Annotated in this window: 94 protein-coding genes, 2 tRNA genes and 1 pseudogene (1 of these 97 running past the window's edge); 58 read left to right on the top strand and 39 right to left on the bottom strand. The window is 60.4% G+C overall.

From position 1 onward, the window contains the following. The 5 genes from AB0P14_RS01985 to AB0P14_RS01965 form a co-directional block, all read left to right on the top strand. Window positions 1-1147: the 3' portion of an FAD-dependent oxidoreductase gene (locus AB0P14_RS01985; RefSeq protein WP_363837012.1), read on the top strand. Its footprint begins 332 nt before the window's first position; 1147 of the gene's 1479 nt are visible here — the last part of the coding sequence; the start codon falls outside the window, past its left edge; the stop codon is at window positions 1145-1147. Window positions 1148-1289: 142 nt separating this feature from the next. Beyond that, on the top strand, window positions 1290-1790 hold the full coding sequence (locus AB0P14_RS01980) for an N-acetyltransferase (protein WP_363837009.1): 501 nt from the start codon (window positions 1290-1292) through the stop codon (window positions 1788-1790). Window positions 1791-1860: 70 nt separating this feature from the next. Continuing rightward, window positions 1861-1933 (top strand) — tRNA-Leu (locus AB0P14_RS01975). Window positions 1934-2230: 297 nt separating this feature from the next. Next, entirely contained in the window at window positions 2231-3076 is an 846-nt protein-coding gene (locus AB0P14_RS01970; RefSeq protein WP_363837007.1) for a Bax inhibitor-1/YccA family protein, read from the top strand. Between the two features lie 105 nt (window positions 3077-3181). Beyond that, the gene (locus AB0P14_RS01965) at window positions 3182-4369 is read left to right on the top strand and encodes a TerC family protein (protein ID WP_363837006.1); all 1188 of its coding nucleotides are present in this window, start codon (window positions 3182-3184) and stop codon (window positions 4367-4369) included. Between the two features lie 81 nt (window positions 4370-4450). Here the strand turns inward: AB0P14_RS01965 and galK are convergent, their stop codons facing one another. Genes galK through AB0P14_RS01950 form a run of 3 tightly spaced genes read right to left on the bottom strand, consistent with a single transcriptional unit; the run spans window position 4451 to window position 7571 of the window. Then, window positions 4451-5611, bottom strand: coding sequence for a galactokinase (gene galK, locus AB0P14_RS01960; RefSeq protein ID WP_363837003.1), 1161 nt, complete (start codon window positions 5609-5611; stop codon window positions 4451-4453). Then, on the bottom strand, window positions 5608-6732 hold the full coding sequence (gene galT / locus AB0P14_RS01955) for a galactose-1-phosphate uridylyltransferase (protein ID WP_363837000.1): 1125 nt from the start codon (window positions 6730-6732) through the stop codon (window positions 5608-5610). Before galT ends, galK begins: the two co-directional genes overlap by 4 nt. Continuing rightward, window positions 6729-7571 carry a DeoR/GlpR family DNA-binding transcription regulator gene (locus AB0P14_RS01950; protein ID WP_363836997.1) on the bottom strand — a complete coding sequence of 281 codons (843 nt, stop codon included), beginning with the start codon at window positions 7569-7571 and terminating at the stop codon, window positions 6729-6731. Before AB0P14_RS01950 ends, galT begins: the two co-directional genes overlap by 4 nt. 150 nt (window positions 7572-7721) lie before the next feature. Between AB0P14_RS01950 and AB0P14_RS01945 the strand changes: the two genes are divergently transcribed. From AB0P14_RS01945 to ilvA, 3 genes are all read left to right on the top strand, one after another. Further along, a complete protein-coding gene (locus tag AB0P14_RS01945) occupies window positions 7722-8675 on the top strand; it encodes an aldose 1-epimerase family protein (protein WP_363836995.1) in 954 nt (317 codons plus the stop codon). 103 nt (window positions 8676-8778) lie between these two features. Further along, window positions 8779-10008 carry an AI-2E family transporter gene (locus AB0P14_RS01940; RefSeq protein WP_363836992.1) on the top strand — a complete coding sequence of 410 codons (1230 nt, stop codon included), beginning with the start codon at window positions 8779-8781 and terminating at the stop codon, window positions 10006-10008. Window positions 10009-10089: 81 nt separating this feature from the next. Further along, complete coding sequence (gene ilvA / locus AB0P14_RS01935) at window positions 10090-11328, top strand: threonine ammonia-lyase (protein WP_363836989.1); 1239 nt, start codon at window positions 10090-10092, stop codon at window positions 11326-11328. Between the two features lie 153 nt (window positions 11329-11481). Here ilvA and greA read toward each other — a convergent pair whose 3' ends face one another. Together greA and AB0P14_RS01925 are read right to left on the bottom strand one after the other, a co-directional pair. Further along, window positions 11482-11973: a transcription elongation factor GreA gene (greA, locus tag AB0P14_RS01930; protein ID WP_363836986.1), complete on the bottom strand. Its 492-nt coding sequence runs from the start codon at window positions 11971-11973 to the stop codon at window positions 11482-11484. 269 nt (window positions 11974-12242) lie between these two features. Continuing rightward, window positions 12243-12677, bottom strand: coding sequence for a DUF4307 domain-containing protein (locus AB0P14_RS01925; protein ID WP_363836983.1), 435 nt, complete (start codon window positions 12675-12677; stop codon window positions 12243-12245). A gap of 168 nt (window positions 12678-12845) precedes the next feature. On the opposite strand from AB0P14_RS01925, the gene mca reads away from it, so the two are divergent. The 6 genes and pseudogenes from mca (at window position 12846) to AB0P14_RS01895 (ending at window position 19964) form a co-directional block, all read left to right on the top strand. Next, window positions 12846-13754, top strand: coding sequence for a mycothiol conjugate amidase Mca (gene mca, locus AB0P14_RS01920; protein ID WP_363836981.1), 909 nt, complete (start codon window positions 12846-12848; stop codon window positions 13752-13754). A 53-nt stretch (window positions 13755-13807) separates the two neighbouring features. Then, window positions 13808-14014: pseudogene (locus AB0P14_RS01915) on the top strand (hypothetical protein); the annotation flags it as partial. 293 nt (window positions 14015-14307) lie between these two features. Continuing rightward, window positions 14308-16671, top strand: a complete 2364-nt coding sequence (locus AB0P14_RS01910; RefSeq protein WP_363836978.1) for a thioredoxin domain-containing protein — start codon at window positions 14308-14310, stop codon at window positions 16669-16671. 199 nt (window positions 16672-16870) lie between these two features. Further along, on the top strand, window positions 16871-17932 hold the full coding sequence (locus tag AB0P14_RS01905) for a secretion protein HlyD (RefSeq protein ID WP_363836975.1): 1062 nt from the start codon (window positions 16871-16873) through the stop codon (window positions 17930-17932). Window positions 17933-17934: 2 nt separating this feature from the next. Then, window positions 17935-18762: an ABC transporter ATP-binding protein gene (locus tag AB0P14_RS01900; RefSeq protein ID WP_363836972.1), complete on the top strand. Its 828-nt coding sequence runs from the start codon at window positions 17935-17937 to the stop codon at window positions 18760-18762. Then, on the top strand, window positions 18759-19964 hold the full coding sequence (locus tag AB0P14_RS01895; RefSeq protein WP_363836970.1) for an ABC transporter permease: 1206 nt from the start codon (window positions 18759-18761) through the stop codon (window positions 19962-19964). The genes AB0P14_RS01900 and AB0P14_RS01895 overlap by 4 nt, the downstream gene beginning before the upstream one ends. 41 nt (window positions 19965-20005) lie before the next feature. Here the strand turns inward: AB0P14_RS01895 and AB0P14_RS01890 are convergent, their stop codons facing one another. Next, the gene (locus tag AB0P14_RS01890) at window positions 20006-20653 is read right to left on the bottom strand and encodes a hemolysin III family protein (protein ID WP_363836967.1); all 648 of its coding nucleotides are present in this window, start codon (window positions 20651-20653) and stop codon (window positions 20006-20008) included. A 176-nt stretch (window positions 20654-20829) separates the two neighbouring features. Between AB0P14_RS01890 and AB0P14_RS01885 the strand changes: the two genes are divergently transcribed. The 3 genes from AB0P14_RS01885 (at window position 20830) to AB0P14_RS01875 (ending at window position 23827) form a co-directional block, all read left to right on the top strand. Next, window positions 20830-21591 carry an isoprenyl transferase gene (locus tag AB0P14_RS01885; protein WP_363838135.1) on the top strand — a complete coding sequence of 254 codons (762 nt, stop codon included), beginning with the start codon at window positions 20830-20832 and terminating at the stop codon, window positions 21589-21591. 13 nt (window positions 21592-21604) lie between these two features. Further along, window positions 21605-22279, top strand: coding sequence for a YoaK family protein (locus AB0P14_RS01880; protein WP_363836964.1), 675 nt, complete (start codon window positions 21605-21607; stop codon window positions 22277-22279). Window positions 22280-22495: 216 nt separating this feature from the next. Beyond that, entirely contained in the window at window positions 22496-23827 is a 1332-nt protein-coding gene (locus AB0P14_RS01875; RefSeq protein WP_363838132.1) for a PhoH family protein, read from the top strand. Between the two features lie 110 nt (window positions 23828-23937). On the opposite strand, the gene AB0P14_RS01870 is transcribed toward AB0P14_RS01875, so the two are convergent. Next, the gene (locus AB0P14_RS01870; protein WP_363836962.1) at window positions 23938-24741 is read right to left on the bottom strand and encodes a hypothetical protein; all 804 of its coding nucleotides are present in this window, start codon (window positions 24739-24741) and stop codon (window positions 23938-23940) included. Between the two features lie 59 nt (window positions 24742-24800). Between AB0P14_RS01870 and AB0P14_RS01865 the strand changes: the two genes are divergently transcribed. Beyond that, a complete protein-coding gene (locus AB0P14_RS01865; RefSeq protein WP_363836959.1) occupies window positions 24801-25310 on the top strand; it encodes an A24 family peptidase in 510 nt (169 codons plus the stop codon). A gap of 251 nt (window positions 25311-25561) precedes the next feature. After that, on the top strand, window positions 25562-26032 hold the full coding sequence (locus AB0P14_RS01860) for an NUDIX domain-containing protein (protein WP_363836957.1): 471 nt from the start codon (window positions 25562-25564) through the stop codon (window positions 26030-26032). 178 nt (window positions 26033-26210) lie between these two features. Here AB0P14_RS01860 and AB0P14_RS01855 read toward each other — a convergent pair whose 3' ends face one another. From AB0P14_RS01855 to AB0P14_RS01830, 6 genes are all read right to left on the bottom strand, one after another. Further along, entirely contained in the window at window positions 26211-26453 is a 243-nt protein-coding gene (locus tag AB0P14_RS01855; RefSeq protein WP_363836954.1) for a hypothetical protein, read from the bottom strand. Window positions 26454-26700: 247 nt separating this feature from the next. Beyond that, entirely contained in the window at window positions 26701-28404 is a 1704-nt protein-coding gene (locus AB0P14_RS01850; protein WP_363836951.1) for an MDR family MFS transporter, read from the bottom strand. Beyond that, window positions 28401-29075, bottom strand: a complete 675-nt coding sequence (locus AB0P14_RS01845) for a TetR family transcriptional regulator (protein WP_363836948.1) — start codon at window positions 29073-29075, stop codon at window positions 28401-28403. The genes AB0P14_RS01850 and AB0P14_RS01845 overlap by 4 nt, the downstream gene beginning before the upstream one ends. 306 nt (window positions 29076-29381) lie before the next feature. Next, window positions 29382-30812 carry a class II fumarate hydratase gene (locus AB0P14_RS01840; RefSeq protein WP_363836945.1) on the bottom strand — a complete coding sequence of 477 codons (1431 nt, stop codon included), beginning with the start codon at window positions 30810-30812 and terminating at the stop codon, window positions 29382-29384. A 150-nt stretch (window positions 30813-30962) separates the two neighbouring features. Beyond that, window positions 30963-31622, bottom strand: coding sequence for a carbonic anhydrase (locus AB0P14_RS01835; protein WP_363836942.1), 660 nt, complete (start codon window positions 31620-31622; stop codon window positions 30963-30965). Continuing rightward, complete coding sequence (locus AB0P14_RS01830) at window positions 31619-32284, bottom strand: DUF4245 domain-containing protein (RefSeq protein ID WP_363836939.1); 666 nt, start codon at window positions 32282-32284, stop codon at window positions 31619-31621. The genes AB0P14_RS01835 and AB0P14_RS01830 overlap by 4 nt, the downstream gene beginning before the upstream one ends. A 239-nt stretch (window positions 32285-32523) precedes the next feature. Between AB0P14_RS01830 and glpX the strand changes: the two genes are divergently transcribed. Both glpX and AB0P14_RS01820 read left to right on the top strand, forming a co-directional pair. Next, a complete protein-coding gene (gene glpX, locus AB0P14_RS01825) occupies window positions 32524-33540 on the top strand; it encodes a class II fructose-bisphosphatase (protein ID WP_363838130.1) in 1017 nt (338 codons plus the stop codon). A gap of 242 nt (window positions 33541-33782) precedes the next feature. Then, on the top strand, window positions 33783-34787 hold the full coding sequence (locus AB0P14_RS01820) for a peptidoglycan bridge formation glycyltransferase FemA/FemB family protein (protein ID WP_363836936.1): 1005 nt from the start codon (window positions 33783-33785) through the stop codon (window positions 34785-34787). Window positions 34788-35025: 238 nt separating this feature from the next. Here AB0P14_RS01820 and manA read toward each other — a convergent pair whose 3' ends face one another. The 4 genes from manA to AB0P14_RS01800 form a co-directional block, all read right to left on the bottom strand. Continuing rightward, window positions 35026-36342 carry a mannose-6-phosphate isomerase, class I gene (gene manA, locus AB0P14_RS01815; RefSeq protein ID WP_363836933.1) on the bottom strand — a complete coding sequence of 439 codons (1317 nt, stop codon included), beginning with the start codon at window positions 36340-36342 and terminating at the stop codon, window positions 35026-35028. Window positions 36343-36457: 115 nt separating this feature from the next. Beyond that, window positions 36458-38089: an LCP family protein gene (locus AB0P14_RS01810; protein WP_363836931.1), complete on the bottom strand. Its 1632-nt coding sequence runs from the start codon at window positions 38087-38089 to the stop codon at window positions 36458-36460. A gap of 10 nt (window positions 38090-38099) precedes the next feature. Further along, on the bottom strand, window positions 38100-38732 hold the full coding sequence (purE, locus tag AB0P14_RS01805; RefSeq protein WP_363836928.1) for a 5-(carboxyamino)imidazole ribonucleotide mutase: 633 nt from the start codon (window positions 38730-38732) through the stop codon (window positions 38100-38102). Window positions 38733-38741: 9 nt separating this feature from the next. After that, window positions 38742-39911 (bottom strand): 5-(carboxyamino)imidazole ribonucleotide synthase, encoded by a 1170-nt coding sequence (locus AB0P14_RS01800; protein ID WP_363836926.1) that lies wholly within the window; start codon window positions 39909-39911, stop codon window positions 38742-38744. 229 nt (window positions 39912-40140) lie between these two features. On the opposite strand from AB0P14_RS01800, the gene AB0P14_RS01795 reads away from it, so the two are divergent. Continuing rightward, a complete protein-coding gene (locus AB0P14_RS01795) occupies window positions 40141-40644 on the top strand; it encodes a GtrA family protein (protein ID WP_363836924.1) in 504 nt (167 codons plus the stop codon). 52 nt (window positions 40645-40696) lie between these two features. Here the strand turns inward: AB0P14_RS01795 and AB0P14_RS01790 are convergent, their stop codons facing one another. Beyond that, window positions 40697-41524 carry a TIGR03089 family protein gene (locus AB0P14_RS01790; RefSeq protein ID WP_363836921.1) on the bottom strand — a complete coding sequence of 276 codons (828 nt, stop codon included), beginning with the start codon at window positions 41522-41524 and terminating at the stop codon, window positions 40697-40699. A gap of 378 nt (window positions 41525-41902) precedes the next feature. On the opposite strand from AB0P14_RS01790, the gene AB0P14_RS01785 reads away from it, so the two are divergent. From AB0P14_RS01785 to AB0P14_RS01775, 3 genes are read left to right on the top strand one after another with little or no spacing between them, the layout of a single operon-like run. Then, entirely contained in the window at window positions 41903-42424 is a 522-nt protein-coding gene (locus AB0P14_RS01785) for a WhiB family transcriptional regulator (protein WP_363836918.1), read from the top strand. After that, window positions 42424-45921 carry a glycosyltransferase family 2 protein gene (locus AB0P14_RS01780; RefSeq protein ID WP_363838128.1) on the top strand — a complete coding sequence of 1166 codons (3498 nt, stop codon included), beginning with the start codon at window positions 42424-42426 and terminating at the stop codon, window positions 45919-45921. Before AB0P14_RS01785 ends, AB0P14_RS01780 begins: the two co-directional genes overlap by 1 nt. Then, the gene (locus tag AB0P14_RS01775; RefSeq protein ID WP_363836915.1) at window positions 45914-47800 is read left to right on the top strand and encodes a DUF5719 family protein; all 1887 of its coding nucleotides are present in this window, start codon (window positions 45914-45916) and stop codon (window positions 47798-47800) included. The genes AB0P14_RS01780 and AB0P14_RS01775 overlap by 8 nt, the downstream gene beginning before the upstream one ends. Before the next feature lie 68 nt (window positions 47801-47868). Here the strand turns inward: AB0P14_RS01775 and AB0P14_RS01770 are convergent, their stop codons facing one another. Beyond that, a complete protein-coding gene (locus AB0P14_RS01770) occupies window positions 47869-48459 on the bottom strand; it encodes a metallopeptidase family protein (RefSeq protein ID WP_363836912.1) in 591 nt (196 codons plus the stop codon). A 67-nt stretch (window positions 48460-48526) separates the two neighbouring features. Between AB0P14_RS01770 and AB0P14_RS01765 the strand changes: the two genes are divergently transcribed. The 4 genes from AB0P14_RS01765 (at window position 48527) to AB0P14_RS01750 (ending at window position 51426) form a co-directional block, all read left to right on the top strand. Beyond that, window positions 48527-48934: a DUF3499 domain-containing protein gene (locus AB0P14_RS01765; RefSeq protein WP_363836909.1), complete on the top strand. Its 408-nt coding sequence runs from the start codon at window positions 48527-48529 to the stop codon at window positions 48932-48934. A 30-nt stretch (window positions 48935-48964) separates the two neighbouring features. Then, window positions 48965-49144 carry a hypothetical protein gene (locus AB0P14_RS01760; protein WP_363836908.1) on the top strand — a complete coding sequence of 60 codons (180 nt, stop codon included), beginning with the start codon at window positions 48965-48967 and terminating at the stop codon, window positions 49142-49144. Between the two features lie 66 nt (window positions 49145-49210). Next, window positions 49211-50014: an MBL fold metallo-hydrolase gene (locus AB0P14_RS01755; RefSeq protein WP_363836905.1), complete on the top strand. Its 804-nt coding sequence runs from the start codon at window positions 49211-49213 to the stop codon at window positions 50012-50014. A 173-nt stretch (window positions 50015-50187) separates the two neighbouring features. Further along, the gene (locus tag AB0P14_RS01750) at window positions 50188-51426 is read left to right on the top strand and encodes an Ig-like domain-containing protein (RefSeq protein ID WP_363836903.1); all 1239 of its coding nucleotides are present in this window, start codon (window positions 50188-50190) and stop codon (window positions 51424-51426) included. Window positions 51427-51471: 45 nt separating this feature from the next. On the opposite strand, the gene AB0P14_RS01745 is transcribed toward AB0P14_RS01750, so the two are convergent. Beyond that, on the bottom strand, window positions 51472-52272 hold the full coding sequence (locus AB0P14_RS01745; RefSeq protein WP_363836900.1) for an RDD family protein: 801 nt from the start codon (window positions 52270-52272) through the stop codon (window positions 51472-51474). A 50-nt stretch (window positions 52273-52322) separates the two neighbouring features. Here AB0P14_RS01745 and AB0P14_RS01740 point away from each other — a divergent pair, with 50 nt between their 5' ends. The 3 genes from AB0P14_RS01740 (at window position 52323) to AB0P14_RS01730 (ending at window position 55715) form a co-directional block, all read left to right on the top strand. After that, entirely contained in the window at window positions 52323-53315 is a 993-nt protein-coding gene (locus AB0P14_RS01740; RefSeq protein ID WP_363836897.1) for a stage II sporulation protein M, read from the top strand. Window positions 53316-53420: 105 nt separating this feature from the next. Next, on the top strand, window positions 53421-54326 hold the full coding sequence (locus AB0P14_RS01735) for an SGNH/GDSL hydrolase family protein (RefSeq protein WP_363836894.1): 906 nt from the start codon (window positions 53421-53423) through the stop codon (window positions 54324-54326). A 117-nt stretch (window positions 54327-54443) separates the two neighbouring features. Further along, window positions 54444-55715, top strand: a complete 1272-nt coding sequence (locus tag AB0P14_RS01730; RefSeq protein WP_363836891.1) for a TIGR01906 family membrane protein — start codon at window positions 54444-54446, stop codon at window positions 55713-55715. Between the two features lie 145 nt (window positions 55716-55860). Here AB0P14_RS01730 and AB0P14_RS01725 read toward each other — a convergent pair whose 3' ends face one another. Continuing rightward, entirely contained in the window at window positions 55861-57600 is a 1740-nt protein-coding gene (locus AB0P14_RS01725; RefSeq protein WP_363838126.1) for a phospholipid carrier-dependent glycosyltransferase, read from the bottom strand. Between the two features lie 69 nt (window positions 57601-57669). Here AB0P14_RS01725 and rsmI point away from each other — a divergent pair, with 69 nt between their 5' ends. Both rsmI and AB0P14_RS01715 read left to right on the top strand, forming a co-directional pair. After that, a complete protein-coding gene (gene rsmI, locus AB0P14_RS01720) occupies window positions 57670-58620 on the top strand; it encodes a 16S rRNA (cytidine(1402)-2'-O)-methyltransferase (RefSeq protein WP_363836888.1) in 951 nt (316 codons plus the stop codon). Window positions 58621-58805: 185 nt separating this feature from the next. Further along, entirely contained in the window at window positions 58806-59780 is a 975-nt protein-coding gene (locus tag AB0P14_RS01715) for a hypothetical protein (protein ID WP_363836885.1), read from the top strand. Between the two features lie 105 nt (window positions 59781-59885). On the opposite strand, the gene AB0P14_RS01710 is transcribed toward AB0P14_RS01715, so the two are convergent. Continuing rightward, window positions 59886-60020 carry a hypothetical protein gene (locus AB0P14_RS01710; RefSeq protein WP_363836882.1) on the bottom strand — a complete coding sequence of 45 codons (135 nt, stop codon included), beginning with the start codon at window positions 60018-60020 and terminating at the stop codon, window positions 59886-59888. A 15-nt stretch (window positions 60021-60035) separates the two neighbouring features. Between AB0P14_RS01710 and AB0P14_RS01705 the strand changes: the two genes are divergently transcribed. After that, entirely contained in the window at window positions 60036-61562 is a 1527-nt protein-coding gene (locus tag AB0P14_RS01705; RefSeq protein ID WP_363836879.1) for an NAD-dependent succinate-semialdehyde dehydrogenase, read from the top strand. Window positions 61563-61578: 16 nt separating this feature from the next. On the opposite strand, the gene AB0P14_RS01700 is transcribed toward AB0P14_RS01705, so the two are convergent. From AB0P14_RS01700 to AB0P14_RS01690, 3 genes are read right to left on the bottom strand one after another with little or no spacing between them, the layout of a single operon-like run. After that, the gene (locus AB0P14_RS01700) at window positions 61579-63993 is read right to left on the bottom strand and encodes a DUF3488 and transglutaminase-like domain-containing protein (RefSeq protein WP_363836877.1); all 2415 of its coding nucleotides are present in this window, start codon (window positions 63991-63993) and stop codon (window positions 61579-61581) included. Beyond that, window positions 63990-65486 (bottom strand): DUF58 domain-containing protein, encoded by a 1497-nt coding sequence (locus tag AB0P14_RS01695; protein ID WP_363836874.1) that lies wholly within the window; start codon window positions 65484-65486, stop codon window positions 63990-63992. The genes AB0P14_RS01700 and AB0P14_RS01695 overlap by 4 nt, the downstream gene beginning before the upstream one ends. Before the next feature lie 8 nt (window positions 65487-65494). Next, complete coding sequence (locus tag AB0P14_RS01690; RefSeq protein WP_363836871.1) at window positions 65495-66664, bottom strand: MoxR family ATPase; 1170 nt, start codon at window positions 66662-66664, stop codon at window positions 65495-65497. A gap of 157 nt (window positions 66665-66821) precedes the next feature. Between AB0P14_RS01690 and AB0P14_RS01685 the strand changes: the two genes are divergently transcribed. The 15 genes from AB0P14_RS01685 (at window position 66822) to AB0P14_RS01615 (ending at window position 88275) form a co-directional block, all read left to right on the top strand. After that, the gene (locus tag AB0P14_RS01685; protein WP_363836869.1) at window positions 66822-67730 is read left to right on the top strand and encodes a TatD family hydrolase; all 909 of its coding nucleotides are present in this window, start codon (window positions 66822-66824) and stop codon (window positions 67728-67730) included. A 258-nt stretch (window positions 67731-67988) separates the two neighbouring features. Next, window positions 67989-69155 (top strand): transglycosylase family protein, encoded by a 1167-nt coding sequence (locus AB0P14_RS01680; RefSeq protein WP_363836867.1) that lies wholly within the window; start codon window positions 67989-67991, stop codon window positions 69153-69155. Between the two features lie 122 nt (window positions 69156-69277). Then, entirely contained in the window at window positions 69278-70150 is an 873-nt protein-coding gene (gene rsmA, locus AB0P14_RS01675; RefSeq protein WP_363836864.1) for a 16S rRNA (adenine(1518)-N(6)/adenine(1519)-N(6))-dimethyltransferase RsmA, read from the top strand. A 12-nt stretch (window positions 70151-70162) separates the two neighbouring features. Further along, on the top strand, window positions 70163-71128 hold the full coding sequence (locus AB0P14_RS01670; protein WP_363838125.1) for a 4-(cytidine 5'-diphospho)-2-C-methyl-D-erythritol kinase: 966 nt from the start codon (window positions 70163-70165) through the stop codon (window positions 71126-71128). A 42-nt stretch (window positions 71129-71170) separates the two neighbouring features. After that, window positions 71171-72964, top strand: a complete 1794-nt coding sequence (locus tag AB0P14_RS01665) for an ABC-F family ATP-binding cassette domain-containing protein (protein WP_363836861.1) — start codon at window positions 71171-71173, stop codon at window positions 72962-72964. A gap of 270 nt (window positions 72965-73234) precedes the next feature. Continuing rightward, the gene (locus tag AB0P14_RS01660) at window positions 73235-74065 is read left to right on the top strand and encodes a hypothetical protein (RefSeq protein ID WP_363836859.1); all 831 of its coding nucleotides are present in this window, start codon (window positions 73235-73237) and stop codon (window positions 74063-74065) included. 143 nt (window positions 74066-74208) lie between these two features. Continuing rightward, window positions 74209-74283 (top strand) — tRNA-Gln (locus tag AB0P14_RS01655). 115 nt (window positions 74284-74398) lie between these two features. After that, entirely contained in the window at window positions 74399-75850 is a 1452-nt protein-coding gene (gene glmU, locus AB0P14_RS01650; RefSeq protein ID WP_363836857.1) for a bifunctional UDP-N-acetylglucosamine diphosphorylase/glucosamine-1-phosphate N-acetyltransferase GlmU, read from the top strand. 38 nt (window positions 75851-75888) lie between these two features. Further along, complete coding sequence (locus AB0P14_RS01645) at window positions 75889-76869, top strand: ribose-phosphate diphosphokinase (RefSeq protein ID WP_363836855.1); 981 nt, start codon at window positions 75889-75891, stop codon at window positions 76867-76869. A gap of 393 nt (window positions 76870-77262) precedes the next feature. After that, window positions 77263-78099, top strand: coding sequence for a hypothetical protein (locus tag AB0P14_RS01640; RefSeq protein ID WP_363836853.1), 837 nt, complete (start codon window positions 77263-77265; stop codon window positions 78097-78099). Between the two features lie 325 nt (window positions 78100-78424). Continuing rightward, entirely contained in the window at window positions 78425-78997 is a 573-nt protein-coding gene (locus tag AB0P14_RS01635) for a 50S ribosomal protein L25/general stress protein Ctc (RefSeq protein ID WP_363836852.1), read from the top strand. Window positions 78998-79009: 12 nt separating this feature from the next. Further along, window positions 79010-79582: an aminoacyl-tRNA hydrolase gene (gene pth, locus AB0P14_RS01630; protein ID WP_363836850.1), complete on the top strand. Its 573-nt coding sequence runs from the start codon at window positions 79010-79012 to the stop codon at window positions 79580-79582. A gap of 155 nt (window positions 79583-79737) precedes the next feature. Further along, window positions 79738-82401, top strand: a complete 2664-nt coding sequence (locus AB0P14_RS01625) for a LuxR C-terminal-related transcriptional regulator (RefSeq protein WP_363836849.1) — start codon at window positions 79738-79740, stop codon at window positions 82399-82401. Between the two features lie 35 nt (window positions 82402-82436). Then, entirely contained in the window at window positions 82437-85211 is a 2775-nt protein-coding gene (locus AB0P14_RS01620) for a LuxR C-terminal-related transcriptional regulator (protein WP_363836848.1), read from the top strand. A 358-nt stretch (window positions 85212-85569) separates the two neighbouring features. Then, on the top strand, window positions 85570-88275 hold the full coding sequence (locus AB0P14_RS01615) for a LuxR C-terminal-related transcriptional regulator (protein ID WP_363836847.1): 2706 nt from the start codon (window positions 85570-85572) through the stop codon (window positions 88273-88275). Between the two features lies 1 nt (window position 88276). On the opposite strand, the gene cysC is transcribed toward AB0P14_RS01615, so the two are convergent. Further along, window positions 88277-89584, bottom strand: a complete 1308-nt coding sequence (gene cysC / locus AB0P14_RS01610) for an adenylyl-sulfate kinase (protein WP_363836846.1) — start codon at window positions 89582-89584, stop codon at window positions 88277-88279. A gap of 13 nt (window positions 89585-89597) precedes the next feature. Beyond that, window positions 89598-90548: a sulfite exporter TauE/SafE family protein gene (locus tag AB0P14_RS01605; RefSeq protein WP_363836845.1), complete on the bottom strand. Its 951-nt coding sequence runs from the start codon at window positions 90546-90548 to the stop codon at window positions 89598-89600. Between the two features lie 199 nt (window positions 90549-90747). Here AB0P14_RS01605 and AB0P14_RS01600 point away from each other — a divergent pair, with 199 nt between their 5' ends. After that, a complete protein-coding gene (locus tag AB0P14_RS01600) occupies window positions 90748-91203 on the top strand; it encodes an Rrf2 family transcriptional regulator (RefSeq protein WP_363836843.1) in 456 nt (151 codons plus the stop codon). A gap of 40 nt (window positions 91204-91243) precedes the next feature. On the opposite strand, the gene AB0P14_RS01595 is transcribed toward AB0P14_RS01600, so the two are convergent. Both AB0P14_RS01595 and pssD read right to left on the bottom strand, forming a co-directional pair. Further along, a complete protein-coding gene (locus AB0P14_RS01595; RefSeq protein ID WP_363836842.1) occupies window positions 91244-91816 on the bottom strand; it encodes a glycosyltransferase in 573 nt (190 codons plus the stop codon). Beyond that, window positions 91813-92262, bottom strand: coding sequence for a PssD/Cps14F family polysaccharide biosynthesis glycosyltransferase (gene pssD, locus AB0P14_RS01590; protein ID WP_363836841.1), 450 nt, complete (start codon window positions 92260-92262; stop codon window positions 91813-91815). The genes AB0P14_RS01595 and pssD overlap by 4 nt, the downstream gene beginning before the upstream one ends. A 976-nt stretch (window positions 92263-93238) precedes the next feature. Here pssD and AB0P14_RS01585 point away from each other — a divergent pair. The 4 genes from AB0P14_RS01585 to AB0P14_RS01570 all read left to right on the top strand — a co-directional run bounded on the left by AB0P14_RS01585 (window position 93239) and on the right by AB0P14_RS01570 (window position 97908). Further along, window positions 93239-94831: a sugar transferase gene (locus AB0P14_RS01585; RefSeq protein ID WP_363836840.1), complete on the top strand. Its 1593-nt coding sequence runs from the start codon at window positions 93239-93241 to the stop codon at window positions 94829-94831. 77 nt (window positions 94832-94908) lie between these two features. Further along, complete coding sequence (locus AB0P14_RS01580; RefSeq protein WP_363836838.1) at window positions 94909-95739, top strand: 3'(2'),5'-bisphosphate nucleotidase CysQ; 831 nt, start codon at window positions 94909-94911, stop codon at window positions 95737-95739. Beyond that, window positions 95736-96656 carry a sulfate adenylyltransferase subunit CysD gene (cysD, locus tag AB0P14_RS01575; protein ID WP_363836837.1) on the top strand — a complete coding sequence of 307 codons (921 nt, stop codon included), beginning with the start codon at window positions 95736-95738 and terminating at the stop codon, window positions 96654-96656. Before AB0P14_RS01580 ends, cysD begins: the two co-directional genes overlap by 4 nt. 1 nt (window position 96657) lies before the next feature. Further along, window positions 96658-97908, top strand: coding sequence for a GTP-binding protein (locus AB0P14_RS01570; RefSeq protein WP_363836835.1), 1251 nt, complete (start codon window positions 96658-96660; stop codon window positions 97906-97908). Window positions 97909-98017: 109 nt separating this feature from the next. Here AB0P14_RS01570 and AB0P14_RS01565 read toward each other — a convergent pair whose 3' ends face one another. Continuing rightward, window positions 98018-98449, bottom strand: a complete 432-nt coding sequence (locus AB0P14_RS01565; protein ID WP_363836834.1) for a hypothetical protein — start codon at window positions 98447-98449, stop codon at window positions 98018-98020. A gap of 13 nt (window positions 98450-98462) precedes the next feature. Between AB0P14_RS01565 and AB0P14_RS01560 the strand changes: the two genes are divergently transcribed. Then, window positions 98463-98756, top strand: coding sequence for a hypothetical protein (locus tag AB0P14_RS01560; RefSeq protein WP_363836832.1), 294 nt, complete (start codon window positions 98463-98465; stop codon window positions 98754-98756). A gap of 139 nt (window positions 98757-98895) precedes the next feature. Here the strand turns inward: AB0P14_RS01560 and AB0P14_RS01555 are convergent, their stop codons facing one another. The 4 genes from AB0P14_RS01555 to AB0P14_RS01540 form a co-directional block, all read right to left on the bottom strand. Further along, on the bottom strand, window positions 98896-99885 hold the full coding sequence (locus tag AB0P14_RS01555) for a hypothetical protein (RefSeq protein ID WP_363836830.1): 990 nt from the start codon (window positions 99883-99885) through the stop codon (window positions 98896-98898). 169 nt (window positions 99886-100054) lie between these two features. Beyond that, window positions 100055-101782 (bottom strand): DNRLRE domain-containing protein, encoded by a 1728-nt coding sequence (locus AB0P14_RS01550; RefSeq protein WP_363836829.1) that lies wholly within the window; start codon window positions 101780-101782, stop codon window positions 100055-100057. Window positions 101783-102036: 254 nt separating this feature from the next. Beyond that, complete coding sequence (locus AB0P14_RS01545; RefSeq protein ID WP_363836827.1) at window positions 102037-103596, bottom strand: oligosaccharide flippase family protein; 1560 nt, start codon at window positions 103594-103596, stop codon at window positions 102037-102039. Window positions 103597-103601: 5 nt separating this feature from the next. Beyond that, window positions 103602-105236, bottom strand: a complete 1635-nt coding sequence (locus tag AB0P14_RS01540; RefSeq protein ID WP_363836825.1) for a hypothetical protein — start codon at window positions 105234-105236, stop codon at window positions 103602-103604. A 258-nt stretch (window positions 105237-105494) separates the two neighbouring features. Between AB0P14_RS01540 and AB0P14_RS01535 the strand changes: the two genes are divergently transcribed. Further along, window positions 105495-106475, top strand: a complete 981-nt coding sequence (locus AB0P14_RS01535; RefSeq protein ID WP_363836823.1) for a sulfotransferase — start codon at window positions 105495-105497, stop codon at window positions 106473-106475. 73 nt (window positions 106476-106548) lie between these two features. Here the strand turns inward: AB0P14_RS01535 and AB0P14_RS01530 are convergent, their stop codons facing one another. From AB0P14_RS01530 to AB0P14_RS01510, 5 genes are read right to left on the bottom strand one after another with little or no spacing between them, the layout of a single operon-like run. Then, window positions 106549-107484 carry a glycosyltransferase family A protein gene (locus AB0P14_RS01530; protein ID WP_363836821.1) on the bottom strand — a complete coding sequence of 312 codons (936 nt, stop codon included), beginning with the start codon at window positions 107482-107484 and terminating at the stop codon, window positions 106549-106551. 51 nt (window positions 107485-107535) lie between these two features. Continuing rightward, window positions 107536-108381 carry a Wzz/FepE/Etk N-terminal domain-containing protein gene (locus AB0P14_RS01525; RefSeq protein ID WP_363836819.1) on the bottom strand — a complete coding sequence of 282 codons (846 nt, stop codon included), beginning with the start codon at window positions 108379-108381 and terminating at the stop codon, window positions 107536-107538. Continuing rightward, window positions 108378-109232 (bottom strand): sulfotransferase, encoded by an 855-nt coding sequence (locus AB0P14_RS01520; RefSeq protein ID WP_363836817.1) that lies wholly within the window; start codon window positions 109230-109232, stop codon window positions 108378-108380. The genes AB0P14_RS01525 and AB0P14_RS01520 overlap by 4 nt, the downstream gene beginning before the upstream one ends. Further along, window positions 109219-110478 carry a hypothetical protein gene (locus AB0P14_RS01515; RefSeq protein WP_363836816.1) on the bottom strand — a complete coding sequence of 420 codons (1260 nt, stop codon included), beginning with the start codon at window positions 110476-110478 and terminating at the stop codon, window positions 109219-109221. Before AB0P14_RS01515 ends, AB0P14_RS01520 begins: the two co-directional genes overlap by 14 nt. Beyond that, window positions 110475-111779: a hypothetical protein gene (locus AB0P14_RS01510; protein ID WP_363836814.1), complete on the bottom strand. Its 1305-nt coding sequence runs from the start codon at window positions 111777-111779 to the stop codon at window positions 110475-110477. Before AB0P14_RS01510 ends, AB0P14_RS01515 begins: the two co-directional genes overlap by 4 nt. 726 nt (window positions 111780-112505) lie before the next feature. Between AB0P14_RS01510 and AB0P14_RS01505 the strand changes: the two genes are divergently transcribed. After that, a partial coding sequence (locus AB0P14_RS01505; RefSeq protein ID WP_363836812.1) for a PKD domain-containing protein occupies window positions 112506-115343 on the top strand: 2838 nt, incomplete at its 3' end.

Below are 115343 nucleotides of genomic sequence, written 5' to 3'. Positions count from 1 at the left end.
CCACGACGTGGTCATGGCCGCCGGTGCCATCACGCGCACCTTCCCCATCAAGGGCCTGGCCGAATCAGGCATCGGCCTGAAGACCATCGAAGAAGCCGTTGCGCTGCGCAACCAGGTGCTCTCACTCATCGAACAGGCCTCCACCGAGACCGACCCCGCCGTGCGCAAGCGCGCCCTCACCTTCGTGGTCGTTGGTGGCGGCTTTGCCGGCATCGAAACCATCGCCGAGCTCGAAGACATGGCCCGCGCCGCCGTCAAGCTCAACGACCGTGTTGACCAGTCCGAACTGCGCTTCGTGCTGGTTGAAGCCATGGGCCGCATCATGCCCGAGGTCACCGAAAAGCAGGCCGTCTGGGTTGTGGAGCATCTCCGCAGCCGCGGCGTGGAAGTTCTGCTGAACACCTCGCTGGACAACGCCGAAGGCAACGGAATCAAGCTCATCAACCTGCCGGACAAGACCGTTGCGCAGGAATTTGATGCAGACACGCTGATCTGGACCGCCGGCGTCATGGCCAACCCCATGATCCGCGCCACCGGCTTCCCGCTGGAACCCCGCGGCCGCGTCTCCACCAACACGAACCTGCAGATCACCGGCGAATTCGGCGTCATTGAAAATGCCTGGGCTGCTGGCGACATTGCCGCCGTTCCGGATGTCACCGGCGGACTGCCGGACGGCACCTGCGTCCCCAACGCCCAGCACGCCCTGCGCCAGGCCAAGCGTCTTGCCAAGAACCTGTGGGCCAGCCGCTTCAACAAGCCGATGAAGGGCTACAAGCACAAGAACCTCGGTGCTGTTGCAGGCTTCGGCGAGTGGCAGGGTGTTGCCAAGATCATGGGCATCCAGCTCAAGGGCCCCCTGGCCTGGCTGGCACACCGCGGCTACCACGGCCTGGCCATGCCCACCGTGGAGCGCAAGTTCCGCGTGATCATGGACTGGTTCGTCACCATGCTGGCCGGCCGCGACCTCGCCCAGCTGGAGAACCTGCAGGCACCCCGCGCCACGTTCGTGGCCGCTGCGACTCCGAAGCCCAAGCCTGCTGCTGCTGCTCCGGCTCCGGCCGCTCCGGCCGCTCCGGCTGCTGAGGCTCCGGCTCCCGCTGCTGAAGCTCCGGCTGCTGAAGTCAAGGAAGACGCTGCTGCCAAGTAGTCATTCCTGCTAACTAACCAACGACGCCGGCTCTCCCCACCTTCTGGGGATGGCCGGCGTCGGACTTTAAAGTGTTCGCGGAAGCCTCTTGCCAGGATGCGCAGTCAAAAGGTGTGTCGGTACGGGACGCTAAGCTGGGGCCATGATCATTCGACGCGAACGGGCTGATGACCGGCCCGAGATCCTTGCTGTGGTGGAAGCGGCCTTTCCTGAGCCGGTCGAGGCTAAATTGTTGCGTGGTCTATTTGCCTCCAGGGAGTATCTGCCCGCCTTATCGTTGGTGGCCGAGTCGGTCCGTGGCGAGATCCTGGGCTACGTCATTACCACCCGGGCTTGGATCGGTGAGCAGGAGTCCTTGGGCCTGGGCCCCATCGCCGTGCAACCGGAGTATCAGCGCCAAGGCGTTGGCTCCGCGTTGATGAACGCCAGCATCGAGGCGGCGAATGCGATGGGGGAGTCCACGCTGGTACTTCTGGGCAGCGCCGACTACTACCCGCGGTTTGGATTTGTGCCCGCGGATTCCTTGGGAATCGTCTCCCCGGATCCGTCGTGGGGTTCGCATTTCATGGCGCTGGCCTTGGCGAACCACCAACCGGGCAGCCACGGAGATTTCCGTTACGCCGATCCATTCAACGCGCGCTGATTGGCGGTTTCATTGGCAGGGCCCGTATCCAGTATTGTAGACAGGAGCCAGTAACGGTCCTGATGGATCAGCCCCAGTAGCCCAATGGCAGAGGCACCAGACTTAAAATCTGTTCAGTGTCGGTTCGAGTCCGACCTGGGGTACGTGTAAAGCCGTTCCTGTGAAATTGACCCGTGAGTTAAGGTCGCTTTGGTGAATCAAAGCGACCTTAACTCACGGGTCGATTTTCATTTCGGACCGGGCAGCCCCCTGACGCGGACCGGGCAGGGTCAAGCAACGGCCGGGGAGCCCCGATATCTGGGATCAATGTGAACAGTTGATGAACGTTTGCTGGCAGCAAACTGACAATCGGGCCTGTCAGGAACAGAATAGCTGTTTGAAACGCTTGACTTGATAGAGTAATAGGAATAATTACCCCCTATTTTGGAGGCACAGGCACGATGGCACTTGGTGGAAACCCGGTATTTGCCAATAACAAGAACTTCAAGGAGACGCCGGCCGGCTACCGCGGCAACGTCAACGCTGGCGCGGACACCATGTCCGCCCAGGCACAGTTCTCGGCACAGCAGCTTCAGGACTTGTACAACAAGCCGTCCGCGAATGCGTCCCAGACCGGACGCATGACCTACGACGACGTCATCATGAAGACCGTCATCACACTGACTCTGGTGCTGGTTGGCGCCGCAGTTGGCTGGATGATTCCGGTGCTGATGTGGCCGGGCATGATCGTCGGCCTGGTGCTGGGCCTGGTGAACTCCTTCAAGAAGGAGCCCTCGCCGGCGCTGATTCTTGCTTACGCGGGCTTTGAAGGCTTGTTCTTGGGCGGGCTCTCCGGCCTGCTCGAGCAGATGTACCCCGGCATCGCCATCCAGGCCCTCTTGGGCACGCTGAGCGTGTTTGCCGTGACCTTGGTCCTGTTCCGCAATGGCAAGGTCCGTGCCACTCCCAAGATGACCCGCTTTTTCATCATTGCACTGGCTGGTTATGCACTGTTCTCGCTGCTGAACTTCGGCCTGATGATGTTCGGCGTGCTCGACAACCCGTGGGGCATGCGCGGCATGGACATCCCGGGCACGAACATTCCGTTTGGCGTGGTGTTGGGTCTGTTGGCCATCGGCTTGGCTGCCTTCTCACTGATCGTGGACTTCACCTCGATCGAACAAGGCGTTAAACGTGGCCTGCCCACCAAATACTCCTGGACGGCCGCTTTCGGCCTGACGGTGACGCTGGTATGGCTCTACGTGGAAATCTTGCGCCTGCTGGCGATCCTCCGGGGCAACGATTAACCCCATCACACTTTTTACCTTTTGCAACGCCCGGTCCCTGCGGCCGGGTGTTGCTGCAATGGAAACCCGCACCTTCCATTGTTCGATAACTAGCGAAAGCAGCTCATGAACGTTTCCCCTCTGATCTGGGGCATTACCATTGTGGTCATTTTGGCCCTCTTGGCCTTTGACTACTTCTTCCATATCCGCAAGGCGCACATTCCCACCTTGAAGGAAGCCGCGGTCTGGTCCTCAATTTATGTTGGACTGGCGATCGTCTTCGGCATCGTCCTCTGGGCCTTCGGCGGTGCCACCATGGGTGGAGAATACTTCGCCGGGTACATTACCGAGAAGGCTCTGAGCGTAGATAACCTCTTCGTCTTCTTGGTCATCATGGCCAGCTTCAAGGTCCCCCGCGAGGACCAGCAGAAGGTGCTGCTCTTCGGCATCGTCTTCGCACTGATCGCCCGTACCGGCTTCATCTTTGCCGGCGCAGCCTTGATCAACACCTGGTCCTGGATGTTCTACATCTTCGGCATCATCTTGCTCATCACGGCAGGTAACTTGCTCAAGGGCGAGGATAGCAGCGACGGCGACGACGCGGACAACTTCATCATCCGCCTCGCCAAGCGCCTCTTCAACACTTCAGATAAGTACGACGGCGACAAGCTCATCACCGTGATCAACGGCAAGAAGGTACTCACCCCCATGCTGCTGGTCATGGTGGCCATTGGCGGCACCGACCTGCTGTTCGCACTGGACTCGATTCCGGCTATCTTCGGCCTGACCCAGAACGTGTACATCGTGTTCACGGCCACGGCGTTCTCCCTCATGGGCCTGCGCCAGCTGTACTTCCTGTTGGACGGACTGCTGGACCGCTTGATCTACCTGGCTTACGGCCTGGCCGCGATCCTGGCCTTCATCGGCGTGAAGCTGGTCCTGCACGCACTGCACGAGAACAACCTGCCGTTCATCAACGGTGGCGAGCACGTTCCCGTCTTCGAGATCTCCACCGGGCTTTCCCTGACGGTCATCATCGGCGTCCTGACCATCACCATTGTGGCCTCGCTGGTGAGCAAGTCCGGCAAGGCTCAGACGGTCCTTAACAACGCTCGTCGCCATGCGCAGAGCTACCTGGACTTGGACTACACGGCAGACGCTAACGAGCGTGAGCGCGTCTACGGCCTGCTCATGGACGAGGAAAAGACCATCTCGGCTATGGAAACCAAGCTGCGCGATAAGCACCCGGAATCTGAAGAGATCCTGGAGCAGATTGCCACGGCGCATAAGGCTCACGCGGACTTCAAGAGCTAGTAACACCTGGTAATGCAAAAGGGTCTCGACGGGCTCGACCACTTCTGGTCGAGCCCGTCGAGACCCTTTGTTCGTTAATAGCTAGCTGATCTTGCGGGCACCCGGGGCAGGGGAGACAGCGAAGATATCCGGCGCCGTGAAAGACGCTTCTGCAAAGGCATGCACGACGGCGTCCCGCACCGTAGCTTCTTCGGCCACCGGAATCAGGGCAATGGCGGAACCGCCAAAGCCGCCACCGGTCATGCGGGCGCCCAGTGCGCCGTGAGCCAGTGCGGTATTTACGGCGAGGTCCAGCTCGGGGCAAGAGATCTCAAAGTCATCGCGCATGGACACGTGGCTTGCGGTGAGGAGCTCGCCAATGGCGACCGGCCCGGCGTCGTCCAATACGGCGATGGTGTCCAGCACGCGCTGGTTCTCCGTGACAATGTGGCGCACGCGGCGGAACGTCTCCTCATCCAGTAGACCGGAAGCCTCGGGCAGATCGGCGGCGGCAACGTCACGCAGTGCCGAAACACCGAGCACCTCGGCACCCAACTCGCAGGAGGCGCGGCGGGCAGAGTAGCCGCCGGTGGCATGGGCGTGGGTGACCTTGGTATCGACCACCAGTATCAGCAGCCCGGCAGCCGCCAGATCCAACGGAACCAGCTTGGATTCTTGCGTCCGGCAGTCCAGGAACACCGCGTGACCGTCGGTGGATAGCAGTGAAGCGGACTGATCCAGAATGCCTGTCGGAGCGCCCACTACCTCATTCTCGGCGCGCTGGCCCACCAGTACCAGCTCGTTCAGGCTGAGCCCGGCAGCTTCCAACTCGTTGAAGGCGGTCGCCACGGCGCACTCGATGGCAGCCGAGGAAGACAGGCCCGCGCCCGAAGGGACGGTGGAGTGGAGGAAGAGGTCAAAGCCACCAATGGCGATGCCCATCTGGCGCATGACCCAGACCACGCCCAGCGGGTACGCCGTCCAACCCTGCATGGTTTCGTGGGAGAGCGTGTCCAGATCGATCGTGACGGTGGGTGCCTCGCCGTAGCTGGAACGCAGCCGGGCCACGTTGTCAGTGCGGAGTTTGATGGCGACGGCGGCTGCGCGGTCAATCGCGAACGGCAGCACAAAGCCCTCGTTGTAGTCGGTGTGTTCGCCGATCAGGTTCACGCGTCCCGGGGCGGCCCACACGCCGTCGGGAGTTGAACCGAAGGCCTCGGTAAAGGCCGCAGCAACCTCGGCTGCATTAATGGACTGGCTCATAGCAAATCTGCTTTCGGGGTCAGGGTGCCGGGGGTGCTGCGCAAAAGCGCGGCTACTTGTTCCGGAGTGGTGTCGTTGATGAAGGCGCCCATGGCAGCTTCGGAGCCGGCCAGGAATTTCAGCTTGTCGGCGGCGCGGCGCGGAGAGGTGAGTTCCAAATGGAAGCGGCCGGCCGGACGAAGTACGGGGTCCAACGGGGCCTGGTGCCAAGCGGCAATGTACGGGGTGGGGGTGTCATACAGGTTGTCCAGGCGGCGCAGGACGTCGAGGTACATGACTGCTAGCTCGTCGCGCTCGGCGTCGTTGAGGGCGGCAAAGTCAGGGACGTGGCGGTGCGGGGTCAGATGGATTTCCAGCGGCATGTGTGCGGCGAAGGGCACATAGGCGCTGAAGTGCTCGCCCTGGGCGATCATGCGCTCACCGGATTCGGATTCCTTACTGACAATGTCGCCGAGCAGGGTGGCTTGGCCGTTGTGGGCGTCGTAGAACATGCGGGCCGCGGCGGCCATGACTTCGCTGCGTGGCGGGACATAGGAGTAGGCGTAGATCTGCCCGTGCGGGTGGTGCAGGGTGACGCCAATGTCCTGCCCGCGGTTCTCAAACGGGAAGACCTGCTTGACGCCGGGCAGTGCGCTCAGCGCCTCGGTCCGGTGGGCCCAGGCGTCGATGACGGTGCGGGCGCGCTCTTGCGAGAGACCCGCAAAGGAACCGGTGTGCTCGGGGGTGAACGCCACTACTTCGCACCGGCCGAAGGCTCGGCCCATGGTACCCCAGGTGGGGTTCTGTGGAATGGTCCCCACTGCCGGGCCCAGCGACGGGAAGCGGTTTTCAAAAACAGCCACGTCGTAGTCCGAATCTGGAATCTCGGAGAGGTTTGCACCGGTGGTGGGGCACAGTGGGCACTGATCGGCCGGGGGCAGGTAGGTGCGTGTCTGCCGGTGTGCGGCAACAGCAACCCAGTCTCCTGTGAGGGCGTCGCAACGTAACTCTCCGGTGTTCTCTTCGCTCCGGGCATCCAACGGACGCGTGTCTAGAGCTGTATGGGACTTGGCGTGGGCGCCGTCGTCAAAGTAAATGAGTTCGCGGCCGTCGGCGAGACGTGTACTGGTGGCGATGGTCATGAGGACTTTCTGGTAGCGGTAGCGGTTGCGGTCGTGAGGGAAGCTGCTGAGTTCGGTGCTGCCGTGATGAAGTTCGGCACTCGGCTGGCGAACAAATCGGCGGTGGCGGGCCGGATGCCGTCATCGGTGATGATGGTGTCGACGGCGGAGATGGGCGCGATCGCGGCCAGGGAGCGGACCTGGAACTTGGAGGCGTCGGCTAGCAGCACCACCCGCGTGGTGGCATCAATGAAGGCGGCATTGGTATCGGCCTCGAGCCAATTGGGGCTGGTTAGACCGCGGTCCACATCCAGACCGTGCACGCCCATGAAGCAAATATCCGTGTTCAGATTGCGCAGGGCCAGGCAGGCCACGGGACCCACAAGGGCTTCCGACGGCGTGCGTTCGCCACCTGTCACAATGACCTTCAGATCGGAGCTGCCTTGCTGGTGATAGAGCAGTTCGGCAGCCTTGAGGGAGTTGGTGACCACCGTCAGATTGCGGAGCCTGTCCAGCTCGGCGGCCAGAGCCACCGCCAGCTGGTAAGTGGTGGTGCCGCCGGTCAGGGCCAAGGTCATACCTGGCTGAACCAGCTTCAACGCTTCGCTAGCGATGGCCAACTTGGCAACAAGTTCCTTATCGACATTGAGTAGAAAGCCAGGTTCCAGGGAACTGAGCCGGGCCAGACGCATGGCCCCGCCGTGGATCTTGCGGGCCAGCCCGTTCTGATCCAAGGATTCAATGTCGCGGCGGATGGTCATTTCGCTGACGTTCAACAGAGCCGCGATATCGGCTACGCGCACGGCCTCATGCAATTGCAGTTCCTTGAGGATGCGCGCTTGGCGCTCTGGTGCAAGCATGGAAGGACCCCTGGTTTCGTCGCCGATAGAAGTAAGCCGATATAAAATAAACAGTTTCAAACAAAATATTACATTAAGGGTGGTGTTTGTGCAGTAGCTTTTTGGGGATCAAGGAGAATTTCCTCCCATGGAGGCAGTAGCCTAATCACCATGAGTACTTCCAACACCTCAGCAAACGCGGAAAACGCAGCAGCCACAGAACCCCACCCGGCCACAGGCACCCAGTTCACTCTGGTGCGTGCTGGTGCCACCGCCATTGTGACATCACTGGCCGCCGGACTGCGTCACTATGACAGGGGCGGGATTTCGCTCGTGGAGAGCTACCCGGAGGAGTCGATTGCGCCCGGCGCGGCCGGCATTACGCTGGCGCCCTTCGCCAACCGCATTGACGGCGGTCTCTGGGAACTGGACGGCAAACCCCAGCAGCTGGACATCACCGAGGTGCCCCGGAACAACGCCATTCACGGGCTGTTGCGCAACACCGGTTACCACGCGTTGGAAACGGGGGAGGCCCACGTCCTGCTGGAGGCCGTCATCCATCCGCAGCATGGCTACCCGTTCCTGCTCCGCCACCAAGTGCGGTACTCGCTGGAGTCCGACGGCAGTCTCCGCGTGGCCCAGACCCTCATCAACGATTCCAATCAACCGGCCCCGTTTGTCCTCGGTGCGCACCCTTACTTCACCCTCGGCGACATCCCGGCCGAGCAGCTGACTTTGACGGTGCACGCGGCAACGTATTTAACCGCAAACGAGCGCATGATCCCCACCGGCAGCCAAGCCGTGAGGGGCCGCTTCGAGCTGCGTCAGGGCCGGCCAGTGCCCGATTCCCTCATGGATACCGCCTTTACCGACCTAGAGACGGACGACGGCGTTGCCTCGCACACGCTGTCCGCCGCGGATGGGCGCAGCGTGAGTCTGTGGCACGACGGCAGTGTGAAATATGTTCACGTGTACGTCACCGATGTGTTCCCTAGACGTTCCCTGGCTGTGGCCATGGAACCGATGACGGGACCGGCTAACGCCTTCAACTCCGGCGACGGCCTGCAATGGCTGGCACCGGGTGAGCCTTTCACGATGAATTGGGGCATTGATTCGGTGCTCTGACACCCTTTTAATGCGGCCTTGGTAGCCCTGTGAGCACTACGGCGCGGCGCGCGGAAATGGACGCCGTTTAACGAATTTTTACCGGATGGGGAAGTATTGCTATATGACGCCTGAAAAGCTGAACGACGAGCGTGCTGTCCTGAATGATTCCGCGATGGTTCCCCCGGGTATCCGCATCGCTGCCGCCTGGTCCTGGCGGATGGCAATTGTGCTGATCGTAGCCGCCATGTTGATCTGGCTCCTGAGCAAGGTCACCATCTTGCTGATCCCGATCATGATCGCCACGATTCTGGCCAGCCTCCTGCGCCCCATCGTGAAGAGCCTGAAGGGGATCGGCGTCCCCCAGGGCCTCAGTGTTGCCATCGCCGAGGTAGGAATGATTGTCCTCGTAGTGGGTGCGCTCTTCCTCGTGGGTCGGCAGATGGTGGTGGGATTCACCGATCTGAGCCAACAGGCCATCAAGGGCCTGATCCAGGTCCAGGAATGGCTCAACGCCGGCCCGCTGGCCATCAGCAATGACCAGATCACCCAGTACCTCGATGAGGCGCTGGCCGCCCTGCAGAACAACTCCAACGCGATCCTCTCCGGCGCCCTCGGCGTGGGCTCCAGCCTGACCCACTTCGGCGTGGGCCTGATACTGACCCTGTTCATCCTGCTGTTCTTCCTGCTCGAAGGCCAAGATATCTGGGCCTTCATTGTCAAGTTCTTCCCCAGGCGTGCCCGTCCCGCCGTTGACGGCGCGGCCCGCCGCGGCTGGACCTCCTTAGGGAACTACGCCCGCGTCCAGATCCTGGTAGCTGCCGTCGACGCCATCGGTATTGGTGCCGGTGCCGCGATCATCCAGGTCCCGCTAGCCCTGCCCCTGGGCGTGCTGGTCTTTGTGGGCTCATTCATCCCTGTGGTGGGTGCCCTCGTGACCGGTGCCGTGGCCGTGTTGCTGGCCTTGGTGGCCAATGGCTGGGTCAACGCCTTGATCATGCTCGGCATCGTTCTGTTGGTCCAGCAGCTGGAAAGTCACCTACTGCAGCCCTTCATCATGGGCCGCGCCGTCTCACTGCACCCCGTGGCCGTGATCCTGGCCGTCGCCGCAGGCTCAGGCATCGCCGGAATTCTGGGCGCCTTGTTCGCGGTGCCGATGCTGGCCGTGGCAAACTCGTTCATCCGCTACATTGCCGGGCGAAGTTGGGAACGCGATCCTGAGATGATTGCGCTCTATGGACTCCCACAACCCATGCCCGACGCCGGTGCTGACGCCACCGAAAGTTCCGTCGCCTCCTTGGGTGCCACCCAAACTGACGCGACCACTACGCCAGGGTCCGGCGTCGAACCCTAACCGCGCTACCCCTTTTTGCGGCCGCCAGTTCCGGCGGTGCAACTGTTCCACCGAAGTTCCGTAGAGAAAGAGAAAAGAACCGTGAACGCTACCAGCGATCTCCCCGTGACCCTTGCAGATATTGAACATGCCCGGGAACTGCTGCAGGAGATTATTGCGCTCACGCCGATTGAAAGTTCACGGGCGCTGGGACGGATGACCGATTCGGAAGTGTTCTTCAAGTGTGAGAACCTGCAGCGGGCCGGATCATTCAAGGTCCGTGGCGCATACGTGCGGATGGCGAAATTGACGGCCGAGGAACGTGCGCGCGGAGTGGTGGCGGCGTCGGCCGGGAACCATGCCCAGGGTGTTGCCGTGGCCGCCAAGGCACTGGGTATCAAAGCGCGGATTTACATGCCGGTGGGTGTGGCGCTGCCGAAGCTGGCTGCCACGCGTGGGCACGGCGCAGAAGTGGTCTTGCACGGGTACAACGTCGACGAGTCGCTGGCTGAGGCGGAGCGGTACGCCAATGAAACCGGGGCCGTTTTTGTGCACCCGTTCAACAATGTGGACATCGTTGCAGGGCAGGGGACCATCGGGCTCGAGATTTTGGATCAGGTCCCCAACGTTGACACCATCATCATGGGTGTGGGCGGTGGCGGGCTGCTGGCCGGTGTGGCCGTTGCGGTCAAGGCTCGTGCCAAGGAATTGGGCCGGGAGATCCGGGTCATTGGTGTTCAGGCTGAGAACGCTGCTGCCTACCCTCCCTCGTTGGCCGCCGATGCGTTGGTGCCCTTGAAGCGGGTCTCCACCATGGCTGACGGCATTGCTGTGGGCCGGCCCGGGCAGCTGCCGTTCTCCATCATCCGCGAGCTGGTCGATGACGTGGTGACAGTCAGCGAAGACTCGCTGGCTCGGGCCCTGATCTTCTTGCTGGAGCGCTCCAAAATGGTGGTGGAGCCCGCCGGGGCCGTGGGTGTTGCCGCCCTCATGGAGGGCAAAATTGAGAATCCAGGCACCACCGTGGTGGTGCTTTCGGGCGGCAATATTGACCCCATGCTGATGCTCAAGGTCATCCAGCGAGGTCTTGCCGCTGCCGGACGATTCATGACCGTGCGCATGATGCTCAATGACCGGCCCGGTTCGTTGGCCACCATCTCGCGCATCATTGCCGAGAACGACGCCAACGTCACAGGGGTGGATCACACCCGCGTGGGCGGCTCCATTTCCATGGGCGATGTCTCCATCACCGTGAACCTGGAAACCAAGGGCCACGAACACTGCGAATTGGTACTGACGGCGCTGCGAGCCGAAGGGTTCCAGCCGATCGTGGTGCACTAAAGAACTGCCAACAAAGCTACTTGCACAAAGTGCTTGCACAAGGATAGGGCCGGGTTTCCACTGGAAACCCGGCCCTATCCTTTCTGCACATGTCCCTATTGGGGCGTCCTGACTGGGGCGCTGTTTGGGCGCCCTGTCAAGGAGGGTGAAGTCTTAGCTCTCGTACGGCTTGGCGGAGATGATCTCCACGGCAATGTCGCGGCCGTTGGGGGCTACATAGCTGAGCTTGTCGCCAATCTGCTTGCCCATGATGGCTGCGCCGAGGGCTGAGCGTTCGCTGAAGACTTCCAGATCGCCGGCGCCAACTTCGCGGCTGCCGAGCAGGAAAGTAGTTTTATCGCCAGCGATCGTGGCAACAACCACCATGCCCTGTTCTACGATGCCGTCGTCGGCCGGGGCCTCGCCCACGCGGGCGTTGCGCAGCATTTCGCTGAGCTGGCGGATGCGAGCCTCGATCTTGCCCTGCTCATCCTTGGCCGCATGGTAGCCACCGTTTTCCTTCAAGTCGCCCTCTTGGCGAGCCTGCTCGATCTTGCTGACAATCTCAGCGCGGCCGGGGCCGGACATCTGAGTGAGTTCAGCCTGCAGACGGTCGTAGGCTTCCTGCGTGAGCCATGCTGACGGCGCACTGTTAGTGGTAGACACGTAGTTCTCCTTGAATGTACAAATGCAAAGGCCCCGCCGGTGTCGATCCCGTGAACGTTCATGCCTGTGCAACATCAATGCTGCACAATCCATGCGCCGTAAAATTAGGGACCAATCAAGCGGGGCAGATGGTAATAGGTTCCAGTTTAGTCAATAAGACAAATAAACCCAAGAATCGAGGTGGCCGATGTTACGTCGACTGCTTCATTTGGCTACTTCATTTGACTGCTGAGGCCTGGTTAGGGCAGCTCAGGAGCACTAAGGACTGCTTAGGACTCAACGATCCAGCAGTGCTCCACGATTCCGGTGACGGCAAGGGAATCTGTGCGTAATTCGGTACGCACGGTTGTGGTGCGGCCGTTCTCGGAGCCTACATCCTTGCCGTTGGGGCCAATGGTGATTACTTTCCAACCCACCACCGCGTAGCTTTCATCCATCGCTTTCATAGCGCACCGGGCTGTGGCGTCCGCGTCCTTGGTCACAGCAATATCAACGGTGGTTAGGGTTGGATCCACCACGTGGTAGCTGACATCCTTTTGGGTGATGTCCTTATTTGAACCAATAACAACCCAGAGAACCCAGATCACTGACAGTGCTATCGCCACCATAATGAGGATCTTCTGTACTTTTTTGGACACCTTGCGCTTGGGTGTCCCGTAGCGATTGGTTAGGCTGGTAGCTGGCGAAGAATCAGAATTTGTCACTGCATCCACTTGAGTCTGTTCCGCGGTAGCCGCGGCCGGGCGCCCCTTGCAAAAGGGACGTTGGGTCTTTGATAAGTTTAGCCTTCATTTTAGCCGCACTAGTTTGTCCTAAAATTTGTCCTAAAAATAGTCATCCCGCGCCTCAGCGAAGAATCGAAGGTAGTTTCCGTGAGCACCACTGTGAGTCATGATCAGGAACCACTGCGACTTTTGGCGGTTCACGCACACCCCGACGATGAAGCCAGTAAGGGCTCGGCCATGATGGCCTCCTACGTGGCCTCCGGCGTCGAGGTTATGGTGGCCACGTGCACAGGCGGGGAACGCGGCGACATCCAGAACCCCGCACTGGTGGGGGACCCCCACGCCGCCCGCGACATGGGCGGTGCTCGACGCCTGGAAATGGCCAAGGCCGCCAAAATTTTGGGCATCAAGCATCAGTGGCTGGGTTTCACCGATTCTGGCCTGCCCGAAGGTGACCCGCTGCCGGATCTGCCAGCCAACTGCTTTGCACTCAAACCGTTGGAGATTGCCGCCGCCCCGCTGGTGCGTCTGGTCCGCCGCTTCCGGCCCCACGTGATCATCTCTTATGACGAGAATGGCGGCTACCCGCACCCCGATCACATCATGGCTCACAAGGTCACCGTTGAGGCGTTCCATGCTGCTGGGGACCCGGAGAAGTACCCGGGCACGGGTCCGGCGTGGGAACCGTCCAAGCTCTACTACGATCTGGCGTTTAATCCCCAGCGTTTCCGTGCCCTGCACTACGCACTGGAAGAAGCCGGCCTGGCCTCGCCGTATGCGGAGCGCCTCGCTGCCTGGCTCGAAGCCGACACCGAGGGCCACACCCCGCCGGTCAGCAAACACCCCACCACCACCCAGATTGACTGCGGCGACTACTTTGAAACCCGCGACGACGCCCTGCGCGCGCACGCCACCCAAGTGGATCCTGACGGCTTCTTCTTCGCCGTCAGCGCACCCATGCAGCGCAAAGTGTGGCCGTGGGAGGATTATTCACTCATTGAATCCCGCGTTCCCACCACTGAACCGGAGAACGACCTGTTTGCTGGCCTACGATAGATAGTGGACGTTTCCCGCTGACACCGTGCCGCCGGGGATGAAACGAAAGACGAATTGTGCTCACACTGATTTTGCTCGCTAATACTGACCCTGCCATTCCCACGCAGCCCGGCCTGCGCCCCGGCCTGACCGAAGATCAAGTCACTCCCGGCCTGCTGGGCTTTGTCATGACCTTCGGGATCGTGCTGATCATGTTCTTCCTCATCCGTGACATGGTCAAGCGCGTTCGTCGCGTTCGTTACCGAGCACAGGTCGAGGAAAGCCACTCCGGCGGCGCCACCGAATACATGGGCATCCCCATCATGTCCGAGAAGGATATGAAGGACGCCAGCTATGAAAATGGCTTCCGAGACAAGGTTGTTGAAGTAGTTGAGTCTGACCCTGTGCTTGACGGTGACGCTGTGATCGATGCTGAGAAGAACGACGCCGGCACTCCAGTTCCGGCGCACTCCACCACCTCGGGTGCTGCACCAGCCGGGCAGTCCGCTCCCGATTCAGCGTCTGGTTCCGCGTCTGGTCCAGCGTCCACGCAGGGCCAGAAGTAGCCCCAACCATGAACCGGCTGGCAGGTGAACCAAGCGCTTACCTTCGCCAACACGCCCACAACCCAGTGGCATGGCAGCCCTTTGACGATGCTGCCTTCGCCGAAGCAGTGGCACGCGATGTCCCCATTTTCCTATCCGTGGGGTATGCCGCGTGCCATTGGTGTCATGTCATGGCGGGGGAGTCCTTTGAAGACCCAGCCATTGGCGCCTATCTAAACCAGCACTTTGTCTCCATCAAGGTAGACCGTGAAGAACGCCCCGATGTGGACGATACGTTCATGGCAGCGACCCAAGCCCTGAGTGGACAGGGTGGCTGGCCCATGAGCGTCTTTTTGACCCCGGAGGGAAAAGCCTTTTACGCCGGAACGTACTTTGCTCCGGACCCAGCCCCGGGCAGGCCCTCTTTCCAGCAAGTTTTAGCTGCCGTGCGTGAGGCGTGGGAAGAACGCCGCGAGCTCGTGGAAACCACCGCCAACGACCTCACTGAAACGCTGTCCCGCCCCTTATGGCAGGTGAGCGCGGCCTCGGTGAGCCGTACGCAGGAGGGGACATCCGGCGTCGAACTTCAGGTGCCAAAGAACCCGTGGCCGGAAGCTACTGCAGCAGCGGTGACGGCCATGGCACAGGCAGAAGATGTGGCACACGGCGGGATGGGGACGGCGCCCAAGTTCCCGCCGACCCCTGCGCTGGAATTTTTGCTGCGGCATGCGGGTGCCGGTTCGCCAAGCGCGGCGTTGGCTGCTGGCATGGCAGGCCGGACGATGGGGGCCATGGTGCGATCGGCCGTTTTTGATCGGCTCGGTGGCGGTTTTGCGCGTTACAGCGTCAGCGCTGATTGGTCCGAGCCGCACTACGAGAAAATGCTGTACGACAATGCAGGCCTGCTACAGGCGTTGGTGCATTGGATCCGGTTGGCCGAGCCCACACCCGACCAACAGACAACTATGGCGCAGGAATCGATGGCTGCGCAGGATCCCACCGCTGCTCCGGAATCACACAATCCGGAATCACACACTGTGAAGGGTGCCGATGGCATTGCGCTGCTCAGCGTTGCCGAGGCCCGCGACGCCGCGCAGTCCACGGTGGCATGGCTGCTGGCGGAAATGCGGCTCCCAGGCGGGGCTTTTGCTTCCTCGCTGGATGCGGATACGGTCATCGACGGCGTCCACTATGAGGGTGCCAGCTATACCTGGACGCTTGCAGAATTGGAGGCTGCGGCTTTCGAAAATTGTGGAGCTGACGGTGCTGACGGTGCTGACGGAGCTGACGGTGCTGACGTGGCGGCGGATTTGGCCGCAACAGTGGCGACCGCGATGGGTGTTGGCCCGCAGGGCACCCACCCGCTGCATGCAGGCCGGGAACTGAGCGCTAGCGAACAGGGCGCGTGGGAACGGCTCAAGCCTGCCTTGCTCACTGTCCGCGAGGGACGAGTCATGCCTGCCCGAGACGACAAGGTGGTGGCGTCGTGGAATGCCATGCTCATGGGCGCATTGGCCGAAGCGGCCATGGTCTTGGCGGAACCGGCGTGGCTGGAAGCAGCTACCGAACTCGGCGAATATCTGTACGCGGTTCATTGGGACGGGGCGCTGACCCGGGTATCGCACGATGGCCGGGCACGCGGCATCAAGGGGCTCTTGGAGGACTATGCCGCTTGTGCCAACGGCTACCTGACACTGTACGCAGCCACGGGAGACCCACGATGGTTTGAGTTCGCCGGCGAGCTAGTGCGCGCTGCGGAGCAGGAATTCATCGTTGACGGGGTGGTGCTCAGCCACAGCTCTATCAGTGCAGGTTCTGCTGCCGAGGCGGCGGACGCTGGCACCGCCGTTGGTGCTGGGGGCGCAGCCGCTGCCGTTCAGGGCTCCCGATTCGCTGATCCTTTCGATAACGCCACGGCCGGCGGAGTGGCGTTGTTGGCGCAAGCCTTCACCTCGTGGGCGGCCTATACCGGATCCGCCCGGCACCGGGAGTTGGTAGCACAGTTACTGGCAACGTTGCCGGATCTTGCTCGGAGGGCGCCGAGATCGGCCGGGGGATTGCTGGCCGTCGCCGAAGCGTTACTGGCAGGACCGCTGGAAGTGGCGGTGGTGGGCTCCACCGGTGCAGAGCGGGAAGCGTTAGTTAGATCCGCGTGGGCAGCGTCCTCCCCTGGCATGGTCATTGCTGTCTGGGACGGAGTCGGTGCCGCGCCCGTGCCGCTGCTGGAGGGGCGTGGACTGGCAGACCGCAGCGGGGCCCGCCAATCCGGTAGTTCGCAAGGCCCAGCGGACAGACTCATGACGGCTGCTGTGCCCTTGGCCTATGTGTGCCGCTCTCTGAGCTGTGCCCGGCCGGTCTCAAATACCGAAGCGCTCCGTACGCTCCTGCGCTGACGGGCCGGTCGTCAGGGTGTTGAATTCACGCTTGGGAGGTAGTCCTCAGGAAGTCGTTGGTCTGGAACGCCCGGATACACATTTCTCATTTCTTCGCAGCCACTGTGAGATGTCTGGGGTCTTTCTGACCGGTCGGGTAGATTGAGCGGGACACTTCTCCGCTCGGGGATCTGTGGGGAGATTCCGGAAGGTAACAAGAATGCGTGTGCTGCGTCGTGTGGTTTTTCCCATCGTTTGGATTCTGATTTTCAGTGTCATTGCGGTGGCCCTCGTGAAAATTGCGTTCATTGATGGGCTCAATGACTCTAGTGAAGAGATTTTTCCCGAAGCGCGTGTTGAAGCTCCTGTTATTGAGGCTAGCCGCGCCACGGTGACCAACACCGTGGAATTGACCGGAACCGTAGAAAGCGATTCCGCTGTTCCCGTGCGGTCCACCGCTGCCGGTAAAGTGGTGCATTTCTTCGTGGACCAAGGTGCACAGCTCTCAGTGGGGGAGCGGATCTTTCAGATCCGCAGCGAGGTGATGCCCGAGCCGTCCGCCGTGGTTGTTCAGGAGTCTGATGATGATGAGGGCTCCGGAGCACCCCGGCCCGCGCCCGGCCCGATCTATTCCTACACAAACGTGCTGGCCACAGCGACCGGCACACTCGAAACGCTCACCGTTCTGATGGACCAAGATACGAGTGTTGGCGAGAGCGTTGGCACTATCAGCCCCGGCACCTTTTCCATCAGAGGTTCGCTAACAACCGCCCAGCAATTCCGCCTCATGGGGAAACCGACCACCGCCACAGGCACAGTAACCAACGGCCCGGCACCCTTTAGCTGCCAAAATGTTCAACTCAGCAACGCCGATGCCCCAGCCAACTCCGCTGCGACAAATGACCAGAACCCCGGCGTCATCTCCGGGCCCGGAACCGATGCCGGAACCGGGCAGGTCAGCTGCGCCATTCCCACAGATGTGACAGTGTTCCCCGGACTCGGGGCCACCATCAACTTGACGGCCGGAGAAGCCAAAGACGTGCTGACGCTGCCGCTGACGGCTGTGAAGGGCAGTGTCCAAAACGGCATTGTCTGGATTTCGTCCGTGGACGGCAGCGCAGCCCCCGAGGAACGCGAAGTAGTTCTTGGACTTAACGACGGCAGCCAGGTGGAAATCGCTTCCGGACTCGCCGAGGGGGAACAAGTCTTGGAGTTCGTGCCCGGCACCGACGCCCTGATGCCCGACGGTCAGATGTCCGGCTTCGGCATGATGGGTGGCTGAGGATGACCAGCATCTTAGATGACCGCGATGAGGAGCTGCCCGCAGCGGTTCAGGAAGCAGCTCTTCAGGAAGCAGCTCCGCAGGAACAAACTCTGGATGAGACAAATCCACCGCTGGTTGATCTGCGTAATGTCACCCGTACCGTGGTGTTGCCGGACGATGAAAAGCTGCATATTCTGCGTGGCGTTGATTTGCAGGTCCGCGTCGGTGACCACACCGCGATTGTGGGGCGCTCCGGCTGCGGAAAGTCCACATTGCTGAATATTCTGGGGCTGTTGGATGTCCCCAGCAGCGGGCAGATGCGCTTTGCTGGCACACCCGTGGAAAAGCTGCGCAACAACACCCGAGCTAAGCTGCGCGGCTCCAAAATTGGCTTCGTGTTCCAGCAGTTCAACCTCTTGCCGGGGCGCACAGCGTTGGAAAACGTGGTGACCCCGCTGATGTACGCCGGGCGTAAGGAGTTTTGGCGTCGCAACGAACTCGGCATGGAGATGCTGGATCGGGTGGGGCTCTCGGCCCGCGCCACCACTCAACCGCACATGCTCTCCGGAGGTGAACAGCAGCGCGTCGCGATTGCCCGGGCGCTGGTCCGGCGGCCGCGGTTGATCCTCGCCGACGAACCCACCGGGGCCCTGGACGTGGAGACCGGTCAGGCCGTCATGGATTTGCTGGACACCATCGCCACGGAATCCGGTGCAGCCTTGGTCACCATTACCCACGATCTCAATGTGGCAGCGCGCGCCCGTACCCGCTACCGTCTGGACGCCGGCGTGCTCTCAATGACCGATGGTATTCCCACCGCCGCAGCCCTCATGGGGGCCGACGCATGACCGCCTTCATTTCCGCCATGGTTGAGGCCTGGTCCGAGCTGCGCATCCACAAAACACGCGTCCTGCTGGCATTGATCGGTGTGGCCCTGTCCGTCGCCGTGCTGACCACGGTGGTGGGCGTGGGCAACTTGGCACGCGAAGGAATCCGGCTCGATTCTGAGCGCAACGGCGGTCGCGAAGCAACTGTGTCCGTCTCCATCTACACCGATGCGGGATCCGCTGCGAGCCCTGATGCTGCACGTGTCAATGAAATCCTCGACGCCGTGGTGAACCGCTACGGCTTTACCCACGCATCGCACTTGCAGCAGGCGCAGGCCCGCTTCCAGTTTCCCAGCGGGGTGCAAAATGTGGAGCTGACGGTGGTGGACCCGCCCTACGGCACCATCCACCGGGTGGACGTCTCCAAGGGTGCGTGGTTTGCCCCGGACGACGCCGAGCGGCTGGCTCCCGCCGTCGTCGTCAATGAGGCTTTCTACACGGCTGCGGGACGGCCGAATCTGGTCACCGAGCCACAAGTGGAGATCTTGGGTAAGTCGAGCGTCACGGCCGTAATCATCGGTGTTATGCCGGATCAGTATCCGGAAGCGATGCCACAAGCGTTCATGCTGACGGAGGCCGCTGCGGCGGTTGGTGTTGGCGGGGACGGGTATGGCGGTGGGCAGGAGTTGCGCGTTTGGGTGCCTACGGGGATGTCGGAGGAGTTGGTTCAGGTCCTCAATGCCGACCTCGTGCAGCAGCTCCCGGGCGCCCACGTGGGGGTGTATCGCAGCGACTATGCGGCCTACGGTGATCCTTTTGCCGTCATCCAGATTGCGGTGTCCGGGATTGCGGCGCTGATTCTGTTGCTCGGTGCCGTTGGTCTGCTGAATATTTCCATGGTGACAGTGCGTTACCGTGTGCGTGAGATCGGCATCCGGCGCAGTTTCGGGGCAACCTCGGGCCGGATATTCACCGGCGTCATGATGGAATCCGTCGTGGGCACCACGGTGGCGGGTGCCGTGGGGGTGATGCTTGCGGTGGCGATCGTGAAGAATCCGCTGGTGGAGGCGCAAGTGGCGCCCGGGCTGGATGCCTACCCGGCCTTCCCTGTGGAGGCCGCACTGCTGGGGTTGGGCTCCGCCGTGCTGGTGGGAGCGCTGGCCGGTGCCATTCCGGCGTTGGTGGCCATTCGCGTCAAGGTCATTGACGCGATCCGCTTCTAGCAGCTTATTGAGCTGTCATTTGGTGCTGGCACAGGATCGGGCTAGGCGAAAACCACTAGCACCACGGCCACGAAGTGGGTGGCGAAGGCGGCCACGGTGAGAGCATGAAACAGTTCGTGGAAGCCAAAGTGGCGGTGGCTGAAATTGGGCTTCTTGATCCCGTAAATGACGGCCCCGGCAATATACATGGCCCCGCCCAGACAGATCAACAGCGTGGGTACCGCTCCGGCCGCCCAAAAGTCCGGGAGGAAGAACAGTGCGGTGATGCCCAGCAGCACGTAGATGGGAACGTACAACCAACGGGGGGCGCTGACCCACAGCACTCGGAACAGCACTCCGGCTACGGCGCCGATCCAAATCATCCACAGCAGCAAGGTGGCGGTGGGGCGGGGCAGCATCAGGAAAGACAACGGCGTGTAGGACCCGGCGATCACCAGCATGATGTTGCTATGGTCCAAGCGCTTAAGCGTTGCCCTGGCCGTGGGGGACCAGTTCCCGCGATGATAAAGCGCGCTTGTGCCAAAAAGCAGGACGCCGGTGAAGATGTAAATGGCGCATGCAATCTTAGTGGGCGTGCCTGGGGCTAGAACCACAAGAATGATCCCCGCCACCAAGACCACAGGGGCCGTGCCGGCGTGCAGCCAGCCGCGCCACGTGGGTTTGTGAGCCATTCCGGAAAGGGTGTCCATAGGAAAATCATATCCCGGCATCGAACTAGGTTACTGGTCAGTAGGGTTTGGGTTTTCATATCTTGGCGGGATTCCACGGCTCCTACGGGTAACCTAGAGCTAGCAAGTTTCGTAAGGCCGCAGGGCCATGATTCGTAAAGGTCCGGTGCACTTTCATGGGGGTTTCCACCGCGTCTTTGCGAATGCCTAAATTCATCTACAACTTTTATGAGCGGCGTCTGGCTCGCCAACTGGATCTGTCCAGCGTCCCCGGCCATATTGGCGTCATGGTGGACGGGAACCGACGCTGGGCCAAACAGTTCAACGCCCCCACCAGCCAGGGCCACCAAGCTGGTGCCGATAAGATCCTAGAATTCTTGGGCTGGTGCCAGGATCTGGGCATTAAAGTTGTCACGCTCTACATGCTCTCCACCGACAATATGAGCCGCTCTGCCGAAGAGCTCGACGAGCTCATGGGCATCATCGCCAACACCCTGGATCTGCTGGACGCTGATGCCGACATCAGCGTCCACGCCATGGGCGCCCCGGAACTGCTGCCGGATTACCTAGCCGCACGCCTCTCCTCCCTGACAGCTCGCGTCCCGGCGAAGGAACGCATCCACGTCAACATGGCCATTGGCTACGGCGGCCGGCGCGAAATTGTCGACGCCGTCCGTGAGCTCATGCGAGACGCAGACTCTGAGGGGCGCACCATGGCGGAGGTTGCCGACACCCTCACGGTCGATGACATCTCCAAATTCCTCTATACCCGTGGCCAGCCCGATCCTGATCTGGTCATCCGGACCTCGGGGGAGCAGCGCCTCTCCGGCTTCCTCATGTGGCAGAGCGCCTACAGCGAGTTCTATTTCTGCGAAGCACTCTGGCCAGCCTTCCGAAAGATCGACTTCCTGCGAGCTCTGCGCGACTACGCTGGCCGCAGCCGCCGCTTCGGCAGCTAGCGACGCCGGTTTCATGCAAAGTCACCACCGTTCCGAGATGCTCCTGGCGGCGATTCTCTCCAGCGCTGCCGGATTTGTTGACGCAGTAGGGTTCATCCACCTGGGCGGCTACTTCGTCTCTTTTATGAGCGGCAACTCCACCCGCGGCGGGACAGCCTTGGCCGAGGGTAACTGGACGGGGTTCGCCTTGGCCTTCGGACTCGTGGCCGCGTTCTTGACAGGTGTGGTGAGTGCATCGATCCTGCGCCGCATAGTGCCGTCCCGCAAGCGCATGGCGGTGTTGCTGTACGTGACAGCGGCACTGACATCCGCCGTCGTCCTGTTCAATTTAGGGCTGGGTGGCTGGTTGGCGCCGGCCATCATGGCGCTGGCAATGGGCGCCGAGAACGTCATTTTCGAGCGCGACGGCGAGGTCAGCATTGGCCTGACGTACATGACCGGGACCCTGGTGAAGATGGGCCAACACATAGCCAACGCGCTCACCGGCGGAGAAAAACGGCTGTGGCTGCGGTACCTGACGCTGTGGCTTTCGCTCACCACAGGCTCCATCGTGGGCGGTTTTTCCTACCTTGCACTGGACCTGAATGCGCTGTGGATTGCTGTCGGTGTGCTGGTGCTGGCCGTCGTCTTCAACGGCTGGCTGCGCCTGAACCCACCACGCCCGCCCGCCACGCGAGTGGTGCTTTAGCGCGGCTTCGCAAGGACCCGGCAGGCAGGCTGGCAGCCTCCTCTGGCCGTTGGCTAAAGCGTTGCCTAACGTTCACCTCTGGTTGTGGCGTGGCTCCCTGCGTGGCTGCTGAGGCGGCGTAGCTTGGAGTCAACGGAGGGCAACTCCGCCCGACGTACCGATTGAGATCCGGACGTTTGCGAGTCCGGAGGGCTGGAGCGTAACGTGGTCGAAACCATGAACCTTGAGCAGCATGCAGAACCTGCGCACACCGCGACGGATTTGCGCACGTACGTCATTGACACCTCGGTTTTGTTGTCTGACCCCCGTGCCATCACCCGCTTCGCCGAACACCAGGTGGTGGTGCCGATCGTGGTGGTCTCCGAATTGGAAGGCAAGCGCCACGATCCTGAGCTGGGCTACTTTGCCCGCACGGCATTGCGACTCTTGGATGACCTGCGCACCGATCACGGCGGCCTAGCTTCCCCCGTTCCCATAGGGCGCGACGGTGGCACGCTCCGCGTGGAACTCAACCACGTATCCCTCGAGGTATTGCCGCCGGGTATGCGCGGGATGGACAACGATTCACGCATTCTGGCCGTGGCCAAGAACCTGTCCAACGAAGGCCACAACGTCACGGTGGTCTCCAAAGATGTACCGATGCGCGTCAAGGCCTCCGCGCTGGGGCTGTCCGCGGAGGAATACCGCAACGAGCTGGTGCAGGATTCGGGCTGGACCGGAGTTGATGAGGTCGAGGTCACCGAAGCAGAGATGGCAGCCCTGTACAACCATGAGGCGGTGCCCGTCCCCGAAGCCGCCGTGCTGCCGGTCAACACCTCCTTGGTCATCACCAGCAACCGTGGCTCGGCGTTAGGACGCGTCGGTGCAGATCAGCAAGTCCGGCTAGTGCGTGGGGACCGGGAAGTCTTTGGTCTGCACGGGCGCTCCGCAGAGCAACGGCTGGCCCTGGATCTGTTGATGGACCCGGAAGTAGGAATAGTTTCTCTGGGCGGCCGGGCCGGCACCGGTAAGAGCGCCTTGGCGCTGTGTGCCGGTCTTGAAGCCGTGTTGGAACGCAACGAACACCGCAAAGTGGTGGTATTCCGACCGCTCTACGCTGTGGGCGGGCAGGAACTGGGCTTCTTGCCCGGCTCCGAAAGCGAGAAGATGAACCCGTGGGCGCAGGCGGTCTTTGACACGCTCGGCTCGGTGGTTTCAGACACGCTGATGGAGGAGATCATGGAACGGGGCTTGCTGGAGGTGCTGCCGCTGACCCACATCCGCGGACGCTCCTTGCACGATTCCTTTGTCATTGTTGATGAAGCGCAGTCCCTGGAGAAGAACGTCTTGCTGACCGTCATGAGCCGTATTGGTCAGCGCTCCAAGATCGTGCTGACGCACGATGTCGCCCAGCGCGACAACCTGCGGGTAGGCCGGCATGACGGCGTGGCTGCCGTGGTGGAAACACTCAAGGGACACCCGCTCTTTGGTCACGTGACACTGACCCGCTCGGAACGCTCACCCATCGCAGCGCTCGTGACGGAACTGCTGGAGCGCGCCGAGATCTAAACTCTGGCTGAATTCGACGTGCCACTTAATGTTGACGTTTGAACATGAACGTTAAGTGGCAAATCGAATTAGCCGGCAGGGCCCAGAGACTACACGGTGAGGATCAGCATCTAAGCTGTTGGGCCTAGATCCCAAGGAATGTGGGAACGGACATCGGTCAGGCCCATGCTGACCTCCTCGAAGAGGTCATCAAGCATGTATTCGTCAATCCCTTGCAGCACCATCCAATGCCCGGCACCGGCCGTTTCGCCATCTAAGGACTGCGAGGCCACACAAATGCCTGTTTCAATGTCGATCCGAACAGCGGTACGTCCCGGAAATAGCAGGGGAGCATCGGCGAAGAGGGGCCGGTAGCTGGTGTTCGGTGTCAGAACAGCTTCAACTGCCGCCCGTCCTTGATGGCTGAGGGTGGCAATGTCCCTAATTTCAGCAACGTTGGCGAAAGGCGCTTCGAGCGGGACGGGGCGCTCTCCGGCCAATTCCACCGGGTCCAGCGCTGCGGCAGCCCGGCCGGAGCCATAAGCCGGTTCCCCATAGAGCGCCTCGGGACGGCGAACCACGAAACCATCGGAGTCCTTCACCGGATTCACCAGGGCTGGAGGGAGCAGCCACGGCTTGCGGTTTCCACTGATGAACAGCGAATCCCGCGACTCGTTAATCTTGGTGGTGCTGGCTAACAGCTTGCCATCGAGGGTCTCCACGCGCAACGCACCGGGACGGCGCACCCAGCAGTTCAGCGCCAGGACAGGATCGCTCACCCCCGCGGACGATCCCGGCACCCAACTGTTCCCGGGTCCGCCGTCGGGCGCGATGGGAAACTTTCGGTGCAGCTCAAAGCGAAGGGTCTGCCAACGCCAGGGCGAGGAACGGCAGAGATGTCGAAAAGTATCGGCGGTGAAAGAGGTGGCGCTCATATCCACAGCTTAGCCCCGCAGCCAGCACCGGGCGGCCGGGGCGCTGGTAGCATCGCGCTATGGTCACTCGGCTGATGGATCTGTGGGAGAGCAATGCGCTGGCGCTGCTTTGTGCCCTAGCCGCGAGCCTCTATCTGCTGTGGCTGGCGGTGGTGCTGAGCGTCATTGATATCCGCACCCACACCCTCCCGAATCGCTATGTGCTGCCGGCGTACCCCATTGCCGGGGTATTGCTAGTGTCGGCCGCGTTGCTGGCAGGGACGCCCGGGCATGCTCTCCGGACCGCGGGCGGCGCACTCGCCATGGCGGCGCTGTATTGGCTGCTTTGGGTTGTGTATCCGGCCGGGATGGGGTTTGGGGATGTGAAATTGGCCGGGGTTCTGGGCCTGTTCCTTGGATTTCTGAGTTGGCAGCATGTGGTGTTCGGGGTGGCCGCTGGCTTTGTGGCAGGGGGACTGTGGGGCGTTCTTTTGATCGTCAGCCGCCGCGGCACAGCACAATCTGCCATCCCGTTTGGCCCGGCCATGCTCGCCGGTACGTTGGTGACCATGCTGGTGCTGCCCGTTTGAACTAGTGTGGCGCCACGCTGTAGCGGTGCTCGGGCCGCCCGGTGGCGCCGTATGCCCGTTATGCCTGTTGCCCGCGTGGCCCGGATGCCTTTGGTATCCGGGCCACTTTGCGCCTGCGCACCGTTAACCCGTAGCCATGCGCCACTCTTGGAGCTGCGCGTGGTTACCGGCAAACGGTACGCAGCTTCGAACACTTTGGGCGAAGTTAAGCAGCAGGACCGTGTGGGTTGCCATCAGGATAGGCTGAATCCATGGGATCACCGGACTTCATCGTCAACCTCCGCAAGAAAATCGGCCACGACCCGCTCTGGCTTCCGGGAGTACGCGGCGTGGTCTTTGACGGCGACGGACGCGTCCTGCTCGGCGAACGTTCCGACACCGGCGGCTGGGCGCTCATCACCGGGATCCTGGAACCGGGGGAGGAGCCAGGCCCGGGCCTAGTGCGCGAAATCTTTGAAGAAACAGCCGTGGTGGCGCGGATTGAGCACCTGCTGGGGGTCGCGTCAGTGGGTCCTGTGACGTTCCCCAACGGCGATGTTTGCGACTTCCTGAACGTTGAGTTCATCTGCCGTTATGTCAGTGGCACCGCCCGCGTGAACGACGACGAATCCCTCGCCGTGGGCTGGTTCGCCATCGACGAGCTTCCGCCATTGCGCCCCGGCCATCTGGCCTGTATTGAGCGGGCTCTGGCGTTTACTGGAGAGCCACACTTCCAGCGCTAGCCGCTAGCCGCTGTCCGCGACCGGATCCATTGCCGAATCAGGTTCAGTACGCAAAAGACTATCGAGGTCACGATGCCTGCTGCCCCGCCCGCCATGGCCCCGAAAGTGATGATCATGCCACGCAAGTCCAAGCCGAGGCCACTGTCAAAGTAAGCGTCATAGGGTGGCGGAAACAAAGTCAGTGCCAGTGATCCGGCGGTCCAGCTGAAATCACAGATGCCACCGGGCCCAGGAAAAAGAACCAGGGCATTCGCTTGGTGGGCGCCTTCAGGCACCACAATCCCGCGACCACCAGAACAGCAACTGGCACCAGCGCCAAAACGACACCGACCAGCAGCTCAACTGTGTCGTAATCCATCGCATCCCCTCGGTAGTCAATTACCGAGTCAACCACAGGCTGCTGGTGCCGTGCTCGTGCCATAGGGGCTTGCGTCAGCGGCTGCGAGTGGGGTAAATCGCGCATCTTCACAAGTCGCCGACAACTGAACGGGTGTTAGCCCCGAGATCGGTAGTTACACCGCGACTTTGGTGGCTAACCACCGATCAATCGTTGCTGGCTGCAACGGGCGCATTAGTTGCTGGCTGCAAAGGGGGGTTAAGCACCAATGGCGCGTGCCGCCGTCGTACTGGGAGAAGTACGACGGCGGCACGCGCCATTTGCTAAAGCCTTACGGTTTGTCCGGGGTTTCCTCGGGCGCATCCTTGGTCAGCAGCAGCGTGTCGGTGCCGTCGGCAGCGGAAGTAGTAGGGGTACAAGCAACGGAAGTAGCAGGGGTGCCAGCAGCGCGCTCGGCCTCCAGCCGTTCAGCTTCGGCACCACCCACCGCCTCGCCGCGAGCCACCATGCCGGAGGTGTCAGAGAGCGGAATGACCTTCATGAAGAGGGCCAAAACCAGTGCTACCACCATGAACGGGATGAGGTACCAGAACACCGGTGCCAGGGAGTTGGCGTAGGCGTCGACGATGCCGTCCTGAATGACCTGCGGCAACTTGTGGAGCTCCTGCGGGTCAAGGGTGGACATCGCACCACCAGCCTCTTCCGGCGATGCGCCGCCAGCGATGAAGACCTCGGTCAGCGCCTGGGCCAGACGGGTGGTGAACATGGCCCCGAAGATGGCCACGCCCAACGCAGAACCTACTTCACGGAAGTAATTGTTTGTACTGGTGGCGGTACCCAGCTGGGCCGGCGGAACCGAGTTCTGCACCACGATCACTACAATCTGCATGATAAAGCCGAGGCCGGCTCCGAAGACAAACAGCTGCGCACAAATGATCCAGATGGGCGTCTCGGCGGACAACGTGGTCAGCCACAGCATGGCGAGGATGGTCAGCGCTGAACCGATGATCGGGAACGACTTGTACTTGCCGGTCTTGGACATGCGGATACCGGACCAGATGGAGGTTCCCATCAGGCCCACCATCATGGGCAACATCAACAGTCCGGAGACGGCGGCTGAGGTGCCAGTGGACATCTGCAGGAATGTGGGCACAAACGCGATGGCTGCAAACATGCCCATACCCAGAACGAATCCGATGGCCGTGGAGTTCAAGAAGATTGGGTTCTTGAACAGCGACAGCGGGATGATGGGGTCTTCGGCGCGTGCTTCGGTGAAGATGAACAGCGCAATAGCGACGATCATGCCGGCTCCCCAAGACCAAGTGGTCAGGGAGGTCCAGCCGTCGGGCTTGCCGCCGAAGTCGGTGAAGAAGATCAGGCACGTGGTGGCGATTGATAGGAGCACCACGCCCATGAAGTCAATCTTCTGAGTGGCCTTCTTAGCAGGCAGCGTCAGTGCGAAGAATGCCACGATGAAGGCCGCAATGCCGATCGGGATGTTGATGTAAAAGGCCCATTCCCACGTCAAGTGGTCCACAAAGTAGCCGCCCAACAGGGGACCGGCAACGGCGGAGAGGCCGAAGATGGCGCCCAGCGGACCCATGTACTTGCCGCGCTCATTGGCTGGAACAATGTCAGCGATGATGGCCTGGGAGAGGATCATCAAACCGCCGCCACCGAGGCCCTGCATGGCGCGGAAGATGACGAAGCCTGTGAAGTCGGTGGCAAACGCACAGCCAATGGAGGCCAGCGTGAAGATGGCAATGGCAGCCAGGAACAAGTTCCTCCGGCCCAGGATGTCACCCAATTTGCCATAGATGGGCATCACGATGGTGGTGGCCAGCAGGTACGCGGTGGTGATCCATGTCTGGTGCTCCACGCCACCGAGCTTGCCCACAATGGTGGGCATGGCGGTGGAGACGATGGTCTGGTCGAGGCTGGAAAGCATCATTCCGGCAATCAGCGCGGAGAAAATGATCCAGATTCTCTTCTGGGTCAGCAGGAGTGGTTGCCCTGCTTTTACGGCGGTACTCATGGAGTCCCTTCAAGGGTCAAGTGAGAAAAGGTGAAAAGTTGTTGGGCTGCGAGGAGGTTGTCCCGCAGCAGATGCTCGTAGGGGACGGTATTTTCTTCGGAAAAGAACACCTGGCTGGTGCGGTGGGAGCAACTGCCGAACAGTGCTGCCGCTATGCCGGCGACTGGGTCATCCGGCGGGAGTTCCTCGCGCTGGATGATCAGGTCAGTGAATTCCCGCTCACGCTCGTGGGCGCCGCCCATCACCTTCATCATGAGAGCCGGTTCCTTCTTCATGGCCGCGAGGAGCTCATGAAAATGTTCCCGGGTGAAATTCAGCTCCTCAACCATGGCGCAGGTCAACGTGTACAGGTCCTGCAGGAGCGTGACGCTCAGGCCGTGGGGGCCGCGTTCGACGCCCGTTTCGGAGCCCCCGGCCAGGAAGTCGGCGATGGCACCGGCAGGGAATTCGTCCAGCAGGTGGCCGATGATGGCGTCTTCCTTGGACGGGAAGTAGTTGAAAAACGTCCGCCGGGAGATGCCAACTTCTTCACACAACGCTTCAATCGTGAAGCCGTTGAGGCCTTTTTGCGCAGTAAGGATCCGCGCCGCCTTGGTGATGGCGGAGCGGGTGGCCTCGCGTTTGCGGGCACGCAGGCCCTGGGCCTGACAGGAATTTGCACTTTCAGTCACAAAGTAAAAGTTTGCACTATCTTTGGAAAAGTGCAAAATCCTCGTGATGTGAGCTTGGTCATGCAATTTTTCGGGCGCAGGCGCAGGCGGGGCTGGGGCGGGGGTAGTGGTTGCCATTCGCCCGTGGCAGACCAGAGGCAAAGGCAATAGCTGCCCCGGAGTGCCCACGGATCTTTCAACTGCTTAATATACGACGGCGGGAGGTTACCTTTGTAAAAAGGCAACCTCCCGCCGTTCGCCACCTCCCACTACTCGCAAGCTCGCGGCGGGTCCCTCGGTGACTCTCTTAGTGCATAAGGAGTGTTGTTACTTCGGTGCGACCGTCATGGCCAGAACATCCAGGCCCTTATCCAGCTGCTCCAATGTGATTTCGCCGCGGTCAACGAAGCCCAGGGCCAGCACGGCTTCACGGATGGTCAGGCCCTCCTTGATGGCGTGCTTGGCGATCTTGGAGCCGTTTTCGTAGCCGATGTACTTGTTCAGCGGCGTCACGATGGACGGTGAAGCCTCGGCCAGGAAGCGGGCGCGCTCAACGTTCGCGGTCAGGCCGTCGATCATCTTGTCGGCCATGACGCGTGAGGTGTTGGTCAGCAGGCGGATCGACTGCAGCAGGTTCGAGGCCATGACCGGGATGCCCACGTTCAGCTCGAACGCGCCGTTGGTGGAGGACAGGGCAATGGTGGTGTCGTTGCCGATGACCTGTGCGGCGACCATGATGGCTGCCTCGGAGATGACCGGGTTGACCTTGCCGGGCATGATCGAGGAGCCGGGCTGCAGGTCGGGGATGTTGATCTCGCCCAGGCCGGTGTTGGGGCCGGAGCCCAACCAGCGCAGGTCGTTGTTGATCTTCATGATCGAGTACGCGATGGTGCGCAGCTGGCCGGAGGCTTCGATGAGGCCGTCGCGGTTGGCCTGGGCCTCGAAGTGGTTGCGGGCTTCGGTCAGCGGCAGGCCGGTATCTTGGGCGAGCAGGGCGATGACGCGCTGCGGGAAGCCGGCCGGGGTGTTGATGCCGGTGCCGACGGCGGTGCCGCCCAGGGGAACCTCTGCCACGCGGGCGATCGAGGACTCAACGCGCTCGATGCCGTAGCGGATCTGGGCAGCGTAGCCGCCGAATTCCTGACCCAGCGTGACGGGGGTGGCATCCATCAAGTGGGTGCGTCCCGACTTCACCACTGTGGCGAATTCGGCTTCCTTGCGCTCCAGCGACTCGGCCAGGTGTGCCAGCGCCGGGATCAGATCGTTGATCAGGGCGGAGGTTGCAGCGACGTGGACGGAGGTGGGGAACACGTCGTTGGAGGACTGTGAAGCGTTCACGTGGTCGTTCGGGTGGACGACCTTCTCGGAACCGGCGGCAACGAGCGCGCGGTTGGCCAGGGTCGCCAGGACCTCGTTCATGTTCATATTGGAGGAGGTTCCGGAACCGGTCTGGAACACGTCGATCGGGAACTCACCGTCGAAATTCCCGGCGGCCACGAGGTCGGCTGCACCCTCAATGGCGCGGGCCAGCTCAGCGTCGAGCACACCCAATTCGGCGTTGGTGGTGGCGGCAGCCTTCTTGATGCGCGCCAGTGCAGCGATGTGGGCAGACTCCAATGTCATGCCCGAAATCGGGAAGTTTTCAACGGCACGCTGGGTCTGCGCGCTGTAGAGTGCGTTAGCCGGAACCCGGACCTCGCCCATCGTGTCATGTTCAATACGGAATTCTTGTGCGGTAGCCGCGGCAGTTTCAGTCATATCTACACCATATCGCCGCCGCGCCCAGAGCCGAAAACCAGAGCCGCAACCGTAGCCATAAACGGTTGCGTGGCGCGCCTGCCCAGCCACACACAAAGAAGGCCCGACGGCGGGACTTGCGTTCCGGCGTCGGGCCTCCCCAAAAGCGGGTTACTGGTGGATGGAACCGTTGCTGTACACGAGGTCAGCGGTGCCGTCATTGAGGCGGTAGGTCAGGCCCACCACGGCGGTGCGCTGACGGGCCACGGCGCTGGCGATGATGGGGGAGTTCTCCACGAGGCGGGCGGCCGTCTGCTTGACGTGTTCCTCCACCATGTTGTTGACGGTGCTTTTTTTGTCCTTGCGCAGGGAAGCGAGCACCGAGGGGGTGATGCGCTCCACGAGGTCGCGGACGAATCCGGCGGGCATGTTCCCGGTGTCCACGGCGTTCTTGGTGGCGGTGACGGCACCGCAGCTGTCGTGGCCGAGCACCACAATGAGTGGCACGTCCAGGTATTCCACGCCGTATTCCAGCGAACCGAGGGCGGTGTTGTCAACCACGTGGCCGGCGGTGCGGACCACAAAGGCGTCGCCGAGGCCCAGATCGAAGATGATCTCAGCGGCCAGGCGCGAGTCCGAGCAACCGAAGATCTGGACGAAGGGGTGCTGGGTGGACAGCAGTGAGGCCCGCCGGGCCGCATCCTGGTTGGGGTGGTTGGACGTGCCCGCCACAAATCGGGCGTTGCCAGCCATCAGCGTGCCCCAAGCCTCCGCAGGCGTGTGAGGGTGGGCTGTAATTGCGTTGATGTTGCCGTCTTCTCCACCGGTCATGAGTTATTGCCCTTCGTAGTTGGAATGCTGGCGTCTTTGGGTGCCGGAGCGGCCGCGGGACTTGATGTTGCTGGTGCGTGTGCGGTGTTCAGTGAGTCCGTCGCCGCTTTGGCTAGGAAGTCGAAGTCTGCGAAATCGGCGGCACCGGTCAGCACAATCGTGTCCTTGCCGTCGACCAGGACCAGGCTGCGGTCCCCCTTAGGTTTATCACGCAGCTCCCAGTCATGCCCGTCGACGGTTCGGCTGCCGGTCACCGCAGCATGCTGGGACTGATCAGCAATCCATGTGGGGTTGGCGGTGATGGACTGGCGTAGCGCGATGAAAGTGTTGCTTGAGGTTACGTAACCTACGTCCCAGAAGGCCACGCCGTCGGCCCCGGCCGGATTCCACCGTGCGTAATTGGCGTACCAGCCATCAGGGAGCTCCGGTGCCACAGGGGTGAATCCAGCGGTGTCAGTAGCATGGTTGGCTACCGCGGAAACGTCGATGTTCGAGCGGTACGTCTCCGCTTTTTGCTGTGGATTGAGCCAAACTACTGTCAAAACTATGGCAATGGTGGAGAAGATGGCCAAGAACATGCCAATCACCGAGGCGTTGGCGCGTTTTGCGGCGCCGGCGGCGATGGAAGGCTTGAAGGGCGGGGTAGGGCTGGAATCACTCACTCAACCATCTTCCCAGATATGGCAGGCCAGATATGACAGGGCAGGTATGACAGACCAGATATGACGGGGCAGGTCACCCTGGGCGGCCCTGTGGCGCACCTCACTGGGTGGGGCTGCGTCATTTCACCTATGATTACTTAGGTAGGCAAGAAAACGGCAGACATGCGCGCACATGCGCAAAGCAAAAACTGCGCCTACCTAAACAATGGGGTTTATACGTGCCTGAAAACGCATCACAGATGGATTATTCGCAGCTGTCCCGGTCCTTGGCCGTGGGCGACGACGAACCGGACCGCAACCTAGCGCTCGAGCTGGTCCGTGTGACCGAAGCCGCCGCCATTGCAGGCGGCCACTGGGTTGGTTTTGGCGAAAAGAACCTCGCCGACGGCGCAGCCGTTGACGCCATGCGCTCCCTCCTTTCTACCGTTCACTTCAATGGTGTCGTGGTCATTGGTGAAGGCGAGAAAGACGAAGCCCCCATGCTGTACAACGGCGAGGTGGTAGGCGACGGCTCCGGCCCCGAATGTGACGTGGCTGTGGATCCGATCGATGGCACCCGCCTGACCGCCATGGGCATCAACAACGCTTTGGCTGTGTTGGCTGTTGCCGAGCGTGGCACCATGTTCGACCCCTCCGCCGTGTTCTACATGGAGAAGCTGGTGACCGGCCCCGAAGCTGCCGACATGGTTGACCTGCGTCTGCCGGTCAAGCAAAACCTGCACCTGATCGCCAAGGCCAAGGGCGTGAAGATCAACCAGCTCACCGTCATGGTGCTGGACCGTGACCGCCACCAGCCGCTGATCCAGGAAATCCGGGACGCAGGCGCCCGTACCAAAATCATTCTCGACGGCGACGTAGCTGGCGCCATTGCTGCCGTGCGCCCCGGCACCGGCGTTGACGCGCTGATGGGAATCGGCGGAACCCCCGAAGGAATCGTGGCCGCCTGTGCCATGAAGACCCTCGGCGGCGTCATCCAGGGCCGACTCTGGCCCACCGACGACGACGAAAAGCAGAAAGCGATCGACGCCGGACACGACCTGGACCGCGTTTTGTCCACCAACGATCTGGTCACCAGCGACAACTGCTACTTCGCAGCCACCGGCATCACCGATGGTGATCTGCTGCGCGGCGTGCGCTACGACAAGGGCCGCGTCTTGACCCAGTCAATCGTGATGCGTTCGAAGTCCGGCACCGTCCGCTTTGTTGAGGGCGAACACCAGGCTGCCAAGTGGGAGACTTACGCACGCCGCAGCTAACTTTCGCTCCAGCGTTAGCCGCTTCGCGCCAGGTCCCTCGCGGGCAGTAAGATTTCCGCGGTCGCGGGGCGACCTGCTAAGTGATTTCCGAGGGTTCCCCGCTGAGCTTGCGAAGCGAGGGAAGGAAATCACGCCATCCCCGCTCCGGGACCTGGCGCTCTAGGCCTATTGTGACGGGATCACTCCCATACCACCCGCCCGGCCGGCACCTCTCTAGCCGCGGCAGCCGGTAGGGTTGAAGCATGACTTTAAGTGTTGTGCCTTGCCATGTCCGTGACGAGTGGGATGCCGCTGTGAACTCACAGCTGGGACACCCCATGCAGCTGTGGGGGTGGGGCGAGACCAAAGCCGCCCACAACTGGAGCGTTGACCGGGTCCTCGTAAAAGATGGCGAAACCTTGGTAGGTTCCGCCCAGATTCTGCTGCGCGCCCTGCCGTTCCCGTTCCGCTCCTTGGCGTACCTGGCGAGGGGACCACAGGCCGAGCCGGGCCGAGAGCACGAGGTGCTGGACGTCGTCGGACGCTACGTCAAGGGAACCCACAAATCTGTGGCCCTGAGCATTGAACCGGATTGGGACGCGGCGACGGTGGCTGTGGCGACCCTGCCAGCCACTGGCTGGACTCCCAGCGCCAGCACCATCCTGATTCCTCGCACGCTGATTCTGGATCTGAGCCGTACCGAAGATGAATTGCTGGCCGCGATGAGCAAAAAGACGCGCCAGTATATTCGTAAGTCGAGCCGGGAAGCGCTGGAATACCGCGCCGTGACGCCCGCCGAGGTCCCGCAGTGCATGGCCGTGTACCGGGAAACTGCCCAGCGCGCCGAGTTTGGCATCCACGAGGACGGTTACTACAGCGACATCCTGAAGAACCTCGGCGAGGGATCGCCCATTTACGGCGCGTTCGACGGGGAGAAACTAGTGGCCTTCCTCTGGCTTGCCGCGAGCGATACCACCGCTTTTGAGCTCTATGGTGGCATGACCGAGGAAGGCAGCACGCTGCGGGCCAACTTCTCGCTGAAATGGCTGGCCATCCAGGAAATGAAGGCCCGGGGGATCACCCGTTACGACTTCAACGGCCTGCTCAATGACGGGGTCTCGAAGTTCAAGTTCGGCTTCGCTGACCACGAGAACATGCTGGCCGGTACCTGGGATCTGGGACTTTCGCCGCTGTACCCGGTGTTTGCCAAGGCGTTGCCGCTGGCTCGTCGCGCACTGCGCAAGGCCCGCGGAGTGCTCAAGCGCTAGGCGGTTTCCGGGCTCCGGGCGGATGGATCACCGGGCGAGCTGGCTCCGATCGTGGCTCGAGCTCGGCGAGTGTTCATTTGATGTACGTTTGGAGCCCAAAAACGGATCAAACCGTCCACGAAACGGTGACACAGAATCGTTGCTTGAATCGTGAGAAGCAAAAGACCGAAAAATGGCAGGAAACGTACAACACATAGACGCTCGAGCAGTGGCGCTGGACGACGGACCGAGAAGCGCGTCAGCCTGCCACGGTAATGGCGAAAACCACTGCCGGGGTGTCGCTGGGAACGCCAGCAACCACATGCGGGTGAACCATCACCGGGTTCTCTGCGGCAGGAACAAATACCGATCCGCCACGGCTCAAGACCATGTCGCTGCGAGGGGAGTCCAGCAGCACGGAGCCCGAAAGCGCCAGCACCAGCAGGGGACCGTTCTGCAGCAACGGCACGGGATCCGAGCCAGCCGAGATTTCCACCCGCTGGAGTACAAACTCGCTGAACGGCGGTTCCCAGAGATGCTGTCCCAGGTCAGTAGTGCGGGTGGGAACCACAGGCACGGCGCCGGGATTGAAATCCACGGTGGCCATCAATTCCGGGACGTCCACGTGCTTGCCGGTGAGCCCACCGCGCAGCACATTGTCGGAAGAAGCCATGACCTCCAGACCTAACCCGCTCAAGTAGGCGTGGATATTGCCGGCCGGAAGGTAGATCGCTTCACCTGGCATGAGGGAAACCCTGTTCAGCAAAAGCGAGACCAGCACACCGGCGTCGCCGGGATACTGCCGTGCCAGCTCCACCACGGTGCGCAGCGATGCCTCAGCGTTGTCGGGCAGCCCATCGGCAGCTAAATTCAGGCTCCCGCCCGCTAAATCCCTACCCGCTAGATCCCTACCAAACGAAGCAGTCAAGGCCTCCGCGGCCAGCTCCACCAAAGCCTTGGTCTCGGCTCCGCCATTCACCAGCGCTTCGAAGGCTCGGCGCACCAATGTAGGGGCAATCATGCGCGAGTTCAACGTCATCTCGACCTGACTCAACAGCTCCGGAACCTGAGCACCCATAGCTGTGATGGCCGCAGCGACGGCACGGAACAGTGACGCGGCTTCAGCGCACGGACGGAACCCGCAGAGGGCCTGGAAGGGAGTCAGCGCCAGAATCATCTCCGGCTTATGGTTGGGGTCTTTATAGCTGCGGTGGGCAGCATCGTGCGGCACACCCGCTGCCTCTTCCGCCGCAAAGCGCTCCCGAGCCCGCTCCAAAGTGGGGTGAACTTGCAGAGACAGAGCCTGATCGGCGGCGAGAAGCTTGGCCAGGAACGGCAGTTTCGCCCCAAAAGCCGCGTGCACATCCGCACCGAGCGCCGCGAGCGGATGTTCGGCAATCAGCTGATCCAGCGGCACAGGACCGTCGGGGGTGGCCGCGACCGACGGCGAATCCGGATGCGCACCCATCCATAATTCAGCTTCCGGACCGCCGCTGGGCTCGGTGCCCAACAACTCGGCAATGGCCGTTGCCGAACCCCAGGGGTAGTCGCGGGTGACGTTCGTCAGTGCAAACATAAGAGATTTCTCCTGGTCTACGACAACTGGTCTAAGACAAGCTGTAGATCGATTGAAAATGACTGGCATGACGCCGGAATAGCGAGCTGAGCACAGCCGGCTCAACCTAGCGAGCTTAGCCCGGGGAGCAGGTTCCGTTGTTGGACAAAAGCGCCCCGAGCGTCACGGCGTCGCCATTGATGGCCAGCTGCTGCAGATACTCGGCGGTGATTTCTGGACCGTCCGACGGCGCCTCCGGAGCAGGTGCCTCAGGCACCGGAGCTGCGGGTACTTCGGGCGCAGGGGCGTCGGGGGCGGGAGTGTCAGCTGCGGGTGCATCGGAGGCCGGGGCTTGGGAAGCAGGGCCCTCAGGTGCCGGCTCTTTCGCTGCGGGGGGATTGAGCAGGGTCTGCACACGCTGATGGATCACATCAAAGTCCGGGTACGTGGGGAAGTCCTTGTCGAAGTCCGGTGGCCCAATGGTCAGACGGGACAGGGAGTGCGACTTGGATTTCAGTGCCAGTGAGACGAAGCCGCCCAACTGCCCGGCTGGCAGGTCCGATTCCACAACCTTGGCGCCGGCGTCCGCCAACGCACTGAACTTGGTGAAGATGGTGGCTGGGTCCATCTGGGCCAGCATGGCGGCCTGGATGCATTGCTGACGCTGACTACGGTTGTATTCGAGCACCCATTCACGCGAGCGGGCAAACCAGAGTGCGTGGTAGCCGTCGAGCTTTTGCACGCCGGGGGCTATCCAACCGGTGGGTGGCAGATGATCGCCGGTGCCGTTGACGTCGTCACCACTGATCGGCACCCATCCGCCAACATTCACAGTGACCCCGCCCAGGGCGTCAATAAGGTTGGAGAAGCCCGCCATGTCAATCAGGACGTAGCCCTGAATGGTCAGCCCCAAAATACCGCCAGCGGCATCCATCATGGCGTTGGCACCGGGATCGCTTGCGCCCGGATATAGATCGGGATGGTTATTGGTCACGTCGCTGTACAGGAAGTTGATGATGCAGTTATCGCCGCAGTTATAGCCGTCCGGGTAGACGCCCCAGAGTGGAGAGTCGGCTTCAAAACGCGCGTTCTGGAAATTACGGGGGATGCTGATGGTCGCTGCCTGACCGGTCTTGGCATCGACGCTGACCACCATAATGGAGTCCGGTCGCCGCCCAGCTCGATCCTCGCCCGCATCGCCACCCATAAGCAGGAAGTTATAACGGCCGTCCACCGGCTTCATGTCGGGGCCGGCCTGAAAAATACTGGAGATGGCATTGCGCCCAGAGTTGATCAGGAAAGCTCCGTAGCCCAGAGTTCCGGTGGTCAGCACCATCAGCACCACCATGGCGATGGACACCATGCCGCGCATGCCCGGCGCCAGCAAACTGGGCCTAATGATCTTGAGCGTGTTGAGGAACATGATGGCCCAGCCCACCGCCACAGCCACCATCACAATGATGATGAGCAGGGATGAGTACGGGTTGGTGAAGAGGTTCAGGAGCGCTTCACGGTTGACCAGGACAAGTACGACGGCGGCAATCACCAATGCCCATACCACGAAAGTGCAGCGCAAAGCTATCCGGCCTATGCGCTTGTTCCCGGCCACCAGTTGGGCCGAGCCTGGCAGGAAAAGTGTCAGCACGAGCAAGATCCAGGCCCGTTTTGAGCGCACGGGTGCCGACGCCGGTTCCGGGAAGCGGGCCGGGTTGGTCAACAGGGGCGGACGGTTTGAGGGCCGCGAAACCTTAGGACTGCTGAAGCTCATGCGCAGGCGTTTATCCTTCTGTAGGTCCGGCGGTCGCCGGGACGCCGGACTCCAGGATGCCGGATTCCGAGACGCCAGTCTGTGGGAGCACGGCCAAAGGATAGGTCTTCCCGGCCTTTTCCCGCAGGGCAGCTCCCTTGGCGGAGGCCTGGTCATTGAGTGACTGGGCAAAGTCGGCGAGCTTGGCAGCCAGCTCGGTGGCCAGTGCATCCGTACCACTGGCCAGCATGCGCACGGCCAACAAGCCGGCGTTGCGAGCGCCACCAATGGACACAGTGGCCACGGGAACTCCAGCTGGCATCTGCACGATCGAAAGCAATGAATCCATGCCGTCGAGGGTCTTCAGTGGGACGGGCACGCCTACCACGGGAAGTGTTGTGACGGAGGCCAGCATGCCCGGCAGGTGGGCTGCCCCGCCAGCACCGGCAATGATGACGCGCAGGCCACGAGCCGCGGCGTTGCTGCCGTAGGCAATCATTTCGGTGGGCATGCGGTGGGCAGAGACCACATCCGTCTCGAACGGGATACCGAATTCGGACAGCGCTGCAGCTGCTGCCTCCATGACGGGCCAGTCCGAATCGGAACCCATGACGATGCCAACCAGAGGAGTGCCAACAGGGGCAGTGGCGTTGTTGTTGCTCATGAGAAGTCCTTACTTTCCGTCACGATTGTGGCCGTCACGGATGATGTTTGCCACGGTGGTGGCGCGGGCACGGACGGCGGTGACGTCGTCGTGCGTGGAACCGATCACATTGACGTGGCCAATCTTGCGGCCGGGGCGCACGGATTTGCCGTAGCTGTGGACCTTGACGGTGGGCTCGGCGGCCAAGGCGGTCGAGTAAGCGCTGAACAGGTCCTGGTTGGCGCCGCCAAGGAAATTCTTCATGACCACAATGGAACCCAACGCGTCGGTGGCACCCAATGGCAGATCCAGCACGGCACGCAGGTGCTGTTCGAACTGGCCGGTCACGGCACCGTCCATGGTCCAGTGCCCCGTGTTGTGCGGGCGCATGGCGAGCTCGTTGATGAGGAAGCCTGGCGCGCGGCCGGGGGTTTCGAAGAGTTCGGCGGCCATGACGCCGGTGACGCCGAGCTCGTTGGCGATCCGCAGTGCTGCGGACTGAGCGGTGGCGGCGACGTCGTCGGGGATGGAGGGAGCCGGGGCGATGACCTCATCACACACACCCTCCACCTGGATGGATTCGGCCACGGGCCAGGCGCGGGACTCACCCGAGGGAGTGCGGGCTACCAGAGCGGAAAGCTCGCGGGAGAAGTCCACCATCTCCTCCACCAGCAGCGGGTTCATGGCATCGAACCAGTCGGCGGCAGCATCGGCATCCAAAGAAGAACGCAGCACTTTCACGCCCTTGCCGTCGTAACCACCACGGGGCATCTTCAACACCACGGGCCAGCCGTGTGTGTCGCCGAAAGCTGTGATCTCAGCAGGGGAAGCGACGGCGGACCATGCCGGGTTAGGCAGGCCCAGGCGCTCAATCGCAGCCCGCATCACGAGCTTGTCCTGGGCGTTGACCAGCGCGTCGGGGCGCGGCTGAACGTTGACGCCTTCGGCGATCAGCGTCTGCAGGTGCTCGTTGGGGACGTGTTCATGGTCAAAGGTGAGCACGTCCACGCCGCGAGCAAACTCACGCAGGGTCGCCAAATCCTTGTAGTCACCCACGGGTGCATGGGCCACCACGGGCACCGCACAAACGTCGGGGGCTTCCGCCAAAACTCGCAAATCAAAACCAAGGGCCACGGCGGCAGGGGCCATCATGCGGGCCAGCTGTCCGCCGCCCACCACACCGATTACAGGGAAAGTCACAGTCCCCAGCGTACCGAAAGTCTGGCCGGATGCTTGCTTTGCACTGCTGGCGGGCTTTTCGGGGCTGTGGACAAGGTCCCCCAAAGCGGTCCCCACACCGCCGTTGGGCAGCAAAAATGGCTTTGTCGGGCCTATCGAGCACGGGCGGCATAGAATTGTGGCCTAGAATTTTTAGCAGAGGCTGCAGCGCGAATCATCCGTTTTTGGCCGTAACGCCCGACGGAGGACCATGTTTCAGAAGATAGTTGACCGCATTAAAGGCCTGATGGGCCTGTTTTGGCGAGAAGTAGCAAAATTTGGCGTCGTCGGCGGCGTTGCGTTCGTCATCGACACCGGCATCTACCTGTGGCTACTCAACGGCAGCATGGCCGGACACCCCACCAAGGCGAAGATCATCTCAGCCGCCGTGGCCACCGTCTTCTCCTGGCTGGCCAACCGTTACTGGACCTTCCGTCACCGCCGCCAGGCCAATATGTTCCGCGAAGTGTTCTTGTTCATCGTCATGAACGGCATTGGCATGGGCATCGCCGCAGCGTGCGTGTACATCTCCCACTGGGTTCTCGGCTTCGAATCCACCACGGCCGACTTCATCTCCGGCTCAGTGGTAGGCCTAGTCCTGGGCACCATCTTCCGCTTCTTCGCCTACCGCTTCTGGGTTTTCACCGAAGAGCTCGACGCGGAACCCGGCTACACGGAGGACCATAAACTCATCCAGGCCGACCGCGAAGCCTAAGCTTTCCGTGCTGGTGCTGGTGCTGGTGCCGGTGCCGGTGTTGGCGCCGGCGTTAGCCCAGAGTGATGTTTTCGCTGGCTCGCACCGTCTCCGAGACGCCCACCCCGTCCCCGAGCAGAACCACTGAACCACCGGCCGCCCAATTCTTCAAGGCGTCATGCACGACGGCGGCCCACCCTTCCTTGGCTTGCAGCAGAACCCGCTGTGGTTGCGCAGCTAACACCGTTCCCGGGATGGACAGAAGTTCCTCTCCTCCGGCTAGGAGCTGGGCGTAACTGGTTTCTTGGGTGCTGCTGTCCTTTGCCACGTGTCGCCAAGCGATGTCTGTGGCCTCAGCTTCGGCATCGGCAAAAAACACATCCGCATGCGAACGAACATCACCGGAATAGTCCAGAGTGCGCGGGGGAAGCTCTCCCATCCAGCGCATTTGCAGGGCAGGCAGAGCCACAGCCACCACGAGGGGATCGCCCTTGGCACCGGATAGTTGGCTGTGCACAACCTCGGGCGACGCGGTAGCAATGATGTTGGCGTCAGTGCCCGAGACTTGCATGCCCGAGACTTCCTTGCCCGATCCACCAGCGCCAGCGGAAGCCGCAGCCCCATCAGCGGTGACCGCAGTGGCGCCCACGGCCCAGGTCGCCAGCATCCAAACCAAGGACCGCCAGTGCAGCGGCAGGTCCAAGGCAATCACCGTACCTGGTTCGGCGTCGAGCTCGTCCACTAAATAATTGGCGGTTTTAGCCACCCAGTTATCCAACACTCGGCCGGAAAATTCCACGCGCTCGGAGTCAGGGCCGTACCAGGTCAGCCGGGGTGAGGTGGGGTTGTTGCTGCGCAAAGCGTGCAGCAATTGGGTGGGGGTGTTCGCAGACAGGTCCATGGCATCTCATTTTGCCACGGTGACCGCCACAGTGATCTCCATCGATTGGACAAAATCCCTTTGTGACGTGACGTGCCTTACAGAAGGCATTCTGTGAATTCTCGGTGAATTCCAAAAAACGGCCAGTTCCGCGCAAGAACACGGGTTTTTTGGCCAGAGGTCGCCGAAACGCATGAATGTATTGATATGAAATTGCCGGGCGTGGCGTGGCCCATGTTCGGCCCTGAAGGTAGTTATCATCTCCGGCCCGCTTGACGTGAGGGACTTACATGGATGTAATTAGACGCACGAACCGCTCGTAAAGGCACTGCAATCCGCACATCGTGGGAACCTCAATTTTGGTTGGCAGTGTCGGCGGCAACATTCCGGAGGACGATTATGGGGCAAGCGCAGCTGAGTGTGGAGAAATTTCGCGACGATACGACTGAGGCACAAGCCGCTTCCGCTTACCGTTCACGGGGTGTGCCCACCGATTGGTACGTAGACCCGGCTGACCCGGATGCCGCGGCGTTCCATGAACGGGAGAACCGTCAGGTCCTCGAGGACGCGGCAACAGCTTTCCTGACCTCTCATGAGGATGACGAGCCGCTCACGGCCCATCCCACTGAAGTCGCTGGAGTGGATAATGACCCGATTTGGATCGGCCTTTTGGGTCAGCGTGATGATTTCAGCGATGAAGGTGAACTAGGCTGGCAGACTGATGCATTGTGCGCACAGACCGATCCGGAGGCGTTCTTCCCTGAAAAGGGCGGTTCCACCCGGGACGCGAAGAAAGTGTGCGGCGCATGCAATGTCAAAGCACAGTGCCTTGAATATGCTTTGGCCAATGATGAACGGTTTGGAATCTGGGGCGGACTGTCGGAGCGTGAGCGCCGGCGGCTGCGGAAGCGAGCGGTCTAATTCTTGAAGCAGTAAAAGTCACGGCCGTTCTGGTTGCCCACAACGGCGGTGCCTATCTCCCCACAGTCCTGGCCGCTTTGGCCGCGCAGACACGTCCGGCAAATCAAGTGTTGGGCGCAGACGTCGCCTCCAGCGATAACTCGGGGGAGTTACTGCGCAAGGAACTCGGCGAACGCCATGTGATCTCGCTGGAAGCTCGCAAGGGCTACGGCGACGCCGTCAACGCCGTGCTCGAGCATCAAAAGCGTCTGCGTACCGGTGCCATTGTGCCGTCGCGTTCTAGAGCGCCGTCCAGCTCGGCAGGTTCAGACTCGATAGCTTCGGCAGAGAACCCTCAAGCGGGCGCAGTGGGAGTCCTCCACGACGAGCGACCCACCAGCGCAGAAACCTCCGCCAGCACCTCCGGCAGCAGCTCCGCCCCCGGCGCTGCTGGCTCCAACGAGTGGATCTGGCTCCTGCAAGATGACGCCGCGCCGGCGCCCGACGCGCTGCAGTTACTCCTTGAGGCCACCGAGCGCGCCACCACGGCCACAGTGGTTGGTTGCAAGCAGCTGGACTGGGACAACCACCGTCGCTTGGTGGATGTTGGTCTGGAAACCAACAGGTACTTTGACCGCTTTGCACTCGTGGGTCTGGACGAACAAGATCAGGGCCAGTACGACCACTACACCGATAAGTTTGCTGTCAACACCGCGGGCATGCTGGTTCGCCGTGACGTCTTTGAAAAACTGGGCGGCTTTGACCCGGCCCTTCTTGGCCCGGGCGACGATCTAGATTTCTGTGCCCGCGTCCGCATGGCCGGTGACCGAGTCCTGGTAGTTCCCGCCGCCCACATGTTCCACGTAGTGCACCGACCCAACGGCGTTGGATCGGCCGTAGCCGCTCGCAAGGCCAGCATATTTCTACGCCTCAAGCACGCCCCGGCATGGGCTGTTCCGCTGTTGGCGGTAGGCACCTTCCTGTCCGCTATTTATTGGCTCATGGCTGGCTTTGTCCTAAAAGCTCCCGGCCATGCGGTGCGCATGTTCGTCGCCACCTGCGTCGGTCTGATGCGGCCACTGGCCCTACGTCGTAGCCGGGCCGCGATGGCAGCAACCCGAACCCAACGCCGCTCGGTCAACAGAGCCCTGCGGGTGGAGAAGGACACGCAACGCGAACATTTGAAATCACTGCGTGAAGCCGTCGGCCCGGACGACTCGGCGCCGGAAGAAATCATGCATGGGCCCTCCATCTTGGAGCCCACCGGTGAAGCCCACCGTGAAAGCGTGGCTCCGCTGGCTGCCAGCAAGACCGCACCGATTGTCAGTGCCCTAGCCCTCGTAGCTGTTCTGGCTGTTCTTTCCTTGGTGGCCTTGTCGCGCTTCCTCGGCGTTCCGGCCCTGGTGGGTGGAGCCCTGCTGCCGGTTTCGAGCGAGCTCGGCACGGTGTGGCAGCACGCTACCGACTGGTGGGTTTCCCTTGGTTCTGGCCTGCCCGGCCGCGGTAACCCCTTCAACTTTGTGCTCGTACTGCTCAGTGCGCTGGGCGGCAGCGGCTCCGTCGCGGTCTTGTGGCTGGTGTTGCTGGCCTTGCCGCTCTCAGGGTTCACTGCCTGGCTAGCCGCCGGTGCGTTGACGCTGCGCCGCTGGCCGCGCATTGTGGCCGGGTTCGCCTGGGCTGGTGCCCCCATGTTGCTGCTCGCCATGGGCCAGGGTCGTGTGGGCGCGCTGCTGGCCCATGTCCTGATTCCGCTCGTGATGCTCGGGTTGATCCGTGCCGTTGGCGGGGCCACCAGCCCCGAAAACGTGCCGGGCTCCGTCGCAGGTGTCACCGGGCCGGCCGCCAACGCGACCGTGTCCAAGATGGGCCGGCCGGGCGTGGCTGGCACCCCCTCCTGGACGGCCGCCGCGGCTGCCGGTCTGGCCCTGGCTGTGGTGACGGCAGCCTCGCCGCTGCTCTTTGTTGTGGCCGCGGTGGGTGTTCTTCTCACGGCAGTGCTGCTGGGGCGTCGGGGCAAGACCATCTGGTGGTCCTTGCTCCCGTCGGCAGCGCTTTTCCTTCCCGTTGTCTGGTCCGCGTGGGAAAATCCGCGGGCACTGTTGGCCGATCCGGGACTCCCGCTGGCCTCCACCCAGGGACCGCTGTGGCAGCAGCTTCTGGGCTTCCCGGAGCAGCTCACTGCGAGCGAGGGCATGCTGGGTCTAGGCTCGCTGGCTTCGGCGCCGTGGTGGACTTGGGTTGCCGTTGGCATTATTGGCGCCCCGGTGGTGGCCGCGGCCGTGCTTGCCCTGTTGCTTCCGTTGCGTCGCGCCGCCACGGTGCGCACCCTGTGGGGTGTGGCCCTATTGGCCCTGGCCGTGGCTTACGGCGCGAAGTTCATTGCCGTCGCGTTCGACGGCGGGACCTTGGTTACCGCTTTCAACGGGCCTGCCGTTTCGCTTGCGTTTTTTGCTCTGCTCGGCGCAGCCCTCCTGGGCTTTGACGCCGTTCATCGCCACGCCTACAACCCGGCCCACAAGGCAGGCGAGAGGCACAGGACTGCGAGAGTGACCGCCGTCGTGCTGTCAGTGGCACTGGTGGCAGCCCCGCTGATGAGCCTGGGGGCATGGACCGTGCAACAGTTCTCCCAGGATCGGACCGCGCCGGCGCTGACCGGGCCGTTCGTGGTGCAGGCGGCTACCGCCGGGACCATCCCGGCCACGGCTGCCGATCGCGGCAAGGGCCCTGAAGCTAGCCGGACCATTGTGCTCTCTGTGATGCCTGAGGGTGGCATCGACGCGGCTCTCATGCAGGGCGACGGTACCACGCTGGATTCGCTCTCCGGGATTTTTGCGGCAGCGCGGATTACCGGCGCTCCGGGACAGGAAACGGTGCTGCCCAGCGATGCCGCGACTGCCGAACTGGAGCAGGTTATCGCGTCGCTGGTCTCGAATTCGGGACTGGATCCGCGGTCTCAGTTAACTGATCTTGGTGTGGGCTTTGTGGTGCTGCGTCAAGGCGATTCGGCCGCTGAACTGCTGGCCAATGAACTTGAAGGTGTGCCCGGACTGAACAGCGTTGGGCCCACCGAATCCGGATGGTTGTGGCGCGTGCAGCCCACCTATGCCACCGCGGGTGAGACCGATGTGGTCAACCGTGTTCGTTTGGTGGACGCTGCCGGCAAGGCCTTGGCTCCCGTGCCGTCGGACGGGCTCGGGGTCAAGACTGATATTGCTGCCGGTCCGACTGGTCGCTCCGTGGTGCTGGCTGAACGCTCCGATCCGGGCTGGCAGGCTTGGCTCGATGGCAAGGCCCTCACAGCCGTGGATACGGACTGGGCCCAGGCATTTGAGTTGCCGGAAACCGCAGGGACACTGGAAATTCGTTACGTTCAGCCTTTGAGTGTCTGGTTCATTATTGTGCAGTTGGTCCTGTTTGGCCTGACCATCTTGCTGGCTGTTCCCGTTCGGGCCCGTCGCGGCCGCACCGGTGCATACCGGGATGAAGCATCGTTGCAAAGGGTTGGTAGAGGTGCCTGAGAACAAGGACAACAACGGCGAAATTTTGCCTGCAAAGGGTTCCCCGGACAGCGCTGCTGAGAGCTCTGCTGAGCTTGAGTCTGCCGAGGCTAAGACCGCTGAGACCAAGCCTGCCGCGACTGAACCCGTAGCCGCTGAGGAAAAGGTCAGCGCCCGGCGCCAGAAGTCCGGCCGAGCCCAGAAGTCCAGCCGAGCCGAGAAAGCTGTCCGGCCAGAGAAGGCAGCTCGGCCAGAGAAAGCTGCCCGGCCTGAGAAAAAGACCCGCTCCCAGAAGGGCAACCGGCGAGCTGTACGCCGCCGTTGGCCAGCCATTGTGGCCGGTGTTGCCACAGCCGCTGTTGCTGTTGCTGTTGTGGGTGCCGGCAGCCTGTTTCCTGGTGTGGATGCTACAGCGGTGACCGACCCGGTTCCGCACGTGCTGCCGGTCGGCGAGTCCATGGCGAACTGCCAAGGTCCCACCCAGTTGCTGGCCGGTTCCGCAGCCGGTGCCGACCCTGAATTTTCCGCGAACGCCTCAAGCACCAAGAGCGCCCTGAACGCCGTGGTGCTCAGCGGCTCGACGGGTGATCTGCCGGGTGCGCAGATCCAGTCACTGGATGGAAAGTTCTCCACGCTTCACACCGTGTCCAAGGCGCCAGCTACGCCCGCGGCGACGCCGTCAGCTACCCCGACAGCGTTGACCGGGGCGCCCCAGGCTCGGGCCCAGGTGTTGCGTGGGACAAGCGTGAACGCGCCGTCCGTGCTGCGCCTGGACCCGTTGGGTGAGGCAAGCAGCGTGGGCACCGGATCTGTTGTGGTTGATGCCAGCGACGGTGACCTCGCCGGACTGGCCGCCGCAACGTGCCAGGCTCCAGCCAATGAATTGTGGTTGACGGGAGCGAGCACCTCAGTGGGGCGCACCGCTATTTTGATGTTGAGTAACTCCTCGCAAAGCCCGGCCACGGTTTCCCTCGATTTGTTTGGTTCTGATGGTCCTGTACAGGCCACCGGCAGCAAGGGCCTGGTCGTTGCACCGGGTACCGTGCGGTCCGTGGTGCTTTCGGGTCTGGCTCCGGATCAGGAATTACTCAGCGTCCAGGTCAAGAGCGTGGGTGGCCCTGTCAGTGCCGTGATTCAGCAGTCGATCCTGCGTGGGCTAACCCCCGGCGGCATCGATTACTTGGCGCCGGTCCAGGCCCCTGCTACATCGTTGGCCATCCCTGGAGTGCAGGTTCGTGCTGCTGCTGATGCCGCGAAGATCACTGCTCAGAAGGATTATGCCGACGCCAACACGGTCCTCGCCGTCACAGTCCCCGGCATGAGCGACGCCGTTTTGGAAGTCAGGGCCTTCGGCGCTGACGGCCAGGTGGCTTTGCCCAACGGGGGAGTGTTCACCGCTGCCGCGGGCAAGGTCAGCACGCTCTCGCTAGCCGGGCTTCCTGCGGGCAGCTATTCGCTGGCCATGAGCGCAGACGCGCCGGTGGCGGCTGCCGTCCGGCTGTCCAACTTCACCAAAGAGGGCGACGCCGTCGATCTCGCCTTGGCGCCCTCCACGGCTAGGCTGGGTGACACTCACGTGCTGACTCTGCCTGAAGGTGTGCAATCGAGTCTGGTGTTCGCTGCTGTTGAAGGTAGCGCCACCATCAAGCTGGTTCCCATTTCTGCCAGCGGTGTGCTGGGCGAGGGTAAAGATGTGGAATTGCGTGCTGGCACATCTGTCGCAGTAGACCCCGCAAAGTTGTTGGGCTCCGGAACCGTGGCCGTGATGGTCTCTGCCTCGGGAGCGCCGGCCTTTGGATCGCAGGTGCTGTTGCAAGATGGCTCGGCTGGCATTGCGGTCTTGCCGCTGGCACAGTCGGTGGCCGGGACCCAAGCCGTCAACATCATCACCCGGTACTAAAGCACACCGAGTCGGAATCGCGGTCCGTAGCTCGGTGTCGGAGCTCGCGGGCAGAGCTACTGGCGGTTTTAGTGGCCCCGGTGACGCCGAAACATGGGATCCACCGTGTCCGGATCAATGTTCAGGAGCCCGGCCGCTTGCTCCACGAGTACTTCGTGGACCAACTCGCGAACCTGTCCGGAGGTGTCGCACAGGGCTTCAATCGGGTGCCGGTAGATGGCGATGCAGGCTGGTTCGCCGGGACTAGTGTCTGTGGCGGCTCGAGCCGGGGTGTACTTGCCCAGCGGCGCCTGCGACTTGGCAGCCAGGAGCGATTCGAGCTGCTGCGGGACCTCTTCTACGAGGTATTCCACCGTGGCCAGCGCTTCAGGCCATAGTGTGCGCAGCCGGTCGGCGGAATCCACCACCAGGTCATCGAATTTTTCGCCACGGGTTCTCGAGCCGGGCAGGCCAGCATCGAGCACTGGGCCGCGCAGGCCCCGGCCGTGCCGGTCACGCCGGCGCTGCTCGAAAGTCCGCGCCCCGGGAATCCTGGGCTCTGAAATTCCAGCGCCAGGATCTGCGGCCGATTCTGCTGAAGCTGCCGAATCAGCATCGGAATCGAGCGGATCCAGTGAGATACGCAGGGACTGTTCGCCGTCAATTGCCTTGAACTCCATCATTTCACTCTAGGCCGCGGGGCCGCGGAGGGGAAATATCGCGGCGGGGAGGGTAGTCTTGGGAATCGTGGGAACCCTTCGTCAATGCACCAGATCCGCCTGCCGAGAAACGGCCGTGGCTACTTTGACGTACGTTTATGCCGATTCAACAGCGGTTTTAGGCCCCTTGGCCACTTTTGCAGAACCGCATTGTTACGACTTGTGCGCCAAACATTCCGCCCGGCTGACCGCACCGCTCGGGTGGGAAGTGATCCATCTGGCCCGCTCAGACAAGCCACCAGCCCCCGGCCCTGACGATCTCCTAGCTTTGGCCGACGCCGTGCGCGAAGCCGCAAATGCAGGCACCGAAGAATCCGAACCCGGAGCAGGCGCGGCTCGGCGGGAATTCCGTGGAACTCTTGAACCGCCGGCGGCCATGCCAACCAGCGCCTCCACCACTGGCCGCCGCGGGCACCTGCGCATTCTGCGCGACTAGACGCGACTAGATCGAAGGAAGTGGATCACCATGGCAAAGGTTAACGACGGTTTGTTGGCAATTTTGCGCTGCCCTGTCACCGGTTCTACGCTGAAGCAGATCGGCGAGGAATTGATCAGTTCGGCTAATGGCGAGGACGGGCAGCCGCTGCGCTACACGATCGATGAGGGCATTGCCCTGTTGCTGCGGCCCGAACAGATCACCGCGTAAGTAACTGCAGGACGGCACGCCACCAAACCAACGGTACGCCACCAACCAACGGAGCTAGGGGTAGTCATGAGTGCAGCATGGGAAACTATCGGGAGCTTTGTGCGGCGTAGGCGCGCCGAAAATCCCGGCCCCATGACCCTGGACGGGACTAACTCCTACGTCCTGTCCGCCCCGGGTGCGCCCGGCGTGGTCGTGGTGGATCCCGGCCCGCTGCTCGAGGAACACTTGAGTGAACTCGCTGGCGCCGGTGCCGTGGAACTGATCCTGATCACCCACCATCACGGCGACCACACCGACGGCAGCGCCCGGCTCCACGAACTCACAGGAGCACCCGTGCGGGCGGCCCTGCCGGAGTTTTGCCATGGCGGAACGGCCCTGTCCGACGGCGAACTCAGCCAGGCTGGCGGTCTCACCATCGAGGTCCTCGCCACCCCTGGACACACCAGTGACTCGCTCTGTTTTGTGGTGAGCTCTGCTGAAAGACCCACTGAACAGGTCATCCTGACCGGCGACACTATTCTCGGCAGTGGCAGTACCGTGATCTGCCACCCGGATGGCCGGTTGGGGGATTACCTGGCTTCCCTCGCTGCGCTTCGCGGCCGGGGTGGTTCCGGAGGCAATCCTGTTCCGGTCCTGCCGGGGCACGGTCCGGTGCTGGCAGATATCGCCGCGGCAGCGAAGGCTTATGAGGAACACCGGGCGGGGCGGATCGCCGAGGTGCGTAACGCCGTCGAATGTCTCCAGAACGACGGAACGCAAGAGCCAGACGCAGCTCAGGTGGCAGCGATCGTCTATGGGGACATTCCGGAGAACCTGCAGGGTGCTGCCCAGCTATCTGTCGAGGCACAGCTGACTTACCTGCGTGGATGAGGGCTGCAATCAGATCGTTGCTTGACAGAGCGGGCTCATAACAACCTCACAACATAGCTGCGTCTAGGCCCGTTTTGGCCGTGGGAGCGCTAATGGTGGCGTAAAATTGGGTGTTGGTGTATTTTGCACCACGACCAATGATTGTGGATTTGTCCACCGAATGGGGAGTTTGCATGGCTGAGTTGGAAGAGACCAAGAGAAGCCGCAAGGGCTTGCGGAATACCTTGATCTCACTGGTCGCTTTGGGCATGGTCGTCACGGGAGTCGGCTGCAGTGCTTTGCCGAACGGCGCAGCGCCAGCCGCCAGTGAATCCGTAGCCGCCACCAGTGCAGCGCCTTCCACCCCGCCAGCCATACCCGCCACCACCGAGTTCACCCCCGCCACCGGCACGGAAGCCGTCAACCCGGCCAACGAAATCGCAGCCGTGGTCACCAATGGAACTATTGCTAAAGCCGTGCTGGAAGAAAAAGCCACTGGGACGCCGGTCGAAGGTGAGCTGGTCGTCAGCGGCACCAAGTGGATTTCCAAGGCGCCCCTGAAGTTTGGCACCGACTACGTTTTCAGCATCATCGCCGAGGATGCCGCCGGCAACAAGAACACCTCGCACAGCGCCTTCTCCACCGTTGCACCATCGCACGAAGCCGACGCCTGGGTGTATCCGGCCGCCGATTCCACCGTAGGTGTTGGCCAGCCGCTGGAGTTCAACTTCAGCGAGCCGGTGCTCAACAAGGAAGCCGTGGAAAAGGCCATCAAGGTCACCACCAGCACCGGCCAGCAGGGCGCGTTCCGCTGGTACTCGGACACCATGGTGCGATACCGTGCCGAGGATTACTGGCCGGCAAACACCGTGCTGAACGTTGATATGGCCCTCTTTGGCATGGATCTGGGCAACGGCATGATCTACAACGCCAACCGGAACTACAACGTCAACGTTGGCAACAAGGTCATCATGGAAGCCGACGCGGCCAACAAGTTTGTGAACATCTTCGTCAACGACCAGCTGGCCAAAACCTTCCCAGCATCGATGGGCGATGAACGTTTCCCCTCTGCTTCCGGCTTCATGGTGCTCACTGCTGACAAGCAGCGCTATGCTACCTTCAAGGCCTCAACCATTGGCTTGAAGCCGGGCGACCCCGGCGACTACGGCAGCGTGGATGTGCAGTTTGCCACCAGGCTCTCCAATAGCGGCATCTTCATTCACGAGGCCACCGCGTACGCCCTTCCCTACCTTGGTGTCACCAACTTGTCTCACGGCTGCATCGGGCTCTCGCATGAAGGCGCCGGCTGGGTGTTTAACAACATGCGCCCCGGCGATCTGGTCCACACGGTTGGCACACCGAATGACACGATTGCCCCCACCGACGGATTCGGCGACTGGAACTTCGCGTTCGCCGACTACGCCTCGCGCTAATAAAACCGACTACGCCTCGCGCTAAGCACTCGCGCTAAGAAAGCGCTAGGAATTCACCCCGTGGCGGGCCAACTGGCCGCGCACGGAGGCTGCCCGGTCTGCGCCAATGCTGAGGCGAAGGTGTTCCCGGTCGCGACGTTCACAGATCAGGGCCGAGAGAAATACCGTCGGATCGGTGCCCGGGGCTGGCAGCGGGGCTACATAAGCGCTCGCTTCACCAGCAAGTTCCACGGCCATGGCGAAGCGGGAGGGCCCGGCCATGGCCGAACCCTGACGCAGGAACACGGAAATGCGCCGGGCCAGCGGATCGGGCAGCCGGCCAATATCTACCAGACCAGCCCACTGCGCCAGCTCGGGAGCCACGGAAACCTGCAGGGGCGTGGCCTTCGGGGCCCGGTCGCGAATGGCGTAGGTGCCGGCGAGCATGTCGCCGAGCCGTTTGGACTTGTCGTTGAACAGCGAAACCAGGCAGGCCACCGAACCCAGCGTCATGTAAATTTCCAGGACGGCGAGCATCGCCCGAACCAGGGCGTGACGGAAACGGATGGAACCGCCGTCGTCCCTCACTATCCGCAGCCCCATGACGAGCTTGCCCAGAGACTTTCCGCGGCTGAGCGTCTCCACCGTGATGGGGACAATGACTAGCAATCCCACCACCACACTGAGAATGATCGCGCGCATCGCGGTCGGATCCACGGCGGAATCCAGCGAAGCCAGCAGGAAGAACAGCCCGAAAGCCACCAGCACAGTGGCCAAGACGTCGATGGCGGTGGCCACGGAGCGGGCGGCAAAGGAAGCGGGACGCAGCTCGAGGACAACGGCTTCGCCTGTGATGATTGCGGACATGAAAACAGTCTATCCACGCTCACGCCCGTCGGGCCTATATGCTGGTTCGAATGGACATGGATGCCTTTACTTCGGTACACCGCCCGCAATGGGAACGGCTCAATGAGCTTGCCCGGAAGCGGCGCCTGAACGGTCCTGAAGCGGACGAACTACTGCATTTGTACCAAAGCGTGTCCGGTCATTTGTCGCTGATCCGCTCCGTGACGGCCGAGAGCGCCCTGTCAGCCTCGCTCTCCGCCATTCTGGCCAACGCGCGGACGCGGTTCACGGGGGCCCGGAGTAATATCTTCGTGGACATTGCCCGGTTCTTCGTCATTGCCTTGCCGGCCGCTTTCTACCGGGTGCGTTGGCTGACCCTCATCATTGGCGCCGTGTTTGTGGCCATCGCCAGCCTCTTTGCGCTGTGGGTGGCGGGGGATCCTGCGGTCCAGGCGGCACTGGGTACGGATGCCCAACTGCAGCAACTCGTCAACCACGACTTCGTCGACTACTACTCGGAGAACCCGGCTGCCTCCTTCGCGGGCGCGGTCTGGACCAACAATGCGTGGATCGCCGCCCAGTGCGTGGCTTTTGGGATCACGGGCGCCTTTGTCCCGTACCAAATCTTCATGAACGCCCAGAACGTCGGCCTCACCGCCGGCGCCATGTTCGCCTACGGCAAGGGCGATGTCTTCTTCAGTTTCATCTTGCCGCACGGACTCATGGAGCTGACAGCCATTTTCATTGCCGGCGCGGCGGGACTGCGCATTTTCTGGGCGTGGGTGAGTCCCGGACCCCGCACTCGCCTGGATTCGCTGGCGCTCGAGGGTCGCTCCCTCATGACCGTCGCCGTGGGCCTGGTCCTGGTGCTGTTCGTCTCGGGCCTGGTCGAAGCCTATGTCACGCCGAGCCCGCTGCCCGTCTGGGCCAAGATCACCATCGGCGCGCTGGTCTTGGCCGCGTACTGGGCTTATACGTTGATTCTGGGCGGCCGGGCGGTGCGTGCCGGGGAGCTCGGTGACCTTGACGCGGACGACGCCGGAGCCTCCATCCGCTCAGCCTGAACCTGCGTTGTTGTTCAGGTTGTTGTTGAGATAGTTCCTTCTTCTCCTCCTTGGGTCAGTGGCTTACTCTTCCCCTCACGGTGACCCGCGGTGCAGGATGGGGGCATGGGACTTGATGCGCAACCCCGGGACATGGCAGGTGCAAGCAAGCCGGTGACTCCGCACCCATGGCGCCGCTTTGTGGCTGTGGGGGATTCCTTCACGGAAGGCTTGGACGATCCCGAACCGCGCAGCCCTGGCGGATACCGCGGTTGGGCGGACCGGGCCGCGGAGGAGCTGAGCGTGGGTGTGCCGGACTTTGCCTACGCCAACTTGGCGGTCAGGGGCCAACTGCTGCACGAGGTGGTGGAGACCCAGATAGGCCCGGCGTTGGCGCTGCACCCGGATCTGGTGTCGATCCAAGCTGGCGGGAACGATCTCTTGCACCCCGGAGCTGACCCGGACAAACTGGCTGAACTCCTGGAAGAGGCTGTCGTGCGCCTTCGTATGCAGAGGGCGACGGTGGTGATTTTTGCCGGACCAGATGCTGGCCGGTCCACGGTGATGGGGCAGTTCCGGACTAAGATCGCCATCTTCAACGAGAATATGCGCAGCATCGCCGGACACCACGACGCCATTATTGCTGATCTGTGGGCCATGACTGAACTGCACGATTCCCGAATGTGGGGCCCTGACCGGCTGCACCCCTCCTCACTGGGCCATCATGCCATTGCCTCGATGGTGCTGGACACACTCAACGTTCCGCACGCACTTGAGCCGCTGATGCCTAAACCACTCCCGGCGAAAAGCTGGCGCGAGGCAAGGGTGGGTGAAATTCAGTGGGCGCGAGACTATCTGGTGCCCTACATGTTGCGGGGCATCCGCCACCAGTCCGCAACCGGCGGATTCGGCGCCAAACGGCCGGTGCCAGCTCCGCTGCAAGAGGTCCCGCTCACCATGCCACAACAGGTCGTTGAGGCTGCGATGCCGCCCCCTTCAGAGACAGATTCAGGCACGGAGACCGGGCCGTAGCCAAACACGGACGCCAGTGCTAGGGAACGGTACTGATGGTTAGTCCGGGTGACAGTTTGACAACATCACGGGGTGGCAGCGCCCAGGGGTGGCCCCCGGCCGGTATCCTTTCGACTTGTGAGCGAGAACCTAAAGCCCCAAGACGCAACACCCCTCGATCCAACGACCCTTGACCCGGCAGTGGACAATCCGGCCCAAGAACGCCCGGCCCAGGATAGTCATGGGTCGGTCAGTCCTGCAGCGGAGAGCCATGCGCAGAGTGCCCCTACAGCGGAGAACCATGCGCAGAGTGCCCCTGCAGCGGAGAACCTGACTCAGAACAGCCCAGCTGCGCGGGTTCAGCTGGACGGTGCTGCTGCGAGTGAGGCAAGTGCCGCAGAGACGGCTCGTGCCGCAGAGAAGGCCCGTGCCCGGCGTGCGGCGGTGCCCGCTGCCGAACGTGGCGTCTCGAAGATCAAGATGAAGGAAGCCGACGAACCCATGCGTCCGGCGTCGCGCATGCCGGCGCTTCCCAGCGACGAGGAAATTGCGGCGGCCTTGGCCAAGAGTGTTTCAGAGGACGGTGCGAGCGGAGCTGACAACGTTGGGGCAGCGGAACTCTCCGGCGAGGACAGCGCAGCTCAGCGGCCCTCGGCTGAAGAGTTGGCTAAACGCCAAGCCGCCAGAGAAAAAGCCGCCAACACCAAACCCGTGCTGACCCGCGTGTTCCAAGTGCTCATCGCGGTGTTCTACCCGATCGTCCTGCTGGTACTGGCCATCAGGCTCGTCACTACCTCTACTTTCTTGTGGATTGAATACCACCGCCCGGGATTCCCCGCAGACAGTTTCGGCTTCAGCACCGAAGACCGGGTAACCTACGGTTCCTACACGGTGGACTACCTGCTCAACTTTGCCCCAGCGCGATACTTGGGGGATTTGGTCAACGACATTGGCAACCCCTTATTCCTCACCCGCGAAGTGGGCCACATGGCCGACGTCAAGACCGTCATTGTCATGGCGTTTTTGAGCGCCTTAGCCTTGGCCCTCATCATGGTGGTTGGCATGATCTACCTCTCGCGCCGCAGCTTTGGCGGCAACCGTCGGGCTCTGTTCGCCGGATCCATCGTCACACTGGTTCTGATTATTGGGCTCGGCGTGGTGGCCGTGACTGGCTGGGAACGGTTCTTCACTGAGTTCCACAAGATTTTCTTCGCCGACGGCACCTGGACGTTCTACACCGACGACACCCTCATCCGGCTGTTCCCCAGCCAGTTCTGGATGGATTCGGGCATCTTCATCGGTGCATTCGTATTGGTGGTTTCATCACTGACGATGGCGTTTACCTGGCCCACCAAGGACCGCCGCGAAGCCGTTGTTGCTGCCTCACGTCCGGGCCGCCGGGCAGCGTAACGGCACCAGCGCTCACCCTCCCACCGGACCCGCCCCACCTGCTTCGAAACTCACGGAGCCCTGCCACGTCAGACGTGGCAGGGCTCCGTCTGTTTCGGCGAATGCAGCTGCGAGAGCAGGGCGCTACCGCCCCCTCAGATCCAACCTAGATCCAGCTCGGCAGCCACATGTGTTGGCGCCAGTATTCCTGCGGGATGATCTCCGCAGCCCAGATCGGGTAGAAGAAGGCGCTGACGGCCACCACTAGAACCAGGAAGATTCCCACGATGATGGCACCTCGCTGGCGTCGCCACGGAGGGTCGCCCACCTTACCCAAAATCATGCCGAGAACCATGACGATAGCCAGAATCATGAAGGGCTCGTAAGCGATCGCGTAGAAGAAGAAGATGGTGCGCAGCGGGTAGAAGAGCCAAGGCAGGAAGCCGGCGGCGAAGCCCACAAGAATGGCTGCCGCACGCCAGTCACGTTTGGCAATCCACACACCAATAAGGAACAAGATGGCCAAGGTTCCGGCCCACCAAATGAGCGGATTGCCGACGCTGGTGATGGCAGCCGTGCACTTTTCAACCGCACAGCCGCCGTCACCGTTTTCATAGTTCTTGACGTAGAAGGACGTGGGCCGGCCCATGACCAGCCAAGACCAGGCGTTGGCTTTGTACGGGTGATCGGAGGCCAAACCGTTGTGGAAGTTGTATGCGGTGTAGTGGTAATGCCACAGAGAACGCAGCGAAGCCGGGACCCAATCCCACGTAGCGGAGGGATTATCCGCCGCCCAGTTCCTGTCGTAAGCGCCGGAGGATCGGAACCAGCCGGTCCAACTGGCCAAGTACGTTGCCATCGCCACAGGAACCATGCTGACAAAGGCGAGCACGCCGTCATTCCACACGGCTCCGGACACCCAGTATTTGATACCAGCGATACGGCGGGCGTTCATGTCCCAGACCACGCTCAGCAAACCAAAGGCGGCAAGGAAGAACAGCCCGGACCACTTGGTCCCGATACACAGGCCCAGGGCCACACCGGCGGCGATCCGCCACCAACGGATGCCCAGCCACGGACCATACATCAACTTTTTGGCCGGGACTAAACCATCCGGGCCGGCGAGGGCAGAGAGCTTCGCCGCGAGCCGGCGTCGTCCATCATCACGGTCCATGATGAGAGCGCCAAAGGCGGCTAGAGCGAAGAACATGACAAAGATGTCCAGCAGTGAGGTGCGGGACTGGACGATGGCATGACCGTCGACGGCGAACAGAAGGCCGGCGACGGCGCCCAGAATAGTGGAGCGGAACATCTTCTGAGCGATCAGCGCCAGCATGAAGATGGACAGAGTGCCCACGACCGCCGCGGAGAACCGCCAGCCAAAGGTACTCTCCGGGCCGAAAAGCCACATGCCGAAGGCGATCATCCACTTGCCTACGGGTGGGTGGACCACATATTCAGGAGTGTCCTCGAGGCTCGTGAAGATGCCCTGGTTGAAGAGGTCGTTGGCCTTGTCCGCCCAATTGCGTTCGTAGCCGCTCTGCAGATAGCTGTAGGCGTCCTTGACGTAGTAGGTCTCGTCAAAGACCAACGACGGCGGCTGGCCAAGCCGCAGGAAGCGCAAGAGTCCGCCGACTAAGGCTGTCAGGATGGGGGCCATCCAAAACCAGATCCGCAAGCTCACGGGCGTGGTGCCGAAGGAGTGCCGCAGGCCCAAGAGCCGTGTACGCAGGGCAGAACGGGTGAAGGCCTCGGCTGGATCGTGTACCCATCGCCGGACTGCAGGCTGTTCAGTGGCGGATAGCGCGCTTTCAGACAGTTCGCCCGTGGACACGCCTGAGCTAGAGCCGTCCGTTAGCGGTCCAGCGGCAGCGGTGGGTTCCAGGGCCGCCGCAGCGGTATCCATAGCATGGGGTTGCACGGTGTCAATGCTACCCAAGTGGGTGCTGAAGCCGGGGAGCACTACGCTGGAGTTATGGAAGATGACTTTGGCACAAATCCCGCACCCGTTGACCACGACTCGGAGCTGACCGACTCGGAGCTGGCCGAAGAAACTCTCGATTCCAGCCTCGCGCCCGTAGCGGCGCCGGGTGAGGGCTACATTATTTTGGCGGCAACACCTATTGGCAACATGGGCGATGCCTCGGCCAGGCTCATTGCGTGGCTGGGAGCTGCGGACATTGTGGCCGCCGAGGACACGCGCCGCCTGCACCGGCTCGTCACGAGCTTGGGCGTAAAGGTGGGTGGCCAAATTGTCAGCTATCACGAACACAATGAAGCCGCGAAGACACCTGAGCTGCTGGCCCAGGTGCAAAGTGGCAAGACACTGCTGATGGTTACCGATGCCGGCATGCCGTCCGTGTCTGATCCCGGTTTCCGTCTGGTGGGCGCCGCTGTTGAAGCTGGTGTGAAGGTGACTTCTGCGCCTGGACCGTCTGCCGTCCTGACTGCACTTGCTCTTTCCGGACTGCCTACGGACAGGTTCTGCTTTGAGGGTTTCTTGCCACGTAAAGCGGGGGAGCGGGCCTCACGGCTCCACGAGCTGGCCCTGGAAAAGCGCACCATGGTCTTCTTCGAGGCGCCGCACCGGCTCGAAGCCATGTTGCGGGCGCTGCACACCGCGTTTGGCCCGTCACGTCCGGGCGCCGTCTGCAGGGAACTGACCAAGACGTATGAAGAAGTGATTCGTCGTCCGCTGTCAGGGCTCTTGGAATGGGCCGAGCAGAGCCAAATACGTGGCGAAATTGCCATTGTTGTGGGCGGTGCTCCGGAAGCCGATCTGGGGACCGTTGAGGATCACGTTGCTGCTGTGAATGAGCTGATTGGCCAAGGCATGCGGCTCAAGGAAGCTGTTGCCGTGATCTCGCATGACGTGCACGTCAGCAAGCGCGATCTGTACAGCGCCGTTCTGGCCGCGAGGGGCTAACGGCTCGGGGGTCCTGGCGCGGGTCCGGCTCCGCCCCCGGCTCCGGAGGTCCGGCGTTGCCGCCCACGAACCCTTGCCGTCAAGCTGTGGCGCATGTCACACTTGGTTGACGGTAGTGAGCACGGCGATTGAGCCCGACGAGCAGCCGTTTTGGACCCGCCGTAGCGCCCCACAAGGAGTAGCGCATGTGTCGTCTTTTGCTCCCCAGTATTGCCCTCGCCGCCCTGCTTGCGGTCACGAGTTGTTCTAGCGGTGCGGATGGTCTCGCCAACAACGCGCCCACGGCCGCAGACAGTGTCGCGGCGCAAGAATCCGCCAATGGAAGTTCCGCGCCAGAATCCTCGGATAAGGCAAACATTGAGCTCGAGGCCAATACCAGTGGGCGCGTTTTTCCCTGCAACCTTGTCGATCAGTCACTACTTGCTGACGTGATCTCGGAGCCGATGTGGGATGAGGAAGCAACCTCAATACGGAAGAACGCGGAAAGCTGCACATGGGGTTCAGGTGTTGACCTCGGAGACGAAGTGACGCTCGTGTGGTCGCCCAATCAGTTCGACACACTCAAGCCTGCTGGCACTCCAGTTGGCGGATTGGGTGACTCGGCCTTCACCATGAGCAACCGCGTCAACGATCTAGAACATGATCGGCTACTGGGTCAGACCTCGATGTATGTGGAGTTTGATGAGCACCAGTTCCTGCTGCAAGTGCGCTCGGAGCAGCCGGTCTTTTTGGCCCAGCAGCGGCTCGCTGCGTCAATCATTGAGAACTGCGGCTCCGATTGCGGCCCAGTCAAGGCCGAGCCGAGCTCCAAGCCTGCGCTGGAAGACTCTGCGTGTGCACTGATCTCTGATGAGGAGGTCACCTCGATCACGGGGGTGGTTGCCAGCGGGGAGATTAGCGGTACCACCAGCCAGGGTTGCGGCTGGAATCACAAGGTCACCATCCTTGAGGTGGACGCCGAGCGTTGGGCGGACTTTCAAGAGCTTGAGAATGTGGTGCCGGTCTACGAAGTTGGCGACGAAGCCTTCTCCCGGGGCGAACAACTGATTCTCATGCAGGACGGACAGTACTGGTTCGTGATGAGCACTTCCGGCACAACGCAGGACAAGACAATACAACAGCTTTCAGAGCTCGGTAAGCTCATCGCGTCACGGATGTAGACGGCCCATATAGCGCGCCCGTCAGTCGGCCTCTCGGCCCGCCAGCCTCTCGACCCGTCCGCCGCGGTGCCTCGCAACACCAGCTGTGCAGTTGCACAGCCAAAGCTACAGGAGTAGTGCGTCCATGCGTAGACACCTGTGTTCGGCGAGAACTACCGTGAAGTAGAACACTTTTCCCGCCGCACCGTCCTTGTGAGTCTTGGCTGCCATCTTCGGCGTCGTGGTTCGCAGGGGCTTCAAGACAAAGGAGTCACCATGACCGTGAGCCCAGCCGCCACCCACACCAGCGCCGCCCCGATCAGCGCCGATCAGGCCGAGCGCGAACGCACCCTGCTGGCAAGCGTCCCCACCGGTTTGCTCATCAACGGCGAATGGCGACCCGCAGCATCCGGCAAAACCTTTAATGTGGAGGACCCATCCACGGGAGAAGTGCTGCTCGCTGTGGCAGACGCCGGCGCCGAAGACGGTGCCGCAGCCCTAGATGCTGCTGTCGCCGTACAGGCAGAATGGGCCGCGACCCCTGCTCGCGAACGTGCCGAAATTCTGCGCCGTGGCTTTGACATGGTCACCGCCCGCGCCGACGATTTTGCCCTCCTTATGACTCTGGAAATGGGCAAGCCGTTGGCCGAAGCCCAAGGCGAAGTGAAGTACGGTGCCGAATTCCTGCGCTGGTTCTCCGAAGAAGCTACCCGCACCTTTGGCCGCTACTCAAGCAACCCCGAGGGCACCGCGCAGATCCTGGTCCAGAAAAAGCCCGTTGGCCCCTGCCTGCTGATCACCCCGTGGAACTTCCCCCTCGCCATGGCAACGCGCAAGATCGCCCCCGCCATTGCCGCCGGCTGCACCATGGTGCTCAAGCCCGCCAATCTGACGCCGCTGACCAGCCAACTCTTCGCCCAGGTCATGCTGGAGGCAGGCCTGCCCGCCGGAGTCCTAAACGTTATCGCCACCACCGACGCTGGCGGCGTAACGGGTCCGCTCATCCAGGATTCACGACTGCGCAAGCTCTCCTTCACCGGCTCCACCCCCGTCGGCAAACGCCTCCTCGTCGACGCCGCCGCCAACGTCCTGCGCACTTCCATGGAGCTCGGCGGCAACGCCCCGTTCCTGGTCTTCGAAGATGCCAATCTGGACGCCGCCGTGGAAGGCGCCATGGCTGCCAAGCTCCGCAATATGGGCGAGGCCTGCACCGCCGCCAACCGGTTCCTGGTCCACGAATCCGTAGCCGATGAATTCGCCAACCGCTTTGCCGCCCGCATGGGTGACATGACCACGGGCCGCGGCACCGATCCGGGCACCAAGGTGGGTCCGCTGATCGACGCCAAGAGCCGGGACAAGGTCCACTCCCTGGTCAGCGACGCCGTGGCCGACGGCGCCCGCGCCATCACCGGCGGCGCCCCTGCCGAGGGCCCCGGCTACTTCTACAAGCCCACGGTCCTGCAGGGCGTGGAGCCCGGCTCGCGCATCCTCACCGAGGAAATTTTCGGTCCTGTGGCCCCGATTGTCACGTTCAAAAACGAGGACGAGGCAGTGGCCCTCGCCAACGACACCGAATACGGCTTGGTCGCCTACGTCTTCACGCGCGACCACAACCGCGGACTGCGCATGGCCAACCGCATCGAGACCGGCATGATGGGCCTGAACGCGGGCGTCATCTCCAACGCGGCCGCACCCTTCGGCGGCGTCAAGCAGTCTGGTCTGGGTCGCGAAGGCAGCGTGGAGGGCATCGAGGAATACCTGTACACGCAGTACGTGGGCTTCCCGAACCCGAGCAACGTCTGAGGCAGTTTCTTCTTGGCTATCGTCCCCATCGCCTGAAGAACGACGCCGGAATCCACCGTGCGCGTATCCGTCCCCAGAGTGTGGCTTGAGTTTGGAGACGGGCGGTGACGGTTTCCACAGCGTCCGCCAGATCATCGCGCCCCGCTGGGGTTTCGCCAACGGATGCTGTGAGCGCAACGCCGTAAGCATCTTCTTCGTAGGCCTGGCGCAGGAGCGCCAGGCCTACTGGGGTTGTGGGCCCTAGCATGGTTGCGAGTTCCTGCGCATGCAGTGCCGGGGTGCGCGAGGCATCGTGCGCGTAACCAAAGTCGGTGGCCGTGTCCATAAGTTCACGCCACGCCAACACGGGCAGAGCTTCGCCGCTGGCACCTCCTGTACACCCAGCAGAGGTGGGGGTACGCAGCAGAGCCAGGCGCCGGCGTCGAACATTACCTCTGACCATGGCCGGGATCAACAACAGCAGCACTAGCAGCAACCCGGCACCCACGCCCGGGAGCCAGCGGGGTGCATCAGCAGCCTGCCCCGGACTTCCCGGAGCGGCGGCAGCGGTAGTTGTGGCGGACGTTGTGGTGGGGGTGGCGGCAGCCTCGGTGGTGGGGACGGCCGGCGCGCTGGCGGCAGGGTCAGAACTCGTTTCCTCCTGCGCGTAATCAGGCACAGAACCACGCCCGGGAGTGGGCTCGAACGGGACCCAGCCCAATCCCTCGAAATACAGTTCGGGCCAGGCATGGGCATCGCGTCCCGTGGCCCGGTAGCCGAACAGGGTGAGCCCGTCGCGCTTGACGACCTCCGTGGTGACAGCACCGGGGGCGTAGCCAACGGCGATGCGCGAGGGGATGCCCAGCTCACGGGCCATGACGGCCATGGCGGCGGAGAAATGCACGCAGTAGCCGCTCTTGTTGGTCAGGAAGGCTTCCAGAACTGCCATGCCGGAACCGTCGTAGCCATCCGCGGCAGGTGTGTCGAGACTGTAGCTGAACTCCGAAGAACGCAGATAATTTTGCAGCGCCATGGCCTGGGCATAGGGCGTGCCGGCGTTCCCCGCCACCGTTTGGGCGGTCTCGCTGACCAGCTTCGGGACGTCGTTAGGGAGGGTGGTGAACACCTGCTCCAGTGTCGGGGTGGGCGTTCCGGTGGCTAGCTCCAACCGGGCCGGGGTCAACTCCGGCACCTCGCTGTGCACCACATAGGACTGGTTGGCGATGGAGGAACCAGCGCCCTTGATGGTGGCAGTGGTGGGGTCCCAGCGCCACTTGCCACCCAAGTCCTCAACGGCAACCGTTCCGGCCGGGGCAGGCAGCCACTCACTACGCAGCCCTGCCGGGGTGATCCAGGTGAGCGTTTTTATCCGGGGGATGGCGGGGCTGGCATCGGGCTCCGGAGCAACGTTGTTCAGATCGGGGTCCAGACCCGTGGAGAACGGCGATGGCCGCCACGATTTACCGGTGAAGTCCTCCAAGGTATTGACCCGGATGTATTGGGCGGAGGGGGTGTTGCTCAGGTAGTTGAGGTGCGTCTGAGCCGACTGTTCCCGTAGATTCTGGCCGAGGGAAATCATCGGGTCAAGGCTGGTTGCTCCGCTCTGTTCGTTGAACCGCGTGCCTTGCGGAAAAGCGCCCTGCTTAAAACCGGGCACTACTGCTGGCAGCATCGACATCAGCAGAACCACGGCCGCCCCCATCGCGAGCGCCTGCGGCAGGGTACCGCTGGGGAATCGGGGAACGTCGGTGCGCAGTTTTCCCTCCGGCGCGTACCACCGGCAGCAACCCAGCACCAGCAGGAATCCTGCCGCGGGACCCACGAAACCCCAGAATTCCAGACCGGACCTTGTCATGAGCGCCGATGGCACCATCATCAGCAAGAACCCGAGCGAACTGGCCGCCGGCAAAGCCACGGTAATAGCCAGGGTGTCCAGCAACAGGGCGATGAAGCCTAGACCCGCGGCGATAAGGAAAAACATGGGCTGCACCGACGGCGCCGGTGTCAGAGTGTTCATGATGACGGTGGAGGCTTCGGAGACCATGAGCTGCGCGGACGCGAGAGTTTCGGTCGTGGGAATAATGCCCAGGATCGCCGTGGTCGGGAAAAAGACCATGGTCAGCCCCAGTAACCAGCCCGCTAGCGCACCGAGCGGCGCAAAGGGACTCAGCCCGGGGCGCCGGCGCAGTAGTGCGGGCAACAACAGGGTTGCGGCAACCACGACGGCGGCACGCGGGAACCAGCCGAAATCCACCAGTATTCCCTTGAGTGCCAGCGAGGATCCCATGACAGCAGTGAAGATGGCCAGCGCCAGAATCCAGCGGGCGGCTCCCGCATTGGGGGCCCTTGTGGGGGGCGTGCCCTTCCCCAGGGTGCCCTTCCCGCTGCGATCCGTGGCGGACAGGTTGGCGGTGCTCGTGCGGCGCTGATTGGCATCGTGGCGGATTGTCATGGTGCCAGCCCCACGGAGTTGCTGCGGTCAAGCTGCAACCAGACTGCTTCTAGCGGGTCCGATGGGGTCAAGGCCGCAGCCCGCCATCCTGCACCGCGCAGGATTTCTAGAGCCGGCGCAACGTCGAGTGGATCCTGACAGAGGACCAAGGCGTAGGCGCTCTGTGTAGATTCGGCAATGTCGGCAAGCTGCCGGGCCTGGGGCTCGGTGAGTACACCGGTCACGGCCACGAGCGGTCCGCGGCGTCGGCCACGGTGGAGCTTGTGAGCGAGTTCGTTGCCAAAGGGGGTAGCGGTAGCGGCATCCGATGTTGAGGTGGTTGTGCCAGTTGCGGTTGTTGCCGTACTTGGTTTAGCTGCCGTTGCATCGCCGCCGAGCTCCAGCGCAGCCAATGCGGCAGCCACGTCAAAAATACCTTGGCTGCCACTGTAATCTTCGGCCTCCGGAACAATGGCCGAGGCAGAGGAGGCAAAACCGGGGTTGCCATCCTGATCCAGAACTCGCAGCAAATAGCCGCGCTCCAGTAGGTGCGCGGTAATGGATACTACCGCTCTGACGGCCGACTCAAAAGTAGCGTTGGTTCGCAACCCCGAACCAGAAAACCCTGAACCAGAAAACCCAGAGCCAGTGCCGGAGATCCCAGAGCCGGAGAATCCTGAGCCGGAGAATCTTGCCTCGGACAGCCCAGCCACTGAAACGCCAGCGGCGCTTCTCCTGCTCGGTGCGGACGTGGCGCGGTGCACGGCTCCAAAAGCATCCGGGCGCAAGTCCAACACCATGGCGGCCTCGGGTGCGGTGACAGATTCTTCGGCACGAACCATGAGCTTGCCTTGCCGGGCGGTGACGGGCCAGTGCACCCGGCGCAATGGATCTCCAGGGCGGTATTCACGCGTCATGGCATCGTCGTGGCTGGCGTGGGCCAATTCCTTGGTGGTGCGGGAGCCGTCTTGGCCCCTGCCATCAGAGAGTGAGATGGTTGCCAGCTCCACGGCAGCCGGGGCGACGGTGAGCTTTCCTCCGTCGTCCAGTTTTCGCTGCAGGAAGGCCACGCCGAAGGGATCGGAGAACTGGGCCCGCAGCGGTCCCACGGTGAACACTCCGCGACGGGTCGGGACCACCTGATAGTGGTAGCGGCTGAGCAGGCCCCGCGGCACGGTGGGGTTGGGGAATTCGAAGGTGGGGGAGTCGTGGAAACTGTACGGTAGATTCTCCACGAGCTGGGCCCGCGAGCCGCCGGGTGCGTGTCCTCGCACGTCCAAGACGACGGATACTTCACTGCCGGCGCGGGCTAATGAGGGGGAGAGGTAGCGTTTGAGGGACAGGCCCGGCTTGAACCAGAACAGTCCGGCGCAGGCCACCCCTGGCAGGGCCAAACAGAAGATGGCCAGCGTCAGTAGATCGCGCCGGCCCAGCACTATCGCCAGCAACAAGGCCAGTGCACCTGCGCCAAGAAGCAGCCAACCGCGCAGTGTAAAGGGAGGAAAGGGCGCCACGTCAGAGCCTACTGAAACCGGGCGTCCTTCACGGCGCGCCCATCTGGTTGTCCAGGAACCGGCACCGTGGCCAGCAAATCGGCGATGACACTGGCAGCGGTGGCGCCGCGGCTGGCGGCACCACGCTCTACCAGCAAACGGTGGGCCAAAACCGGCGCGGCCAGCGCACGAATATCATCGGGCAGCACAAAACCGCGGCCCGACAAGGCGGCCGTGGCCTTCGCCGCACGCAGTAGCTGCAGCAGCGCTCGCGGACTGGCGCCGAGGAGGAGCTCCGGACTGGATCGGGTGGCCTGCCCGAGGGCCACGGTGTAGGCGCGTACGGCGGGGGCCACATGGATTGCGGCAACGGTCGCGATCATGGCGGTGACCTGTTCGGCTGTGGCAACGCTCTCCACCTGATCCAGCGGGTTCACCGACTGGTGGGTTTCCAGCATGGACAACTCGGCGTCGGTGTCCGGGTAGCCCAGTGAAATCCGCGCCATAAAGCGATCGCGCTGAGCCTCGGGCAGCGGGTAAGTGCCTTCCATTTCAATGGGGTTCTGGGTGGCGATCACCATGAACGGGGCCGCCAAACTATAGGTCTTCCCGTCCACACTCACCTGGTGTTCGGCCATGGATTCCAGCAGCGCCGATTGGGTTTTCGCCGACGCCCGGTTGATCTCGTCCCCAATAACAATGTTGGCGAAAATGGCTCCGGGCCGGAACTCAAAGGACTGCGTGGACTGATTGAAGATGGAGACGCCGGTAATATCGCTCGGCAGCAGATCCGGGGTGAACTGGATGCGGTTGACTGTGCAGTGCACTGTACGGGCCAACGACTTCGCCAGCAGCGTCTTACCCACGCCCGGCACATCTTCCAACAGCAGGTGCCCGCCGGCCAGTAGCACCGTCAGCGCCAGCCGTACCTGTTCTTCTTTACCGTCGATCACGGTGTTCATCACGGCCATGATCCGCTGGCTCAACTGCGCAAATCGCGCGGCCTCCATGGGTGCGGCCGCTGCGTGACTCGCCGCGGATTCCGCAGCGCTTAGAACAGCCGTGCCTGATACCGCAGGGCCTGGAACTGCAGGGCCTGGAACAGTCGTGCCCGCGCTCGGGGGCACACTCGGCGGCACGGGTGCAGAACCGGGGTTTCCCGCTGCGGTGTCTGCCAGCAATGTCTCGTGCGGGCCCATGCCCCACCTCTCGGGTCGATTCGCTACTTCTACACTTCGCTACTTCTACAACGGGCCACAACGCACCAGCGCCGGCCCCTGTGCCCTACGCTACTAGCTTGTCCACCAATTGGGGCCTCTGCGGCAGCAAAAGAAGTGGGCGGTAAAGTAAAAGACCATGTGCACCAATGATGTTCCCCGCCCCTACCGCCCAGAAGAGCTCCCTTCAAAGGAGCACACGCACGACGCCGGCACTCGCCCAGGTGCCTTCGCACCAGCTCCGGCGCCGCTGCCCGTGCCGGTTCATGACAACCACACACACTTTGACTTTGGTGATTCACCCGTTGATCTGGTTGCGGCGCTGGATGCAGCCGAGGCTGTAGGTGTTGCCGGTGCCGTCCAAGTGGGCTGCGATCTGCCCTCCTCCCGCTTCACAGTTGCTGCGGTTGACGCGGATCCGCGTTTGCTCGGTGCCGTGGCCATTCACCCCAACGATGCCCCCGAGCTGGCCACTGCCGGGACCCTAGATGCGGCCCTGGCAGAAATTGATGCGATGGCGGCCCATCCTCGTATTCGTGCCATTGGTGAAACTGGTTTGGACTACTTCAGAACGGGTGCGGACGGGGTGGCTGCCCAACACCATTCCTTCCGTGAACACCTTGAGATTGCCAAGCAACGGGAGCTGGCTCTGCAGATTCATTGCCGCGACGCGCATGTGGATGTACTCAAGACTCTGGCGGAAGTAGGGGCGCCCCCGCGGTTGGTCTTCCACTGCTTCTCCGGTGATGCTGAATTGGCACAGATCTGTAACGAAAATGGTTGGTACATGTCCTTTTCGGGAACCTTGACGTTTAAGAACGCTCACAATCTTCGCCATGCCCTTGCCGTCGCTGACCCGTCGTTGGTGCTGGTCGAGACCGACGCACCATTTTTGACCCCTCACCCGTTCAGAGGACGCCCCAATGCCAGTTATATGCTGCCGTACACGGTGCAAAGCATGGCACAACTCATGGAGCTGGATTTGAGCGCAATGGGCCACCTGTTGCGCAAAAATACGGAATCCGTGTACGGATCCTGGGCAGACTAGTGCTGTTGCTTGCCTCACTTTTATCCAACTAAGCCTTGTCCGCAATGTCACGATTGGGTTACGCTGGGTAACTATTAGCCGTGGTCGGGGAAGGCCAACGGGTGAAATGCTGCTGGAGCTACCGTTCGAAGTTGCTCCAGAGCCACCGTTCGTAAGAACAATTTTGTCATGTGCCAGCCGCAGAATTTTGCGGCCTGTTTCGGTCAGGGTTGCTCCTTACTTCTCCGTGCCCGGGTGCTCTAGTAGTTACGGGAACTCGTGTCTTCTCTCCTCACCGTCAATGGCAAATTGAGCTATTTGAAGCTTGCCTGCCAGGCAGCAGTCTTGTTGGCGCTCGTCGTAGCGCTCTTGGCTTTCATAACGGCCACTAAAACCGTCACCTTGGTGGTGGATGGCCAATCCAGCTCAGTTCAAGCCTACGGTGGGTCCGTTGGTGACGTGCTCCAGGAAGCGGACATTTCCGTGACCGCTGCTGATCACGTTTCACCGGCTCTAGAGACCAGTGTTGAAAGCGGTTCAGTCATTACCGTCAACACGGCCAAGGAAATTACCGTGAGCCTGGATGGGGCAGAGCAAACTGTCACCACCACCTCCACGAAGATTGGCGGCTTGATCAGCCAAATGGGCATCGCCGCCAATGCTCGGGTTTCCCTCCCCGCAGACGCTCTGCTCGCCAACTCCAGTGGCTTGAGCATCATCACCCCCAAGCAGATCACCCTCGTGGCCGACGGCAAGAAGTCGGTCAAGACCACCACCGCCCACACGATTTCCGATTTCCTGAGCGAAACCGGTGTGACCCTAGCCGAGACTGACCAGCTATCGGCACCTGCCGGGGCACCCGTGGTAGAGAACATGGTGGTCAAGGTGACCCGAGTGAACAACGCAGGAACCGCTCAGGCAACTGAGGATGTCCCGTTCGAGACCGAACAAAGCGTTGACGCGGCACTCTTCAAGGACGAGAAAAAGACCGTCAGTGCCGGTGTTGCTGGCACGTTGGAGAAGACGTTCCGCACTGTCACCGTTGACGGCGTTGAAGTTAGCCGTACCGAAACCGGATCTAAGGTTCTCAAGGCTCCTGTCGCTGCCAAGGTCAGCGTTGGTAGCAAGGAACGCCCCGCGCCGAAGGCTGAAAAGGCTGCAACAGCTGGTGGTGCCAACACTGGCGCCAGCGCACCGGCCATGTCCAACGAGGCCATGTGGGATGCCATTGCCCAGTGTGAAGCAACGGGCAACTGGTCCATCAATACCGGCAACGGTTACTACGGTGGCTTGCAGTTTGATATCCAGACCTGGCTCGGTGCCGGCGGCGGGGCCTACGCCCCGAACGCAAGCTTGGCCACCAAGGCCCAGCAAATTGACATTGCCAACCGTGTCTACGCCCAGCGCGGACTGCAGCCGTGGGGTTGCGCTCACGCGGCAGGATAACCCTCACACTCTGGCGGCGCTCCACGAAAGCACCGCCGCAAAGCGGCAACCATCACACACTCCTTTACCGGTCTCAAGGCCGGTAGGGGAGTGTGTGCGTTAATAGCGGCTACCATTATTGGGTGACCTCCCCGCAATCCAGCCCCGCAACCCAGCCACTGCTGGGCGCCACCGAAATCCGCCGACTGGCTGAAGAAATCGGTGTGCGTCCCACTAAAACGCTGGGACAAAACTTTGTCATCGACGGCAACACCATTCGCCGCATTGTGGCAGCAGCCAATGTTGACCCCGGTGAAACGGTTCTGGAAGTGGGTCCCGGACTGGGCTCCCTCACACTTGGCCTGCTTGATGCCGCGGCCCGCGTTGTGGCTGTTGAGATCGACCCGGTTCTAGCGGCCAAGCTGCCATCCACGGTGGCTGCGTTCCGTCCGGAGAAGGCTGCCAACCTTGAAGTTGTGCTCTCCGATGCCATGCGCGTCCTTGAACTCCCGGCTGAGCCCACAGCACTGGTAGCGAATCTGCCCTACAACGTGGCTGTCCCTGTGGTCCTGCACTTACTGGAACATTTCCCTTCCCTGCAGCACGGCTTGGTCATGGTGCAAGACGAGGTAGCCGACAGAATGGTTGCCGGCCCCGGATCTAAAACCTATGGTGTGCCCTCGGTCAAGGGCGCCTGGTACTCCAAGATGCGCAAGGCCGGAGTCATTGGCATGAACGTGTTTTGGCCGGCCCCGAAAATTTCCTCCGGGCTGGTGGCCTTCACACGTCACGAACCCCCGGTAACCAGTGCCTCACGGGAAGAAGTTTTTGCTGTCATTGACGCAGCTTTTGCTCAGCGGCGTAAAACACTACGAGCAGCCTTGGCCGGTTGGGCAGGAGGCGCCGCCGAAGCAGAAGCGTACCTGCGCAAAGCTGGTGTAGATCCCAGCGCCCGCGGTGAAGTCATAGATGTGGCAGCCTATGCCCGCATCGCCGAAGCAAAGCTCACTGCCTAGTCCATGACCACCATGAACGAGGCCGGCCTCTGGGCCCCCGCCGAGCGCCGGGTCAAGGTACGCGCCCCGGGCAAGATCAACGCCTTTTTTCAGGTCGGACCGCTGCGCGAAGACGGCTACCACGCCGTCGCCAGCACCTATTTGGCTGTTTCCCTCTATGAGGAAGTAGCCGCCACAGCCCGTGCCGACACTCTGCCCACGGACATCACCGTCTCCATCCATCCGGATAGTTCCCTTTCTCCGGAACAGTTGGCAGGCATTCCGCTGGACGGGAAAAATCTAGTGGTGAAGGCTGCCCGGCTGGTTGCCGACATTGCCGAAAACCCTAGTGGCGTCCATCTTGAAATTACCAAACATGTGCCCATCGCTGGCGGCATGGGTGGAGGCTCGGCAGACGCCGCAGCCACACTCGTGGCCTGCGACGCGCTCTGGCATACGGGTCTGTCCCGCGAAGAGCTGGCCCAGCTAGGGTCCGAACTTGGCGCGGACGTGCCGTTCGCGCTCATGGGGGGAGCCGCCGTCGGACTTGGTATTGGGGATGAGCTCACAGCAGCCCTCGCGCCAACGCCGCTGCACTGGGTGCTAGTGCCGGCGGACTTCGGTCTGTCCACCCCTGTGGTGTATGGGACGCTGGATACATTGCGTGCGGCAGGCGGTATTGTGGCCCCGGTTCCGGGGCAGGTTGAGGCGGGAGTCTTGACGGCGCTGCGGGCAGGGGATGCGAAGGCACTGGCACCGTGGCTGCACAACGACCTCCAAGCGGCAGCTGAGTATCTGGCGCCGTCGCTGACGGAGGCGTTGGCCGCGGGCAAGAGTTTGGGTGCGCTGGCCGCGCTCGTCTCCGGTTCAGGTCCCACTCTGGCATTCTTGGCCGCGGACGCGCATCATGCGCAGTTGCTGGCATCGGCGCTGGCCGAACTGGGGCACCCGGGGTTGCCGGTTGAGGGTCCCGTGCACGGCGCACAGATCATTTTGTAGCATTAACGTTTGAACTAATACCGTAAAAGAAAGTGGTACCACGTGGCTCATTTGCTGGGCGGGGAGAACCTCAGCGTCTCCTTCGCGACCCGAACCGTGCTCGACGGCGTCAGCGTCGGCTTGGAAGAGGGCGACCGCATTGGCATTGTCGGCCGTAACGGTGATGGCAAGTCCACGCTGATGCGTCTGCTCGCTGGCCGCCAAACCGCAGATTCTGGCCGTGTCACCGTGCGCGGCGGCGTCCAGGTCAGCTACCTGGACCAGACGGACGTGCTCGACGGCGATGACACCGTGGGCTTCGCGATTGTGGGGGAGGCCGCCGATCACGAGTGGGCCTCCAACCCCAAGATTCGCGAGATCATGGGCGCTTTGGTGGGCGAGGTTGATTGGCACGCCAACATCCACACGCTCTCCGGTGGCCAGAAGCGCCGCGTGGCCCTGGCCAAGCTGCTCATTGGCGATGACGATGTCATCATGCTCGATGAGCCCACCAACCACCTCGACGTGGAAGGCGTTGCCTGGCTGGCACGTCACCTCAAGGCGCGCTGGCGTGCCAATGAAGGCGCCTTCGTGGTGGTCACCCACGATCGCTGGTTCCTCGATGAAGTCTGCACCCGTACCTGGGAAGTTCATGACGGCACCATTGACCCGTTCGACGGCGGTTATGCCGCCTATGTTTTGGCCCGCGCCGAGCGTGACCGCTCGGCAGCCGTCGTGGAATCCAAGCGTGTGCAGCTGGTCAAGAAGGAACTGGCGTGGCTGCGCCGCGGCGCACCTGCGCGAACTGCCAAGCCCAAGTTCCGCATTGAGGCTGCCAATGAGCTGATTGCCGATGTTCCGGAGCCCCGCGATTCCGTGGCGCTGTCCAAGATGGCCACCGCACGTCTGGGCAAGGACGTCATCGACTTAGAAAACGTCTCCCTGACCATTGGCGAGGGCGAGGGTGCCAAGAACCTGTTTAACAACATCACCTTGCGCCTGGCGCCGGGGGAGCGGCTGGGACTGGTCGGTGTCAATGGTGCCGGTAAGACCACCTTGCTGCGCCTGCTCAACGGTGAAGTCGAGCCGTCGTCCGGGAAGATGAAGACCGGTTCAACTGTCAAGACCGCCGTGCTGACCCAGGAGGTGCGTGAGCTGGACGATGTCCTGACCATGCGCGTCGTGGAGGTCATCGAGCGGGAGAAGCGCTCCTTTGAGGTGGCTGGCAAGGAGATGAGCGCTGGCCAGCTCGTGGAGCAGCTCGGTTTCACCAAGGAAAAGCAGTGGACCATGGTGAAGGACCTCTCCGGTGGTGAGCGCCGCCGCCTGCAACTGCTGCGACTGCTGGTGGGCGAGCCCAACGTGCTCATGCTCGATGAGCCCACCAATGACCTGGATACCGACACTTTGGCTGCCGTGGAAGACGTGCTCGATGGTTGGCCGGGCACGCTCGTGGTGGTCTCACACGATCGTTACTTGCTGGAGCGCGTCACCGATCATCAGATGGCATTGCTGGGCGACGGCAAGATCCGTGGCCTGGTCAGAGGCGTTGACGAGTACCTGGAGCTGCGCGAAAACGCGGGGCTTTCGCCGTCCTCTTCGTCGCCAGCGGCTGCGGTTGCTGCCCCCTCCGGTCCCACCGAGGGCCAGAAGCGCGATGCCCGCAAGGTTCTGAACCGTTTGGAGCGCCAGCTGGGCAAGAACTCGACCGCCGACGCCAAGATTCACGCCCAGATGGCTGAGAATGTGGGCAATTACGATGTCCTCGGTGATCTGCAGGCCAAGCTGGACAAACTTGCCTCCGAGCGCGAAGGCCTCGAGCTGGAATGGCTGCAGGCCTCGGAGGTCCTCGAGTAGCCCTGCCGAGCCTGCCGAGCCTGCCGAGCCTGAACACATACCCACCATTCGTTGTTACTGACGCGTCCAGACACCTTGACGAGTCAGTAACAACGAATGGTGCGTATGTGTTTATAGCTCAGCGCGTATACGCACTGTTCACGCCCAATAGTGCGTATGTGTTCGGGCGCGGAGTCGTTAATTCCTCCACATCCAGCCCCCAACGGCGTCTCATCCCCATGGACGACGTCGGTGCTATCGCCGCCACTGTTTGTGCCTCACCCTTGATTCATGAGCCAGTCAAGAAGCGCGAAGACCAAGGCCCTCGAGCGGGCAATGACAGTCCGCGGCGGGGTCGCACGGCGCAAGGACCTCGTGGCGGCCGGGTTTACCGCGTGGGATCTGGCGCAGGCGCAAACCATGGAGGTGGTGAGCAAGGTGGCCTCTGGCTACTACGCCCTGTCAGATGCCTCGCCTGTTGACGTCTGGCTGGCTCAACACCAAGCCAGACGGACTTGCCTGAGCAAGGTTGCCGACTTGGGACTTTGGCTGCTGAAAAAACCTGAACAAATCCATGTAGCGGCAGCCCATGGCAATAAAATTCCGGGCTTCGTAGTTCACCGAGCCAAAGGTGGCCAGACTCTTATGGACATCCTGCGACAGTGTGTGTGCTGCGGAAGTGAGCTGGAAGCCCTCGTCGTGCTGGAATCCGCGGTGGTGGACAAACAATGCACCATCGCCGATTTAAGAGACGAGTTTGTTCGAAGGCGCGACACCGCGGGGCGCGCTATCGTGGCCATGATTGATCCGCAGTCTATGTCCATCACCGAAACATGCGGGCGCTACCACTTGAAGGGTGCCGGCTATAACGTCCAAGGGCAGGCCTACATTCGCAGCGCCGGTCACTTGGATCTGCTGGTCGATGGAGTTCTGGGCATCGAGACGGACGGCGAAAAATATCACAATGATCCAAGGCAGTGGAAAGAAGATCTACGCAGGGACACCATGTATGTCCTCGAAGGGGTCTGGCGGCTAAGAATTCCGGCCGCAGTGGTGATGTACCAACCAGAACTCATGCTCAGCTGGGTCAAGCAAGCCCTAGCCATGATCGCTTCAAAGTGAGCCGGTTTTTGTGACCTTTGACACTCCGATGTGTAGATGGGGCAGAAATTAGTGCGGCGCCACGGCCCTCAACTCGCGCAACATGCCATGGCCGTGGCACACTATATTCTCGTGAGCTTCCGGCGGGAGCAGGTCGCTCATGGTCCGCCCTGGTGTAACGGCAGCACCCCAGCCTTTGGAGCTGTGGAGTACAGGTTCGAATCCTGTGGGCGGAACCACCTTCCAAACGGTCAGGCTTGTCGGCCGAGCAGGTACCTCGAGCAGGTACCATGGAACTGATTCCCATTGCGTACGTTTGACATCGGACTAGGGTCCGGGCAGGAGCGCCACTTAGTGAGCCCCCAAGACATCACCAGCAACAATCCGGCGGCTGTCATAGTCCTCGCTGCAGGCGCAGGCACTCGAATGAAGTCACGCACCCCCAAGATTCTTCACACCATCGGTGGTATTTCCATGGTGGGCCACGCGCTTGCGGCGGCCAAGGGGCTCAGCCCGGCCAAGCTGGCTGTGGTGGTGCGCCACGAGCGCGATCTCGTCGCAGCCCACATCGAGGCGCTGGATAGCACCGCTGATATTGTTGACCAGGATGGCATTCCCGGAACCGGCCGCGCCGTCCAGCAGGCCCTCGAGGCGCTCGACGCCCAGGCCCCCGTGGCAGGCACCGTGGTTGTCACTTACGGGGATGTTCCGCTGTTGACCACCGAGCTGCTGGCCGAACTCGTCGCCACGCACAACGCTGATTCCAACGCCGTCACCGTCCTGACCGCGGTCCTTGACGACGCAGCCGGTTACGGCCGGATCCTGCGCGATGCCACCGATGGCACCGTCCTGGGCATCCGTGAGCACAAGGACGCCACTGACGAAGAGCGTGAAATTCGTGAGATCAACTCCGGCATTTACGCCTTCGACGCCGCCGTCCTGCGCACCGCCCTGCAGAGTGTCACCACGGATAACAACCAGGGCGAGATGTACCTCACCGATGTTCTTTCCCTAGCAAGGAACGACGGCGGCCGGGTCGCCGCGGTCTCCACCTCCGACCGCTGGCAGGTTGAAGGCGCCAACGATCGCGTACAGCTCGCAGCGCTGGGCACCGAACACAACCGCCGCATAGTCGAAGGTTGGATGCGCGCAGGCGTGAGCATCATCGACCCCGCCACCACCTGGATCGACTCCACCGTGGAACTGGCCGAAGACGTCACTATCTTGCCCGGCACCCAACTGCACGGCACCACCACAGTGGCGCGCGACGCCGTCGTGGGTCCAGATTCCACACTGACGGATGTCCAGATTGCTGAGGGCGCCGAAGTGACGCGCACCCACGGAACCGGTGCCATCATCGGAGCCGGCGCTCACGTTGGCCCCTTCACGTATCTGCGTCCCGGCACCGTTCTGGGTGCCGACGGCAAGATTGGTGCGTTCTACGAAACCAAGAACGTCACGATCGGTCGAGGGTCCAAACTCTCGCACCTGGGCTATGCCGGCGACGCCGAGATTGGTGAGGACACCAATATTGGTTGCGGCAACATCACTGCAAACTTCGACGGCGTCAACAAGCACCGCACGGTCATTGGATCCGGTGTGCGCACGGGATCCAACACCGTATTCGTGGCCCCTGTGACAGTGGGGGACGGTGCCTTCACAGGCGCAGGCGCCATTGTCCGTAAGGACGTTCCCGCTGGCGCGCTCACCTTGACGGTGGCCCCGCAGCGCAACGCCGAAGGCTGGACCTCCGAGCACCGCCCGGGAAGCATCTCCGCGCAAGCCGCGGAAAATGCAAGCAACTAAAGCTTCTCACCAACCCCACCACTGCGAGAAAGTAAATCATGAGCGAACTAAGTCATAACGTCGACAGGAAACTGGTTCTGGCAACCGGCCGGGCACACCCGGAGCTGGCCGAGGAAGTGGCGCGTTGCCTGAACACCGAGTTGCTGCCGATGTCGGCGTACAACTTCGCCAACGGCGAGATCTACGTTCGCTCGGGGGAGAGCGTGCGCGGCAAGGAAGTGTTCATCATTCAGGCGCACCCGGCTCCGTTGAACAACTGGCTGATGGAGCAGCTCATCATGGTTGACTCCATGAAGCGCGCCTCGGCCGCTGCGATCACGGTCGTTGCACCGTTCTACCCGTACTCCCGCCAAGACAAGAAGGGCCGTGGGCGCGAGCCGATCTCGGCCCGTCTGGTTGCCGATCTGTACAAGACCGCTGGCGCGGACCGCATCATGAGCGTTGACCTGCACACCGCGCAGATCCAAGGCTTCTTCGACGGCCCGGTGGACCACTTGTTCGCCATCCCGCTGTTGGCAGAGCACATCCGCAACATTGTGGGCGACGACGAAGTCACCGTGGTCTCACCGGACACCGGCCGTGTACGCGTTGCTGAGCAGTGGGCCGAGCGTTTAGGTGGTGCCCCGTTGGCGTTCGTGCACAAGTCGCGTGACTTGACCATGCCCAACCAGGCCGTTTCCAAGACTGTTGTGGGACAGGTCAAGGGACGCACCTGCGTACTTATCGATGACATGATCGACACCGGTGGAACCATCGCCGGCGCCGTCCGCGTCCTCAAGGATGCCGGTGCCAAGGACGTTATTATCGCCGCCACGCACGCGGTGTTCTCCGATCCTGCCGCCGAGCGCCTCGCCAACTGTGGCGCCCGTGAAGTGGTTGTCACCAACACGCTGCCGATCCCGGAAGAGAAGCGTTTTCCGACCCTGACGGTGCTCTCCATCGCACCCCTGTTGGCCCGCGCTATCAAGGAAGTCTTCGAAGACGGTTCCGTTACTAGCCTGTTCGACGGCGACGCTTAACACTCGGTTTTTTGCTTGCCACACGGCCGCTTTCCTTCACGGGAGGCGGCCGTTTGTCTGTGCCCGCCCACCCCGACATGCCTACGCCGTACTCACTGCCCGGTGACATACCTCTTGCGCCACACCCTCACCCCCGATGCCGCACCCTCCCGCCCCGGTCCGTGGACACCCTATCCGTTGCCCACTGCCGCACTCCTCGCCTTACCTCATGCGCCGGACTGGTGACGGGCTTGGCGTATAAAAAACTTTGAGTTACAGCATGCGCTGGATTCAGATGTCAGCCCGGCGCATAAAGTAACGTTCGTTCCTCCACAGCCGGGTACTGGGCTGACCTATCCACAATCACGACGGCGGGGCTGCCGCGGCCGCCGTTGGATGGACACACTAGGGTGCATGACACTTTCAGCAGCAGCAAAGTACCGTTCTGTAGCGGATGAAGTTGCCTGGTTTGGCAAGGTCGCAAGAAGAAAGGACTTGTTGGTCAGGGGATGTACGGCCTGGAGTCTGAAGCAGGCCGTAAGCGCTGGAATTATCAGCCAGGTTGGACGTGGCTACTATGCGCTGCCGGATGCTGATCCGCTTGATATACACCTAGCCCTGTATCAGGCGCGGCGGACATGCTTCACCAAGGCAGAGCAGCTGGGGCTGTGGGTTATTAAACGGCCACTCTTTCCGCATGTTGCCGCAGCGCATGGCAGGCCAATTTCTGGGTGTGTGGTTCACAAAGTCAGTGGACCCCAGACCTTGATGGACATCCTGCGCCAATGCGTCAAGTGTGGCTCCGAGGTGGACGGCCTAGCAGCTCTAGAATCTGCAGTGGTCCTCAAGGAGTGCACCATCCCTGACCTTCGCGCCGAATTCACCAGGCGCGAAGACTCCGGTGCAAGGGCCATCATTGACATGATTGACCCACAAGCCATGTCCATCGCGGAAACCGTGGCCAGATACTACCTGCGCAAGGCCGGGCTTAACGTCCAAGGCCAGTTCTATGTCAAGGGTGTTGGCCATTTAGATCTATTGGTTGAAGGCCTTTTGGGTGTGGAAACTGACGGTGAGACCTACCACAATACAGAGAGCGGGTGGGCTGAGGATCTGCGGCGTGACAACCTGCTGGTGATCAAAGGTTTATGGTGCTTGCACATTCCTGCGAAGGTGGTGCTGGGGAACCCGGACGTCATGTTGGCATGGGTGCGAGAAGCGCTGGCGACGATCACTTCTGCGCCACACTGACGGAGGGATCCGGCGCATAACGTCACTGAACTTCCGGTATGCGCCACACTGAAAGTGAGTTGGGAGCATGGCCTTCCCGGCGCCGAACTGTTCATCAGTTGAGCGCATAGCAAAAGTAGGGTTCCATATCCAGCCGCCCAGCCCCGCACCCAGGCCAGCCGCACTTTGCTACCCTTCCGGTCTGCTAAACTTGTGCAGTAAACCTTGGCGAGGGACGCTTGAAAAAGTGTCCGTGATCGACTGGGTCCCACAGCTCCTGGCATTCATGTTGCGGATTGTGTTGACCTGTTTAGTCCACGCCCACCATGAAGAAGGAGCATTTTTTATGTCTGAATTGAGCCTCAACGGCGAACTGCGCAACGAATTCGGCAAGGGCGCGGCACGCCGCATCCGCCGTGCCAAGCAGATCCCTGCTGTTATCTACGGCCACGGCGCAGCCCCCCTGCACTTGGTTCTGCCGGAGCGCGAGACCGTTCGCGCCATCCGCGGTGCTAACGCTCTGCTGACCATCACCATCGACGGCGAAAAGCACCTCGCCTTGGTCAAAGACGTTCAGCGCGATCCCGTACTGCAGATCGTCGAGCACATCGACCTGCTGACCGTTAAGAAGGGTGAGCAGGTCATTGTTGATGTTCCCGTGCACCTCGTTGGCGAGCCTGCTCCCTCCATAGTTGTGAACCAGGAAGAAATGACCGTCAGCCTCTCCGCTGATGCAACCGACGTTCCTGTCCGCATCGAGTTCGACATCAATGGCCGCACCGCCAACGATCACGTCCACGCTTCTGACCTGGTTCTGCCTAAGGGCTCCACCTTGGTCACCGAAGGTACCTTGCTGATCGCTCACTTCGCTGAGCCGGTTGTTGCTGCTGAAGCTGACACCGAAGCTGCTGCTGAGTAATCAGCACCACTAATGAGTGAAACTTGGCTTGTAGTCGGGCTCGGGAATCCCGGGCCCGGCTACAGCCGTAACAGGCACAATATTGGCTACATGGTGGTTGAGGAACTTGCCTCCCGCCTTGGAGCCACTTTCAAGACCCATAAAGCTAAGGCTTTGGTGGCCACTGGTCGTCTAGCCATGGGCGGGCACAAGCTGATCTTGGCCAAACCCACCGTCTTCATGAACCTCAATGGAGGTCCGACGGCGGCACTCGCCAAGTTCTATAACCTCCCCGCCGCGAATGTCATCGCCGTCCATGACGAAATTGATATCCCCTTCGACACCGTCAAAGTGAAAATTGGTGGCGGAGAAGGCGGACACAACGGTCTGCGGGACATTTCCCGGACCTTGGGCACCAAGGACTATTACCGTGTGCGTGCAGGGGTAGGTCGCCCGCCTGGCCGCGCCGACGCCGCCAGCCATGTGTTGCGCGACTTTTCCACGATAGAAAACAAAACCCTCCCATTCCTGATCGATAACGCAGCTGACGCCGTGGAATTGTTGGTCGCCGAAGGACTTTTGGCCGCGCAGGGCAGATTCACCTAGCGTCCCGTTTAGCCACCCCACCTGAATGTGTCGCAGAGCACTGTTATACTCAGGCTTTAACGGGGAGGTGCGAAAGTTTGAGCAGGGCTAGCGTATGGGGAAACGCTGCACCACGACGTAAAAACGCTGGGCAGGAGCAGTCTCCACGGAGGGCTATGGGCGCCCAGGAACGGCGCCGGTGGTCCTCTCTTGTGCGGCAAGAAATTTTGGGCGCCATAGTTGCTCATCTTCACGACCCAGCCCTCTACGGCGCCGCTATCATTGGTCCCCGTGGAGTCGGAAAGACCACCATGGCTCACGGGGTTGAAGCCCGGATCCAAAGCACCACCCACGTGATCAATATATTTGGGACCGGATCTGCAACGGACTCGCCCTATGGTGCTTTGAGTGTCCTTATGGCGACACTCAGTGGCTATGAGTCTGAATCCCCGACCACCACCATGCATAAGCTAACTGAACTCATAAAACAGGAGGCCCAGGGACGGCCCACAGTCATCATGCTTGACGATCTTCCCGGGATCGACACAGAGAGTGTTGGCTTATTAGTACAGCTGTTGATGACCGGAACTGTGAAACTGCTGGTCATGGCCCGGAGCTTATCGGAACTTCCTGATGACTTGGCATGGATGATTAAGGACGGACGGCTAGCTACAGAACGCGTCAATGACTTCACGAGGGCAGAAACACGTACCCTGCTTAAGAAGGCGCTTGATGGTCCTGTGGCGGAGTCGGTGGTTTCGTCATTATTTGAGTTGAGCGCTGGTAATCCGTTGGTGCTTCAAGCCTTGGTGCATGAGAACCTCACCCGCGGCGCACTGCGGAAGCGCGGGGTGGTCTGGGTGTTGGAAGGCCCTAGACAGGAAGCGACAGAGAATATTCTGGACGATCTTGTTGAGGCCAGGCTCCTCGGGTTGCCACAGTCTGCCAGAACAGGCTTGGAGAAATTAGCACTTTTGCGAACGGTGTCATTGAGCGTTGCACTCCAAGTTTTGGGGACCGATGTAGTTTCAGAGCTGGAGGAACTCAGTCTCTTATCTGTCAGTCCGGGCCCGAACAGCCTCGTTTCTTTCACCGAGCCTTTCATGGGTGAGTCACTGAGAGAACGGCTGAGTCCCGTTGAAAAAGCGCAGCGGTTCCAAGAGATGTCTCATGTCATAACGCTAGACCCGGCGGCAGTGGACAAACATCATTTGCTGGCGTTTGCAGCTTGGGCGAACGACGCTGGACTGTCTCTGAAACCGAAAACTGCGCTGGCAGCAGCCCAAGCTGCCTTAGTGAGTTTTGATCCCCAACTTGCGCTGGCCTGCTCGGCTGGGATTCCTCGGGAGCATCCCCGCGCGGTAAAGGCGGCACAGATTCGAAGCCGGGCGTACCATCTTTTGGCCAACTATCCCTTGGCTGTCACCGCCCTAGATAGTATCGATCCGCAGAATCTAGCCCACTTATCTCTAAAAAAGTACTCATCCTGGGCTTGCGCCTTGATCAGTTCCTTGCTGTGGGTTCCAGAGGGCTACAGTCGGATTGAGGCAGTCCTGGCCGTTCTAGACGCACGCATAGCGGCAGCTCACACCGAAGCCGATCGCAAAGATGAAGATCTGAAAAAAGCCGAAAAATACCGTCGGCTTGCCTACTTTGAATTCCAAGTGCATCGCGGGGAGTTCGCTCTAGTGGCGCAAGAACTTGAGGATGGCAGTCGAGATCCCAGCGACAGGAGCTACCGGCTCAACTGTGCCAGTCTGCTGGTTCTGGTGTTGGCTGTAACGGGGCGTGAATTGGATGCTATTGCACTCTCGGAGGCTATCAATCTCGAGGCTGCGGAGTATGATCTCGTGCTGCGCATGCGGGAATGGAGCGTTCACGGAATAGTTTTTGGACTAATCTGGACTGGGCAATGGCGGGCCTGTGAGTCACTCGTAAAGCATGCGGCTGAGATCTCTTCCATGACACGGCACGGCGGCGGAGTCATGGAGTTGGCATTGGGAATCGTATACGCCTACACCGGACGAGCCGAACAAGCTGCGGACATGTTGCTCATTGCTGCAGCACAGTTAGAGGTTCGTGACACCTATAATAGTTCGGCTCTGGTTTACTCAGCTCTGGCTTTTTCCTGTGCACAGCTTGATGATCTTCCCAACGCCCACAGCTACTTGGCAAAAGCTCGAGAGCTCGAGCCGTGGACGCTTTGGGTGAACCGTTCCTTGGCCGAGTTTTTCCAACTCATGGCACTGCGGTGGTTCGAGGACCCGTCGGCTATCGAAAAATTGATGGCCCGTGGGGAAGCCGATCGGGCGAAGGGTCGTTTCGCCACAGCGTCCATGAATCTCTTTGGAGCTGCCACCTATGGCAAGGACGAGGTGTTCCTTTTGCTGGAGGAAGTCTCGCTTATGAGGCAAGGTCCCATGGCGGCTATCAAACTAGCCTTGGCACGCGCCTACCAGAGCCAAAGTGCTGCCATGGCCCTGGCGGCAGCGGATATGGCTCACAATCTGGAACTGCCCGCGGTTGAATCCCGGTGCGTCATCACGGCACTGGAAATAGCACATATTGCGGGGGACCTCACAGAGAGCCGTGAAGCTCAGCACAGGCTCGAACTTCTGGTTTCGCAGGTACCGGTCTTGCCGCTGGTGCCTAACAACTCCGTCGTTCCGCTCACTATGCGAGAACGGCAGATCGTGGCGCTGGCGAGCCGGGGACTGGCTAATCGGGAAATCGCCGACCGCATCGGCGTGTCCATCCGAACCGTTGAAGGCCACCTCTACCAAGTATTCGCAAAGCTGGGTATTACTTCTCGGTCCGAGCTTGAGCAGAGGAAGGACTAGCGGTGGGGGAAGAGGGCCGTCGTACGGAGCAGCAGATGCTCCTGAATCCGCCTTTCTGCCGTGGAGCTGAACTCGAGGATGTCATCTCAGCGATCCGGTCAGAGGGCAGTCGTGCCATCTTCATCACCTCGGAAAACGGTTTGGGTGCATCCACGATCCTGCGTGAGCTAACAACTGTGGCTCAGGTCCATGTGCCGGTGCTGAACATTCACAGCTCCCAGTCGCTGGCAAAAATCCCCTTTGGGGTGCTGGCGCCTTTCCTGACTGCTGCCGGCACGAGGGGAGCGAGTCTTCGTCTGGCCGTGCTGCGGGGTGTGTTGACGGAACTGAGACAGAAGCAGGATCTTCTGTCTCGGGGGGAGATGAACGGATTTGGCACTGTGAAGGGTTCGCTGATGCCGGTGGCTCTCCCTACCGATCCCGTCTTTGACAACACCTCGCACGAGCTACCAATCATCGTCATTGATGATGCACATTTGATGGACCCAGCCACTGCCGAACTGATCGTTAGTCTGGTGCGTTCCGGGACTGTGAATTTGGTGGCGTCCTATTCCAGTCGTCATGTTTTACCTGAACCGATGCCTAAGCTATGGGCTGATGGATTAGCGGAAGACATTGTGTTGCAGCCGCTAGACCGGGAGCAGGCACACGAGTTTTGTGAGAATTTGCTGAGTGGCCCGGTGCTACAGGCAACGGGCTGGCACTTTTGGTCTTCTTCGGGTGGCAACCCATTGTTCCTGCATTTGCTGGTGGTGCAGGCGTTGGAAGCCGGGGTTTTGGCAAGGCGTAGGGGTATCTGGACGGTGGATCCGAATACGCCTATTCGCAGCACCGGGTTAGAGGAGGCCGTCTTGCTCGAGCTGCGGGGCATCTCCCGGCCGGCATCGGAGGCTCTGAACTTGATTGCGCTGTCCCAACCAGTGGAGTTCTCCGTTGTTGAAGCGTTGACCGGTAAGGCCCAGATCCAGGAGCTATTGGATTCATCATTGATACGTTTTGTTCGGCCACCCACAGCACTGCTTGCACTGGCGAACCCTATATTCGGGGATGTCGTGCGGGAATTGGTTCCCTTGTCGCAGAGTCGCGTGCTTCACGAACGGCTGATTCGTCAGATCCAAGACAACCCAGTAGACAAGGAAGCGCTCCTGCGCCGCGTGGTCTGGGCCGTTGAGGTTGGAATTGAGGTACCAGCCGACCGCTTATTGACAGCCGCAGTTTTGGCTAGCAAATTATTCCAGTCACACACGGCGCTGGAGCTGGCCAACCAGATTCGCGGAGAAGACCATCGGCTGAGGGCGAATATGGTCAAGGCTCGTGCGTATTACAACCTTGGTGACTATCAAAGTGCCCTCTCGCAGACACAGACAGCTTTTCAACGTGGCGGCAGTCTTGGAGAGTTGCTGTTTGGCAGTCTGTTGCGTGCATCCACGAGAGCGGCCTTGGGTATGCCGGTCGAGTTGCTGGTGGCTGATGCGAATGCACTCCGTAACCGCGGGACAGCATTGGCCCAGAAGAATGCCGCTGACAGTGAGACTATTATGGCGCTCAGCGAGTCCGGCGCATTGCTGATTGAGCTCTTGGCGCTTTCTCGGAAAGGCCGTTATTCGGACATGACTGAACCGATGACGTGGCTGACGGAGTCTCATGGGATTTCGCCGGAGGTGGTCAAGCTCAACCGCACCATGGTCCTCACCATGGAATCTGAGCGGCTCAGTGCGCAAGGTTTTCCTGTGCAGGGGATGGCTAAGGCAGCTGAGGCTTTCGCCATTGAGCACGCGGAGGAAAGTGACGTGTTCTTTCTGCCCGAAAGCATCTTGCTGCGTCATTTGGCTGCCGCGATGTGCTGCGGTGACTGGTCGGCGGCCACGAAGGTGCTGGAGGAGTTCTCCTTGGAAGCCGGCCCTGTGGTCTTCTCCTTTGGTGGCGGTGCCAATGTGGTTCGAGGCATGGCTTTTCTTAGAAGTGGCAGAATTTCCGATGCCCTGGAGGTGCTGCTCACCGGCATCGATGCCCTCCAGCAGAGTGACCCGCAACAATTATTGGGCTTCTGCACTGCTATGGCGGCCTATGCCGCAGCCAAGATGAGAAATCTGACACTGGCTCAGCAGCTGATGGATTCATACGTTGAGGGACGATGCCTATTCTTAGTCGTTTCCCATGAACGTGCCTATTTGGCGGCGGCAAAATACTTATTGAAGCACGACGCCGGGGCCCCGGTTGAGCTGTTGGCGCTTGCTGATGGGGCACTCGTCGACCGCTCCAGTACATTAGAGCTCAATGCCCTGGCGCTCATTTTGGAACTCGGCGATGTGAGTGTGGCACCCAGGCTGGAGCGAGTGGCGGCCGGAGTCGAAGGCCAATGGGCGCGTGCTATGTGCACTTATGCCCGGGCGTTGCAGGACATGGATGGACAGCAATTGGCTTTGTCGGGTGAGGTTCTCAGCACGGCCGGACTGTTCGGGTTTGCCAAGCAGGCGCTGGAATTATCAGTCAAACGCTTAGTGGAGGGCGGCTTCAGAGCCCAGATAAGAAGCGTCAAATCACGGCTACTGCAAGTCGAGGAGAACTTGGGCCAGCAGGGCCCTGAAAGAGCGCAACCGGACACGTCGGCAGATTCGCTTCAGGAGTCACCGGCGCAGCTGACGCGCCGAGAAAAGGAGATTTCCCGTTTGGCCGCTCAGGGACTTACAGATAGAGAGATCGCCGAGGAATTGGTACTTTCGCTCCGAACTGTGGAGGGGCACCTTTACCGTGTCTACGCCAAGCTGAATATTTCCAGTCGCGAAGAACTACCTGATCTGATCAAGTAGTCCACCAATGCAAACTACGTGCTTTCACCCGTGAATAGATTAACCACTCTACTCGCATGCTTAAAACCTGAGTGTTGTAACCGAGTGTAAGTAGCACCAAGCGATCGTGGACGTGCCGCCTCTCAGATCATCGATGTCAGCCATGCCATGCCTTGTCCTAGTTGGTAGCGGGGCCTGGCGGGCAGTGCTGAGAGCTGGCACTTTAGAGTGATTCCAACGTATTTGGACTGAGTACACCTGCTGGCAAAGCCCCATTAACTACGCGGAACATGAGTACTCACTACGGATGTTTCGGAGCTGCCCGACTTGTACTGTGAAGGCACCAGAAGAAATGATTCGTCGTCAAAGGTCTCAGCACATGTCTCATTCAGTCTTGGAATCCCAGCTTGCTGGTGGTATTCCGGAAGTAATATCTAACGGGGATTTTCAGGTAAGTGATGCTGCTCTGCACATCCGTCCCGCCTTGGTAGCCTCAGTCACCAACGCATTACGCAGCCTGGAACATTGCGGCGCTCTCTTGATCGGCGACCATGGGGTCGGAAAGACCTTCATTGCCCGTCAGGCTATGGAAGAACTGACCGGGCAGTGCCTCATGGTCTCTTTGCGGGGGAGTGAAGCTACCTCGGGCATCGCTTTTGGGGCGTTGGCACCCCTCATGGGCGCCATCGAAGACCCCCAGCGAGACAACCCCTTGGCCGTGCTGCGTGACATTACGCGAGAGCTTGATAGGCGAGCCAACGGACGGGCCGTCATCATTTTTCTTGACAACATCCAGTTCCTTGACACTTATTCAGCGATGATTGTTGGCCAACTCGTCTCGAACAGAACAGCCAGACTATTGCTAGCGTGTGATTCACTAGCGTCTGCTCCTCAAGAAATCGTCGGGTTGTGGAGAGACGGGATGCTCATCCGAGTTGATGTGCCCTCATTCTCGGAGGAGGAAACCAGACAATGGCTGCGTGCGCTCTTACAAACACCCATATCGGAAGCCGCCACCATGGCTTTGTGGGTTGCAAGCAGAGGTAACCCACGACTTCTCTATGCAGTGTTGCTGGAACAAATCGAGGCCAAGACCTTGACTAAAAGTGATGGGGTTTGGGTACTGACAGGTGCTGCTTTTGCTTGCACTGGAAATACTGCCGACACCATCTTGGCCTCTGTCGTGTCTCTGCCAGCTGAAGAACGTCAGGTGGCAGAGGTGTTGGCGCTCTCGGGCGGCATGTCCATCGACCACCTGATGAGCTTCTGCGACCCTGCTGCAGTTGATTCACTGCAGCAACGTGGGTATTTGACGTTGTCTCATGGTGAAAGTGGTGGAGCCCAGCTGGCCGGCAAGCTGCTCGCTGAGGTATTGGCAGAACAAGTGACAGTGGGGCGCAGCCGAGAACTGTACCAATTGGTAACCCGGGTGGCCGGTGACAACGACACAAGCAGCACTTCACGTGTGGCCATGGCCGTATGGGCTATTGATTGCGGCCATCAGCTTGATCTTGAACAAACGCTTGCAGCTGCCCGTATAGCCACCAACATTGGTCGGCCCGAACAGGCGTTGCATATTCTGGAAGCGCTCCATGGACATGCCCACGATTTTGCCGTCGGCCTCCAACAAGCCCGAGCCCATATGGCCATGGGCGAAATGGGCCGATCCAAAACCATCATTAACCAATTGAAAATCCGCCAGGACAAGGCCACAGAGGCGCAGCGGCTGGAATTATTGCTGCTCCACAGCCGGCTTCCCGACGGAACAGCCCAAGGTATTGGTGATTCCAACACTGTTTTGGAAGAGACCACTCGTGCCTTAGACGGCGCCGTCCCGGGCCATGGCCCAGACGATGCGGAGGTGCGCAGACTCCAAGAACAGCTAAAACTAGCGTTAGCAGAACGTGCCATGCACGAAGGACGCTACATAGAGGTCGAGAGTAAACTCAAAGAACTCTATGCATCTGACGCGATGCTCACCACCAAGCGAATGGCAGCCCTGTGGCTGATGGAGATCTGCACTCTGACGGGGCGGATCATGGATGCAAACCAGCTCGCAGCAGAAATCGACTTCTACGACGTCATCGGGGATGAACCTGCGGGTACGCGTGAACACTACGGATCTGCCTTGATCGGCGCCGTGACCACATCGTTGTTGGCTGCCAAAACGGGAGCACACAAATGGAATGAATCGGCTGGCATGTTCAACCGCTCCAAGGAGACCTCCCTGGAGGAACTGGTCTATGGGCTGAACTTGGCTTACCACGGCTGCAGCGACAAGGCACTCTTTGCGCTGATTTCTGCAGCCAGCCAGCTCGACCGGTTGGGTGAACACGGTGCGGCCTCACTGGCCCGCTCCGCCCAAGGATACGTTCACGCGCTTAAGGGTGAAAGCGATGCAGCGCAGGAGTGTCTCAGACGTGGCCGGTCGGTTAAGGGAACCAGCTCACGACTGATTTCAATCGCCAATGCCTATTTTCAGGTCATGACCGTCGCGGAGCTGGACTTGGGAGAAAAAGCTATTGTCAAACTCTTTGCGCTCGCTGATGAAGAACGAAGGTTTAGAACTGTCGGTGTAGAACTGGCTTTCGTTTCCTCAGCTGTCCGGCTCGGCAACATCTCTGGGGCGCAACGGCTGATCGAACTAGCTGACCGGGTACAAGGGGAGCAGGCACGGATCTTTGCAAGCTTTGCTCGCGGGCTGCTGGCCCAGGACGCGTCGACACTGATTGCCGCTGCCGAGTCCGCATTAGCTCAGGGCGATCACATACTGGCACGGGATGTGTCCCGGGCTGCGCTGAAGATTGCCAGGGAAAGTTTGGATAAGGTCCATATGCGCATGGCCCAGCAGCTGATCCGCACCTCGGTGCTTTCCTTGGGGCGGGTGCAGCCCAGCACCGAGGATGGGCAGGTGCTTACTCTGAGAGAGCAGGAAATTGCCATCCAGGCTGCCGATGGGGCGAGCAACAAGGCGATTGCGGCGAAGATGCATATTTCCGTACGGACCGTTGAAGGCCACCTCTACCAGGTGTACGCCAAACTCCAAGTCACCTCACGAGCAGAGCTTCGAGAAACACTGGCTTAGCCTACCGGGCCCCGTCAACGAGGCTCTCGGTGGGGCTAGCCACGCTCTCAAGGCACTGCATGATTCGTGCTACTGCCGCCGCAACCGTCATGAGGTTAGTGTCTAGGTCAAGGCAAGCATTGAGAGGCACCTCGTAGGGGGCATCCACGCCTGTGAAGTTCTTTAGTTCGCCCCGACGTGCGCGGGCGTAGAGACCCTTGCGATCCCGTGATTCACAGACAGCTAGTGGTGTAGAAATGTGGACAAGCACAAATCGACCAACGGCTTCGATCATGTTGCGCACTTCTTGCCGGGTTTGTTCATACGGTGCGATCGGTGCGCAGACCACAATGCCGCCAGCTTGAGCTATAAGTGATGCGACCCAGCCCAGCCGGCGGATATTTGCCTCACGTTCTTCAGGGGAAAATCCCATGCCGGGGGATAGAATCCGCCGGACGTCGTCGCCGTCGAGCAAGGTAATGGGCCGGGTGGAACGAGTTTGCAGTGTTTCCACCAAAGCTCTCGCTACTGTTGACTTTCCGGAACCCGAAAGTCCAGTCATGAAGATGACAGTCCCGCGCAGGCTTGACGCGCTGGGACTCTCAACCCGCCCGGCGGACGAGGGAAGTGCAGTTGTGTTTGCTTCCTTTGAATTCAGGAAGTCCCAGATACCGGCGGGGCTCAAATTGTGTAAGGCTTGCCGATATTTCGATGTGGCCTCCTCGCCTTCCGGTGTCGGCAGCACCAGCAGTCCGACGGTCGTATCGGGTAGCTGTGCTGCGACTGCCCGCAACTGATCCAGCAGTGGCATGACAGTGTAGTCCCCGTGTGGCTGAGGACCGCAGACAGCCACCAATACCAAGTGCTTACGCAATTTCGTGGCCTCAGCAACAACCTTTGCCAGATCTGGCAGACGCGGCGACGAAGAGAAAGCGGCTACGAGCGTTGTGTCAGGTTGATGTACCAGGGGAGAGGTGATCCGTAGATTTCTGGCAGGAGGGTGCTCGGTGGGATGCAGCACGCTAACGAGTCCGGCGACGTAGGCCATGCCGCCCCCAGCCTCCGCTGTGGCAGTGACATGTACGCGAAATACCGGCGTCCCGTCAGTGTCCGTAATGGTCAGCGCCTCATGTTCCAGAGCCGATAGAGCGAGAGTATCGCTTGTTTGGAGAAGGAACGGAGCAGGCCAATCGCTGGGCACCTGATCTGGCAGACAGTAGCCGTTGGCTGGGGCATATAGTCCACCGGCCAACAGCTCCAGTTCGTCCAATGCGGCACCGATAAGGACAACACTGGGTAGGACGGTTGAGATCGGCAGGTGAGTTTTCATGAGTCTCGTCAATCTACTTGTGTATAGCATTCTCGTGAGCACTGCGCACACGGCGTATGTCTGAAGTGGCAAGGGCAGGAAGACCATGCTGTCGGCGTAGCAGCATCCATGCCACGGGCGCCAAGAGCAGTGCGACGACGAGAATCGAGATGGTCGTCAGATTGTCAACATTGAGCATTTTCAAACCGGAAGCCAGTAAGACGAAGGCCAAGGCACGCCGGATGAAGCCGCCCGTGAGACGGCTGGAAAGCTGGGCGCCTAGGTAGACACCTGGGATACTGCCAATCAACAAAGGAAGGGTGAGCCCTAGATCCAAGTCACCAAAAAAGGCGTGTCCTATCGCAGCGGACGCCACCAAAGGAACCGCTTGAAAGAGGTCCGTGCCGACAAGCTGGTTAGCTTTCAGCGCCGGGTAGAGCATCATCAAGCCGATGATAATGATGGAGCCTGAGCCAACCGAGGTCATTCCCACAATGAGTCCTCCAATGATTCCCAAGATGATAGTGGGAACTGGACGAATGCGCGGCGGCTCATCAGAGTTGCTGATGGCAGGGACCTTTCCGCTACGTCTTTTGGCCCGATCCACCATCTTCAGATAGGAACGTACGGCCAATAAAGTAGCTGAAATGAGCAGCGCTATTCCCAAAGCAAGTTTCACACCGTTTTGCACGGACTGGCCTGGTCCCATCCATTTGAGGATGAGTACACCACAGAAGGCAGAGGGGACTGATCCCACAACCAGCCAAAACACAACGCGCATATTGACGGTCTTGTTTCGCCAGTGAACCCACGATCCAATCGGTTTCATGACAGCGCTAGCGACCAGATCACTCGACACTGCGGCTAGGGGTGGGACACCAAAAAGCAACACGAGTACAGGAGTCATCAGCGCGCCACCACCCATCCCCGTCAGTCCGACGACGATGGCGACACAGAATGCGGCAAGTACTAACCAAAGGTCCATAGCCACATATAGTGCCACTGTGCCCGTGCTGACAACAGACGTAGTCGCCGGGCGCAGCAAGTGTAGGAAAAATGAATTACACAGTAGTCAAGTAGGGAAAGTAAGTATTCGCCACCCTCGCCGAAAAACACGCTGAGACCTAGTGTTGCCGATATACAGCGGAGCTCGTTCTCGCTCATCTCTTTTAAGGAGGGCTACTGTGCATGTCACTGCCAAGGCGGACTATGCCTTGAGGGCGTTAGTAGGCCTTTCGCTGCGCCAGGGAGAGATGGTCACCAGGGACGCACTTGCCGCAGAACAGCAGATTCCGGCAAAGTTTCTCGAATCGATTTTGGCCGAGCTGACACGCAGCGGATTGTTGATTGCTAAACGAGGTGTTAGAGGCGGTTACCTGCTCGGCCGAACCGCTTCGGAGATTTCCGTGGCCGACGTGATTCGAGCCGTTGACGGGCCGCTGGCTGGTGTGCGCGGGCTCCGGCCCGAGGATGTGGAATATCCAGAGTCAAGTTCCAGTATTCGCGATGTGTGGGTGGCGGTGCGTGCAAGTATTCGCACAGTCCTCGAGCAGACCACTCTTGCCGACATTGCTAGCAAACAGCTTCCAGCAGACGTCGCTGAACTACTCCAGGTCAAAGGAGCATGGCAACGGCGTTAGCCAGTTCAGGCGTCGGTGATGGTCGATGATGTGGTTGGCGTCAGTGGCGGGTCATAACCTGTCTGAGCCGCCGGAGCGCAATGGGGCCGGTGTGACTACCCGCGAGGTGTTCCAGTTCGTCCTGCAGCTTTTGGCCGGCAATTTCCGGATGGGAGGTGCGAGGCGGCGTACGGACACTTTCTGGATGGAGCAGAGCTGCATCCAGTGCACGGAATAGTTCTTGAGGCGACTCCGCAGCAATAGCCTCACCTGCCTTGGCCATCGTCCGAGTAAACGCAATCTGGTGCCCATCCACAACCTCGTGAAGCTCCGGACGGCGGGGAACGGCTATCGGGATGTGACCGACGGATCTGGCATCAAGAATAGATCCTGGCCCACCCTGGACTACTACTACGGTTGCGTTTTCGTAGAGGAGGAGGAGCTCCGGGCGCGGCATCCGATCTCTAGCCGCCGCGAGCACTGGTTGCCGGCTTGCTCCGTGCTGGATCAGGCAGGCAGGAGGATGCTTAGCTAAGCTGAGCCACTCTTCAATCCAGTCAACGAGCCTGTCGAACTTGTGATGATCGGTCCCCAGCGAGACAACAATCGTGGGCTGCTCTAGGTCGTTTGTCACAGCAGTTGACCGATGTTAACAGCCTCAGGATAGTAGGCAAGCTGTTCATCCCACTGCACGCAAAACAGATCCGACATCGGGTAGCAGATGCGCCCGCTGAGGGTCGGCATCGTGATGCGATCGAAGCACTCTATATATACGGTCTTGATGCCAAGCAGTCTCGCGACAATAAAGAAGGGGACGCTGACCGCAGCCCCGGCAGAAATGACCACATCAGGGCGGTTCTTTTTGAGAGTTGGCCAAGCCAGTAGAAGATTGCGGAATGCGTTGGGCAGATTTCTTGTCGTTGGGAAGTGGCACCAGGTGACATCTTCACCTTCGAGAACGGCTTCAACCTCCGGGCGCCGGAATGTCACCCAACTTCTGGCATTGTTTTCCCACCAGCTTTCCAGGGCTACCAGCTGAGCCAGGTGTCCCCCTGCTGAAGCAACGAACATCAATTTCATTTTGAGTCCTTCCCCCGGGCGTCGGCACGTCGACGCTCCTGATACTGACCGGCGCCGCCAACAACAATGTGGCGCGAATCAGGTCGATGATGTCACTGAGCCTAGATCCGTACGGGTTAGAGCGCCCGAGTACCAAATACCTGATTGCGTACCAGGATTACCCGGCATGAAGGCTGAGGGTGGTGGGACCCCACATAGGCACGTATTTCACGCCAAGTCCAAGTAGTACATTCGGGTGTCGACGTTTTTCCCGGGTACCTTCGGCGCCAATCTCCGTAATGCCTACCCGTGCGCCTGTGCTCGAGGCTTTCTAGGCTTCTAGTTGTGGGACGCGTTGATCAGTGCTGAACAGAATTGTTCTGCTGGATCGTGTTCGCATTCCTTAAACGTTTGCCTAATAGCTAGGTAAACAGTCAGTACCGGTCTCCCCCTGGTCGGGAGCCGGCGGTGGAGGTGTCGTCTGAGACCGCGACACCACCCCCAGCCGCCGTCGGCTTCCTCAATAGTCTCGTCCATGAGTAGTACGTAGGCCTTGAATCACAAATTCAAGTAATGCCTACTGGTGTAACTCGAAAGAATGCTCAATACGCTTAATAGAGTGGTTTCTACCGCTAAGAATCAAAGAAACGGTGTCAAAAATGGGTGTGGGAATTCCGTCTACCTCGCTGATGGTGAACTGTGCGCGACGTACACCCGCCCTGTTCGAATTCGTCGGCTCATTGATGGGCCGCTGGCGGCGAGGCTACCGCATCCACCAGATTTCGGTACCAAATCCCCTCCGGTTTTTACTGCCAGGATTTGTGCGCGAAGTCCTTAATACGGAGCCGGCGGTGTTGATGCCATGGCTTCGCCAAGCATCTCCCCAGCCACCGTCGGCTCCCCTTCGCGGGCTTGTTCGTCGTGTCGAGTTTGTCGATTACAAACAGAGCGTTCAGACAGTGACGAGTGACTCTTGCGTAGCGGGAGGGCAGTGACCATGCGCCCGCTGGGACAGGACCCAAATGATTCAGGCATACGGCGCCTGTTGGCAGACCCCACTTTAGTTGGTGCAGGCGGGGTCAGCCCCACACTCAAAGGTGGCTCTCGAATCACCGTCGAGGGGCTACTGCCACACCATCAGCCGGCTAAGATGCGCCGCAAGCATGGTGCGGCTCAGGGATTTGCGCTCATCTGGGCGCGTCGTTATCGAACCAAGATTTTTGTCACGGACGTTGTCTTGATCGTCTTGTCCGTCCTCGTGTCTTCACAGTTGGTGGGCCGTGAGCAGGCAGTGACCTGGGAACGAGCTTTGTTTGTGGACGTCGGTATTTCAACGATGTGGCTGCTCGCTCTGTGGCTTTGTCACACACGGGATCCTCGACTTGTTGGTCACGGACCGGGCGAATACAAAAAAATCATCAGTGCAAGTGCTGCCGCGTTCGGTTGGTTGGCTGTGGTGTTCCTTTTCGCTAACGCTCACCACATGAATCTGATCTTTTTGTTGACCATGCCCCTAGGCACCGCAGCACTGTTGCTGGGACGTTGGAGCTGGCGCAGGTGGTTGAACCGGCAGCGTGCCTACGGGCACTACCTCTCCCGCGTCATCGTCTTGGGGACGCAAGACGATGTCACGTACGTCGTGGAGCAGATCATCAAGAACTCTGGAGCATCTTATGAAGTGGTGGGCGTAGCGCTGGAAGGCGAATCGAAGGAAACAGCCATCAGGGTCGGCCAGGCCAGCGTGCCAGTGGTTGCCGGGTTGGACGGAATCGTTGATGCCGTAGAGGAATTCAGCGCTGACGCGGTGATCGTTGCCGGTCAAGTATCCAGAGGCAGCAGTTATCTCAAAGAACTTGGTTGGAAGTTGGAGGAAAGTGCCACCGAACTCGTCGTAGCCTTGTCCCTGACCAACGTTGCTGGTCCACGGATCCAAATGCGGCCCGTCGAGGGGCTGCCACTGATGCATGTGGACCTGCCACGATTCACCGGCTATAAGCACCTTCTGAAACGGTCTGTGGATATTCTTGCCTCCGCTTCAGCGCTATTAGTGCTCTTACCGGTATTTGCCGTCCTTGCCGTTCTAATTAAGCGAGATTCACCAGGGCCAGTCTTTTTCCACCAGAAACGCGTGGGCCGCGACGGGACCATCTTTGAGATGCACAAGTTCAGGTCCATGGGTGTGAACGCTGAAGAGGAACTTCAACGGTTGACCTCTTTGAATCAGGGATCCGGTCCGTTGTTTAAACTTCGGCAAGATCCACGCGTGACCAAAGTGGGTGAATGGATGCGTCGTCATTCCTTGGATGAGCTCCCGCAGTTCTTCAACGTATTGAAAGGGCAGATGTCCTTGGTAGGTCCTCGCCCCCCACTGCCTTCTGAGGTGGCCAACTATGACAGTAGTGCCTACCGCCGGCTTTACATCAAGCCCGGGGTCACCGGTCTATGGCAAGTCAGCGGACGCTCGGATCTCTCCTGGCACGAAAGCGTTCGTCTGGACTTGTATTACGTCGAGAACTGGTCTCTGACAGGGGACCTCATGATTATGTGGCGAACGTTCAGGGTCATGCTTGCACCTGAGGGGGCCTATTAGTTGCGCTCATACGGCGGCTGATTGATGTCGCAGCTGGCAAAAGTAGGTCTCAAACGAACACGAAGTGGGGGAAACAAATGTACCAAGCACATGAGCAGGTGGCAGCTGAGGAATCGGATCTGGAACTCGCTGTCCGGATTGCTGGCGAAGCCGGCCGACTACTCGTTGAACTGCGTGCGGGAGCACTTCGCTCCGGCATCGGTGCCGCGGAACTGAAAAAATGGGGCGATACCTTCTCTCAGACGTTTTTGGCGCGTGAGTTGAGCGTCTATCGTCCTTCCGATGCGGTCTTGTCCGAGGAAGCACCTGACGATCCAAGCCGTACCGCCAAGGATCGGGTCTGGATCATCGATCCTTTGGATGGGACAAAGGAGTTCTCTGAGAATCGTCACGACTGGGCCGTTCACGTTGCCCTGTGGTGTTCAGGCCATCTGGAGGTTGGGGCTGTGGCTCTGCCCGGCCTGGAACTGGTCTTGGACAGTGGCACTCCTCCAACGGATCGCCCCCCGCTGGAGGGCACGGTACGCCTGGCTGTTTCCCGGACTCGGGCCTCCGCGCTCGTCGGCGCATTGGCGGAGCGGCTTAAAGCGGAACTGGTTCCTATGGGTTCGGCAGGCTTCAAAGTGGCTGCTGTGGTTCGTGGAGAAGTTGACGCCTACGTTCACAGCGGCGGGCAATACGAATGGGACTCGGCCGCCCCCGTGGCAGTCGCCTCCGGACATGGCCTTTATGTGAGCCGAATTGACGGTTCCGAGCTAGCTTACAACCAGCGCGATCCTTACCTGCCGGACCTTTTGGTCTGTCGTCCAGAGTTGGCACCCATGCTTTTGGCACACATCGCAGAGATTAGCCAAGCCTCAAATCCTCATATGTTAGGTCTCGACACGGATGGGATGTACGCACGATGAAAAAACCAATTTCTACTAACAACTTTAACCCAAGTCAGCTGCAATTGCTGGAATCGGAAGCTATCTTCATTATTCGGGAGGTGATTGCAGAGTTGGAACGCCCGGCCATGATGTTCTCCGGCGGCAAGGACTCCTTGGTCATGCTTCATCTGGCGGTCAAGGCGTTCGCTCCGGCTAAAATCCCGTTCCCGGTACTGCACATTGACACCGGCCACAACTTCCAAGAGGTGCTGTCGTTCCGGGACGAGGTGGTTGAAAAACTAGGCGCCAATTTAGTAGTCGGTTCGGTTCAGGATGCAATTGACCGCGGCCTGGTAACCGAGGAACCCAACGGCTCCAGGAATCGGCTGCAGACACGGGTGCTGTTGGACACGGCGGAAAAGAACGGTTTCAACGCCCTGATGGGCGGTGCCCGCAGGGATGAGGAGAAGGCTCGCGCCAAGGAACGGATTTTTTCCTTCCGGGACGACTTTGGCCAATGGGATCCGAAAAACCAGCGTCCGGAGCTGTGGAGCCTGTACAACACCCGAGTTCACTTGGGCGAGAGTATCCGGGTCTTCCCAATTTCCAACTGGACAGAGCTGGATATCTGGAGCTACATCGCAGCGGAGAATATTGGGGTCCCGTCCATTTACTACGCTCACGAACGCGAGGTGTTTGAACGCAACGGCATGCTCTTTGGTGTCCATCAGTTCTGCCAGCCCAAGCCTTCTGAGAAAACACTCGTGGAAACCGTCCGGTACCGCACGGTGGGCGATGCGAGCCTGACGGCTGCTGTCCGTTCCACAGCTGCATCGGCCACCGAAATCATGGCCGAGGTAGCTTCCACCCGGATCACCGAACGCGGTGCCACCCGAGGTGACGACCAAGTCAGCGAAGCGGCCATGGAAGACCGCAAGAAGGAGGGGTACTTCTAAAATGGATCTTTTAAGATTTGCCACGGCAGGTTCCGTCGATGACGGAAAGAGTACGTTGATAGGGCGCATGCTCTACGATTCCAAGTCAATTTTCGCTGATCAATTGGAGTCGATTGAAAAGACCAGTAAGGATCGCGGCGATGATTACACCGATCTGTCGCTGCTGACGGATGGGCTGCGTGCTGAGCGGGAACAGGGCATTACCATTGATGTGGCCTACCGATATTTCTCCACGCCGAAGCGAAAATTTGTCATCGCCGATACCCCAGGGCACATCCAGTACACCCGCAATATGGTGACCGGCGCGTCGACTGCCGATGCCGCCGTCGTACTTGTCGACGCTCGTAAGGGCTTGAGTGAACAGAGTCGTCGGCATGCGTTTCTGGTCTCGCTCCTTCAGGTTCCGCACCTGATTCTGGCTATCAACAAGATGGACTTGGTGGACTGGTCAGAGGAGGTGTATGAATCGATCCGGACAGAGTTTGTGAACTTTGCCGCCAAGCTGGACATCACGGATCTTTCCATCATTCCGGTGTCAGCGCTGATGGGCGATAACGTGGTGACGCGGTCTGAGAATATGCCGTGGTACCACGGACCCACGCTCTTGCACCACATGGAAACACTGCACATTGCCAGTGACCGGAATCTTGTGGACGTGAGATTCCCAGTGCAATACGTGATCAGGCCGCATCAGAGCTCTAACCCTGACTATCGCGGCTATGCAGGTCAAATGTGTGGAGGCGCGTTGCAGGTAGGCGACGATGTGATCGTCCTGCCAAGCGGGTTGCCATCGAAGGTTTCCTCGATCATGGATGCCTCCGGCCCGGCAGAGTCTGCGTTCTCACCCATGTCAGTCACCATTTGTTTGGAGGATGATTTGGATATTTCTCGAGGTGACATGATCTGCCGGTTGAATAACCAGCCCTCAGTGGCACAGGACATCGATGCGATGGTGTGCTGGATGAGTAGCACGCCTTTGGCACCAGGGCAGCGTCTGGCTGTCAAGCACACCACCAGGAATGCGCGGGCTCTCGTGAAAGAGCTCCAGTACGAACTCAATGTCAACACCTTGCACCGCAATCAGGAGGCTGTTGAACTGAAGCTAAACGAGATCGGCAGGGTGCGATTGCGTACCACCATCCCGTTGCTGGCAGATGAGTACCGCAGGAACAGGCAGACGGGCGCCTTCGTCTTAATTGATGAGGCCACCAACAGCACTGTTGGCGCCGGCATGATTCTCTCGGCAAGCTAATACGGGTAACTGAATCGAGCAAACAAGAGGGGTGCAGGGTTCCCACCACATGATGTGGTGGGAACCCTGCACCCCTCTTCACTGCCGAACTTTGTGCGGTGGTGCGAGACTACCAGTGCCATTCCCAGCCGTAGGATCCTTCGAAACCGCCCACCACAAACGCAGCAGAACCGGCACCCTTGGGAACATCGAGGATCACCAGACCAGTAGCATTGGTCCCTGGCTCGATGGGGGATGCGATCAGCTCCGCGTCCGGGACGCAGCCGGCACTGTTGCCCACCGGGTCCATAAGCTTCACACCGGCGGCGTCCCAAGCAGTGAACTCCAAATTGGACAACGCCAGGCTAGGCCAGCCCGAGTCTTCGAAATTACTCTTGGCTGCAACCGATATCTTGATGGCAACGAATTGGCCATTGACGCTGGCCTTGGCATCCGGAGTGGTGCACTGGAAATCGGTCTGAACACTATCGGCAGTGAGATCGGCGAATTGCTGGCCAGTGGGGGCGCCGAACACACTGGTCACACCGACTTTTTGGGTCAAGTTGCCACGCTCATTGAGTCCCAAGTCAACCAACGGTGTGGCGGAAGGCTCGGTGGTGGGGCTAGCTGCTACTGCTGGAGAGCTAGGGGCGGGGCTGGATGGTCCAACAGGACTCGGTACAGTGCTTGCTGGTGCGGAAGGCGAAGCTGCCGGGGCACTAGTCGCCGAAGGATGCACCGAACTGGTCGCCGGGGCAGTGGTTGCCTCCGTAGCTTGGGTGCTGCCGGAACAGGCTGCAAGTGCTAGGACAACGGTGGATAGTGCAGCAATACTGAATACGTTCTTCACCTTGAGACTCCGTGGTTGAAGTAGAAACCGTCCGCCGGGCTCCCGGCTGCCTCGATGATATTCCAGCGCGCTTGCAGAAGATATAGGTAGTTCCGGATACCGAAACAGTAAGCCGGGGGTGTAAGCGCGTAAGTTGCTGACAAGCGCCTGATTCGTCATTAATCGATCGGGAGTCGGCAATGTTCTGGCGAGGCAGATGTGTATTTGTTGATGAAGCGATTGAAGGCCGCGAGTACTTCCGGACTGCTGCCCAGCGCGGTGGTTCCGACCCCAAGTACCTGTCCGTCGTCTTTAACTCCGGAATGATTCCAGTAGATCAGGGCCCTTAATTTTGGGTAGTCACCGAGTTGTTGGGTAGCTCGAACAAAAAAGGCAGCGCTGGGAGCAGGATTAGCTGATGAGATCGCAACCCCCCACTCCGCGAGCATCTGAGGTTTGTCGGGATAGTGTGTGGCGGCCCAGTTATAGAAGCCAGGCCATGTGCCGTTGGGCCGGTTGATAAGACTGGCTAGGTCCGGGGTCTGGTCAAGGTTGAAAGCATAGGGATCTTGTGCGATCCAGTCGACCACATCATTGCCTGGGTAAAGGTCCGTAAACCACGGCTCCAAAGCAAACTTGGTAGCGCCAGTGTAGTTCATCACCGTAATGACGGAGACGCCAGGAGTGGTGCGCAGCAGTGTCACCACGTGGCGGAAATAGTCACGGAAGTCGGCGGCTGTTTGCCCGGAGCTGGGGGTTGGATCCACCTTTGATTCCATTTCGGCACTGAGCGAGAGGAAAAAGGGTGTGTGTAGTGTCCTCGATAGTTGTCCGGCCAGCTGGTGGAGATAGTGGTCTGCAGCGCCGTCCGCGACCTCCCGCCAGGTGAGGTTGTCGGGGCGCCAATTGTAGAAGAGCTTCAGCGACCCGGGGCCAGCATTGGCCCGATTCGCCTCATCGGGCGTGGGAAATAGTTTGTCTTGACCGCGTTTGTAGAAGTGCGCCACATCAACATCTCTATCGACTTCGGCTTCAAAGTTCCGCAAAGCCGAAGTCCAATTGTGTTCTGCGGACAGCGGATTGGCGGCTACACCGAAAAGGACATGGCAGCTAGGCGGTTGCGGGCCGCTTGAAATCAGAAAAACACAAGCTACTGCAAGGAGTGCCACAGAAAGTAGTCGAGGAAGCGAGCGATGCACTTTTCCTCCGGTTGTCCGACTTGGAACCTTTACGGTAAGTCAACAGTGGCCTGAGGTAAACGAGTACTTTTGGGGCGGGGTACGTAAGAGGCGGGGTCAGTGATGAATTCATCACTGACCCCGCCTCTTACGTGGGGGCTTACTTCAGGTAAGCGTCGCCAGGTGCCGTCAGAATGTCGCTTCCTACGAAGGAACGGAATGCCGACTGTACTGCAGGATCATTGTTGATCTGGGTACGTCCAACACTCAGTGCGTTTCCTGAGGTGTCGATGCCGTTGGAATCCCAGTAGACAAGAGCCTTGAGTTTAGGCAGGCTGGCCAAGTCGGCAGCAGCCGTCTTGAAGAAGTCAGCCTTGTAACCGGGCACACTGGAAGGCTGATCGACTCCCCATTCGCCGATCATCTGAGGCTTGTCCGGGTAATTGGTTGCAGCCCAATTGTAGAAACCAGGCCAAACCTTGGCATTAGAGGTGCGGTTGACCATACCTTCGAAGTCACTCAACCAGACATCGCCCTTGCCGAAGGCGTAGGGATCCTGAGCGATCCAGTCCACCACGTCGTTGCCCGGGTACAGATCGTTGTACCAAGACATGCCTGCCCATTTTTCCAATCCGGTGTAGTTCATGACACTGACCATGTTGGTCACGCCGTTGGAACGGAGCACCGAAACGGTGTGACGGAAAAAGTTCTTGAAGTCCGTGGCGGTCTGGCCGGATGAAGCATTGGTGTTGACCTCGTCCTCCATCTCAGCGTTCAGAGACAGGAAGAACGGCATCTTAGCGTTTGACTTCATATGTGCAGCCAACTGCTTGAGGTAGCCGTCAGCCTGGCCTTCGGCCACCTGGCGCCACGTCATTCCGGTCGGCTTCCAGTTGTAGAACAGGATACGGTTCTTGCCTGCTTCATCCTGGCGTTTGAGTTCCACAGAGCTGGGGAACATCGCGGACTGACCGCGCTTGTAGTAGTGCGCGATGTCCATATCGCGTCCTGCAGTCTTTTCGAAGTTGGTCAGTGCCGTATCCCAGCTTTCGCCGGCAAGCGGGTTTGCTGCCGCACCAAACCATGCGCCACAGCTGGGGACCAACTTGGCGGAAACTGTGCAATCAGATGCCGATGGGTTGCTCGGAGCAGTTGGTGGTGTTGTTGTCACCGGCGGCTTGGCGGGTGTCGTTGTCACCGGGGGTGTGACCGGTGCCGTGGTCGTCGGCGGTGTAGTGGGTGCTACAACGGGAGGCGTGGTGCTGCCATCCTTGCCCACTGAAATGGCGGGACGATCAGTTGCGGAGGCTTCGCGGGATGCGATCCGGGTGATGCCGCTAGAACGTGTCAGTGCAATCGCCACTGTGCCGTCCGGAGCAGAAATTCCGCTCAGCGAGAGGGTCAGATCTTGCTTGCCTTTGCCGACGGTGGCTGTGCTCAAGACTTTGGTGGTGGCTGGTGCGTTGCCGAAAGTGATGTCGGTCTCGGTCCATGACGTGGACTCGAGTTGGGAGATTTGCAGAGTTCCAGCGTCGCCGCCGGTCACACGCAAATCAATGGTGATGGTGTCTGTGGACTTAATAGCGCCCAGATCGCTGAACTTGAGGTATCCCGCCTTGCGGTCCTGCTGGTCCAGACCGACGGCAATCTTGTCGGACTCGCCGTAGTTCTTATTGGGAAGGGTGGAAACCGTGTAGGCATCCGCCGTCGAATTTGTGGCCGGTGCTGCTTGTGCAGTGGCCACGGGAACAGTCAAAACAACGCCAGCGACAATGGCCGTTGCTGCGGCGACGGAAACCGCGCATGTTTTTTTATTGAATACCGAAGAGTTGCGGCTAGGGCTCGAAGGGGTCGAGCTGAACTCCTTGAACGAGTAGTGTTTCGTCATACTTTAGAACTCCATTTTGGCAGCCTTCCTGACCCCAGCCACAGGCTAACCGCAACGATAGTTATTGATTTGTTACATTGCGCATAGAACACTAGCTGAAAAAACTTGTTATGGAAAATTCGGCCGTCCCGCAGGGCCTGATCAGGGCTTGATCTGGGTAGCCGCCAAGACTCTACCTGTGGTGCACAGCACAAAAAACGGCCGCATCAACCGGAGGGATGATGCGGCGCGGGAACTGCTTTGAGGGCCTCGTGTCAGCTTCGCAAAACCAGACTTTTCCGGCGCCACCACAGGAAAATTGCGTAGCAGAGCAAAGACACCCCAATGGCTAGAACGTCGAACAAGATAGCCTCCGGGAGTAAGAAACGCCACAGGAGTGGGTATGCGAGGAAGATCACCATCACGCCACCGGCCATAAAGACGGTTTGTCGGGAAGCCGGAGAGATTCCAAGTGTCCGTCTGACTTGAATGAAACACATGACATTCCTGACCACAATGGCCGCTGCCCAGGCGATGGCCGCACCGGAAATTCCCAGAACTGGTACCAGCAGCAAACAACCGACAACGTCGACGGCCAACGCGGTGACAGTGTTGATCAGAGAGAGGCTGCTCCGCCCCGCCATCAACAGCAACATATCCAGGGGGCCCATGCTGGTGGCGAACAGCATGGCCGCGCTGAGGATACGCAGCGAATCGGTTCCAATAACAAAGTCAGCGCCGAACACGATGTTCAGAAGTTGCCCGGCGAAAACAATGAAAATCAGGTAGATGGGCCAGGCCAGTGACACGGTCCACAGCGTTAGTTGCTGCGTGACCAATTTGGCACCTTGGTGATTGTCTTTGGCCAGCAACTTCGCAATATGTGGCTCACTGACCTGCTGCAACGCTGTCGTTGCGAGCTGACCTAGCACCAGAAAACGAGTCACGGCTGTGTAGAGAGCGGCGGCAGCGGGTCCAGCAATAATAGTGACGATCGCGATGTCTGATCGTTGTAACGCTACCTGGGCCAATCGTGCCACGCCGCGGGGAATGGTGAATCTCCAGAACTCGGCGGAGACCTCACGTGGCGATTCCGGACGCCCGGTGCCAAATGTTCCCGGGTTTTGGCGCAGGGTACGCCACAGCATGATTTGTGCGCAGAGCAGTGCCACAACGTACGGTGCCGCCCACGCAATAGCCAACATGGAGGCGTTCGAGACTGTCAGCGAGACAGTTAGCACCAAGGCCACCTGCAAGAGCGGACGGATAATCCGTTCGATCACGATGGTCGGTTTCATGATGATTAGCCCGCGGGTGATAGCGAGCGTGAGTTCGTAGCAAGCTGCGATGGGCAGTGTCGCGGCAAAGATCACGATCATCTGCGTTGCCTGGCTCGCCGTGCCACCACCGGAGAGCAGACGCGCCAGGGGATCGGCAAACACCATGCCCACGATCATGATGACAACACTGACCGACAGTGCGATGAAAACGCTGTGCCGGATGAGATATCGGTTGTTGTGGGGGGTGTTTCTGGCGCTGTTCCAGGCGATGAAACGAATCAACCCTTGGTCAACGCCAATCTCGGAGAGCGCCAAGGCAATCAGGAAAACGGAAGAAATTGCGAAGATGAGTCCAGCAGTTTCTGCATCCCATAGCCGTGAGATCAGGACGATCAGCAGGAAGCCGGAAACGGCCGATAGCCCCGCACCCAGGAGATTCGCGGAACCGGACTTCGCAATTCTTTTGACCGAGTGTTCGGCATCGCTAACACCCCCCGCTGCTACTGACTCAAGTTCGCCGCGCGTTGGATTCGATGATCGAGGAAGGGTGTCCATCGGTACTAGCTGTGCGGTCGGGCTAGCAGCGGTTCGTCCTTCGATCCGGGTTGGACAGCGGTACCCGCTGGTGTCCCAGCCTGGCGTCGCCGGCGCATTTCCGGGGTAGGCGAGGATACGCTGATGGCTAACGGCGGTTCAACTGCGGTGTTTTGGGCCTGCCGACGCTCTGGGCTGCGCAACAAAACGGCCCCGGCAGAATGCACGCCAATTTGTTCCAGTAGGTCGCGTGAGGCCGTCAGGTCAGTGACCTTGGCGCGCTGACCGTCGACAACCAGCAACACCGCAGCTGTATGCCGCGCTAGCGCCACGCCGATTCCAGTGCCTAGCGACGTTCCAGCCACCAACACCACCGTGGGCCTGCGCGTAAGCTCCTTCAACAGCCGAGCCATTGCTGGTCCCTGGATAAGTGCCGGGAGTTGCTTAGGCTGGGTGCCGATAGGAATAACCGAGAGTTGGCCGTCGCTGTCCAGCATGCCCCAGACTGCGGAGACGGGAAGCGTCCCGTTCAGAAAATCCGTCAGACCTTGGCGTGGGGTGCCGTCAGTCTCATTAGCCTGCGGAACTGCTTCAAGTACGACGGCGGCTGTTCCAGTTTCGCGGAAGGCTTGTGCCACGCCTCGGGCCACCGCTGCGGTGTCGGCACCTTGAGGCGTGGCCGCCAGCAGGAGCACCTTGTGCCGCGCAGTCTCTGAGGCGCCCAAGATATTGGCCAACCTTCGGTAGCCTTCAACGTCGGGCACGCTCTCACCCAGGGGCTTCCATCGGCGGATGGCACCGCGGACAGGATGTACGCCGGTACCGGCGAAGTCCTCGGCATCGCGAACTCGTTGGTCAACATTTTCGCGGGCGAGGGCCAGCACCACACCCATGGCGGCACCAACTAAGAGGGCCGCAAGCCCTAGGAACATGGGGTTCATGCCGTTCTTGGCCGTAGGGAGAACAGCTGGGCTAATAATGTCCCCGGGTGCGATCGACGTCGCGTCGGCCTCCGTCTGATCCAGATTCACAGTAGCCAGTTGCCCGGCGTACAGCGTTACTTGCTGCTGCAGGTCAAGAATTTGTGCGGCATCGGCCTCGGCCAGCTTGGCAGCATTGAGACGGGTGGAGGCATCCGTAAGCAACGTGTTGATGGCGCTTTGTTGCTGCTTGCGTAGTTCATTTTGAGCAGTAACTACGTTGGTGGACCTGTCCTTGCGATACCCCAAATATGCTTCAGCCAGTGCTTGTGCGCCGGCCTGAGCCAGTTCTGGAGTTGAACGGGTGTAGGTAATTTGTACCACCGTTGAGTTGGAAGGTACCTCGGTGAAGATGTTCTCCCTGACGTCCGTACCCAGATTGAACCCATCAGCTTGTGCCTGGGCCACTGCGGACTGCATGACCGCATCGGTATAAACCAGCCCCGCCTCAGTAGTCAACGCTGCCAGCTGTTCAGTGCGGGACGTGGGGGTGCTCGGTGAGTAGGGATTTCCCACCAACGGTTCCAGAAAGACACTGCTGGTGGAGGAATAACTGGGCTTTGCCGTGGCCACCACACCAGCACCAAACATGGCACCAAGAATCAGGATCACCAGCGCCAACACCCCGTGGTGGCGCATGGCCCTTGCAAAATAATTGGGGCGCAAGACTGCTTCATTCAACGTTCATCACCTGCACTAATCGAGACCAGCAGGCGGCTTAGAAGGTCGCCTATTTGACCATCATGGCACAAGGAAAGCAGGAGCGGACGGGGCCAGAGCACCTGTCTTTACATTCAAGTAATAGGCATCTGCAAACAAGTAGCCATTTTCCCGGCAGGCAGTCATTCCAACGGTTGAACCCTTGACAGGCGGTGGCAGACTGATGAGAAATGGAATTCCCACAGACACCACGTTCGTACACGTTCAAGGACGATTTCAATGAACAAGTTCCTGCCCTTTCGTGCAGTCGCGAAGAATACTGAAACACATTCGGCACAGCCTCATGTCTTGATGCTCGGTGGATTTGGGCGAAGCGGCTCCACGCTGCTGGAACGATGTTTGGCGGAATGCCCCGATGTGGTGGGCCTCGGCGAGGTCCTGCACTTGTGGGAGCGCGGCCTGCGAGATGATGAATTGTGTGGCTGTGGGCTGTCCTTTAGTCAGTGCCCTTTTTGGCTGAGTGTGGGAGAAAAAGCTTACGGCAGCTGGGCTGCCTTGGACGTTGCGGAAACGGTGGCTGACCGACGCGAAGTTGTTCGCAACAGGTGGCTGCTCGAGCTCATTACAGGTATCTCGCCACGTTCACGGAGAGTGCGGGCGAAGAGGCTACTGGCACGACTTGAGGCTTTGTACGGGGCTGCCGTGGACGTGAGCGGTGCCCAGTTCATCGTCGATTCCAGCAAGCATCCGGCCTATGCTTACTTCTTGCGCCGGGCACGGATCAATCTCAAGTGTCTATTGGTGGTACGGGATCCACGAGGAGTGGCCTTCTCCTGGGCCAAGGTGGTTCGACGCCCGGAGGTTGGAAATGCGGAGGAGTACATGCCACGCTACTCAACGGTGGCGGCCGTCGCTAATTGGTCACTGTACAGCGTGCTTTTCCACATGCTGACGCTGTTGCGAGTAGACATGAAAACTGTGCACTATGAGGACTTTATGTCGCATCCAAGCCAAGTCGTGGCAGAGGTTCTGGAATTCATGGGAGTCCAGCCAACAGAGGCTTCGGTGGCGCACATAGAATCTGACACTGTCGAACTGTCCGCTCACCACACCGTGGCCGGAAACCCCATGCGGATGAAGACGGGCACCCTGAAGATCCGCAAGGACACCGAATGGCAGCAGAAGATGCCCGCCAACGACCGGCGGCTGGCCAGTCTCCTGAGTTTCCCCTTACGCATGATGTATGGCCAACGCAGGTAAACCGGTCGAGGGCTCGATAACTTGCCTGGAGCCTGTGGAACGGAGCTAGCCGAGTTGCCTGGACAATCGATATCTAGATCCCGCGTCCACGAGAGTTGAGGACTTTCACCACGTAGGCGGGTTTGAGTAGTTTGGCTGTGACGGCTAGCGCCAAATACGCGCGAGGTTCACGCAAACTTAGTTGCAGAGACTTTCTGGCTGTCTTGGCTGCCGTGCCTGGCTGATTGCCGAGAGCAGCGAGTGCAAAGGCTCGCTGGCCTTGCATCCATGCTGATCCGCGCCGGTTAGCGGTGATCTCGGGATGTTTGGCCATCAGATATTCCAGCCCGTCCGCCATGGCTTCCCAGCGCCGCGAGAAATAGGATCCTTGCGGGTGCCACAACACATCTGTTCCGACTCGGGGGAGCACCGTGACCTTCCCCTGCTGGGCGCTGCGCAGCAGATAGTCATAGTCCTCCCCGTAACCGTAGGGGAGCTCCTCGTCCACCAGGCCAACGTTGCCCAGCAAATGGTCACGGTCGAAGAGATAGGTGGAAGGGTGGGCGCCGGTAAGTCGACTGCCTGAAAGCGCGCTGACAGTGACCTCGGGGCCCGCTGGAATGCGTTGGCGGCGCTCCTCACCAAAATGGACCTCGATACCGCAGACGCAGGCTGTGGCGTTGGTAGCTGCCATGGCCGTTACTTGACTCACAAGTTTGTCTGCTCGCCAGGCGTCGTCGTCGTCGCAGAACGCCACAAGTGGATGGGTTGCCTCCAGTAGCCCCGTATTACGGGCACCGGGGAGTCCCGGCGTACGCGAATTCGTCATGACGCGTACCTGCCGAGTAGGTGACGTCATCTGCAGGTCTGCCCGCACGGGGCTGTTATCAAAGACCACCGTAATTCGAATGTTTCCTGGATAGTCCTGCTCGGTGATGGATCTGATGGCCTTGGCCAGCAGCTCGATCCGGTCCTTCGTGCAAATGATGACGTCAACCGAGCTGGTCGGGCTAAATGATGTGGGTTTCACCGGGGTCTCCTAGTGGCTCGTGGGTACAAGATGCTCGCAAGAATGCTTATGTCAGTTCTCCCATTTCAGGTTTCGTCGCTGCCGTCTCCGGTCGAGGATGGCGGCAGTGAAGCAGCCCAACAGCAGCCCTACGCCCGTGGCGGATCCCATGACGATATAGCCACCAGAACGGACGGTGTTGGTGGGCAATATGGCTTCATGCGAGATGTAGCCAGGAGCAGGATTATTGACCGTGAGGGAAATGAGCTGAGTCTGTAACCGGTTTTGTTCGGCTACGAGTTCACGATTAGTTTGAGTGGGATCCCGCCCGTTCAGCGGCGACGAAGACAGTGGTAGCTCTAGGGCAGCCTGCAGCGAGGTCAATTGAGCTTGGATGGCGGTGGTCGCGTTATCCCGGTCCGTAAGCAACGCTGCTTGACGCACTTCCAAGAAGTTCTGGACCAACAGGGTCACAGCGCTGTAGGCCATCTCAGGTGTGGGCGAGGTGACGTAGAGCCGGAGGATTCTGGAATTGATAAGTGGAGAGATGGTCATATCTGTCAGGAGTCCGGAGGAGCGGCCGGGATAATCCAACGCTCGCGCAGTCTCGCCAAGAACCCGGTCCGAGAGCAATATCTGCACGGCAGAGTCAATGGAAACATCGGAGGAAACGTTGGTAGGGGAAGTGACGAGAGAGCTGGCGATAACCACTACGTCAATGCGCGCCTTGTAGCGCGCCGGCGAGCTCAGGTGGATGGCAGCCCCGCTGAGTAACGCCACCATGAGGGCGACAGCAATCACCTGCCAATAGCGCCGAAGCAGCGCCAGATAGTCACCCAAATGAGGTTCCCGGGGACCCATCGGCTCCGCATACGGGGGTGCAGGGGCGCTGGGGGCGTGGGCGGAGGTGAGTGTCATCGACGCCAGCTTGGTGTGTATCCCAACAGTTCGGCGAGTCTTTCGTCGTCTTCGGCGAACTCACGAACTAATAGTGAACGGATGTCTTCAGGCATGGGGCTGCTGGGTCGGGCATTGGATTGCAGGACGTCTTGCGGTGTCCACGGGGAGATGCCCAAATAGTCCGTCAATTCTTGCCATTGTGGCAATCCGGGGAGCATGAAGTCATCGGCATCTATAACCAGGACGCGTTCACGGCCCAGGGTAGCGAAGGCCCGCTCCAATTGTGCGGCGTAGCGGCCTCGGGCCACGTAAGCGTGATGTTGATGGGAGAACGACTGGTAGTCCTCATCGGAGATGATGCGCTCCTCCTCACCGTCTAGCCGGCGGGCTTCGGCGTCCAAAGCCTCGGCGAATGGCAGCGTTTCGAAACCGCGCTTGAGCTCCTGCTTGTAGGCGGAAAAGGCGCGTTCTGCGGGGTCGCGAAGCAGTACCACCAGCTTCGCCTCAGGCAGCGCTGCGGCAATACGCTGAACGGCCAGAGGATGAAAAATATAGTAGGGGCTGCCTTCTCCGGTGATGCCAGTTGAAGTGGCTGGGCGGCGTAGTGGAAAGTGGCCGGTGTAGTAGCGCAGCCCCCGTCGGAACTTGTCTGCCGTATCGAAATAGTGAACGCCCTTGTTCAGAGCGGGAGGGTGTACCTCCGGATGCTGGGCCAACATCCGAAACAGACTGGTGGTCGCGCATCGTTGGGCGCCGGCAATGAGGAACGACGGCGTCATCCGCAGCGGGGCGCTCAACTGCCCTACTCCCGTAATGATGGTTCGGGCGCCTGAGCGGGCTGTCGTTCGCAATTTTTCAACGGCTGTCATCGGGAATCTCCACCTCGTGGTCAGAAGCTGACACCGTTCGGTGCAGCTGATCGGCAATAACCTCGTGATGCCACCGTGCCAATGCGCGGACAGAACTTCCGTCAGGAGTGTGGGCATCGAGGGTGAATCTGGTAGCGATGGTAAAGAGGTAGGCCAAGCGAATAGCCGTCAATTGCAGGGGGTGCGCCAGAGCTTCGCCTGTCGCGCATGAAACCACTTCTCGTAAGGGAGCAGGTACGGCGTGCTCCAACGCTTCCCTGGCGGCTGAGAGATCACCGATCTTGCGAAGTGCCTGGTGTGCGGTGAAGTGAACGACGTCCAAGCCCGCTGGCACAGCCGTTTCGTAGCGTTCCCAGTCCCAGACCATGGGCAATGTTGAGGTGTATGCCATGTTCCAAGGCCCAAAGTCTCCGTGCCAAGCGCCGAAGGGGAGCTCCACCGAACCATAAGCGGAGCTGAAATCTGCCAGCAGCGCTGGCAAGGCTCCATCGTCGGTATTGCGCAGTGGTTCCAGAGATTCTTGCAGTGTGGCCAGCCATCTGCTGTCGGCAATGCGGGAATACTCGAGGGCGCCGCTGCTGGTGATGATCGCTGCGGCCGTACTTTGGGGAACGCCTCGCAGCTGTTGTTTGATATCCGGACGCAGGGCACCCATGAGCAGTACTTCATGATTTTGCCAGGTTCCGGAATGGATCTTTGGTGGCAGCGTGAAATGCCCTGCGGAAACCATTGAGAGCTTCTCAAGAACCGTCGCTTCATGCCTGACTAAAGAATTCGTCAGCGGACCGAGCCCCACCTTGGCGAAGCCGATCTCTTGGCCGCTCTGGGTATGGACGTTCAGAATTGGTTTGCGGTTGGCCCTGGCGGATCCAACCGTCAAGGAGATGACCACAGGCTGGTCCAAAATAGTACTCAGATACTCCACTATGGAGTCCCTTTGGTTGCTGATGGCCAGACCGTAGGGCATCAATACAGGGCCCAGTCCGTGTGACAGGATCTGAGAAAGCAACTCGCGGGGTGCAGCGCTGCGTTTACTGTCACCGGCGCTGGGCCGCGAAAGGGCGTCTCCGGCGGCAGCAGGTACCCCGGCTGGGACCACCATGCGCGGGTATCGAGGGAATGGCACCAGCCGAAGCGCCGTGGGGTCCTTGCCGACGCGGGATACGGTGACCTTTGCCCGCGGATAGAGCTGTTCCACCACCGCCATTAGGTCATCCAGACGGGGATTGCTACTCCTTGTGGTCATGGCAGTGACCCCTTCCTTCCGGACCCAAACAGCGTATCTCTGGGTACTCTGAGAGTTTGCAGTCCGTCCTGTTTGAGTTTCATTTCGTAGCGCCAGATGAGCCCTAGCGCAATCATCAAGAACATGAGGGGGGAGCTGATCATGTCGTATACCGGCAGTACGCAGGCGAAGAACACCACGCTGTACAGCAGTGGGGAGGCCCATGAGGATTCTCGCCTCAGAGCGGGGAGGGTACGACGAAAGACGAAAGCGCAGAATAGCAGGACACCAAGGATTCCCGTGCCAAATATCAGGTACCACAGCGAACCTTGTGTCCCTAGCTGCGGCGGGGAGCACTGGTGGCAATCGGCCGTAGCGCCGGCGGCAATGGAGAAGAAGTTGCCTTGGCGCTGGCGGGTGGAGCCGAACCCTATTAACGGAGAATATTGCAATACGGTGGTCACCGTGGTCTCAGCCAGATTGGATCGGCCCACGTTGCTGTGTGGGTTATTGAGTCGGGCTTGTAAAACGTCCCACAATGGCGTTGTCAGCAGTACCGCGTAGGCAATGACGGCCAAAACGCCGGCGACCACAATGGCAATCCACTTGCCGTTCAGGGTCAAACGGATCAGCAATACTGCTGTCATCACTGCAAGTCCTGCCCACAGGCCGCGGTTCAGGGAGAATATGACGGGCGGAATCGCCAACACCAGAAAGGCAATAAACGCGGTTTTTTGTAGCGCGCTGCGCAGGTATCGCCAGGACATGAGATAAAAAGGCAAAAGTATACCGAAGTTGGCACCCCAAGAGTTTGCGTAGTCGAACGGTGCCTTGGGACGTGGCTCGGGGTAGCCGAGGATATCTTGTAGCTGGGCAAGCCCGGGGTGAATCAGCGAGTTCAAAAAGACATTGGAGCGAAGCGATCGAGGAAGGATGATTTCCATGAGCGAAGGGAATTCATGCTGCCAGAGAAACTGTCCGGCGTAACCGCCCATCACCGTGATGGCGAACATCCAAGCCATCAGCAAAATCAACCATTTGCGCGGCAGGGTCTTCTCTGTGGAGTTGCCGATGAACAAGAGCACCACAGTCACTGCTGCGAACCAGGCAACCCGGTAGGCCCAGGGAAGAATACGGGACAAGCCGGGGTCAAGCACTAACCCTGGCACGGGTGTCCAGAGGACTACCACCCCGATCAGCATGATCATCACAAACAGCAGCCACAACCCAAAACCCCGAGGTACTACCAGAACACTCCGCCGCAGGAGGTGGTAGCCCAGAGGGACAGCCATGATCAGAAAACCCAGCGTGCCAAATCCCATGGCCCACCAGAGTGGGAAACCGAGCAAAAAAAAGACGAGAGGGAACGCAGGGCTGGCCACTATTCGCGAAAACGACAAGCGAGACCGTTGTTGGACATGCCGTGGAGGGTTCTGTCCGTTCACAGTTTTAGCAGAATGCCAGCTGAGCCTGGATTCCAAGGTTTTTCCCTAACACTTTCCATAGAAATAGCTTCTGTAATTCAGGTAGTGCTCGTCAGCATAGTTCGCGGAATGTGAAACTGGGAGAGATTTTTCCTCGTTAAAGAACAGACGAGTAGCCGGTGAGCAAAACTCGGGTAGCTCCGAGTATTTCGCCACATTCAAGGGATCTTGGGCAGCTAGCTCTGAAAGTGGGCCGACATCTCAAGGAAAATTGATACTCGACCCTCCCCGGAAAACACTTGGGCAAGTAATTGCTGGACCCCAAACAAGTAATTACTCTCGGACTTTAGGTAGCAACCATGACGCTCGAGTGTTTCATCCGTTCACAGGGAATACACATAATGATTCATCCGTGCTTTTATGCCGGTTTCAGGGGTCACTTTTGCGGGAATGCGGTTTGCCGTTTCTCGCGGCGAGACTCATTCTTTGAGTAGAGGAATTCGAATGCGAAGATATATAGCAGTCTTTGCAGGGTTTCTGATGGTATTGGGACTCGGCATCGCCGTTCCCAATGCTGCAACGGCTTCAAGCCAAACCCTTCCAACGGTCGTTAGAGCCACGCCGGTGAACTACACACCGAACGTACTTGACGGCATCGTTTTCTCCGTAGCCCAGGTCGGCAACATGATTGTTCTGGGCGGCAGCTTCACGCAAGTACGCGCTAGCTCCGGAGGCCCCACCTTATCCCGCAGCTACATCGTCGCCTTTAACAAGGACACGGGAGCCATCAGTACTACCTTCGCCCCCCAATTTAACGCCACCGTGCGTAAAGTTGTTGCATCGCCTGACGGGCAATCAGTGTATGTGGGCGGGCAATTCGGCTCGATGAACGGTGCATCCGTACCGAAAGTAGTCAAACTCAATGTCAATAACGGTGCACGGATCGCTGCCTTCAACACCGGTTCGATTGATGCCGTTGTCCATGACATGAAACTCGTCGGCAACCAGCTCTACATTGGCGGTAGCTTCTTGACCATCAGGGGCACCGCCCGCACCAACTTGGCGGCAGTGGATGCGACAACGGGTGCATTGAGTCCAAACGTGAATATCACCTTCGCCGGCACACACTACGGCGGAGAGATGTTTGTCCACAAATTCGATGTTTCCCCTGATGGCAACACCATGGTGGTAACAGGTAACTTCAGAACCATGGATGGGCTGGACCGGGTGCAGGTCGGCATGATCGATCTCTCCTCCGGCACTGCCACAGTCAGTAGTTGGCAGACTGATGCGTGGAAACCGATGTGTTACAACAGTTTCGCCTACTATCTCAATGACCTGGACTTCTCCCCAGATGGAACATTCTTCACGCTTGGTTCCATGGGCGGATACGGTAGCGGTCCACCAAGTCTCTGTGACAGCATTTCCCGCTGGGAAACCAATGCCACAGGATCGGGCGTGACCCCCAGCTGGGTGGACTACACCGGCGGTGACAGTGTCTACGCACTGGAAAACACCGGCGCCGTGGTCTACTTCGGCGGACACAACCGTTGGGTCAATAATCCCTTCCGCGCTGATGCTGCGGGTCAGGGTGCCGTTGACCGGCCAGGTATCGGCGCCTTGGAAACAGTCAATGGAATGCCCATCACCTGGGCACCTGGACGTGACCGCGGCCGTGGCGTCTTTGACCTGATGGCAACTGACCAAGGTCTATGGGTAGGGTCAGATACCGACCGTATTGCAGGTGGTTTGTATCGCGCACGAATAGCGATGTTCCCCACCGCTGGCGGTACTGCGCTACCACCTATTGCCACAGCGCCAACGCTTCCCGTTGACGTCATGCAAAGCGGTGCCATCAACGCACCGACCGACGCCCGGTACCTTTACCGGGTGAACTCTGGCGGCGATACTATCCCCAGTCTTGATGGCGGTATGGCATGGCAGGGAGACACCTCTCCACCAGCCAATGCCTACATCAACTCCGGTAATGCGGCCGGTTACGACGCCGTTGGTGCCGTCACCGCCAATGTTCCGGCAAGCACACCGACAGCCATTTTCTCCAGCGAGCGGTGGAGCGCGTCAGACAACCCAGTCATGACGTATTCATTCCCCGTACCTGTTGGCACAAATGTTCAGGTCAGGTTGTATCTTGCTGATCGCTGTTCGTGTACACCGCTTCCGGGATCACGCATTTTTAACACGCAGATCAACGGTCAGCCGTGGCTTGATAGCTATGACGTCAACCAAGCCGTGGGCCACAACGTGGGCACCATGGTCTCCAAGGACGTTGTCAGCACCGGTACCGTAACTCTCAGCGTCACCCACAATGTGGAGAACCCGGCTGTCAACGGCGTGGAGATATTCAATCTCGATGCTGCTGCACCACTGCCAAGCACAGTCAACAAAATGACGAATCGGTATTTCGATGGCAGTACGGGATCTAACAGCACGGGCGCTGTTTCCGGTTCCGTCGCCTGGGACAGTGTCCGAGGCGGATTTGTTGCCAACGGTGCCCTGTATCTGGCCACTACCTCTGGTGACTTCCTGCGGGCGCCGTTCAACGGCACCACGGTTGGCTCCGCAACAGCACTGGAGCTTTACGGGCTGACCAACTTCTCGGTCGATATGCAGTCCATGACCGGACTGTTCTATTCAAACGGGAGAATCTACTACACGCTGGCCGGACAAAGCAGTCTGTTCATGCGCTACTTCAGCCTTAACTCCGGCATTGTTGGAGCTCAACGCTTCACCGTTACCGGGCCAGCGGCTGGCATGGATTGGAAGAACGTCAATGGGATGTTCCTGGCAGATGGGAAAATCTACTGGGCATCTTCCGACGGAAATCTGAACAGCATGGGTTGGAGCGATAACGTTGTCTCCGGCACGGTCACCGGCACCTCAACTGTGGTGAGCGGTCCGAGCCAAGACGGGGTTGACTGGGCGGCGAAATCGCTGATTGATAAGCCCGGCACCGGTTCTACCGTTCCGCCGAAAAACCAGGCACCGGTGGCTGCGTTCACTACGGCCTGTACCAACCTGGTTTGTAGTTTCAATGGAGCAAGCTCCACTGATTCGGATGGCACAATTGCCAGTTATGCGTGGTCCAGTAGCGATGGTGGAAGTGGCACCGCAGCCACCTTCAACCACACCTTCACGGCAGCGGATACCTACCAGGTCACGCTGACGGTCACCGATGATGATGGCGCCACTGGTGCTGTCACGCATGAGGTTTCTGTCACTGCGCCTCCAGAGAATGTTGCCCCGACGGCGGCGTTTACCGCCAACTGTACAAACCTGGTGTGTAGTTTCAATGGCGCCACGTCCGCTGATTCGGATGGGACTGTTGCTAGTTATGCGTGGTCCAGTAGTGATGGTGGAAGTGGCACCTCAGCCACCTTCAACCGCACCTTCGCTGCAGCGGATACCTACCAGGTGACGTTGACGGTGACCGATGATGATGGC

The sequence above is a fragment of the Specibacter sp. NPDC078709 genome (assembly GCF_040686795.1).
GTDB lineage: Bacteria > Actinomycetota > Actinomycetes > Actinomycetales > Micrococcaceae > Specibacter.
The sequence above is the reverse complement of the archived record's forward strand: the minus strand, read 5'-3'. Positions and strand labels throughout refer to the sequence as shown.

What these genes read in the sequence shown, in the direction of transcription:
- AB0P14_RS01980 (WP_363837009.1), top strand. Translation starts at nt 1,290, where the DNA reads ATGATCATTCGACGCGAACGGGCTGATGACCGGCCCGAGATCCTTGCT.
- AB0P14_RS01970 (WP_363837007.1), top strand. Translation starts at nt 2,231, where the DNA reads ATGGCACTTGGTGGAAACCCGGTATTTGCCAATAACAAGAACTTCAAG.
- AB0P14_RS01965 (WP_363837006.1), top strand. Translation starts at nt 3,182, where the DNA reads ATGAACGTTTCCCCTCTGATCTGGGGCATTACCATTGTGGTCATTTTG.
- galK (WP_363837003.1), bottom strand. Translation starts at nt 5,611, where the DNA reads ATGAGCCAGTCCATTAATGCAGCCGAGGTTGCTGCGGCCTTTACCGAG.
- galT (WP_363837000.1), bottom strand. Translation starts at nt 6,732, where the DNA reads ATGACCATCGCCACCAGTACACGTCTCGCCGACGGCCGCGAACTCATT.
- AB0P14_RS01950 (WP_363836997.1), bottom strand. Translation starts at nt 7,571, where the DNA reads ATGCTTGCACCAGAGCGCCAAGCGCGCATCCTCAAGGAACTGCAATTG.
- AB0P14_RS01945 (WP_363836995.1), top strand. Translation starts at nt 7,722, where the DNA reads ATGAGTACTTCCAACACCTCAGCAAACGCGGAAAACGCAGCAGCCACA.
- AB0P14_RS01940 (WP_363836992.1), top strand. Translation starts at nt 8,779, where the DNA reads ATGACGCCTGAAAAGCTGAACGACGAGCGTGCTGTCCTGAATGATTCC.
- AB0P14_RS01910 (WP_363836978.1), top strand. Translation starts at nt 14,308, where the DNA reads ATGAACCGGCTGGCAGGTGAACCAAGCGCTTACCTTCGCCAACACGCC.
- AB0P14_RS01905 (WP_363836975.1), top strand. Translation starts at nt 16,871, where the DNA reads ATGCGTGTGCTGCGTCGTGTGGTTTTTCCCATCGTTTGGATTCTGATT.
- AB0P14_RS01900 (WP_363836972.1), top strand. Translation starts at nt 17,935, where the DNA reads ATGACCAGCATCTTAGATGACCGCGATGAGGAGCTGCCCGCAGCGGTT.
- AB0P14_RS01895 (WP_363836970.1), top strand. Translation starts at nt 18,759, where the DNA reads ATGACCGCCTTCATTTCCGCCATGGTTGAGGCCTGGTCCGAGCTGCGC.
- AB0P14_RS01890 (WP_363836967.1), bottom strand. Translation starts at nt 20,653, where the DNA reads ATGGACACCCTTTCCGGAATGGCTCACAAACCCACGTGGCGCGGCTGG.
- AB0P14_RS01880 (WP_363836964.1), top strand. Translation starts at nt 21,605, where the DNA reads ATGCAAAGTCACCACCGTTCCGAGATGCTCCTGGCGGCGATTCTCTCC.
- AB0P14_RS01875 (WP_363838132.1), top strand. Translation starts at nt 22,496, where the DNA reads ATGAACCTTGAGCAGCATGCAGAACCTGCGCACACCGCGACGGATTTG.
- AB0P14_RS01870 (WP_363836962.1), bottom strand. Translation starts at nt 24,741, where the DNA reads ATGAGCGCCACCTCTTTCACCGCCGATACTTTTCGACATCTCTGCCGT.
- AB0P14_RS01865 (WP_363836959.1), top strand. Translation starts at nt 24,801, where the DNA reads ATGGTCACTCGGCTGATGGATCTGTGGGAGAGCAATGCGCTGGCGCTG.
- AB0P14_RS01860 (WP_363836957.1), top strand. Translation starts at nt 25,562, where the DNA reads ATGGGATCACCGGACTTCATCGTCAACCTCCGCAAGAAAATCGGCCAC.
- AB0P14_RS01855 (WP_363836954.1), bottom strand. Translation starts at nt 26,453, where the DNA reads ATGGCACGAGCACGGCACCAGCAGCCTGTGGTTGACTCGGTAATTGAC.
- AB0P14_RS01850 (WP_363836951.1), bottom strand. Translation starts at nt 28,404, where the DNA reads ATGAGTACCGCCGTAAAAGCAGGGCAACCACTCCTGCTGACCCAGAAG.
- AB0P14_RS01840 (WP_363836945.1), bottom strand. Translation starts at nt 30,812, where the DNA reads ATGACTGAAACTGCCGCGGCTACCGCACAAGAATTCCGTATTGAACAT.
- AB0P14_RS01835 (WP_363836942.1), bottom strand. Translation starts at nt 31,622, where the DNA reads ATGACCGGTGGAGAAGACGGCAACATCAACGCAATTACAGCCCACCCT.
- glpX (WP_363838130.1), top strand. Translation starts at nt 32,524, where the DNA reads ATGGATTATTCGCAGCTGTCCCGGTCCTTGGCCGTGGGCGACGACGAA.
- AB0P14_RS01820 (WP_363836936.1), top strand. Translation starts at nt 33,783, where the DNA reads ATGACTTTAAGTGTTGTGCCTTGCCATGTCCGTGACGAGTGGGATGCC.
- manA (WP_363836933.1), bottom strand. Translation starts at nt 36,342, where the DNA reads ATGTTTGCACTGACGAACGTCACCCGCGACTACCCCTGGGGTTCGGCA.
- AB0P14_RS01810 (WP_363836931.1), bottom strand. Translation starts at nt 38,089, where the DNA reads ATGAGCTTCAGCAGTCCTAAGGTTTCGCGGCCCTCAAACCGTCCGCCC.
- purE (WP_363836928.1), bottom strand. Translation starts at nt 38,732, where the DNA reads ATGAGCAACAACAACGCCACTGCCCCTGTTGGCACTCCTCTGGTTGGC.
- AB0P14_RS01795 (WP_363836924.1), top strand. Translation starts at nt 40,141, where the DNA reads ATGTTTCAGAAGATAGTTGACCGCATTAAAGGCCTGATGGGCCTGTTT.
- AB0P14_RS01790 (WP_363836921.1), bottom strand. Translation starts at nt 41,524, where the DNA reads ATGGACCTGTCTGCGAACACCCCCACCCAATTGCTGCACGCTTTGCGC.
- AB0P14_RS01785 (WP_363836918.1), top strand. Translation starts at nt 41,903, where the DNA reads ATGGGGCAAGCGCAGCTGAGTGTGGAGAAATTTCGCGACGATACGACT.
- AB0P14_RS01770 (WP_363836912.1), bottom strand. Translation starts at nt 48,459, where the DNA reads ATGGAGTTCAAGGCAATTGACGGCGAACAGTCCCTGCGTATCTCACTG.
- AB0P14_RS01760 (WP_363836908.1), top strand. Translation starts at nt 48,965, where the DNA reads ATGGCAAAGGTTAACGACGGTTTGTTGGCAATTTTGCGCTGCCCTGTC.
- AB0P14_RS01755 (WP_363836905.1), top strand. Translation starts at nt 49,211, where the DNA reads ATGAGTGCAGCATGGGAAACTATCGGGAGCTTTGTGCGGCGTAGGCGC.
- AB0P14_RS01750 (WP_363836903.1), top strand. Translation starts at nt 50,188, where the DNA reads ATGGCTGAGTTGGAAGAGACCAAGAGAAGCCGCAAGGGCTTGCGGAAT.
- AB0P14_RS01745 (WP_363836900.1), bottom strand. Translation starts at nt 52,272, where the DNA reads ATGTCCGCAATCATCACAGGCGAAGCCGTTGTCCTCGAGCTGCGTCCC.
- AB0P14_RS01740 (WP_363836897.1), top strand. Translation starts at nt 52,323, where the DNA reads ATGGACATGGATGCCTTTACTTCGGTACACCGCCCGCAATGGGAACGG.
- AB0P14_RS01735 (WP_363836894.1), top strand. Translation starts at nt 53,421, where the DNA reads ATGGGACTTGATGCGCAACCCCGGGACATGGCAGGTGCAAGCAAGCCG.
- AB0P14_RS01725 (WP_363838126.1), bottom strand. Translation starts at nt 57,600, where the DNA reads ATGGATACCGCTGCGGCGGCCCTGGAACCCACCGCTGCCGCTGGACCG.
- rsmI (WP_363836888.1), top strand. Translation starts at nt 57,670, where the DNA reads ATGGAAGATGACTTTGGCACAAATCCCGCACCCGTTGACCACGACTCG.
- AB0P14_RS01715 (WP_363836885.1), top strand. Translation starts at nt 58,806, where the DNA reads ATGTGTCGTCTTTTGCTCCCCAGTATTGCCCTCGCCGCCCTGCTTGCG.
- AB0P14_RS01705 (WP_363836879.1), top strand. Translation starts at nt 60,036, where the DNA reads ATGACCGTGAGCCCAGCCGCCACCCACACCAGCGCCGCCCCGATCAGC.
- AB0P14_RS01700 (WP_363836877.1), bottom strand. Translation starts at nt 63,993, where the DNA reads ATGACAATCCGCCACGATGCCAATCAGCGCCGCACGAGCACCGCCAAC.
- AB0P14_RS01690 (WP_363836871.1), bottom strand. Translation starts at nt 66,664, where the DNA reads ATGGGCCCGCACGAGACATTGCTGGCAGACACCGCAGCGGGAAACCCC.
- AB0P14_RS01685 (WP_363836869.1), top strand. Translation starts at nt 66,822, where the DNA reads ATGTGCACCAATGATGTTCCCCGCCCCTACCGCCCAGAAGAGCTCCCT.
- AB0P14_RS01670 (WP_363838125.1), top strand. Translation starts at nt 70,163, where the DNA reads ATGAACGAGGCCGGCCTCTGGGCCCCCGCCGAGCGCCGGGTCAAGGTA.
- AB0P14_RS01660 (WP_363836859.1), top strand. Translation starts at nt 73,235, where the DNA reads ATGAGCCAGTCAAGAAGCGCGAAGACCAAGGCCCTCGAGCGGGCAATG.
- AB0P14_RS01645 (WP_363836855.1), top strand. Translation starts at nt 75,889, where the DNA reads ATGAGCGAACTAAGTCATAACGTCGACAGGAAACTGGTTCTGGCAACC.
- AB0P14_RS01640 (WP_363836853.1), top strand. Translation starts at nt 77,263, where the DNA reads ATGACACTTTCAGCAGCAGCAAAGTACCGTTCTGTAGCGGATGAAGTT.
- AB0P14_RS01635 (WP_363836852.1), top strand. Translation starts at nt 78,425, where the DNA reads ATGTCTGAATTGAGCCTCAACGGCGAACTGCGCAACGAATTCGGCAAG.
- pth (WP_363836850.1), top strand. Translation starts at nt 79,010, where the DNA reads ATGAGTGAAACTTGGCTTGTAGTCGGGCTCGGGAATCCCGGGCCCGGC.
- AB0P14_RS01625 (WP_363836849.1), top strand. Translation starts at nt 79,738, where the DNA reads ATGGGCGCCCAGGAACGGCGCCGGTGGTCCTCTCTTGTGCGGCAAGAA.
- AB0P14_RS01620 (WP_363836848.1), top strand. Translation starts at nt 82,437, where the DNA reads ATGCTCCTGAATCCGCCTTTCTGCCGTGGAGCTGAACTCGAGGATGTC.
- AB0P14_RS01615 (WP_363836847.1), top strand. Translation starts at nt 85,570, where the DNA reads ATGTCTCATTCAGTCTTGGAATCCCAGCTTGCTGGTGGTATTCCGGAA.
- cysC (WP_363836846.1), bottom strand. Translation starts at nt 89,584, where the DNA reads ATGAAAACTCACCTGCCGATCTCAACCGTCCTACCCAGTGTTGTCCTT.
- AB0P14_RS01605 (WP_363836845.1), bottom strand. Translation starts at nt 90,548, where the DNA reads ATGGACCTTTGGTTAGTACTTGCCGCATTCTGTGTCGCCATCGTCGTC.
- pssD (WP_363836841.1), bottom strand. Translation starts at nt 92,262, where the DNA reads ATGAAATTGATGTTCGTTGCTTCAGCAGGGGGACACCTGGCTCAGCTG.
- AB0P14_RS01585 (WP_363836840.1), top strand. Translation starts at nt 93,239, where the DNA reads ATGCGCCCGCTGGGACAGGACCCAAATGATTCAGGCATACGGCGCCTG.
- AB0P14_RS01580 (WP_363836838.1), top strand. Translation starts at nt 94,909, where the DNA reads ATGTACCAAGCACATGAGCAGGTGGCAGCTGAGGAATCGGATCTGGAA.
- cysD (WP_363836837.1), top strand. Translation starts at nt 95,736, where the DNA reads ATGAAAAAACCAATTTCTACTAACAACTTTAACCCAAGTCAGCTGCAA.
- AB0P14_RS01570 (WP_363836835.1), top strand. Translation starts at nt 96,658, where the DNA reads ATGGATCTTTTAAGATTTGCCACGGCAGGTTCCGTCGATGACGGAAAG.
- AB0P14_RS01550 (WP_363836829.1), bottom strand. Translation starts at nt 101,782, where the DNA reads ATGACGAAACACTACTCGTTCAAGGAGTTCAGCTCGACCCCTTCGAGC.
- AB0P14_RS01545 (WP_363836827.1), bottom strand. Translation starts at nt 103,596, where the DNA reads ATGGACACCCTTCCTCGATCATCGAATCCAACGCGCGGCGAACTTGAG.
- AB0P14_RS01535 (WP_363836823.1), top strand. Translation starts at nt 105,495, where the DNA reads ATGAACAAGTTCCTGCCCTTTCGTGCAGTCGCGAAGAATACTGAAACA.
- AB0P14_RS01525 (WP_363836819.1), bottom strand. Translation starts at nt 108,381, where the DNA reads ATGACACTCACCTCCGCCCACGCCCCCAGCGCCCCTGCACCCCCGTAT.
- AB0P14_RS01520 (WP_363836817.1), bottom strand. Translation starts at nt 109,232, where the DNA reads ATGACAGCCGTTGAAAAATTGCGAACGACAGCCCGCTCAGGCGCCCGA.
- AB0P14_RS01515 (WP_363836816.1), bottom strand. Translation starts at nt 110,478, where the DNA reads ATGACCACAAGGAGTAGCAATCCCCGTCTGGATGACCTAATGGCGGTG.
- AB0P14_RS01510 (WP_363836814.1), bottom strand. Translation starts at nt 111,779, where the DNA reads ATGGGATTTGGCACGCTGGGTTTTCTGATCATGGCTGTCCCTCTGGGC.